The sequence below is a fragment of the Pantoea eucalypti genome (genome assembly GCF_009646115.1).
GTDB classification, from domain to species: domain Bacteria; phylum Pseudomonadota; class Gammaproteobacteria; order Enterobacterales; family Enterobacteriaceae; genus Pantoea; species Pantoea eucalypti.
Genome location: NZ_CP045720.1, coordinates 2,876,740 through 2,992,082, shown reverse-complemented (window position 1 = coordinate 2,992,082; position 115,343 = coordinate 2,876,740). Strand labels below are relative to the sequence as shown.

Sequence of the window (115,343 nt, the reverse complement as noted above, 5' to 3'; positions counted from 1 at the left end):
GTCAGCGGCTGGCGTGCCAGGACGGGCAGAGTAGACAAAGCTGAAGCTGACATCGAAATTGATCTCGGCGATAAGCTTCATGGTCTGCTCGAAATCCTGCTGCGTTTCACCCGGGAAGCCGATGATGAAGTCAGAACTGATCTCAATATCGGGCCGCGCTGCGCGCAGCTTGCGGATAATCGCCTTATATTCCAGCGCGGTGTGCGCACGCTTCATCAGCGTCAGGATACGGTCCGATCCACTCTGAACGGGCAGATGCAGGAAGCTCACCAGCTCCGGGGTATCGCGGTAGACCTCGATAATGTCGTCAGTAAACTCAATCGGGTGGCTGGTGGTGAAACGAATACGGTCGATACCGTCGATAGCAGCGACCAGGCGCAGCAGCTCGGCGAAGGTACAGATCTCGCCGTCAAAGGTGGCGCCCCGATACGCGTTGACGTTCTGGCCAAGCAGGTTAACTTCACGCACACCCTGCGCCGCCAGTTGTGCGATTTCCAGCAAAATGTCATCGCTGGGACGGCTCACTTCCTCGCCGCGTGTGTAAGGGACCACGCAGAAAGTACAATATTTGTTGCAGCCTTCCATGATAGAAACAAAGGCTGTGGGACCTTCTGCGCGCGGATCCGGCAGGCGGTCAAATTTCTCGATTTCCGGGAAGCTGATGTCGACCACCGGACTTTTGGTACCGCGCACGGTGTTAATCATTTCCGGCAGACGATGGAGTGTCTGCGGACCAAAAACGATATCGACGCAGGGTGCACGCTGGCGAATATGATCCCCTTCCTGCGACGCGACGCAGCCGCCAACGCCGATAATGACATCCGGATTGCGCTCTTTGAGTTTTCTCCAGCGTCCCAGCAGGTGGAACACTTTCTCCTGCGCTTTTTCACGAATAGAACAGGTGTTAAGCAGCAGGATATCCGCCTCTTCAGGGACCTCGGTCAGCGTGTAGCCGTGCGTCGTGTTCAGCAGATCAGACATCTTGGATGAATCATACTCATTCATCTGACATCCCCAGGTTTTGATATGCAGTTTTTTTGTCATCGCGCTAGCCATTGATTCAGTGCAGTGAAGTGAGGGGCGCGTATTGTAATGCTTTGATGCTGTTGTGACCAGCCTGAGGGCTTTTCTGCCAGCCTTCGGGTTTTCCGGTACACTTTGCTCTATTCAGACCCGTGTTGCGCAGGCTGGCGGGAATAAGAGAGGAATATAAGCAATGCAGGATAATCAGTTTGATGTCGTGATTGTCGGCGGTGGCATGGTCGGTGCTGCGCTGGCCTGTGGACTGACACAGCAACATTTTCGCGTGGCGGTCATTGAGCGTGCCGAACCCGCTCCATTTGAGGCCGACAGCGATCCCGATTTGCGAATTTCAGCGATCGGATCCTCCTCGGTGGCGTTACTGAAGCAACTTAACGTCTGGCCGCGGGTAGACGCGATGCGCAGCGCGCCCTATCGGCGACTGGAAACCTGGGAGTGGCAAGCGGCGCAGGTAAGTTTTGATGCTGCCTCGCTGGGCTTACCTGAACTGGGTTTTATGGTTGAGAACAGCGTGCTTCAGCGGGCGTTGTGGGAGGAGATGCAGTCGCTGGGCGTGACCTGCTATTGTCCGGCCACGCTGGAAAATCTGCAGCCAGAAAATGGCGGCTGGCGCGTTGATCTTAACGACGGCGTGGCCTTACACACCCGGCTGGTGGTTGGCGCAGATGGTGCGAACTCACAGGTGCGGCAGATGGCCGGCATCGGGATTCATGGCTGGAGCTATGCGCAGTCCTGTTTACTGATCAGCGTGACCTGCGAACATCCGGCAGGAGATGCCACCTGGCAGCACTTTACGCCGCAGGGGCCGCGCGCCTTCCTGCCGCTGTATGGCAATCGCGCCTCGCTGGTCTGGTACGACGCGCCTGCAAGAGTGCGCCAGCTACAGGCGATGCCGATGGCCCAGCTGGAAAAAGAGATTGCCAGCCACTTCCCGGCGCGGCTGGGACGTTTCAAAGCCCATGCGGCAGGGGGTTTTCCGCTGGTGCGTCGCCATGCTTCACGCTATGTCCTGCCAGGACTGGCGCTGGTTGGCGATGCCGCGCATACCATTAACCCGCTGGCCGGGCAGGGCGTGAATCTGGGCTATCGCGATATTGATGCGTTGATTGAGGTGCTGGTCAGCGCACGCGGTGCGGCGGAAGACTGGGCGTCAGAGCGGATATTGCAGCGCTATCACCGGCAGCGTCGTAAAGACAATATGCTGATGCAGGGCGGAATGGATCTCTTTTACTTTGCTTTCAGCAATCAGCTGGCACCACTGCGCTTCGCGCGTAATCTCGGACTGATTGCTGCCGAGCATTCCGGTGTCCTGAAGCGACAGGTATTACGATACGCACTGGGTTTATAGACCATTGCGCATTGAGGCTCGCCGCAGGGCGGGCCGGCAATCAGGAAGCGTGGAACGTTTCAGAAGGGACAAAAACAACAAAGCCCGCAAAAGCGGGCCTGGTTGTGCAATTTGGCTGGGGTGCAGGGATTCGAACCCCGGAATGCTGGTATCAGAAACCAGTGCCTTACCGCTTGGCGACACCCCAATAATGGTGTTTTTCAAATTGTCTTTGTATGGCTGGGGTGCAGGGATTCGAACCCCGGAATGCTGGTATCAGAAACCAGTGCCTTACCGCTTGGCGACACCCCAATTATATGGTGGCTACGACGGGAATCGAACCTGTGACCCCAGCATTATGAGTGCTGTGCTCTAACCAGCTGAGCTACGTAGCCTAATTGTACTGCATTTTTCAATGATGGCTGGGATACCTGGATTCGAACCAGGGAATGCCGGTATCAAAAACCGGTGCCTTACCGCTTGGCGATATCCCATTCGTCCGTTCTCAGCATACAAGAATCATCGAAATTGGCTGGGATACCTGGATTCGAACCAGGGAATGCCGGTATCAAAAACCGGTGCCTTACCGCTTGGCGATATCCCATCCACGCTGCCGAATAATGAAATGGTGCGGGAGGCGAGACTTGAACTCGCACACCTTGCGGCGCCAGAACCTAAATCTGGTGCGTCTACCAATTTCGCCACTCCCGCAAAAAAAGATGGTGGCTACGACGGGAATCGAACCTGTGACCCCAGCATTATGAGTGCTGTGCTCTAACCAGCTGAGCTACGTAGCCATCTTTTTTTCGCGTTACCTTCATCGGCGTTGCGGGGCGCATTATGCGGAGTTGACCAGACAGCGTCAACAAGTTTTTTACCGTTTTTTGCCAGATAATTGCTGTTTGACTGGCTTATAACCAGCCTGGCGGTTTATTCGGCAATTTTTCAGTGAATACAACGCTAATCGTAAAAAAAATGGGCCGCAGCGGGCCCATTCTGACGGCTCTCTGCCTGCTTATTTGTAAGCTGACTGATGCACACCGACGGCACGTCCGGATGGATCGTCCATGTTTTTAAACGCTTCATCCCACTCAATTGCTTTGGCAGAAGAGCAGGCGACCGATGGACCACCAGGCACACATTCTGCCGCGCTCGCTAATGGGAACAGCTCTTCGAAGATCTCACGATAAAGATACGCTTCTTTCGAACCTGGCGTGTTGAACGGGAAACGGAAGTGGGCGGTTGCCAGCTGCTGATCGCTGATTTGCTTCGCCGCGACTTCTTTCAGTGAGTCGATCCAGCTGTACCCCACGCCATCCGAGAACTGCTCTTTCTGACGCCACGCCACGCTCTCTGGCAGGTAAGAGGAGAAACATTCACGCAGAATGTGCTTCTCCATTTTACCGTTGCTGCCACACATTTTGTCGGCCGGGTTAATCCGCATCGCCACATCCAGGAATTTTTTATCCAGGAAGGGTACACGTGCCTCAACGCCCCAGGCTGACATCGCTTTGTTAGCACGGGCGCAGTCGAACATATGCAGCGCCTGGAGTTTACGCACGTTTTCCTCGTGGAACTCTTTGGCGTTTGGCGCCTTATGGAAATAGAGATAGCCGCCGAAGACTTCATCTGCGCCTTCGCCAGACAGCACCATCTTAATGCCCATCGCTTTGATTTTACGCGACATTAAGTACATCGGCGTAGAGGCGCGAATAGTGGTGACGTCATAAGTTTCAATGTGATAAATCACATCGCGAATCGCATCCAGTCCTTCCTGAACGGTGAAATGAATTTCGTGGTGCACGGTGCCCAGATGTTCCGCTACGGTTTTCGCCGCTTTTAAATCGGGTGAACCTTCCAGTCCGACTGCGAAGGAGTGCAGTTGCGGCCACCAGGCATCACTTTTGTCCTGATCCTCAACCCGCTTTGCTGCAAAACGCTTGGTCACAGCTGAAATGATGGAGGAGTCCAGACCGCCTGACAGCAGCACACCGTAAGGTACATCTGACATCAGGTGGCTTTTCACAGACTCTTCCAGCGCATGCTTCAGGCCAGCGGCGTCGGTGGTGTTGTGCTCAACGTTTTTGTATTCCATCCAGTCACGCTGCCAGTAACGACGGATTTCACCATCGGTGCTGGAGAGATAGCTTCCCGGCGGGAATTCTTTGATGGAACGGCAGGCTGGCACCAGCGCTTTCATTTCTGAAGCAACAAACAGGTTGCCGTGCTCATCGTTACCCATATAGAGCGGGATGATGCCAATGTGGTCGCGACCAATCAGCCAGGTTTTTTTAACGGTGTCATAGAGGATAAAGGCGAACATGCCTTCCAGCTCGTCGAGGAAATCGACACCTTTCTCCTGATAGAGCGCCAGAATGACTTCACAGTCAGAGCCGGTCTGAAATTCGTAGCGATCGCTGAGTTCAGCGCGCAGTGCCTGATGGTTGTAAATTTCGCCGTTAACCGCCAGTACGTGGGTGTGATCGGCGTTGTACAGCGGCTGTGCGCCATTGTTAACGTCAACAATTGAGAGGCGTTCATGCGCCAGAATAGCATGATCATCGGCGAAGACGCCTGACCAGTCCGGGCCGCGATGACGCATTAAGCGTGAACATTCCAGCGCTTTTTTGCGCAGCTCAACAGGATCGGTTTTCAGATCCAGCACACCAAAAATTGAACACATAACTGACTCCTGAGCTCACCTTACGGCGATGTTATCTTTTACGTTTGTCCGGCAGCCTGTCGCTGCGTGATACATAAGAAAATGCGCTATTTAGTGCATTCAATGCAAGAGGAATCGTGATTTACTGATAAAAATATTGTTCACATGGCAATAATTTTGAATAAACGATAATTTAAACGTTGTTTTGTTGATGGATCAGCAATGGAATGGCTTTTGTGAACAAAAAACAGGCAGTGAAACCCGCGGGAACAGGGGAAAAAAGGGGGACGCATCACAGATTAGCCGGATGCGTCATAAGAGAAATGAATCAGAACAGGTCAATATCGGCAACAGAAGGGTAGATCCAGTCCGGGCGGAACGGCATAGCATCAATATCCGTCAGCGTGGAGACGCCAGAGAGAACCAGCACCGTCTCCAGACCCGCCTGAAAACCGGCCAGAATATCGGTTCGCAGATTGTCGCCAACAATGACCGTCTCTTCAGAGTGAGCCTGCATTTTGTTCAGCGCGGCGCGCATGATGTAGGGGCTGGGTTTGCCAACAACAAACGGGCGACGACCAGAGATTTTCTCGATACCCGCACAAAGCGCGCCACAGGCAGGAATAAAACCGCGCGCATGCGTATCCGGGTTAGTGGCAATGAAGCGAGCGCCGTTAGCCACGAAAAAAGCCGCTTTATGCATCATGTCCCAGTTAAACGAGCGTGTCTCACCGACAATCACGAAGTCGGGATTCACATCAGTAATCGTAAAGCCCGCTTTGTAGAGTTCGTGAATCAGCGCGCCCTCACCAATGACATAGGCCTTTTTGCCTTCCTGACGGCGCAGGAAATCGGCTGTGGCCATTGCCGAGGTATAGAAAACGGATTCAGGAACCTCAACACCGGCCGAGGCAAAACGGTTAGCCAGATCCTGCTCGGTTTGCGAGGGATAGTTTGTCAGCACCACCAGCGGCATCTCTTTGGCCAGAATGCGCTGTAAAAATTCCTGCGCGCCGGGAACGGCCGTGTTGTCGTGCATCAGCACGCCATCGATATCACAAATTACGCTTTTAATGGTCATAGTCAGATCCGATGTGGCCCGCCACAGCAGCGGGTTAGCTTAGTCTTCCAGAAGATGTTGCAGCAGAATGCCGTTAAGCATGGCACGTTTGGCGAGCGCAAACGCGCCAATGGCAGAACGATGATCCAGGGTGGAGCGCACAACCGGCAGATTTTTGCGAAAGGCGGCTAAGGCCTGGGTATTGATGCAGCCTTCGATAGCGGGCAGCAGCACTTTTTCGGCCTCTGTGATCTCACCCGCCAGCACCACTTTTTGTGGATTAAACAGGTTGATTGCGATTGCGATCGCTTTGCCAAGATAACGGCCAACATGCTCGATCACTTCACACGCCAGCGCATCACCCTGATTGGCCGCTTTGCAGATATGGGACATCTGGCTCGCCTCCAGCGTCAGCGTGCTGGGATGGCCCTGACTCAACAGATGTCGTACGCGATTTTCAATGGCGCCGTTGGCGGCAATGGTTTCAAGGCAGCCAAAGTTGCCGCAGTGGCAGCGTTCACCAAGGGGATCGACCTGAATATGGCCGATCTCGCCGACGTTGCCGTTGCTGCCAAGAAAGATATGGCCGTTAGCAATAATGCCGGCACCGGTGCCACGGTGTAAGCGCACCAGAATTGAGTCTGCACAGTCACGGCTTGCACCGAAGTAGTGCTCGGCCAGGGCCAGACTGCGGATATCGTGACCGACAAAGCTCGTGACGTTGAAACGTTTTTTCAGACTGGCGACCAGCGGCCAGTGGCTGACGGAAATATGCGGCATATAGCGGATGACGCCGTTAATCGGATCGACCAGCCCTGGCAGGATAACGGAAATCGCGATCAGCTCGCGTATTTTGCGCTGGTGCTGCTCAATGAAGCTGCTGATGGCGTTAAACAGCGCATGTTCCAGCGTCTCCTGAGTGCGTTCCGGCAGGGCGTAATCTTCCTGCGCCAGTGATTTACCACTGAGGTCGAACAGGGTCAGGGTGGCATCATTGCGTCCGAGACGGACGCCGATGGTATGGAAATGGCGGGTTTCAGTAATAATCGAAATGGCGCGGCGACCACCGGTAGAGGCCTGCTGGTCTACCTCTTTGATCAGGCCGCGCTCAATCAACTGGCGGGTAATTTTGGTGACACTGGCGGGGGCAAGCTGACTGAGTTCAGCAATCTGAATGCGCGATATCGGCCCCTGTTGATCAATCAGCCGGTAAACCGCTGCGCTATTGAGTTGCTTAACAAGATCGACATTTCCTATTTGTGACTGGCCGCCAGTGGTCATTCAGTGCTTACTCGCTCAGGACGTCGTCTCCGTTGACAAACGTCTTAATGATTTTAAAGTCGCGCGTAAACACAGTCAGGTTCGCGATTTTTCCTGCTTCGATCGAGCCCAACTGCCTTTCCACGCCCATCGCCCGTGCCGGATAAAGTGATGCCATGCGCAACGCTTCATCCAGTGCGATACCCACATGCTCGACGCTGTTTTGTACCGCTTCGATCATCGTCAGGGCAGAACCACTTAATGTGCCGTTTTCGTCGACACAAAGCCCATCACGATAATAGATTGTTTTGCCTGCAAAAATAAACTCGCTGATGTCAGCACCAGCGGGGGCAGTGGCATCCGTTACCAGCACCAGTTTGTCGCCTTTAATGCGCTTTGCATTCCGTACGTTAGCGTAATGTACATGTAAACCATCCGCAATAATGCCGCAGTATACATCAGGTGAATCAAACAGCGCACCGATAAGCCCGGGTTCACGGCCGGCAAATGTCGGCATGGCGTTGTAGAGGTGCGTTGCGAAACGCACGCCAGCAGAAAAACCCGCTTTCGCCTCTTCATAAGTCGCATTCGAGTGACCCGCTGAAACGATGATTCCGGCGTCTGTCAGCTGACGAATCACCTCGCTGCCGGCGTTTTCCGGTGCCAGCGTGACTTTGGTGATGACGTCTGCGTTGTCACAAAGATACTGCACCATCGCAGCATCCGGCAGGCGAATCAGCGCCGGATCGTGGGTGCCTTTTTTCGCCTTACTCAGCCAGGGCCCTTCCAGATGCAGACCCAGGGCCTGATGCTGATGTTTCTGCAGATAGGCGCGCATGGTTTCAATCGCACGCTTCATCAGGGCATCGCTGCTGGTAATCAGCGTCGGTAAAAAGCTGGTGCAGCCAGACTTCTCATTGGCGCGCTGCATCGTTTCCAGGGTTTCGATACTCAGTGCATCCAGGCTGTCATTGAACTGCACACCGCCGCAGCCGTTGAGCTGAAGATCGATAAAACCTGGCGCAATCATCGCGCCCGCCATATCCCGCTGCTCAATATTGGCCGGGAGCGATTCACGCGGGCAGACGCGTGCAATAAGCCCGTCAGCCACCACGACGGCATGATTGTCCAGAACCTCATGGCCACTGTAAATTCGACCGTTTACTAATGCGTACATCTCTTTTCTCCCGTCCTGGCCTGCTGTCACTCAGCGTAACAGCAGGGCACGACAATGTTCTGTTACACGCCTTTCATATTTTCCGCTTCCATTTCGCGGAAATATTTCACGGTTTTCACTTTCAGTTCCATGGTGGCGGGTTCATCACAGACCACCACCGATTTGGCATGCAGCTGCAGACAGCTGATTGTCCACATATGATTCACGTTGCCTTCCACTGCCGCCTGCAGTGCCTGCGCTTTAACGTGGCCGGTAACCAGAATCATCACTTCTTCTGCATCCAGCAGCGTGCCGACGCCCACGGTAAGGGCATATTTAGGCACCTGATCAACATCGCCGTTAAAGAAGCGAGAGTTTGCCACGCGGGTGTCATGCGTCAGGGTTTTAATGCGGGTACGGGAGGCCAGTGAAGAAGCCGGCTCGTTAAAGGCGATATGACCGTCGTTACCGACACCGCCCATAAACAGGTGAATTTTACCCAGCGTGCGAATTTTCTCTTCGTACTGACGACATTCTGCGTCAATATCCGGCGCATTACCATTCAGCAGGTTGATATTTTCCGGTTGAATATCAACGTGATCAAAGAAATTGCGATACATGAAACTGTGATAGCTTTCCGGATGCTCTTTCGGCAGGCCAACATATTCGTCCATATTGAAGGTGACGACATGCTTAAAACTGACCTGGCCCGCTTTGTGCATATCAATCAGGTGCTTGTACGCCTCCAGGGGTGTACCGCCGGTCGGCAGACCCAGAACAAAAGGTTTATCCGCCGTCGGATTAAATGCATTGATGCGGTTAACAATATGTCGGGCGGCCCATTTACCTACCTGGGTTGGCGTCGCTAAAGGAATCAGTCTCATGTTTCACCTCATTAGAAAATGGAAAGGGGATCGCTAAACCGTTGCGTTACTCATCAGCCTGAGCAGATTTTCTATTCTCGCCACGGGCGGAGCGTAATTCAATATTTCGGATCATAAAATAAGTTTGCAGTCATTGCCAGATGTTGCCGTATGACACGATGTTTTTTAGTGATAAAAATCACATCTGGCAGGGTTTTAATTTGCGAAGCGAATTAATTTATTATTACACTTCGCTGCGTGATATGAAGTGTATTAACGATCTTTGCAGCTGACACAACAACATTAAGCAGCGCAAAGCGACAAGTCAGGCTCATAGGGGGAAGGGTTATGTTAGGTTACTTACAAAAGGTGGGGCGTGCACTGATGGTGCCGGTCGCTACCCTGCCAGCAGCAGCAATACTAATGGGGGTTGGCTACTGGATTGATCCAGACAGCTGGGGTGCAGGCAATGCGCTGGCTGCCTTACTGATCAAATCAGGTTCTGCCATCATTGAGCACATGTCAGTCCTGTTTGCGATTGGTATCGCCTATGGCATGTCAAAAGATAAAGATGGTGCGGCAGCCCTGACCGGCTTTGTCGGATTCCTGGTGGTCACCACGCTTTGCTCACCGGCCGCGGTGGCAATGATTCAGAAAATTCCTTTAGCTCAGGTACCTGCAGCGTTTGGCAAAATTGAGAATCAGTTTGTCGGTATTCTGGTCGGTATCCTGTCAGCAGAAGTCTATAACCGCTTCAGCCATGTTGAGCTGCCTAAAGCGCTCTCCTTCTTCAGCGGACGGCGGCTGGTGCCGATTCTGGTTTCGTTCCTGATGATCTTCGTCGCTTTTATCCTGATGTACATCTGGCCAGTTGTGTTTAACGGCCTGGTCAGCTTTGGTGAACACATCCAGAAGCTGGGCTCTGTCGGTGCCGGCATCTATGCCTTCTTCAACCGCCTGCTGATTCCGGTCGGTCTGCATCACGCGCTGAACTCCGTGTTCTGGTTTGACGTTGCAGGTATTAATGACATTCCTAAATTCCTTGGCGGTGCGCAGTCACTGGCTGACGGAACCGCAACCGTAGGGATTACCGGTCGTTATCAGGCGGGCTTTTTCCCGATTATGATGTTTGGTCTGCCGGGTGCAGCACTGGCTATCTACCACTGTGCGCGTCCAGAGAACCGCGTCAAAGTGGGGAGTATTATGCTGGCTGCTGCGTTTGCTGCCTTCTTTACGGGTATCACCGAACCGCTGGAATTCTCCTTTATGTTCGTGGCGCCGGTGCTCTATCTGATCCACGCCGTTCTGACCGGTCTCTCTGTTTTTATTGCTGCCAGTATGCACTGGATTGCCGGATTTGGTTTCAGCGCCGGGCTGGTGGATATGGTGCTGTCGACCCGTAATCCTCTCGCGACACACTGGTACATGCTGATTCCGCAGGGGCTGGTCTTCTTCGCTATCTACTATGTCGTGTTCCGCTTCACGATTAAAAAATTCAACCTGATGACGCCAGGCCGTGAGCTGGCGGTTGACGGTGATGAAAGTGATGGTTACGACGTCAACGTGGATAAAACCGACAATGGTGAAACGGCGACTGAATCACTGGCGCGCCGTTACATCGGTGCAGTGGGTGGTTCAGAGAACTTAACCAGCATCGATGCCTGTATCACCCGTCTGCGTCTTAATGTGAATGATTCCGCTCAGGTTAATGAAGGTGTGGCGAAGCGTCTTGGTGCGTCCGGCGTGATTCGTCTTAACAAACAGAGCGTGCAGATCATCGTGGGCACCCAGGCAGAAAGCATCGCCTCGGCCATGAAAAAAGTGCTGACCAAGGGTCCGGTTGCTGCAGCGACAGCCAGCAGCGCACCGACTGAGCCGGCTGTGGCACCGCAGGCGGTGCTGAACAGTGAGAAGCGTGTCATCGCAACCCTGCTGGCACCAGTCAGCGGTGAAGTCGTGGCACTGGATGATGTGCCGGATGAAGCCTTCGCCAGCAAAGCGGTGGGTGACGGTCTGGCGATCAAACCCAGCGACAAATGGGTCGTGGCACCGATAGCGGGTACGCTGGTTAAAATCTTCAACACCAATCACGCCTTTTGTCTGGAAACGGAGAATGGTGTAGAGATTGTGGTGCATATGGGGCTGGATACCGTAGCGCTGGAAGGCAAAGGCTTTACCCGTCTGGCAGAAGAGGGGGCCAGCGTGGTCGCCGGTCAGCCGGTGCTGGAGATGGACCTTGAATTCCTGAACGCGAACGCCCGCTCAATGGTGAGTCCGGTCGTGGTCAGTAACAGCGATGACTTCGCAGGGCTGACATTACTGGCTCGCGGCCAGGTGGTAGCCGGTGAAACCCCGCTATACGAAGTGAAAGGCTAATCCCCGCAACAGAACCCCACAGGCAGGAAGCGATTCCTGCCTTTTTTGTTTTAAAGGCTTAACAAACGGTTGTTTCCCTCAGACGCTTTGTGGATCATACTCCGTTACTTCGTGGTACAAATCACCCGTTATTCGTATTGAGGATTTTTGAGATGAGTGAGGCTGAAGCCCGCCCAACTAACTTTATTCGTCAGATCATTGACGAAGATTTGGCGAGCGGTAAGCACAGCAGCGTGCATACCCGTTTCCCGCCAGAGCCCAATGGCTATCTGCATATTGGTCATGCGAAATCGATCTGTCTGAATTTTGGCATCGCCCAGGATTATCAGGGGCAATGCAACCTGCGTTTCGACGATACCAATCCTGTTAAAGAGGATATGGAATTTGTTGAATCCATTAAGCGTGACGTCCAGTGGCTGGGTTTTGAGTGGAGCGGTGAGGTCTGTTACTCATCAAACTATTTTGATCAGCTCTACAATTATGCCATCGAGCTGATTTCTAAAGGTCTGGCTTACGTTGATGAACTCAGTCCGGATGAGATTCGCGAATATCGCGGCACCCTGAAAGAGCCTGGCAAAAACAGCCCTTATCGCGATCGCAGCGTGGAAGAGAACCTGGCGCTGTTTGAGAAAATGCGCAACGGTGAGTTTGCCGAAGGCAGCGCCTGTCTGCGTGCCAAAATCGACATGGCCTCTAGTTTCATCGTGATGCGTGATCCGGTGCTGTACCGCATCAAGTTCGCAGAACACCACCAGACGGGTAACAAGTGGTGCATCTATCCGATGTATGACTTTACCCACTGCATCTCCGATGCGCTGGAAGGCATCACGCACTCACTGTGTACGCTGGAGTTTCAGGACAACCGCCGTCTCTATGACTGGGTGCTGGATAACATCACCATTCCGGTTCATCCGCGCCAGTACGAGTTCTCGCGTCTGAATCTGGAGTATGCGGTGATGTCGAAACGCAAACTCACTCAGCTGGTGACCGAGAAGCACGTAGAAGGCTGGGACGATCCGCGCATGCTGACCGTTTCAGGTCTGCGTCGTCGCGGTTACACCGCAGCCTCTATCCGTGAGTTCTGCCGTCGTATTGGCGTGACCAAACAGGATAACATCGTGGAGATGGCCTCGCTGGAATCCTGTATTCGCGATGATCTTAACGATAATGCACCACGTGCCATGGCGGTGCTCGATCCGCTAAAAGTGGTGATCGAAAACCTGCCAGCGGGTCACAGCGAAACCCTCACCATGCCCAATCATCCGGGTAAGCCGGAGATGGGCGCGCGTGAAGTGCCGTTCAGCCGCGAGATCTGGATCGACCGTGCAGATTTCCGTGAAGAGGCGAACAAGCAATATAAACGTCTGGTGCTGGGCAAAGAAGTTCGCCTGCGCAACGCCTACGTGATTCGTGCTGAGCGAATTGCTAAAGATGAAGCGGGCAACATCACCTGCATCTATTGCACCAGCGATGTTGATACGCTGAGCAAAGATCCTGCTGATGGCCGTAAGGTCAAAGGCGTGATTCACTGGGTCTCTGCCGATCACGCGCAGCCTGCTGAGTTCCGTCTGTATGACCGCCTGTTCAGCGTGCCAAACCCGGGTGCGGCTGAGGACTTCCTGGCGGTAATCAACCCTGAGTCACTGGCGATTAAACAGGGCTTTGTGGAACCGAGCCTGCGCGATGTAGAACCGACCACACCGTTCCAGTTTGAACGTGAAGGTTATTTCTGCGCCGACAGCGTTTACTCTACGCCCTCGCAGTTGGTATTCAACCGTACCGTTGGTCTTCGTGATACCTGGACGAAAGCCGGCGAATAACGTGGTGAGGCTGACCTCATAAAATGACAAAAGGGCGATTTATCGCCCTTTTTTATTGTCCCTATTTCGACCATTACCGACGTTTGTTCTGAACTAACTGCAATCCATTAAATGCCATACTGTGAGAGAAATCTGAGTTTAAAAAAATTAATCAATTTCAGGATGTGAATTAGCAGCTTTCAGGTAGGCTATGCGCTCTCAGAGGTCGCACAGCGGGTTACAGAAGGAAAAAATATGACCGTTCTCGCCCAGGAAGCCAAACACAGTGTCGTCGTTTTACATCAGCTCATTGAACGTATTTTTAATAAGCCCGCCGGATCAGACGACAGTTTTGAGCTGCTGATGTCCTATTTTCATCCTGAATTCCGCATGGTGACCCCTAAAGGCAAAGAGTACAATCTGAACGAGGTCGAGGATCTTTTCCGGCAGTTGCAGGGGCAGCGGGAAGGGATGCGCATTGCCACCTGCGAACATGTGATCCTCTCTCATCATGATAAAGAGATCACCGTGCAGTATCGCGAAATGCAGATGATGAATGGCAATAACAATAGCCGCATCTCGCTGGCCATTCTCGATTGCAGTAGCTCTATTCCGCGCTGGCGTTATCTGCAGGAGACGCTGGTCGCCTGACTGACAGCAGACATCAGACGAAAAAAAACCGGTGAATTCACCGGTTTTTTTATTTCAGCTCGCGTTACTGGTCGTGCAGGGTTTCATTTTCCCGGCAATCGCCCAGTGTGCAGTGTCCGTAAAGATAGAGGCTGTGGTTAGTGAGCTTGATGCCGTGGCGGGTTGCGATTTCACGCTGACGCGTTTCGATAGACTCGTCGCTGAACTCAATAACCTTGCCGCAATCCAGGCAGATCAGGTGATCGTGATGATGCTGCTGCGTCAGTTCGAAGACCGATTTGCCGCCTTCGAAATTGTGGCGCGTCACAATACCCGCGTCATCGAACTGGTTAAGCACACGGTAAACGGTAGCCAGTCCAATCTCTTCGCCGATATCAATCAGGCGTTTATACAAATCTTCCGCACTGACGTGATGGCACTCAGGTTCCTGAAGCACTTCCAGAATTTTCAGTCTGGGCAGTGTCACTTTCAGGCCAGCCTTCTTTAATGCGGTGTTGTTGTCAGTCATGCGGATTTTGTCCTGTTACTAATATTCACTTTTGTGGCTTGTCGCCTTGAATGTCGATCTACACTCATTCTCATTTGCGTCTCATTATAGAACTGAAGCGATGAAATGAAAACCAGAGGGCGTGCCTGAATCATCATGGGCTGCTGGGGAGGCGTCACCGGGCCGGGGAGAATTCTGGCAGATGTCTGTTTGTACATCGCTTAGTCTTGCCGCGTGAGAAAATAAGCGGAAGATCGATGCGGGTATTCTACAGATTAAACGGAGAAAGTTAAAAAAATGTGGCTATTATTTCTATAGGAATTTCCATTACCTCAATGTGAGCTGGCGCTCACATTGAGTCAGACACCATCACGCTTCGATGATCTCTTTCAGTTGCAGTTCATCAAAAATCTGCTTAACCCACTGATCAACTCGCTGGTTAGTCAGTTCAGGCTGACGATCTTCGTCGATAGCCAGACCCAGGAAGTGGGTATCATCCGCCAGACCTTTTGAGGCTTCGAAATGGTAGCCCTCAGTTGGCCAGTGTCCGACAATCACGGCACCGTGTGGCTCAATAATGTCGCGGATAGTGCCCATCGCATCACAGAAGTACTCTGCGTAATCTTCCTGATCGCCGCAGCCAAACAACGCCACCAGCTTGCCATTAAAGTCGATCTCTTCCAGCGTCGGGAAGAAGTCATCCCAGTCACACTGTGCTTCACCGTAGTACCAGGTTGGAATACCCAGCAGCAGGATATCAAATGCTTCCAGATCTTCTTTTGTGCTTTTCGCGATGTCATGCACTTCTGCAACGTCTGAACCCAGCTGTTTCTGGATCATTTTTGCAATGTTTTCGGTATTACCGGTATCGCTGCCAAAGAAGATGCCTACGAGTGCCATGAGTAAAATAACCTCTTAAATCCTGATGATGAGATGTGTGCCGCAGCACATTTCAGCGAATAATAGCAGACGAGAGAAAACCGGTGAACGGTTAAAGCCCCGACATTTGCTCCTGCGTGCGATTTGCCCGCATCAATCCAGTTTGAGCTGCGCCAGCAGCATCTGTTCAATCAGTTCGCTGCGGCTGAGATTACGCTGTTCTGCCAGCGTATTAAGTGCATCGACGGCTTCACTGTTCATTTTCAGTTCGACACGACGAAGTCCGCGTCCTTTGTCACGTTTAAGCTGGTTGCGCTTGTTGATGCGCAGCTGTTCATCACGCGAAAGCGGACTGGTTTTGGGTCGACCGGGGCGGCGCTCATCAGCAAAGAGATCGAGCGTCGTGCGGTCAGTCTGTTCTTTTGCCATGGCTTAGTAAAACTGAATGGGGGCGGGCGCCAGACACTCACCGCGCAGATTATAAATTATTGGCCATTGCCGCAGCAAAACTGACCAGCGGCAAAATTTTAGCGCGCCATCATACTTCACGCGTACTCCCGACGCCAATCCTAAACTTTTACCGCCATCTATTTGCTTTTAAAGCGCAAAAAAACGACGAATGCTGCGCAAAACGGCATCAGGTTTCTCTGCATGAACCCAGTGCCCGGCGCCGCCAATGACATGTGCCTGAGCCGCCGGAAACTGTTGAAGTAACACGTCGCGGTAGCGGTTATCCAGATAGCTTGAGTCGCCGCCACGAATAAACAACGCGGGATGATCCCAGGCAGGAACCGGCTGCCAGCCAGAAATCGTGGTGTAGTTATCCCACAGTACCGGCACATTGAAGCGCCACTCACCCTCCTGAAATGACTTCAGCAGAAACTGGATAACCCCTTCTTCATCAATCAGCGTGCGCATAATGCGGGCTGCCTCGCTGCGGGATGAAACGCCCGCATCAGTGACGGCACGAATACCGGCAAAAATCTCATCGTGGCGGCGGGTCTGGTAGTCCACCGGTGCGATATCGATCATCACCAGTCGCTCAATGCGATCCGGCACCAGCGCGCTCATGGTCATCGCGATTTTACCGCCCATCGAGTGACCGATAACCGCGACGCGTTCGATGCCCTGTGCATCCAGCGTGTCGACCATATCCTGCGCCATTACAGCGTAGTTCATCTCGTCGGATCGTGGCGAAAGACCGTGGTTACGGACATCAACCTGCAGCAGGGGACCGGCATCTTTCAGCCCGCGCGCCAGCACACCAAGGTTATCCAGGCTGCCAAACAGACCATGGATAAGGAGGATGGGCAGGGAATCAGGAGGGGATTGTTCAGTTTGCAGACGGGCGTTCAAAATCATAGCAAAGTTCTTAAGTTTGAGACCTGAGCTTAGGTTATCATGGTTTCACCTTTTCAGGTGCGCCGGTTCCGGTGGCATTAGGACATATTCTGACTTTTGCCCGTAAACCGTTTGATTGCTAACAACCCGCCTGAATTTAACTTTATAATCCTGATGTTAGAACCCACACACCTTTTGAATTGCCTGACTATACTCAGTGCTTTTCAGGAAACAGGTGGTTCTGTCATGAGAAAGAACCGTACGGAATAAGATGAAAACGATTGAAGTTGACGAAGAGCTCTACCGTTATATTGCCAGCCATACGCAACACATTGGTGAAAGCGCATCCGACATTCTGCGTCGTATGCTGAAATTCACGGCCGGTCAGACTGCACCTGCTTCGCCTGCTCAGCCAGCGTCAAAAGAGGCAGCGAAAGAGTCCCAGGCCTCTGTGGGTTCCCGCCCGCAGGATCGTGTTCGCGCGGTGCGTGAGCTGCTGCTTTCCGATGAATATGCGGAGCAGAAGCGGGCGGTGAATCGCTTTATGCTTATTTTGTCAACGCTCTATCGTCTTGATACCGCAGCCTTTGCTGAGGCTACTGCATCGCTGCAGGGGCGTACCCGCGTCTATTTTGCAGGCGATGAGCATACGCTGTTGCAGAATGGCACCCATACTAAGCCGAAGCATGTGCCCGGCACGCCGTACTGGGTGATCACCAACACCAATACTGGTCGTAAATGCAGCATGGTTGAACACATCATGCTCTCGATGCAGTTCCCTGCGGAACTGACCGAGAAAGTTTGCGGCACCATTTAAAAACTTAAGCGTCAGGGAGCAGCGCCAATGGCCAATCACCCACGTGCCGGGCAACCCGCCCAGCAGAGCGATTTGATTAACGTTGCACAATTAACGTCACAATATTATGTCCTGCAGCCCGATGTGGCGAACCCGGAACATGCGGTGAAATTTGGCACCTCTGGCCATCGCGGCAGTGCAGGGCGCCAGAGCTTCAACGAGATGCACATTCTGGCCATCGCTCAGGCAATTGCCGAAGAGCGCAAAAAGAACGGCATCACCGGACCTTGCTACGTCGGTAAAGATACTCATGCGCTGTCAGAACCGGCGATTCTGTCTGTTCTGGAAGTCCTGGCGGCGAACGGCGTTGATGTGATTGTTCAGCAGGATAATGGCTATACGCCAACCCCTGCGATTTCCAACGCCATTCTTGAGCACAATAAAGCGGGTGGCCCGCTGGCAGATGGTATCGTCATCACACCTTCGCACAACCCACCGGAAGATGGCGGCATTAAGTACAATCCACCTAACGGTGGACCGGCGGATACCAACGTCACTAAAGTGGTGGAAGATCGCGCTAATCAGCTGATCAAAGATGGGCTGAAAGAGGTGAAACGTCTGCCACTTGAACAGGCTATGGCGAGCGGTCACGTGGTCGAGAAAGATCTGATCCAGCCTTACGTTGAAGGTCTGGCAGAGATTATCGATTTCCCGGCAATTCAGAAAGCTGGCCTGAAGCTGGGTGTTGATCCACTGGGCGGTTCAGGTATTGCTTACTGGCAGCGTATTGCTGAGCATTACAAGCTGGATCTGACGCTGGTAAACGATGCGGTCGATCAGACCTTCCGCTTTATGCATCTGGATAAAGATGGCGTTGTGCGCATGGACTGTTCGTCCGAAAGCGCAATGGCAGGCCTGCTGGCTTACCGCGACAAGTTCGATCTGGCGTTCGGCAACGATCCCGATTATGACCGTCACGGCATCGTGACCCCGGCGGGTCTGATGAATCCAAACCACTATCTGGCGGTTGCGATCAACTATCTGTTCCAGCATCGTCCACAGTGGGGCCAGGATGTTGCCGTGGGTAAAACCCTGGTGTCCAGCGCCATGATTGACCGTGTGGTCAACGACATTGGTCGCAAGCTGGTGGAAGTGCCGGTTGGTTTCAAATGGTTTGTTGATGGTCTGTATGACGGCAGCTTCGGTTTCGGCGGTGAAGAGAGCGCGGGCGCTTCATTCCTGCGTTTCGACGGCACGCCGTGGTCAACGGACAAAGATGGCATCATCATGTGTCTGCTGGCGGCTGAAATTACAGCGGTAACCGGTAAAAATCCGCAGCAGCATTATGATGAACTGGCTGCGCGTTTTGGCGCACCAAGCTACAACCGTCTGCAGGCATCCGCCACTTCAGCGCAGAAAGCTGCACTGTCGAAGCTGTCACCAGAGATGGTGAGCGCGGATACGCTGGCGGGTGATCCTATCACCGCGCGTCTGACGGCGGCTCCAGGTAACGGTGCCTCAATCGGCGGTCTGAAAGTGATGACGGAGAATGGCTGGTTTGCTGCCCGTCCTTCAGGCACCGAAGATGCCTACAAAATCTACTGTGAAAGCTTCCTGGGCGCAGAACATCGCGAGCAGATTGAGAAAGAAGCCGTAGAGATTGTCAGCGAAGTGCTGAAAAACGCCTGATAAGTCAGGATGATAAAAAGGCGCATCGCGCGCCTCAGACTGAAGACAACCTCACATCCGGGTAAATCTGGCAGCAACGGACTTACTCAATGCGGCGGGAACGGGGTCAGAAGAGGAAAGCGTCCCGCGGCAGGACGGCGCGGGCCGAGCGTGTCATGGATGACGGCTTTTGCGTCTTTCCGATCTGACCCTGTTTCCTGAGCAGGCTCGGTTTCACAGCGAACCAGCTTAAACGTTGTTAACAGCTTAAGGCGCCTCTGGCGCCTTTTTTTATGGCATAAAACGGTAGCCGATCCCGGTTTCGGTCAGCAGATGGGCAGGTTGTGTCGGATTCGCTTCCAGCTTCTGGCGCAGATGGCCCATATAGATGCGCAAATAGTGGCTGTGCTCCACGGCATTGGGTCCCCACACCTGGCTCAGCAGCTGTCGCTGTGTCAGCACCTTTCCGGCGTTATTCAGCAGAATACTCAACAGACGAAATTCTATTGGAGTGAGGTGAATCTCATTGCCGCCGCGCTGCACCCGCCGTGCGGCGAAATCGACACTGACGTCGGCAAAGTGAACTCTGGCATCAGGTTGCTGGCCACTATGACGACGCAGCGCAACCCGGACGCGCGCCAGCAGTTCGCCAATACCAAAAGGTTTGGTCAGATAGTCATCCGCGCCTGCATCCAGTGCGGCGATTTTATCCTGCTCATCGCTGCGCGCTGACAATACAATTACCGGGATGGCGCTCCACTGGCGCAGGTCACGGATAAAATCGGTGCCATCCCCATCTGGCAGGCCAAGATCGAGGATCACTAAATCGGGCTTACGGGTTGCCGCTTCAATCAGTCCGCGCTGCAGCGTATCGGCATCAAACACCTTAAGATCTTCATTTTCCAGCGCCAGCCGGACAAAGCGACGGATCTCTTTTTCATCTTCAACGATCAAAACCGTGGTCACGCAATACCTGCCTTGGATAGGGGCCGAACTACCATTTTATCAATATTACAGGCTGCCGTCCGTGAGCTTCACCTTCCGGGCGTTTAAACCCTCATGTAACCAGACGATAACTTATCTGTAACTTAATTACAGGCTGATTCTTAAACCGTGTAAATAGCGGCAAATAAGTGGTCAGACGAGTAGTAAAATTACACAACCTGGCGTAAAGTCAGACACAGATCACATTCAAACACTTTTGCTTACCGGGAGGAGAACCATGTATCAGGCTTATCCACGTTACAAAATTATCGCGCGTCGTACGCTGGTGGTTTTTCTCGGCGTGCTGGCGCTTCCTGTCATGCTGTTTCGACAGGACCGGGCACGTTTCTACAGTTACCTGCACCGTGTCTGGTGCAAGACCAGCGCAAAGCCGGTCTGGCTGGCGCAGTCTGAAGCCGGTGGCGGCGCGTTCTGGTAAGTCGTACTGCCACAAAACAGGCCTGGTCAATTGACCGGGCTTTTTTTTGCGTTTTTTCTGAGTATAAGCAGATCTGAACCGCGTTTTCCTCCTTTATTCCTGACCATTTTGCGCTACACTTAAACCTCTACAAGATTTCTGAGGTTGTACAAGTATGAGCAAAAAAATCCCCGTTGGAATCAGTGCATGCCTGCTCGGCGACCGCGTCAGATTTGATGGTGGGCACAAGCGTCTTACTTTTGCGACCGACGATCTTACCCCGTTTGTGCGTTTTGAACCGATCTGTCCGGAAATGGCGATCGGTTTGCCAACGCCGCGCCCGGCATTACGCCTGGTAAAGCAGGGCGACGATGAGCTGCATCTCTGCTTCAGCAAAGATGGTGGAGAAGAGGTCACCACACAGATGCGTGACTGGTCTGCCGAGCGGGTAAAATCGCTGCATCATCTCTGCGGCTATATTCTGTGCGCCAAGTCCCCCAGCTGCGGCATGGAGCGTGTGCGGGTCTATGAGCCTGACAACAATAACAACCGCAAAGTGGGCACGGGTATTTTTGCTGAATTCCTGCAGCGCGAAATGCCCTGGCTGCCGCTGGAGGAAGATGGTCGTCTGCACGATCCCGCTCTGCGTGAGAACTTTATTGGTCGTATCTGCGCGCTGCACGAGTTCAATCAGATGTGGGAAAATGGCCTGACCCGTCAGGCTTTAATCGCCTTTCACAGCCGCTACAAACTGATGATGCTGGCACATTCGCAGGAGAAGTATCGCGAACTGGGACCGTTTGTCGCCTCAATGAGCCAGTGGGAGTCGCTCGACGCCTTTGCCTTCGAGTACCGCAATCGTATGATGGAACTGATGTCACGCCCCGCCTCACGTCGCAATCACACCAATGTACTGATGCATGTGCAGGGCTACTTCCGCACCCATCTGAGCTCACCGCAGCGCCAGGAGCTGGCAACCCTGATTGACCGCTATCGTCAGGGCACACAACCCTTGCTGGTGCCGATCACCATTCTTAAGCACTACATGGCCGAATACCCGCATCCGTGGCTGGCCCAGCAACGCTATTTTGATCCCTATCCCGAAGCCTTGTGCTTACGCTACGGACAATAATTCAGGAGGAGTATGACCACCCATCTGGTCTGGTTGCGTAACGATTTACGCATCAACGACAACCTGGCGCTGCACGCCGCCTGCCGCGACAGCGATGCAAAAGTGATTGCGCTCTACCTCTCCACGCCAGAACAGTGGCAGCAGCATGACATGTCCCCAAAACAGGCGGCGTTTATTCACGCCAGTCTGCTGGAAGTCCAGAGCGCCCTGGCTGAGCGGGGCATTCCACTTCACTATCAGGCCTGTCATGCCTTCAGCGACAGTATTGATGCGCTGGCGGAATTCTGCGAAAAGCAAAAGGTCGATCAGCTTTTCTACAACTATCAGTATGAGGTCAACGAGCGCCAGCGCGATGCCCGGGCTGAAAAGCGTCTTGATGATGCGGGCGTCATTTGTCAGGGTTTTGATGACAGCCTGTTGCTGCCGCCCGGCAGCGTGCAGAGCGGCGACCGCTCGATGTATAAGGTTTTTACGCCGTTTAGCAAAGCGTTTGTCCGCCGTTTGCAACAGAGTCTGCCGGAGTGCGTGCCAGCGCCGAAACCGCGTGAAGGTTCGCCGCTGAAAGTCACCCCGATTCCTGCTTTTGACTATCCGACCAAGGCTTTTGATGAAGATCTGTTCCCGGCAGGCGAAGCAGCTGCGCTGAAGCGTTTACGTCATTTCGCCACTAAACCGGTAATCGATTACCCTGCGAAGCGTGACCTGCCGGCGCTGGATGCCACCAGCCGTCTGTCGGTTTATCTGGCGACCGGCGTGCTGTCACCCCGCCAATGCCTGCATCGTGTGTTGCATGAGCATCCCGATGCACTGGACAACAGCCGCGCATTTACCTGGCTGAACGAGCTGATCTGGCGTGAGTTCTACCGCCATCTGCTGGTTGCCTACCCGGCGCTTTGTCGGCATCAGCCGTTTATCGACTGGACGCGTAACGTTGAATGGCAGCGTAACGACGCACACTTTGACGCCTGGAAAGCGGGTAGAACGGGTTACCCGATTGTCGATGCGGCGATGCGTCAGATGAAGGCGCTGGGCTGGATGCACAATCGCTTAAGAATGATCACAGCCAGTTTTCTGGTCAAAGATCTGCTGATCGACTGGCGTGAAGGCGAACGCTATTTTATGCAGCAACTGATCGATGGCGATCTGGCCGCGAACAACGGCGGCTGGCAGTGGGCAGCATCGACGGGCACTGACGCGGCTCCCTATTTTCGCATCTTTAATCCGACGACACAGGGCGAGCGCTTCGACGAGAAGGGGGATTTTATCCGCCACTATCTGCCGGAACTGGCCGACGTCCCTGACAGCGACATTCACCAGCCCCACGTCTGGGCGGAGAAGCATCACAAGAAACTCGATTATCCGGCACCGATCGTGGATCATAAGGCCGCCCGTAAAAAGACATTAGATGCCTTTGAGCGCGCCAAAAGCGCTGCCTGAGGCCTCGAAGGAGCCTGAATGAAACATTACGAATTAGAGACGCTGATCAATCAGCACCTCGACAGCCACAGCTTCAGTGACTACGCCCCCAACGGTTTACAGGTTGAGGGACGCAGCGAGGTCAAAACGATTATCACCGGCGTGACGGCCTGTCAGGCACTGCTGGACGAGGCGGTGGCACGTCAGGCCGATGCGATTATTGTCCATCATGGCTATTTCTGGAAAAGTGAACCGGCCGCGATTAAAGGTATGAAGCGTCGTCGTCTGCGCACTCTGCTGGCTAATGATATTAATCTCTATGGCTGGCACCTGCCGCTCGACGCGCATCCTGAACTGGGCAACAACGCCCAGCTGGCAAACTTGCTGGATATTGAAATAAAGGGTGAAGTGATGCCGCTGGTGTTCTGGGGTGAGCTGGCTGAGCCGATCTCCGGTGAGCAGCTGGCACGTCGAATCGGTGACCGACTGGGACGTGAACCGCTGCATTGCGGCGACAACGCGCCCGCGCTGATTCGTCGTATCGCCTGGTGCAGCGGGGGTGGCCAGGGCTTTATCGACCAGGCCGCTGCCGCAGGCGTCGATGCTTATATCACTGGAGAAGTCTCTGAACAGACCATTCACAGCGCACGTGAGCAGGGGCTGCACTTCTTTGCTGCAGGCCATCACGCTACCGAGCGCGGCGGCGTAAAAGCGCTGGGCGAGTGGCTGGCGCAGCACCACGAGCTTGATGTGACTTTCATTGATATTCCCAATCCTGCCTGATCCCCTTCCCAGGTCCTGTGCGCATGCGCAGGACCTAAATCTATTGACACTTCCCTGTCACTTTCGCATAACTATTTGCTTTATGTAGATAAGCCATCGGCTGATTCGGGCATCCGGCACGGTCAGCCGGTCGCGATCTCAACTGAGCGGGAGGTAGCTGTTGCAACGAGCACGGTGTTATTTATTGGGTGAACGCGCTGTCGTGCTGGAGCTGGAACCCCCGGTCTCACTGGAGAGTCAGCAACGTATCTGGGGACTTAACCAGCGATTGCAGTCCTCTGCGAGCGTGCTGGAGGTCATTCCCGGCATGAACAACATCACCTTGATTTTGCGTGATCCCCAGCAGAGTGCGCTGGATGCGATTGAGCGACTTCAGCGATGGTGGGAAGAGAGTGAAGCGCAATTACCTGAGTCGCGTCTGGTAGAGATCCCGGTGATCTACGGCGGTGAGGCCGGTCCCGACCTGACGGCGGTGGCTGAACATGCCGCGCTGACGCCTCATCAGGTGGTTGAGCTGCACAGCAGCAGCGAATACGTCGTGTTTTTTATTGGCTTTCAGCCGGGTTTCCCCTATCTGGGCGGACTGGATCCGCGCCTGCACATTCCGCGTCGTAGTGAGCCCAGGGTGGCCGTGCCCGCGGGATCCGTGGGTATCGGTGGCAGCCAGACCGGCGTCTACCCTCTGGCGTCGCCCGGCGGCTGGCAGTTGATCGGCCAGACACGCACCGCGCTGTTTGATCCGCTGCAGCAACCGCCCACGCTGCTCCGTCCGGGTGACAGAGTGCGCTTTGTGCCGCAACAGGAGGGCGTATGTTAAACATTCTGCGGGCCGGGCTGGCGGCCACTATTCAGGATGCGGGTCGATACGGCTGGCGTCAGTTCGGTATCAGCCCCGGCGGTGTGCTGGATTATCCCGCCATGTTCACCGCCAACGTACTGGTAGGCAATGCGCCCGACAGCGCGGTGCTGGAGATGGTGCTCGGCCAGTTCAAAGCAAAGTTTACCCGCGACGGCTGGTTTGCGCTGACGGGTGCAGGCTGTCATGCGGAGCTGGACGGCCAGCCGGTCTGGACGGGCTGGCGCACGCCAGTGAAACGCGGACAGGTCCTGTCGCTGGCGATGCCGCAGCGTGGTATGCGCAGCTATCTGGCGGTGCAGGGTGGTTTTGACATCCCCGCGGTGCTTGGCTCTGCCAGTACCGACCTGAAAGCAAAATTTGGCGGATTTCATGGGCGCGCCTTGCAGGATGGCGATCAGGTCCCGCTGGGGAAACCGACGCGTCAGTTCGACCGCAAAGTCGGGGTACGACAACTGCTGTGGGGCAACCGCATTCGCGCCTTGCCTGGTCCGGAGTATCACGAATTCAGTCCCGAAGCGCAGCAGGCGTTCTGGCGCACCGCATGGAAACTCAGCCCGCAAAGTAACCGGATGGGATACCGGCTGGAAGGACGTGAGCTTAAACGTGAGCGCCCGCGCGAGCTGCTGTCACACGGCGTGATGCCAGGTGTGATTCAGGTGCCGCCGAACGGACAGCCCATCGTATTGATGGCGGATGCCCAGACTACCGGTGGTTATCCGCGCATCGCTTCTGTTATCGAAGCCGATCTTTATCACCTGGCGCAAATCCGTCTGGGTGAGCCGATTCACTTTATTCACTGCACCCTGCCGGAAGCGATGCTGGCCCGTCAGCATCAGCAACGCGCTCTGGACCAGATGAAATGGGGACTCAATGAAAATTGATTTAAACGCCGACCTGGGTGAGGGCTGCGCCAGCGATGAAGCGCTGCTGCAACTGGTGAGCTCTGCCAACATCGCCTGTGGCTTTCACGCCGGTGATGCACAGACCATGCTGCAGTCGGTGCGCTGGGCAAAGGCATCCGGCGTCGCCATCGGGGCGCATCCCGCCTTTCCCGATCGCGAGAACTTTGGCCGCAGCGCCATGCAGTTGCCGCCGGAAACGGTCTATGCCCAGATGATCTATCAGATTGGCGCGCTGAAAAGTCTGGCAGAAAGTGAGGGCGCGCGCCTGGTGCATGTTAAGCCACACGGCATGCTCTATAACCAGGCTGCATCTGACCCGGTGCTGGCTGATGCCATTGCCCGCGCCATCAGGGCGGTGGACAGCCAGCTGATTGTGGTCGGGCTGGCGAATAGCGAATCGATCCGTGCTGCGGCGCATTACGGTTTACACACGCGGGAAGAGGTGTTTGCTGACCGTGGCTATCTCAGCAGCGGTGCGCTGGTGCCGCGCAACCAGCCGGGCGCGCTGATTGAGAATGAACAGCAGGCTATCGATCAGACACTGACAATGGTACGGCAGGGCAAAGTGAAAAGTATCACCGGAGAATGGGTGGCGGTGAACGCGCAGACTGTCTGCTTACATGGCGACGGCGAGCATGCCCTGCAGTTTGCACAGCGGTTACGTGATGCGTTTGCCGACCAGCAGATTCGTGTCACCAGCGCCTGAATAATCACACTTAGCCCGGCTTATGCCGGGTTTTTTAACTCGGGGAAAATCCATGGAAACTGCAGTGAATCTCTGGCCACTACTGGGCATTGCCGCGATCATCGTCGGCTTCGTATTACGTTTTAATCCGGTGCTGGTGGTGATTGTCGCCGGATTTGTCACCGGTCTGGCTGCGATGATGCCGCTGGCGGACATTCTGGAAAAACTCGGCGCAGGGTTTCTTAACACCCGGAACCTGCCGCTGATTCTGCTGCTGCCACTGGCGGTCATTGGCCTGCTGGAACGTCACGGGCTAAAAGAAAGGGCGCAGGCGTGGATTGCTCAGATTAAAACCGCCACCGCCGGACGGCTGCTGATCGTCTACCTGTTTGTGCGTGAAATTACTGCGGCACTGGGGTTAACCAGTCTTGGCGGACATCCGCAGATGGTGCGTCCGTTACTGGCACCGATGGCGGAGGGCGCCACAGAAAATCGCTATGGCGAGATCTCGCCTGAACTGCGCCATAAGCTGCGCGCCATGTCAGCGGCGACCGATAACGTCGGCCTGTTCTTTGGTGAAGATATCTTCGTGGCATTTGGCGCGATTATCTTTATGCACAACTTTATGCAGGCGTCGGCCGGGATTCAGACTGAGCCGCTGCACATCGCCTTATGGGGCATTCCAACTGCCGTTGCTGCGTTCCTGATCCATTCAGCGCGTCTGGTTCGTCTGGATCGTCAGCTGGCACGTGAGCTGCAGCAGCTCAACAGCCAGGCGCTGAAAGCCAAAGGAGGCCAGTAATGTTTCAGCAACAATATCTGATGTGGCTGGCGGGCATTATCCTGCTGGTGGTGGCTATCCTCTCATGGCGTGACCGCGCTAATCCGCGTCGCTTTACCACCGGGCTCTTCTGGGCCTTATATGGCCTGGTTTTTCTGGTCGGTGACTGGACGACGGCGCTGATGAGCAGCCTGATGGGCTCGGACGCGGCGGGCACCCGAATGCTGCACATCACCATCGGTGTCATTGTGGTGATCATGGCGCTGATTGCGGGTTTAGGGGGTGTCCGGCTGGGTCGTTATCATCAGCGCACTAATGAAGAGAAACAGGCAAGCGCACAGCGTCTGCGGAATAAGCTGTTTCTGCCTGCACTGGCGATTCCGGTTGTGACCGTTGTCGGTGTGCTGGCGTTCAACAATATTCCGGGGTTGCAGGATGCGGTGTTCGGTCCCGGTAATCACGCCACGCTGGTGACATTGTTTTCAATGATGGCCGGCTGTGTGATTGGCTGGCTGGTGGCGTTAAAACTGACCCATGAAAAACCGGTACAGTCGATGCAGGAGACCCGTCGCCTGCTGGATTCAATTGGCTGGGCGTTTATCCTGCCACAGATTCTCGCCACCCTGGGACTGCTGTTTACCGCCGCGGGCGTAGGCAGTGCTATTTCGCATCTGACTGAAACCTGGCTGGCGGTGGATAACCGCTTTATCGCCGTCACCGTCTATGCCGTCGGGATGGCCCTGTTAACCATGGTCATGGGTAACGCGTTTGCGGCATTTCCGATTATTACTGCAGGCGTTGGCATTCCGATTCTGGTGCTGCAGCACGGCGGAAATCCGGCGGTAATGGCGGCGATTGGTATGTTCTCCGGTTACTGCGGCACGCTGATGACGCCGATGGCGGCCAACTTCAATATTGTTCCGGCGGCGCTGCTGGAGCTGCCCGATCGTAACGCGGTCATTAAGGCTCAGATTCCAACCGGTGTGCTACTGTTAATCGTTAACATTTTCCTGCTCTATTTCCTGATGTTTCTGTGAGGCTGCATGAAAACTGTCCTGATGACCGCTTTTGAACCCTTTGGCGGTGAAACGATTAATCCCTCCTGGGAAGCGGTGCGCGCGCTGGAAGGCAAAAAGATTGGCGGAGCGACGATCGTCATCCGACAGCTGCCGGTGGTATTCAGTGAGGTACTTAATGTGCTGAATCAGGCACTGGAAGAGGTTAAACCGGACGCGGTAGTGTCAGTCGGGCAGGCGGGCGGTCGCAGCGACATTACCGTGGAACGTATCGGTATCAATGTCGATGACGCCCGCATCCCGGACAACGCCGGCCAGCGGCCTGTAGACGAACCGATTGTGGCAGGCGGCCCGGCAGCCTATTTTTCCCGTCTGCCCATCAAAGCGATTGTGGCGGCAGTGCGCGACGCGGGGATCCCCGCGTCGGTCTCACAGACCGCCGGGACCTTTACCTGCAATCGGGTGATGTATGGTCTGCTGCACTGGCTTGAGCAGCAGGGGAGTCCGGCGCGGGGTGGCTTTATTCATATTCCTTACCTGCCTGAACAGGCAGCGCAACATCCTGGTGCGCCGAGCATGGCGGTCGCGACCATTATTCAGGCGCTGGAGATTGCGGTGAAGGTGACGCTGGAGACCGGCGAAGATATTAAACAGGCTGGCGGCGCCACCCATTAAGAGGAAGAACGATGCCAGAAGGACCGGAAATTCGCCGCGTGGCGGATAAGCTTGAAGCCGCCATTGTGGGTCAGCCCTTAACGGAAGCGTGGTTTGCGTTTCCTCAGCTCAAGACCTATGAACCTTCACTGATTGGTGAGCAGGTGCAGGCGATTGAGACGCGGGGTAAAGCGCTGCTGACTCATTTCAGCAATGGTCTGACGCTCTACAGTCATAATCAGCTTTATGGTGTCTGGCGTATTGTGAAACCCGATACCGAACTCAATACCACGCGTCAGTTGCGGGTGCGGCTTGCTACAAAGGGTAAAGCGATTCTGCTTTACAGCGCGTCAGATATTGAACTGCTTAACGCTGATACGCTGGCGGCACATCCGTTTCTGACCCGCATCGGACCGGATGTGCTGAACAGCGCGCTGACGGTTGAAGAGGTGCGAGAGCGGCTGCTGTCACCCCGTTTTCGGCGGCGTCAGTTCAGTGGTCTGCTGCTGGATCAGGCTTTTCTGGCCGGGCTGGGAAACTATCTGCGTGCCGAGATTCTCTGGCTGGCGCAGTTGCTGCCAAATCATCGGGCGCAGGATCTCAGTGACGATCAGCTGACTGCTTTCAGCGAGGCGCTGCTGTCAGTGCCGCGTCATGCCTATCGGATGCGAGGGACCATGAAGAAATATCATGAGGAAGCGGCGTTTCAGTTTGAGGTGTTTCATCGGCAGGGCAAAGAATGCCGGCGCTGTGGCACGGCGATTGAGAAGGGCACGCTGTCATCACGGCCGTTTTACTGGTGTCCGGGGTGTCAGAGATAGACAGTAAAGTCAAAAGGGTAAAATGCTCTTACGGCTGACAGAGCCAGGCCCGTGTGAATCTTATAGCAATAAAATAGCTTAACGCGCAGGGAACACGGTCAGAGGAGGAAAGCGTCCCGCGCCATGGACAAAAACGCCGGGAGCGTTTTTGAACAACGCAAAGCGTTGGCCCGGAAACGGGCGCACCTCTCGGATGAGGTGCGTAATCGCGCGGGCCGAGCGTGTCATGGATGACGGCTTTTGCGTCTTTCCGATCTGACCATGTTCTCTGCGCAGGCGCGGTATCACAGCCAACCGCCCCCGGTTTTTAAGCAACATCAAGCGGAGAAATCTCCGCCCTCCGAATCTTACTTCTTCAGCTGTGAACTGAATTCGCGCTCGGTATAACCGGTGTAGAGCTGACGCGGACGGGCAATCTTCATGCCTTCGTCGTGCATCTCTTTCCAGTGTGCAATCCAGCCAACAGTACGGGCCATCGCGAAGATCACCGTAAACATGGAGGATGGAATACCCATCGCTTTCAGAATGATACCGGAGTAGAAGTCCACGTTTGGATAGAGTTTACGCTCGATAAAGTACGGGTCGTTCAGCGCAATGTGTTCCAGCTCCATCGCCACTTCCAGCAGGTCATCCTTCATACCCAGCTCATTCAGCACTTCATGGCAGGTATCTCGCATCACGGTTGCGCGTGGATCGTAGTTTTTATACACGCGGTGACCAAAGCCCATCAGACGGAATGAGTCATTTTTGTCTTTGGCGCGCTTAACAAATTCCGGGATGTGCTCGACGGTGCTGATCTCTTCCAGCATACGCAGGGTCGCTTCGTTGGCACCGCCGTGCGCCGGCCCCCACAGAGAGGCGATCCCGGCGGCGATACAGGCAAACGGGTTCGCGCCGCTTGAACCGGCGGTACGTACGGTCGACGTAGAGGCGTTCTGCTCATGGTCAGCATGCAGGATCAAAATGCGGTCCATCGCGCGTTCCAGGACCGGATTCACTTTGTACTCTTCGCATGGGGTAGCAAACATCATGTGCAGGAAGTTACCGGCATAGGAGAGGTCGTTGCGAGGATAAACAAATGGCTGGCCGATAGAATATTTGTAACACATTGCTGCCATGGTCGGCATTTTGGAAAGCAGACGGAATGCCGCGATTTCGCGGTGGCGCTCAATGTTTACATCCAGCGAATCGTGGTAAAACGCAGCCAGAGCACCCGTAACACCGCACATTACCGCCATCGGATGTGAGTCACGACGGAAGCCGTGGAACAGGCGGGTAATCTGCTCATGAATCATGGTGTGGCGGGTAACAGTGGTGCGGAACTCATCAAACTGTTTCTGGTTCGGTGCTTCGCCATTCAGCAGAATGTAGCAGACTTCCAGGTAGTTAGAGTGGGTCGCCAGCTCAGAAATAGGGAAACCACGGTGCAGCAGGATACCTTCATCACCATCAATAAAGGTGATGGCAGATTCGCAGGACGCAGTAGACGTAAAACCGGGATCGAAGGTGAACAGGCCACTTGAACCCAGAGCGCGGACATCAACCACATCCTGGCCCAGCGTACCTTTCAGCACGTCCAGTTCAATAGATGTTCCATCTTGCAGGGTTAGCGTTAATTTTTTATCTGTCATTTTCGTCTCCATAGCGCCTTATGTAGGTAAGGATCTTTAGACACCTGAAACGCGTTCATGTTGCGGTTGGCAAAACTACACAGTATCACTCTGCGGGGATAAAGCGGGTGCAGGGTACAGAGTGAGCGGCGCGTTCCCAGCGGGAACCGGTGAGCCATGGACATGCTGCATATCGCGGTTGTTAAAGATCCGGTCAGGACATAACTTCTTGGTAACCAATAACCTGATGCTTTTTAAAGCTCATTATCGCAATGTTACATAACTTGCGCTTAGGGGAAAGTGTATCCCCATAACTTTTGTGCATCATAGGAATTTATAGGCTTAGTTTGTAACTGAATTGTTGAACTATTGTCAAATCAGATAATTAAAATTGTATCAATTGTGAAAATCGTGAGTATGATCACTGTTCTACCTAAAATATACCAAAGAGTTTGTAGGGGAATTGTAATCAGAATGTGATCCTCCTATACTCCAGGCAGGTCTCCGGAACACCCTGACACCAGGAGCCACCCAGCGTTTACTACCGCGTCAATTAACACTGGATGTTGCTTTATTGGTGACGGTTAAAGTCTGCCACGCGTTGTGATTAGACTCCGCCTCAGGTCCGGAGGAAGCAAAATAAAAAAGAGCTGTGTGGGCAAAACCGTGAAAAAACAAAGACCTGTCAACTTGGATCTCTCGACGATCCGGTTTCCCGTTACTGCAATAACGTCCATTCTTCACCGCGTCTCCGGCGTAATCACATTGGTTGCTATTGGCATCCTGCTGTGGCTACTCGGTCTCTCTCTCTCTTCTCCTGAAGGTTTCCAGCACGCTGCATCCATCATGGACGGCTTCTTCGCGAAGTTCATCATGTGGGGCATTTTAACGGCGCTGGCCTATCACGCGGTGAGCGGGATTCGTCATATGTTGATGGATTTTGGTTATCTGGCCGAAACGCTGGAATCAGGTAAGCGTTCCGCTCATATGACTTTTGTGATCACTGTCGTGCTGGCAATTCTGGCGGGAGTCCTCGTATGGTAAGCAATGCATCCGCGTTGGGTCGCAACGGCATTCAGGACTGGCTGCTGCTGCGGGCAACGGCAATCCTCATTACGCTCTACATCGTCTACATCCTCGGTTTTGTTGTGATGACAGACACGCTGACCTATGACCTGTGGCGTGGCTTCTTCGCGTCCGCATTCACCAAAGTGTTCACGCTGCTGACGCTGTTCTCCATTCTGGTCCACGGCTGGATCGGGATGTGGCAGGTGTTAACAGACTACGTCAAATCGCTGCCGGTTCGCTTGCTGTTGCAGTTTGTGATTGTCGTGGCGCTGTTGTGGTATGCGATTTATGGCTTTGTTGTGGTGTGGGGTGTGTAAATGAGTTTGCCAATCAGAGAGTTCGATGCCGTGGTAATCGGCGCAGGTGGCGCAGGAATGCGGGCCGCACTGCAAATCTCCCAGGGCGGCCAGACCTGCGCTCTGTTATCTAAAGTTTTCCCGACCCGTTCCCACACAGTATCTGCGCAGGGCGGTATTACCGTTGCGCTGGGTAATACCCATGAAGATAACTGGGAATGGCATATGTACGACACCGTCAAAGGGTCCGACTATATCGGTGACCAGGACGCGATTGAATATATGTGCAAAACCGGCCCGGAAGCGATTCTGGAACTGGAGCACATGGGCCTGCCTTTCTCGCGTCTGGAAGATGGTCGTGTTTATCAGCGTCCGTTTGGTGGTCAGTCGAAGAATTTCGGTGGCGAGCAGGCGGCACGTACCGCGGCCGCAGCTGACCGTACTGGTCATGCGTTGCTGCACACGCTTTATCAGCAGAACCTGAAAAACAAAACCACCATCTTCTCTGAGTGGTATGCACTGGATCTGGTGAAAAATGCCGATGGCGCAGTCGTCGGATGTACCGCAATCTGCATCGAAACCGGCGAAACCGTTTATTTCAAAGCGAAAGCGACCATTCTGGCAACCGGCGGTGCAGGCCGTATTTACCAGTCCACCACCAATGCGCATATCAACACCGGTGACGGCGTCGGTATGGCACTGCGTGCGGGCGTGCCGGTGCAGGATATGGAGATGTGGCAGTTCCACCCAACCGGTATCGCCGGTGCGGGCGTGCTGGTCACAGAGGGCTGTCGTGGTGAAGGCGGCTATCTGCTTAACAAACATGGCGAACGCTTCATGGAGCGTTATGCGCCAAATGCCAAAGATCTGGCGGGCCGCGACGTGGTTGCGCGCTCAATGATGATTGAAATTCGTGAAGGTCGCGGCTGTGATGGCCCGTGGGGTCCGCATCTGAAGCTGAAACTGGATCACCTCGGTAAAGAGGTGCTTGAGTCACGTCTGCCAGGCATCCTTGAGCTGTCTCGTACCTTTGCCCATGCTGACCCGATTAAAGAGCCGATTCCGGTTATTCCAACCTGCCACTACATGATGGGCGGTATTCCGACCAAAGTGACCGGTCAGGCACTGCGCGTGAATGAGCAGGGCGAAGATGTGGTGATTCCAGGCCTGTTCGCTGTCGGTGAAATTGCCTGCGTATCCGTCCATGGTGCCAACCGTCTGGGCGGTAACTCACTGCTCGACCTGGTGGTCTTTGGCCGTGCAGCCGGTCTGCATCTGCTGGAGAGTATCAAAGAGCAGGGCGACCTGCGCGATGCTTCTGAAGATGAGATCGCCGTGGCGATGGCGCGCTTCAATCGCTGGGAAAACAACACCACCGGCGAAGATCCGGTTGAGATTCGTAAAGCGCTGCAACGCTGCATGCAGAACAACTTCTCTGTATTCCGCGAAGGTGACGCAATGGCGCAGGGTCTGGAAGAGCTGAAAGAGATTCGCGAGCGTCTGAAGTCAGCGCGTCTGGATGACCGCTCACCAGATTTCAATACGCAGCGTATTGAGTGCCTGGAGCTGGATAACCTGATGGAGACGGCTTTTGCCACGGCGGTAGCGGCTAACTATCGCACCGAGAGCCGCGGTGCACACAGTCGCTTCGACTTCCCGGATCGTGATGATGAAAACTGGCTGTGCCACAGTCTTTATGTCCCGGAAACCGAAAGCATGACGCGCCGTGAGGTGAACATGCAGCCGAAACTGCGCGCGGCGTTCCCGCCGAAAGTGCGTACCTACTAATTTCGGAGACGATCATGAGACTTGAGTTTTCAATTTATCGCTACAATCCGGACGTCGATGACAAGCCGCGCATGCAGGATTACACCCTGGAGTCGGAAGACGGTCGCGACATGATGCTACTGGATGCGCTGATTCGCCTGAAAGAGAAAGATCCAACGCTGGCGTTTCGTCGCTCCTGCCGCGAAGGCGTCTGCGGCTCTGATGGCCTCAACATGAACGGTAAAAACGGACTGGCCTGTATTACGCCCGTCTCGGCATTGGGCAACGGCAAACAGAAAATTGTTATCCGTCCGCTGCCAGGTTTACCGGTAGTGCGTGACCTTGTCGTAGACATGAGCCAGTTTTATGCACAGTATGAGAAAATTAAGCCTTTCCTGCTGAATGATGGCGAGAACCCGCCAGCACGTGAGCATCTGCAGTCACCGGATGAGCGCGAACACCTGGATGGTTTGTATGAATGTATTCTCTGTGCCTGCTGCTCAACCTCATGCCCATCTTTCTGGTGGAACCCTGAGAAGTTCATCGGTCCTGCTGGCCTGCTGGCAGCATACCGCTTCCTGATTGACAGCCGCGACACGGAAACCGAAGCGCGTCTCGACAATCTGAATGATGCTTTCAGCGTATTCCGCTGCCACAGCATCATGAACTGTGTGAGTGTCTGTCCGAAAGGGCTTAACCCGACGCGCGCCATCGGCCATATCAAGTCGATGCTGCTGCAGCGCGGCGCATAAGTTATCTCCGCCGGGAACCTCAGGTTCCCGGTGTTTTACGGAAGCCTCTGTAAGCGCGGTGACTACCACGTTTACAAAGGTTCCCTTACGGGCCACGCGCGCTGCGCAAAGTGCTCGTATCGCTGAACTCACTACGGCAAACCGCGAAAGCGGCAACAAATGAAACCTCAAAAAAGCATAGCAATGCTTAAGGGATCACAATGCAGAACAGCGCGATGAAGCCCTGGCTGGACTCTTCCTGGCTGGCCGGCGCGAATCAGTCTTACATAGAGCAGCTCTATGAGGATTTCCTGACCGATCCTGACTCTGTCGATGCAGTGTGGCGCTCGATGTTCCAGCAGTTACCGGGCACCGGAATGAAACCTGAGCAGTTTCACTCCACCACACGTGAGTACTTCCGTCGCCTGGCGAAAGATGCATCTCGTTACACCTCATCTGTCTCCGATCCGGAAACCAACTCCAAGCAAGTGAAAGTGCTGCAGCTAATTAACGCGTTTCGTTTCCGCGGTCATCAGCATGCCAATCTTGATCCGCTCGGCCTGTGGAAACAGGACCGTGTCGCCGATCTCGATCCCGCTTTTCACGACCTGACCGAGGCCGATTTTCAGGAAAGCTTTAACGTAGGTTCATTTGCCATTGGCAAAGACACCATGAAGCTGGCCGATCTCTTCCAGGCGCTGACGCAGACTTACTGCGGCTCGATTGGTGCAGAATATATGCACATCAACAACACCGATGAAAAACGCTGGATCCAGCAGCGTCTTGAGTCGGTTGCGGGCCGTGCAGCGTTCAGCAACGAAGAGAAAAAAGGTTTCCTGAAAGAGCTGACTGCGGCAGAAGGGCTGGAAAAATACCTTGGGGCGAAATTCCCGGGTGCCAAACGCTTCTCGCTGGAAGGCGGCGATGCGCTGGTTCCGATGCTGCGCGAAATGATTCGTCACGCTGGCAAGAGCGGTACCCGTGAAGTGGTACTGGGTATGGCGCACCGTGGTCGTCTCAACGTGCTGATCAACGTGCTGGGCAAAAAGCCGCAGGATCTGTTCGACGAGTTCGCCGGTAAGCATAAAGAACATCTGGGCACCGGTGACGTGAAGTACCACATGGGCTTCTCCTCTGACGTGGAAACCGAAGGCGGCCTGGTTCACCTGGCGCTGGCGTTTAACCCGTCACACCTGGAGATCGTCAGCCCGGTGGTTATGGGTTCTGTGCGTGCCCGTCTGGATCGTCTGGATGAGCCAGCCAGCAATAAAGTTTTACCGATCACCATTCATGGTGATGCGGCCGTGATTGGTCAGGGCGTGGTTCAGGAAACCCTGAACATGTCACAGGCGCGCGGTTATGAAGTGGGTGGTACGGTTCGCATCGTTATCAACAACCAGGTTGGCTTTACAACGTCCAACCCGAAAGATGCGCGCTCAACCCCTTACTGCACCGACATCGGCAAAATGGTGCTGGCACCGATTTTCCATGTCAATGCTGACGATCCGGAAGCGGTCGCGTTTGTAACCCGTCTGGCGCTCGATTACCGCAACACCTTTAAGCGTGATGTGTTTATCGATCTGGTCTGCTATCGCCGTCATGGTCACAACGAGGCGGATGAGCCAAGTGCGACCCAGCCGCTGATGTATCAGAAAATCAAAAAACACCCGACGCCGCGCAAAATCTACGCCGACCGTCTGGAAGGTGAAGCCGTTGCCACGCAGGAAGATGCGACCGAAATGGTCAATCTCTACCGTGACGCGCTGGATGCGGGCGAGTGCGTGGTGCCGGAATGGCGTCCAATGAGTCTCCACTCCTTTACCTGGTCACCTTACCTGAATCATGAGTGGGATGAGCCTTATCCGGCGCAGGTCGACATGAAACGTCTGAAGGAACTGGCGCTGCGTATCAGCCAGGTGCCTGAAGAGGTGGAAGTGCAGTCGCGTGTTGCCAAGATTTATAACGACCGTCGTCTGATGGCTGAAGGCGAAAAGGCCTTCGACTGGGGCGGCGCGGAAAACCTTGCCTACGCCACGCTGGTTGATGAAGGTATTCCGGTTCGCCTGTCGGGCGAAGATACCGGTCGCGGTACTTTCTTCCACCGTCATGCGGTGGTTCATAACCAGGCGAACGGCTCAACCTATACCCCTCTGCATCATGTGCACAGTGGTCAGGGTCAGTTCAAAGTGTGGGACTCCGTGCTGTCAGAAGAGGCGGTACTGGCCTTTGAATATGGCTACGCCACCGCAGAGCCGCGCATCCTGACCATCTGGGAAGCGCAGTTTGGTGACTTCGCCAACGGTGCACAGGTTGTTATTGACCAGTTCATCAGTTCCGGTGAGCAGAAATGGGGCCGTATGTGTGGCCTGGTGATGCTGCTGCCGCACGGTTATGAAGGTCAGGGCCCGGAGCACTCCTCTGCGCGTCTGGAGCGTTATCTGCAACTTTGCGCTGAGCAGAACATGCAGGTTTGCGTGCCGTCTACACCCGCACAGGTTTACCATATGCTGCGTCGTCAGGCGCTGCGCGGTATGCGTCGTCCACTGATTGTGATGTCACCAAAATCTCTGCTGCGCCATCCGCTGGCTATTTCCACGCTGGATGAACTGGCGAATGGCAGCTTCCAGCCTGCGATTGGTGAAGTCGATGATCTGGATCCGCAGGGCGTTAAACGCGTCGTACTGTGCTCCGGTAAAGTGTATTACGACCTGCTTGAGCAGCGTCGTAAAAATGAGCAGACCGATGTGGCTATCGTGCGCATCGAACAGCTTTATCCGTTCCCGCATCAAGCGGTTCAGGAAGCATTGAAAGCGTATTCTCACGTACAGGATTTTGTCTGGTGTCAGGAAGAGCCACTGAATCAGGGCGCCTGGTACTGCAGCCAGCATCATTTCCGTGAAGTTGTGCCATTTGGTGCCACTTTACGTTATGCAGGCCGCCCGGCCTCCGCCTCACCGGCCGTGGGTTACATGTCCGTACACCAACAACAGCAGCAAGACCTGGTTAATGACGCGCTGAACGTTAATTAATTAAAAGGAAAGATAATGAGTAGCGTAGATATTCTCGTTCCCGACCTGCCTGAATCGGTTGCCGATGCCTCAGTGGCAACCTGGCACAAAAAACCAGGCGATGCAGTCACTCGCGATGAAGTGCTGGTCGAAATCGAAACCGATAAAGTGGTGCTGGAAGTACCAGCCTCTGCTGACGGTATCCTGGAAGCCGTTCTGGAAGATGAGGGTGCCACTGTTACCTCCCGCCAGATCCTGGGTCGTCTGAAAGAGGGCAATAGCGCCGGTAAAGAGAGCAGCGCGAAGTCTGAAAGCAAAGAGTCTACCCCGGCTCAGCGTCAGACTGCGTCACTGGAAGAAGAGAGCAACGATGCGCTCAGCCCGGCTATCCGCCGCCTGATTGCAGAGCACAATCTCGACGCCTCTCAGATTAAAGGCAGCGGTGTTGGCGGACGTCTGACCCGTGAAGATGTTGAAAAACACCTGGCCAACAAGCCGCAGGCTGCTAAAGCGGCAGCACCTGCTGCTGATGCGGCTACCGCGCAGCAGCCAGTGGCTAACCGCAGCGAAAAACGCGTGCCGATGACGCGTCTGCGTAAGCGCGTTGCTGAGCGTCTGCTGGAAGCGAAGAACAGCACCGCGATGCTGACCACCTTCAACGAAATCAACATGAAGCCCATCATGGATCTGCGCAAGCAGTATGGTGAGGCGTTCGAGAAGCGTCACGGTGTGCGTCTGGGCTTTATGTCCTTCTACATCAAAGCGGTTGTTGAAGCGCTGAAACGCTATCCGGAAGTGAACGCTTCTATCGATGGAGAAGATGTGGTTTACCACAACTACTTCGACGTCAGCATTGCGGTCTCTACACCACGTGGTCTGGTTACGCCAGTCCTGCGTGACGTTGATGCGCTGAGCATGGCGGACATCGAGAAGAAAATCAAAGAGCTGGCAGTGAAAGGCCGTGACGGCAAGCTGACAGTGGAAGATCTGACCGGCGGTAACTTCACCATTACCAACGGCGGCGTCTTTGGTTCACTGATGTCTACCCCGATCATCAACCCACCGCAGAGCGCCATCCTGGGCATGCACGCCATCAAGGATCGCCCGATGGCGGTCAATGGTCAGGTTGTAGTGCTGCCAATGATGTATCTGGCGCTCTCCTACGACCACCGTCTGATCGATGGCCGTGAATCAGTTGGTTATCTGGTTGCAGTGAAAGAGATGCTGGAAGATCCGGCGCGCCTGCTGCTGGATGTCTGATTTTCACCGGGCGCGCCTGGCGCGCCCAACCTCAATACTCTTTTCAGACCTGAATGGATAGAACATCATGAACTTACACGAATACCAGGCGAAACAACTGTTTGCACGGTATGGCATGCCTGCACCAACGGGTTACGCCTGTACTACACCACGTGAAGCGGAAGAAGCTGCCTCTAAAATTGGCGCAGGCCCGTGGGTAGTTAAATGTCAGGTTCATGCCGGTGGCCGCGGTAAAGCGGGCGGTGTGAAAGTAGTTAACAGCAAAGAAGAGATTCGCGCCTTTGCTGAAAACTGGCTGGGCAAACGCCTGGTGACCTATCAAACTGATGCAAACGGCCAGCCGGTAAACCAGATTCTGGTTGAAGCAGCGACCGATATCGACCAGGAGCTCTATCTGGGCGCTGTGGTCGATCGCGCAACGCGTCGCGTCATTTTCATGGCGTCGACTGAAGGCGGCGTGGAAATTGAAAAAGTGGCGGAAGAGACCCCGCACCTGATCCATAAAATGGCGCTGGATCCGCTGACCGGTCCGCAGCCTTACCAGGGCCGTGAGCTGGCATTCAAACTTGGCCTGACTGGCAAGCTGGTTGGTCAGTTCACCAAGATCTTCATGGGTCTGGCGACACTGTTCCTGGAGCGCGATCTGGCGATGGTTGAGATCAACCCGCTGGTGATTACCAAGCAGGGCGACCTGATCTGCCTGGACGGTAAACTGGGTGCCGATGGCAATGCCCTGTTCCGTCAGCCAGAACTGCGTGAAATGCGCGACCCAAGCCAGGAAGATCCACGTGAAGCACATGCGACACAGTGGGAACTGAACTATGTTGCGCTGGAAGGCAACATCGGTTGTATGGTTAACGGCGCAGGTCTGGCGATGGGTACCATGGACATCGTTAAGCACCATGGCGGTCAGCCAGCCAACTTCCTTGATGTCGGCGGCGGCGCGACCAAAGAGCGCGTAACCGAAGCCTTCAAAATCATCCTGTCTGACGATGCGGTTAAAGCCGTTTTCGTTAACATCTTCGGCGGTATCGTACGCTGTGACCTGATTGCCGACGGCATCATCGGCGCAGTGGCTGAAGTGGGTGTGAACGTGCCAGTAGTGGTACGTCTGGAAGGTAACAATGCCGAGCTGGGCGCCCAGAAACTGGCGGACAGCGGTCTGAACATCATTGCAGCAACCAGCCTGACAGACGCCGCACAGCGTGTTGTTGCTGCCGCGGAGGGTAAATAATGTCCATTCTGATCGACAAAAACACCAAAGTCATTTGCCAGGGTTTCACCGGTGGCCAGGGGACTTTCCATTCTGAGCAGGCGCTGGCTTACGGCACCCAACTGGTTGGCGGCGTGACGCCAGGCAAAGGCGGCACGACTCACCTCGGCCTGCCGGTGTTCAATACCGTGCGCGAAGCCGTAGAAGCGACGGGCGCAACTGCCACCGTGATCTATGTCCCCGCACCATTCTGTAAAGATGGCATCCTGGAAGCGATCGAAGCGGGCATCAAACTGATCATCACCATCACCGAAGGTATTCCGACCCTGGATATGCTGACCGTGAAAGTGAAGCTGGATGAAGCAGGCGTGCGGATGATCGGTCCAAACTGCCCGGGTGTTATCACCCCTGGCGAATGTAAGATCGGCATCATGCCGGGCCACATTCACCAGCCGGGCCGCGTTGGTATCGTATCGCGTTCAGGTACGCTGACCTATGAAGCGGTTAAGCAGACCACTGACATCGGCTACGGCCAGTCAACCTGCGTCGGCATCGGCGGTGACCCGATCCCAGGCTCTAACTTCATCGACATTCTGAAAATGTTCCAGGATGATCCACAGACTGAAGTTATCGTGATGATCGGTGAAATCGGCGGTAGCGCTGAAGAAGAAGCCGCAGCCTTCATTAAAGAGCACGTGACCAAACCGGTTGTGGGCTATATTGCTGGCGTAACCGCGCCAAAAGGCAAGCGTATGGGCCATGCAGGCGCCATCATTGCCGGTGGTAAAGGCACAGCAGATGAGAAATTTGCTGCGCTGGAAGCGGCAGGCGTGAAAACCGTTCGCAGCCTGGCTGATATCGGTGATGCAGTTAAAGCCGTATTACCGGCCAAATAAGTCAGCGTCATCTGAAACTAAGCCACCTTCGGGTGGCTTTTTTTATGTCCGTTATCAACGGGCATAATGCTGGCAGTGAAAGCGAAGAATACGCTGTTAAATAACCTGCTCACCGTTTATCACGTTAAGAAAAAGTGGCAAAGGTAAACTATTTCTTCACGTCTTATTTCATTAATGACAATTTTTTAACAGGAAACTGACCCAGCTCTATCTGGAAACTTATTACGTTAATCCAGATCAATAAATCACGTTTTATATCCAACTATATCTCTGGCAAAGCGCAACGCTAAGGGCGTAAATTGCGCTGCATCAATCCAGCCTTTTACACAAATTTTCATACGTCTGCTCAACCCGGGATGACACCCACTTTTCTCCTGTTAAAGCAGCCGTTAATAAAGCGCTGATTGACATTTTTCAGAGCTGCTTCATTCGTTACTCGCCTTTTCGGGCAGCTCACAGACCTGTTCTGCTGGTAATAAAAAACTGGAATCAATAAACAGTCGTTCCTGACTCCGATTACGTTCGATCTGATCGCGCGCGTGACGGAGACAAAGCGAGGAGCAAGGAGTCCTTATGTTAGATATCGTCGAGCTGTCGCGGTTACAGTTTGCCTTAACGGCGATGTACCATTTTCTGTTCGTCCCTTTAACGCTGGGTATGGCGTTTCTGCTGGCGATCATGGAAACGGTCTATGTCCTGAGCGGTAAACAAATTTATAAAGATATGACGAAGTTCTGGGGCAAGTTATTTGGTATTAACTTTGCGCTGGGCGTCGCTACCGGACTGACCATGGAATTTCAGTTCGGGACAAACTGGTCATATTACTCTCACTACGTCGGCGATATCTTCGGCGCGCCGCTCGCCATTGAAGGTCTGATGGCGTTCTTCCTGGAATCGACCTTTGTCGGGCTGTTCTTTTTTGGCTGGGATCGGCTGGGTAAAGTGCAGCACATGGCGGTGACCTGGCTGGTCGCCCTGGGCTCGAATATGTCTGCGTTGTGGATTCTGGTCGCCAACGGCTGGATGCAGAACCCTATCGCTTCAGAGTTCAACTTTGAAACCATGCGCATGGAGATGGTCAGCTTCTCAGAGCTGGTGCTGAACCCGGTGGCACAGGTGAAATTCGTTCACACCGTCGCGGCCGGTTACACCACAGGCGCGATGTTTATCATGGGCATCAGTGCCTGGTACATGCTGAAAGGCCGCGACTTCGCCTTTGCTAAACGCTCGTTCGCTATCGCGGCCAGCTTTGGCATGGCGGCGGTGCTGTCAGTGATCGTGCTGGGTGATGAGTCTGGTTATGAAATGGGTGATGTGCAGAAAACCAAGCTGGCCGCGATTGAAGCGGAGTGGGAAACCCAGCCGGCGCCGGCGTCCTTTACCCTGTTTGGCTTGCCCGATCAGGCCACTCAGGAGAACCGGTACGCCATTCAGATTCCCTGGCTGCTGGGCCTGATTGCCACCCGATCCACGGATACGCCGGTGACGGGCCTGAAAGAGTTAATGGCACAGCATGAAGTACGCATCCGCAACGGCATGAAAGCCTACGCCTTGCTGAACGAACTGCGCGGTGGCAGTCAGGATCAGGCGGTACGGGACGCGTTCAACAGTCACAAACAGGATCTCGGTTACGGTCTGCTGCTGAAACGCTATACCGATAACGTGGCGGATGCGACAGAAGCGCAGATCAAACAGGCGACGCAGGACTCTATCCCGCGTGTTGCCCCGCTTTATTTCGCCTTCCGTATCATGGTGCTGTGTGGTGTTCTGCTGCTGGGCATTATCGCGCTGGCGTTCTGGAGCGTGTTGCGTAACCGCATCGGTAAAAATCGCTGGTTACTGAAAGCGGCGCTGTTTGGTATCCCGCTGCCGTGGATCGCAATCGAATCCGGCTGGTTCGTCGCGGAATATGGTCGTCAGCCCTGGGCTATCGGTGAAGTTCTGCCGACTGCGGTGGCGAACTCTTCTCTGACTGTAGGCGATCTGTTGTTCTCGATGATCCTGATTTGCGGACTCTACACGCTGTTCCTGGTGGCTGAGATGTACCTGATGTTCAAATTCGCCCGCCTTGGGCCGAGCAGCCTGAAAACCGGGCGTTATCATCATGAGCAGATCACGGCAACCACGCAGCCGGTTCGGGGATAAGGAGAGCGACCATGTTTGATTATGAAGTTCTGCGCTTTGTCTGGTGGCTGTTGATTGGCGTGCTGCTAATCGGCTTTGCTGTCGCAGATGGTTTTGATATGGGCGTCGGCATGCTGACGCGCATTCTGGGTCGCACCGATACTGAGCGTCGCATTATGATTAACAGTATCGCCCCGCACTGGGACGGCAACCAGGTCTGGCTTATCACTGCCGGTGGCGCACTGTTTGCCGCCTGGCCGATGGTCTATGCGGCGGCCTTTTCTGGCTTCTACGTGGCCATGATTCTGGTGCTCGCCTCGCTGTTCTTCCGTCCGGTTGGCTTCGATTACCGCTCGAAGATTGAAGACAACCGCTGGCGCGGTGCCTGGGACTGGGGCATCTTCATCGGCAGCTTCGTGCCGCCGCTGGTCATTGGCGTGGCGTTTGGCAACCTGTTACAGGGCGTGCCGTTCCATGCCGATGAGTATCTGCGTCTGTTCTACACCGGCAACTTCTTCCAGCTGCTGAATCCGTTTGGCCTGCTGGCTGGTGTGGTCAGCGTAGCGATGATTCTGGCACAGGGCGCAACCTATCTGCAGATGCGCACCACGGGCGAACTGCATCTGCGTTCACGCACCGCAGCACAACTTGCCGCCCTGGTGATGATGGTCTGCTTCATCCTGGCCGGTGTCTGGGTGAAATATGGTATTGATGGCTATGTGGTGACCAGCACGATGGATCACTTTGCTGCCTCTAACCCACTGGGTAAAACGGTAGTGCGTGAGGTAGGTGCCTGGATGGTCAACTTCCAGAACCATCCTGTGCTGTGGCTGTTCCCGCTGCTGGGCGTGGTGTTGCCGCTGCTGACCATACTTTGCTCGAGGGTTGAGAAGGGCGCCTGGGCATTCCTGTTCTCTTCACTGACGCTGGCCTGCGTCATCATGACCGCCGGCATTGCGATGTTCCCGTTCATCATGCCATCCAGCACCGTGCCGGGTACCAGCCTGACGATGTGGGATGCAACGTCCAGCCTGCTGACGCTGCAAACGATGACCGTTGCCGCCGCTATCTTTGTTCCAATCATTCTGATTTACACCACCTGGTGTTACTGGAAGATGTTTGGTCGTATTACCAAAGAGCATATTGAAAGCAACAGTCACTCACTCTATTAATTAAGGAGAAGTCGCATGTGGTATTTTGCCTGGATTCTCGGCACGTTGCTGGCCTGTGCCTTTGGTATCGTGACCGCGCTGGCGATTGAACACGTTGAAGCGCAGGATGAGCCTCACTGATGCGTACGCCAATTCGGATGCTGTATGATCTGATGGATAAGGGCCCGTTACGGGCCCTTTCACTGCTGCTGGCGCTGCTGGCGGCTGGCGGCGTGATGTGGGACCCGACCCGCTTTGCTAACCACGCGGGACAGCTGCCCGCGCTGCAGGGTCTGGTGCTGATCTGGGCGGTCTGCAGTGGTGTGATTCACGGTACAGGCTTCCGGCCACAGCAAACCCGATGGCAGGCGCTGTTTAGCCCGTTACCCGCCATGCTGGTGTTATTTATCGCGCTTTACCGTTTTTACCTGTAACACCCCGCCTCACCAGCGCTGTCAGTGAATATTTGTCAGCGTCTGGTCAATTAATCTTCCTGAAATCGTTCCATTTGTTACCGAGCGATAATTATTTTCGCCTGGCTCTGACGAGCCATTCCCAACCCCAATTCTCTTGCGTATAGTAGCAACGTTTAAAACGAGGCCGGGATGTAGAGTGAGTACAACGCTGTTTCGCTGGCCGGTTCGGGTCTACTACGAAGATACTGATGCCGGTGGTGTGGTTTATCACGCCAGCTATATCGCTTTTTATGAACGAGCACGTACCGAAATGTTGCGACAGCACCATTTCAATCAGCAGATGCTGTTAGAACAGCAGATCGCTTTTGTGGTACGGCGCATCACGGTGGACTATCTTGCAGCGGCGCGTCTTGATGACCTTCTGGAGATCCAGAGCGAGGTCACCTCAATGACTCGGGCTACCATGACGTTCACTCAGCGTATCGTGAATACTGAAGGCAAAGTGCTCAATGAGGCAGAGGTCCTGATTGCCTGCATTAACCCTCATCTAATGAAGCCGATTGCGCTTCCCAAGTCTATTGTCGCGGAGTTCAAGCAGTGACTGACATGAACATTCTTGATTTGTTCCTGAAGGCGAGCCTTCTGGTCAAACTTATCATGTTGATTTTGATCGGCTTTTCTATTGCCTCCTGGGCCATCATTATTCAGCGCACACGTATTCTGAATGCGGCGGGAAGAGAAGCTGAGGCATTTGAAGACAAATTCTGGTCCGGCATCGAACTCTCCCGACTGTATCAGGAGAGCCAGGAGCGTCGGGAAGAGCTGGGCGGCTCGGAGCAGATTTTCTACTCCGGCTTTAAAGAGTTCGCCCGACTGCACCGCGCTAACAATCATGCGCCGGAGGCGGTTATTGATGGTGCAAGCCGTGCGATGCGCATCTCAATGAACCGTGAGCTGGAAGCGCTGGAAAACCACATTCCGTTCCTCGGTACTGTCGGTTCAATCAGTCCCTATATCGGGCTGTTCGGTACTGTCTGGGGGATCATGCACGCCTTTATCGCGCTGGGCGCGGTGAAGCAGGCAACACTGCAGATGGTGGCACCGGGTATCGCTGAAGCATTGATTGCAACCGCAATCGGTCTGTTTGCGGCAATTCCGGCGGTAATGGCGTACAACCGTCTGAACCAGCGCGTCAACAAACTGGAGCAGGGCTACGACAACTTCATGGAAGAGTTCACTGCCATTCTGCATCGCCAGGCTTTCTCCAGCGATAGCGCTAAGTAAATAGAGGTTAATGATGGCCAGAGTACGTGGTCGCAAACGCCGCGACCTGAAGTCGGAAATCAACATCGTTCCGCTACTGGACGTCCTGTTGGTGCTGCTGCTGATCTTCATGGCAACGGCACCCATTATTACCCAGAGCGTGGAAGTGGATCTGCCTGATGCGACCGACTCTAAAACCGTTTCCAGCGATGATAATCCGCCGGTAATTGTTGAAGTGGCGGGCGTGGGGCAGTACAGCCTGGTCGTGGATCACGATCGAATGGATCAGCTCCCCCCCGAGCAGGTGATCAGCGAAGCGCAGCGTCGACTGGAAGCAAATCCTAAGACGGTGTTTTTGATTGGGGGCGCGAAAGAAGTGCCTTACGATGAAATCATTAAAGCGCTCAACCTGCTGCACCAGGCGGGTGTTAAATCTGTCGGTTTGATGACGCAGCCGATTTAAAATCGAACCGTTTTTTGGGAACCGAGTGTGTCGAAGGCAACCGAGCAAAACGAGAAGTTAAAGCGCGCGATAATCATTTCGGTGATTCTGCATATCGTGTTGATCGCGCTGCTGATTTGGAGCTCGTTTAATGAGCACGTTGACCCCAGCAGTGCGGGTGGCGGAGGCAGCGATATTGATGCTGTGATGGTCGATCCCGGTGCCGTCGTGAGTCAATACAATCGTCAGCAGAACCAGCAAAGCGACAGCCAGCGGGCTGAGCAGCAGCGTAAAAAGCAGGCGCAGCAGCAGGCGGAAGAGCTGCAACAGAAACAGGCTGCTGAACAACAGCGTCTGAAAGCGCTGGAAAAAGAGCGTTTAGCCGCGCAGGAAACCGCGAAAGAAGAGGCTAAACAGCAGGCTGAGCAGCAGAAAGCGGCAGAAGACGCCGCTAAACAGGCTCAGGAACAGCAGAAAACGGCCGAAGCGGCAGCAGCTAAAGCCAAAGCCGATGCGAAAGCCCAGGCGGATGCCCAGGCCAAAGCGACCGCCGAGCAGGCAAAGCAGGCCGCGGCTGAAGCAAAGAAGCAGGCTGATCAGCAGGCGAAAGCCGCTGCTGCCGCTGCGGCAAAAGAGAAAGCCGTTGCGGAAGCGAAGGCAAAGTCTGAAGCGGATGCAAAAGCGGCGGCTGAGGCCAAAGTGAAGGCGGCTGCGGATGCCAAAGCTAAAGCCGCCGAAGAAGCGAAAGAGAAAGCCGCAGAAGCGAAAGAAAAAGCTGCTGAGGCAGCAAAAGAGAAAGCCGCTGAAGCCGCTAAAGAAAAAGCCGAAGCCGCCAAAGAAGCTGCCAAAGAGAAAGCTGAGGCGGCGAAAGAGGCCGCTAAAGAGAAGGCGGAAGCGGCTGCTAAGGCGAAAGCCGATGCGGCCGCCAAAGCGAAAGCCGATGCTGCCGCGAAAGCCAAAGCAGATGCCAAAGCGAAAGCTGCCGCCGATGCGGCCAATGACAGCGATGTTGATGATTTGCTGGGTGGACTCACTTCCGGTAAAAATGCACCGAAAAGCGGCACCTCAGGTGGCGCAGCGGGGCAGGGCAACCAGAAGAAAGCGGGGGCATCGGGCGCTGAGATCAACTCCTACATGGGTCAGGTGGTGAGTGCGATTCAGAGCCGATTCTACGATGCCGATCTGTATCGCGGAAAAACCTGTGATTTGCGGATTAAACTTGCGCCTGATGGCTTGTTGATTGATGTTAAGTCAGAGGGTGGTGATCCCGCGCTCTGCCAGGCCGCGATTGCTGCTGCCAAACAGGCACGTATTCCGAAGCCGCCTTCTCAGGCGGTCTACGAAGTGTTTAAAAACGCGCCGATGCGTTTTAAACCGCAATAATGCAGTCACGGTCGGCAAGTTGATCTATGTTTAGCTTGCCGTACTTATGTTGTACTCGTGGTTTCCAGGAACAGTGCCAATTATCGTGGACTGAGGTTCAGATAAGGGAGATAAAATGAAGCAAGCTCTTCGCGTTACGTTAGGCTTTTTTATCCTGCTGTGGGCAGCCATGCTGCATGCAGAAGTTCGAATTGAGATCACCCAGGGTGTGAATACCGCGCGCCCGATTGGCGTGGTGCCGTTTAAATGGGCCGGTTCTGGTGCAGCGCCGGAAGATGTCGGCGGCATCGTGGCGGCTGACCTGCGCAACAGTGGCAAATTCAATCCACTGGATCGCTCACGTCTGCCACAGCAGCCAACCAGTGCGCAGGAAGTGCAGCCTGCCGCCTGGAGCGCACTCGGCATCGACGCCGTTGTCGTCGGTCAGGTCGCGTCTAACCCGGATGGCAGCTATCAGGTTTCTTACCAGCTGGTTGACACCGGCGGTGCGCCGGGTACAGTGCTGGCACAGAACTCATATAAAGTGACAAAGCAGTGGCTGCGCTATGCCGCTCACACTGCCAGTGACGAAACGTTCCAGAAGCTGACAGGCATTAAGGGCGCTTTCCGCACCCGCATCGCCTATGTCGTGCAGACCAACGGTGGTCAGTTCCCTTATGAACTGCGCGTCGCTGACTACGATGGCTATAACCAGTTCGTCGTACATCGTTCACCACAGCCACTGATGTCGCCAGCCTGGTCTCCGGATGGCAGCAAAGTGGCCTACGTGACCTTTGAAAGCGGCAAGTCCGCGCTGGTGGTCCAGACGCTCTCTAACGGTGCCATCCGTCAGGTTGCCTCATATCCGCGTCACAACGGTGCTCCGGCATTCTCGCCAGATGGTTCTAAGCTCGCTTTCGCACTCTCTAAAACCGGTAGCCTGAACCTCTATGTGATGGATCTGGCGTCAGGTCAGACGCGTCAGGTGACGGATGGTCGTTATAACAGTACTGAACCGACCTGGTTCCCGGACAGCCAGACTCTGGCTTATACCTCCGATCAGGCGGGTGCCCCTCAGATCTATAAAGTCGGTATTAATGGCGGCACGCCACAGCGTATTACCTGGGAAGGCGGTCAGAACCAGGATGCGGATGTGGCAACAGATGGTAAATCTATGGTGATGATTAGCACCAACGGTGGTGCTCAACACGTCGCCAAACAGGATCTGGAAACGGGAGCCGTTCAAACGTTAACGGACACGTTCCTGGATGAAACGCCGAGCCTGGCACCAAATGGCACAATGGTAATCTACAGCTCTACTCAGGGTATGGGTTCCGTGTTGCAGTTGGTTTCAACCGACGGCCGTTTCAAAGCGCGTCTTCCGGCAACTGATGGACAGGTAAAATTTCCTGCCTGGTCGCCGTATCTGTAATGTCTGACACTTCAGACATCGCAAACAATAAACAATAATGGGATTTTTGAAATGCAACTGAACAAAGTGCTGAAGGGTTTGATGCTGGCTCTGCCGGTTCTGGCAGTAGCGGCTTGTAGCTCACACAAAAACAACAACAATGACCAGACTGGCATGGGTGCTGATGGCGCTTACGGTGCAAATTCTGGCATGAACGGCAACGGCGGCAACATGTCTTCTGACGAGCAGGCTCGTCTGCAGATGCAGCAGCTGCAGCAGAACAACATCGTGTACTTCGGTCTGGACAAATATGACGTTCAGTCTGATTACGCACAGATGCTGGATCAGCACGCAACTTTCCTGCGCAGCAACCCATCATACAAAGTGACCATCGAAGGTCATGCGGATGAGCGCGGTACGCCGGAATACAACATCGCCCTGGGCGAACGTCGTGCTAACGCCGTTAAGATGTACCTGCAGGGTAAAGGCGTGTCGGCTGATCAGATGTCTATCGTTTCTTACGGTAAAGAGAAGCCAGCCGTTCTGGGTCATGACGAAGCAGCGTATTCTAAAAACCGTCGTGCCGTTCTGGTCTACTAAGAGAATCACATGGTTAGTAACTTCAGACGTCATCTGTTGAGTCTGTCGTTACTGATTGGCGTAGCGGCCCCCTGGGCCGCTAATGCCCAAGCGTCAATCAGTAGCGTTGGCTCCGGCTCGGTCGAAGACCGTGTCACCACTCTTGAACGAATCTCTAATGCCCAGGCACAGCTGATGCAGCAATTGCAGCAGCAGATGAGCGATAACCAGCGTGATATTGATGCGCTGCGTGGGCAAATCCAGCAAAACACGTATCAGTTGAATCAGGTGGTTGAGCGGCAGAAGCAGCTTTACCAGCAGATTGACACGCTGAGCAGCGCCAGCAGCAACGGCGGGCAACAGGCAGCCGGCAGCGATGCCGCAGCAGATACAGGCGCAGCAGCAACCGCAGGCGCGGCAGCATCAACGGAGAGCGCACCTGCGCAGACCGGCGATGCGAACAGCGATTACAATGCGGCTGTGGCGCTGATTCTGGAGAAGAAACAGTATGACCAGGCGATCAGCGCGCTTCAGGCGTGGGTAAAACGTTACCCTGATTCGACCTATCAGCCGAATGCGAATTACTGGCTGGGTCAGCTGAACTACAACAAAGGCAAAAAGGACGACGCGGCGTATTATTACGCCACGGTAGTGAAAAACTATCCGAAGTCGCCGAAAGCTGCAGAAGCGTTGTTGAAAGTGGGTGTGATCATGCAGGAGAAAAAAGACACGGCGAAAGCCAAAGCGGTCTTCCAGCAGGTGATCAAACTTTATCCAGACACTGAATCTGCTAAACAAGCTCAGAAACGTCTGAGCGGTCTGTAATTTGTCCGGTTCAGACCAGATATCGTGTGATTTCTGGTCTTGCCGTATGAAAGGTAAGCAACTGAAGCGTTTAGCAGAAATAAGAGTTGCGCTACCCCGCTAAATCAGTAATATATGCCGCCGTTGCCGGGACACATTGAAAAGTGTCTGGTAAGCCTGAAGATGGGTCGTTAGCTCAGTTGGTAGAGCAGTTGACTTTTAATCAATTGGTCGCAGGTTCGAATCCTGCACGACCCACCATCTCCTTCAGACGCGCTTTTTACCGCGCAGTTTCAAGAAGAACACTTCAGCATTGCTTCACAACCTAAGATGGGTCGTTAGCTCAGTTGGTAGAGCAGTTGACTTTTAATCAATTGGTCGCAGGTTCGAATCCTGCACGACCCACCATCTTATCTCAGCCGCCTGGTGCGCTGAACGGTTGTAAGCCCCCAGCGGGTCGTTAGCTCAGTTGGTAGAGCAGTTGACTTTTAATCAATTGGTCGCAGGTTCGAATCCTGCACGACCCACCAATTAAGAAAGAAGCGCCTTTTGGGCGCTTTTTTCGTTTCCGGGGCACGGACTTTACCGTGCAGGGTGAGAACCTGCAGCAGGTTCGACTGAATCGCCCGGCGATTCAGGCTGTTGCGTCAGCATCACCCGGAGGGCGAGGCCCTGGGAAGGGCCGAGGCAATCCTGCACGACCCACCAATTAAGAAAGAAGCGCCTTTTGGGCGCTTTTTTCGTTTCCGGGGCACGGGCGTTACCGTGCAGGGTGAGAACCTGCAGCAGGTTCGACTGAATCGCCCGGCGATTCAGGCTGTTGCGTCAGCATCACCCGGAGGGCGAGGCCCTGGGAAGGGCCGAGGCAATCCTGCACGACCCACCAATTAAGAAAGAAGCGCCTTTTGGGCGCTTTTTTCGTTTCCGGGGCACGGGCGTTACCGTGCAGGGTGAGAACCTGCAGCAGGTTCGACTGAATCGCCCGGTGATTCAGGCTGATGCGTCAGCATCACCCGGAGGGCGAGGCCCTGGAAGGGCCGAAATCCTGCACGACCCACCAATTAAGAAAGAAGCGCCCTTTGGGCGCTTTTTTCGTTTCTGCTGTATCTATTTATTATTCAAAAGCACAATGCATCTGGCATTTAAGATAGTGATCAAGCCTGGCCTGTATCGCTATGAGATCCAGCCTGCGCAGAGAACACGGTCAGATCGGAAAGACGCAAAATCCGTCATCCATGACACGCTCGGCCCGCTCCGTCCCTGGAGCGGGACGCTTTCCTCCTCTGACCGGGTTCCCTGCGCTTTAAACTCATTTATTACGGTCAGATTCAGCCGGATGATGGTTTGCCAGCAGATTGGAAGCTTTTTATGGCGCTTTTATTATTTCTGCGATACTGCTTGTGCAAGTCTGGGTGATAACCTGCATCTCTGTATCCATCCTCACGGCTTTTTCTTCACCTTCGCCACTGCCAGGCTCTCCCAGATATGCATCACCGCATAGCTGCGCCAGGGACGCCAGGATTGCGAGCGCGCTTCTGCTTCTTTAGATGACATGCCGCCCAGGTTATTACGGATGGCGATATCCTCTTTGGGAAAGGCATCCGGCCAGCGCAGGGCGCGCATCGCGATATAGTGCGCGGTCCAGGGACCAATGCCCGGCAGGCTGACCAGCTTTTTTATCACCTCATCAGGCGGCTGCGCGGCACTGAGACGCAGATCGCCGCTGGCGCAGGCGGTGGCAAAGGCGATGATGGCGCGGGAGCGGGCGGCGCTGACGATGCCCATCGGCGCAACGTCATCCACCGTCAGCGCTGCGATGCGTTCAGGAAGCGCGGTGTAACGGGTCAGGTCGGCAAAGGGCGTTTCACAGGGCTCGCCAAAGGCGGCGGCAAAACGGCTGCTGACTGTGGTGGCGGCTTTGACGGTCACCTGCTGGCCGATAATAGCGCGCACGCCAAGTTCAAAAGCGTCGAAGGCGCCCGGCACACGCAGACCAGGATGTGCAATCAGGCTGGGTGCCAGCAGCGGGTCCTGAGCCAGACAGGCGGCGATACGCTGCGGCTGCGCGTCCAGGTCAAACAGATCGCGCAGGCGGCGCAGCAGCAGCGGCAGAACCGGCGTCAGTGAGGTTGAGAGCGTCACCTGCAGCGCGTTCTTCTGCGGCAGATGGGACACACTGACCCAGCCCCGAAAACGTCCCAGCGCCACGGTGCGTCGCCAGCAGCCATCTTCCACTGCCTCAACTTCCTTCATCAGGTGTGTCTGCAAAAACCAGAGCATCGCCGCCCAGTCGTAGGGCGGGCGATAGGCCAGCCGCAGCGTCACGCGGTCGCCGGGCTGCGCACGCTTCGCGCCTGTATCCTCGCGGCGCAGCGCGCTTGGCGTCATGCGGTAGCGAGCCTGGAAAACATCATTAAAACGGCGCAGACTGCTGAAGCCACTGGCGTAGGCGACCTCCGTGACCGGCAGTTGCGTTTCTGTCAGCAACTGCTTGGCCAACAGCATTCGCCGTGTCTGCTTCAGCTCCAGTGGTGAGACACCGAGTTCATGTTGCACGATACGGCGCAGCTGACGCAGGCTGAGACTGAACTCAGCGGCAATCGCCTCCAGACCTTCGCGCTCCTCCAGCATGCCTTCCTCAATGCGCTGAATCAGCTGCTCCGCGACGCGATGCGGCTGATCGACAGGCGCATTGCCGGGAGCCAGCTCAGGCCGGCAGCGCAGGCAGGGGCGAAAACGCGCTTTCTCCGCCGCCTCGGCGCTGCTGAAGAAAAGACAGTTTTTCTGCATCGGCGCTTTTACCGGGCAAATTGGGCGGCAATAGATACCGGTTGAGGTCACGCCCACAAAGAAAACGCCGTCGAAGCGGGTATCACGTGAGGTCAGCGCCTGATAGGCAATGTCGGGATCGAGCATGGCATTTCTCCGGTAAATAAGCGCAGCCTACAGGGGGGAATCCCGGCAGACTGGCTGTTTTCGGACAGCACAACAGTTTATAACCATGACCGAAAACAGCCAGTCAGGCTGATGAAAAGTGCGATACTGGACGACGGAACCGTGACGGGAGAATCACCATGTACTACTTCAAACAGATAGTTACCCCGGTGGGCGAGCTGAAGCTGGTCGCCAGCGATATCGGCCTGGCGGGGATTTTGTGGGAAAACGACGATCCAAAACGCACCCGGTTTTTACCTCAAACGCGCAATGACGATCATCCCATTCTGATCGAAACCGCGCGTCAGCTCAGCGAGTACTTTACCGGTGCGCGACGCTGTTTTGCGTTGCCGTTCGACATGGCCGGCACCGACTTTCAGAAAAAAGTCTGGCAGGCGCTGGTGGCGATACCGTTTGGTGAGACGCGCAGCTACAGCCAGATTGCACGGGAGATCGGCCATCCACAGGCGGTGCGCGCGGTCGGCGCGGCCAACGGCCGTAATCCACTTTCCATTGTCGCACCGTGCCATCGCGTGATCGGTGCCAACGGCAAGCTGACCGGCTTTGCGGGCGGCCTGGAGACCAAAGCTTTCCTGCTGGCACTGGAAGCGCCGCAGAAAACGCTGGTGCTGGCAGATGAAACGCAGCCGGGCAGGGTCGGTGCTGTAATGCAGGCAGAGTAAAAATCTCACGACACAGTGTGGCTTTTCCGCTATCGTGTTTAGCATATAAAACACGACGGCGGGTTCATCGCCAAAATTTGCCTCCTAAGGTGATTTTCGTTAATTAGACAAAACGAGAGCTGTGTCATGAGTGTAATGTTCGATCCTGAAAGCGCCGTTTATCCTTTTCCGCCGAAACCCGCCCGCCTGAGTGACGATGAGAAGACGTTTTACCGTGAGAAAATCAAAGCGCTGCTGAAAGCGCGAAACGCGGTGATGGTGGCGCACTATTACACCGATCCGGAAATTCAGGCGCTGGCGGAAGAGACAGGCGGCTGCGTCTCCGACTCGCTGGAGATGGCGCGTTTCGGCAGCAATCATTCGGCGACCACGCTGCTGGTGGCGGGCGTGCGCTTTATGGGTGAAACCGCCAAAATCCTCAGCCCCGAAAAAACCGTGCTGATGCCGACCCTGCAGGCGGAGTGTTCACTGGATCTCGGCTGTCCCATTGAAGAGTTTAACGCCTTCTGTGATGCGCATCCCGATCGCACCGTGGTGGTCTATGCCAATACCTCGGCGGCCGTCAAAGCCCGCGCCGACTGGGTGGTCACTTCCAGCATTGCGGTAGAGCTGATTGAGCATCTCGACAGTCTCGGCGAAAAGATCATCTGGGCACCGGATCGTCACCTTGGTCGCTATGTTACCCGGATGTCGGGTGCAGATGTGTTGTGCTGGCAGGGTGCCTGCATTGTGCATGACGAGTTCAAAACCCAGGCGCTGCAGCGCATGAAAGCGCTCTATCCCGATGCGGCGGTGCTGGTGCATCCTGAGTCACCGCAGGCGATTGTCGAACTGGCGGACGCGGTCGGCTCGACCAGCCAGCTGATTCAGGCGGCGAAATCCCTGCCGCATCCGCAGATGATTGTGGCGACCGACCGCGGCATCTTCTACAAAATGCAGCAGGCGGTGCCGGATAAAGAGCTGCTGGAAGCGCCGACCGCGGGTGAAGGGGCAACCTGCCGCAGCTGTGCGCACTGTCCCTGGATGGCAATGAACGGCCTTAAAGCCATCGCAGAGGCGCTGGAGTCGGGTGGGGTGGAACATGAGATTCAGGTGGATGAGACGCTGCGAGAGGCGGCGTTACTGCCGCTTAATCGCATGCTATCCTTTGCGGCGGAACTTAAACTCAATGTGAAGGGCAACGCTTAAGCGTTCCCGGACAGGTGCTCTGCATGGACTTCTTCAGCACACATAATATTCTGGTTCATATTCCTCTGGGTGCCGGAGGCTACGATCTCTCATGGATTGAGGCCATTGGCACGCTGGCGGGCTTACTCTGTATCTGGTTTGCCAGCCTGGAAAAAATTATTAACTATCCGTTTGGCCTGATTAACGTCACGCTGTTTGCGGTGATCTTCTTTCAGATCCAGCTCTATGCCAGCCTGCTGCTGCAGCTCTTCTTCTTTGCCGCCAATCTCTATGGCTGGTACGCATGGAGCCGACAGACCGAAGATCACCAGGCGGCGCTGAAAATCCGCTGGCTGCCGCTGCCTAAAGCGCTGGCCTGGACAGCAGGGTGTGTGATTGCGATTGCGCTGATGACCCTCTATATCGATCCGGTGTTTGCGCTGTTAACCCGTGCGGCGGTAACGCTGATGAACGGTCTGGGCCTGTCGGTGGCGATGCCTGCGCTGCAGCCGGATGCCTTCCCGTTCTGGGATTCCTGCATGATGGTGCTGTCTATTGCCGCGATGGTGCTGATGACGCGCAAATATGTGGAGAACTGGCTGCTGTGGGTCATCATCAACGTGATTAGCGTGATGATCTTCGCCCGCCAGGGTGTCTATGCGATGTCGCTGGAGTATGTGATTCTGACGCTGATTGCGTTGAACGGATCACGTATGTGGATCCGCAGCGCGCGGCAACAGGGTTCCCGCGCGCTGTCAGCTCAGTGAGTGTGCTTGTCGCCTTTAACATGAGCAGGGCCATGATCGTGGTCGTGAGAATGACTGTGGTCATGGCCGGTGGCAGCCGCACTGCCTGAGCCGAGTTCACACTCGGCACCAGCGCAGGGCTGGTACTCCATCTGCACCGTCGCGTGCGCGATCTGATAGTTCTCGCGCAGATAGTCGTGAATGCGATGCAGCAGCGCATCATGATCGTAAGGCGGGATCACCTGCGCATGCAGCGTCAGCATCGGCTTTTCGCCCACCTGCCACAGATGCACATGGTGAACATTGCGCACCTCGGCGATGTTCAGGGTGAGATCCCGTGTCAGCTTATTCACATCCAGTGAATGCGGAGCCCCTTCCAGTAACTCCTGCAGACTCTCACGCAGCAGCGACCAGGCGCTGCGTAGCACCAGCAGTGACACCAGCAACGACAGTATCGGGTCGATGGGCGTCCAGCCGGTCAGCATTATAATTACTGCCGCCACAATCGCGCCCACTGAACCGAGCAGGTCACCCATCACATGCAGCGCCGCGGCCCGCACGTTGAGGTTCTTCTCTCCGCTGCCATGATGCAGCAGCCAGAACGAGAGCAGATTGGCCAGCAGGCCGCCGATCGCGATTCCCAGCATCAGTCCGCCGGTCACCGGTTGCGGGTCGGCAAAGCGGCGCACTGCTTCCCAGACGATCAGTGCAGTAATGCCGAGCAGTGCAATGGCGTTAACAAATGCGGCTACCGTGGTCAGACGCAGCAGGCCAAAGGTGTGACGTGCATTGGGTTTACGGCGTGAGAAATGGACCGCCAGCAAGGCCATCAGCAGTGCGGCGGCATCGGTCAGCATATGCCCGGCGTCCGCCAGCAGCGCCAGTGAACCAGAGAGCCAGCCGCCAATGACTTCAGCAACCATGAAGACGACGGTCACCCCGAAGGCGGCCGCCAGACGCGTGCGATTACTATCCTGCCCGCTATGAGTGTGGGTATGTGCCATAAGTTTCCAGTTTTTTCAGTAACCTGTTTGCTAATAATATCAGTAATTGCCACGTCTCAGACGGGTCCTGATGCTGTTTTACCTGCTCCGTCAATTGCTGGCTGAGCTGCGCGCCATGCTCCAGCCCTACCAGTAAAAAGCTTCCTTTCATCCTGTGTGCCGCCTCAGCGAACGGCGTCCAGTCCGCACGATCATGCGCCGCCTGCATCGCAGCCAGATCCTGCGTGACCGTGCTGTGCAGCGTCTGGCTCAGACGGTTGAGGAATTTTTCATTCTGCTGTGCCAGTTGCCACAGATTGTCATCCAGTGACGCCAGCGGATCGTCCTGCCACGCTTGCTGCCACTCTGCCAGCAACGCGCTGAGATCGCCTAACTGCACCGGTTTGATCAATACCCGCTCCCGCTCCTCAAGCGAGCGCGACAGCAGCTGCGCATCAGCCGAGCAGAGTACCCGCATCGCCTGCCGTCTCCGCTGGCGGTCACGCCGACGCAGTATCCGCAGCAGCAGCGTGCCGTCGGGACGCGGCATCATCTGGTCGATAAACAGCAGGTCATAAGGTTGCTGCGCATCGGCCTGCAGCAGCGCACGTCCCTGCTCAAAGATGTCAGCCTGAATGGCAAAGCGTGCCAGCTGCTGCTGCATCACCAGCAGGTTAGTCGGGTGGTCATCCACAATCGCCACCCGCAGCTGCGGAAAACCGGGCAGGGCGGATTCATCCACGTGGTTTGCTGGCGTGCAGATCTCAAGCGGCAGCGTCACAGTGACCTGAGTGCCGAGCCCCGGTTCTGAGGCGAGCCGGATATCGCCGCCCATCCGCAGCACTATTTCGCGGCAGATAAACAGCCCCAGGCCGCTGCCCTGCACCGAAACTGATTTTCCGGACGGCGCCTGATACCAGGGATCAAACAACTTCTGCTGTTCCTCCGATGGGATACCGCTGCCGCTGTCGCTCACTGTGAGAATCAGCTGTTGATCCTGGGCAGCCAGGGTCAGGCGAATCGTGCCGTGACGCGTAAATTTCAGCGCATTGGTCATAAGGTTGTTGATCACCTGCTGCAGGCGATCGGCATCGATGAGCACCGTGTCAGGCAGCGGCGTCAGCGCCTCGACAATCAGACGCGGCCCGTCACCGCGCATTAACGGGTGATAAAAGTGCTGCTGCTGGCTGAGCCATTGCGCCAGCGCCAGTGGACGGGGTGCCAGGGTAAAACTGTTGCTCTCAATGCGGGCATGGTCCTGCAGGTCATTCAGCAGCGTCAGCAACGATTGAGCGCTGCTGTGAAGCAGCGTCAGGTTCTGGCTGCTGTGCTGCTGTTTTTCCAGCTCAAGCAGCCCCAGGATAGCCTGCATCGGCGTGCGCAGCTCATGACTGACGGTTGCCAGAAACTGGCTTTTCATCGCATTGGCATGCTCTGCCTGTTCACGCTGCTGACGCTCGCGGCGCTGTTGCCAGTAACGGCGTGCCAGCAGCAGCAACAGCAGCACAATGGCCGCACCGGCCACCGCCAGCACCATCATTGGCAGCGAACCCATTGCCATCACGCTGCCGGGCTGCGGCGGGGTAGACCAGCTGTCGCGCATCTGGCTCTGGGTATCGGCCGGAATCTGCTGCAGAGCACGATCCAGCAACGTGCGCAGCACCGCCTGGTCGGGTGTGACGCCCAGCGCGATGGGCCAGGCGATGTCGCTGGCGGCAAAGGCCAGGTGGATGCGCGCATCATCGCGGCTGGCAATACGCCAGCGGGCGGAAAGCACATTATCGACCAGCACATCGATCTGCCCTTTTGCCAGCGCGTCATAAAGGCTATTACGGTCGGCAAACTGCAGGGGCTGCAGATCCGCAGGCAACAGACGCAGCGCCAGGTCATCCTGCAATACACCAATCCGTTTGCCGCGCAGGTCGCGCCAGTGCGCCAGCGTGTCAGACTGGATGCTGTAGATGCCCCACAGCGCCCGCCACACCGGCAGCGACGTACTCTGCATCGCATCGCCGTTCAGCGGCTGCAACAGCTGCAGCATCGCCTGCTTTTGCTCAATCAGGGTGCGTGCCTGACGGGGATTGCTGACCCATACCGGCTCAAACTGCAATCCTGTGCTCTGTGCTATCGCTTTCAGCAAGTCCACGCCATAACCTCTGGCGGTGCCGCTGGCATCGCGGTAGCTCCAGGGATAGTTGTCCGGTTCGGCGGTGTAAGTAACGCGCGGATGATCGGCGATCCAGGCGCGTTCAGCGGGGCTGAGCATCAGGGTCTGTGTATCCTGATAGCGCGGCAGGTTACTGCTCCAGCGCGCCTGTAGCGTGTTCATCAGTTCCGCTGGCAACTGACGCAGGCTCTGATTAATCCAGCTGATAAGCTGGGGATCACGTGCCACCGCGCGCAGGTTTAGCTGTCCTGCATCAATGTGAGAGGCGATCTGGTAAATCTGGCCCTGCTGAAGCTGGCTTAACAAAAAACCGGCGCTGGTCTCATCTGCCACCACATAGTCATTCTGCTGATTGAGCAGGGTGTAGAGCGCCTGCAGATCGCTGCTGTAGCGTCTGAAGCTGTGGCGGGCCGCCAGCGCGGGCGGCAGTTGGGCCAGCGTGCTGTCGCTGATCGCCAGTTGGGCATTCTGGCTGTTAAACATCACGGCACGCTGGTTTTGCTGATTGCGGTAGACCCGCAGCGGGCTGCTGTACCAGTTATCGCTGCTCAGGGTGCCGGCTGGCAGGGGCGTGACCCACATGCCCAGCGCGAAATCAATCTGGCCGCTGCTCAGTGCCTGTATGAGGTGCGGCTGATCGCTGTAAAGGTTGAGGGTGAACTGCGCGCCGGTCAGTTGCCGCAGCGCGGAAAGATAGTCGGCATTGATGCCATAGAGGTCATTGCCGATGCGCATTGTCCAGGGCGCGTGGTTCTCTTCCAGCAGGCCAACGCGCAGAATTTTGCCCTGCATGGTTTCCGCGTGCGTCACCGGCAGCATCATCGGCAGATTGACGCTGCTCACCGGACGCACCTCAGCCAGCGCGGAGCCGCACAGCAACAGCAGCATCAGCAGAAAAACTCTCACTGCTGTGCCTTCCACAGATCGGCCAGTTCTACCACCGAGCGGGCGCCGGTTTTTTCCAGAATATTTTTCTTATGGGTGCTGACCGTTTTATTGCTGATGTGCAACTGGGCAGCAATTTGCAGATTAGACAGCCCGCTGGCCAGTAGGGCCAGAATCTGACGCTCTTTCTGGGTCAGCGGGAGTTCAGGCTCATCATCCATCTCCGGGAAAGCCGTCTGTCCGCCGAGCACGGCAAGGATAGCGCTGAGCAACTGCGCCATACGCTGGCTTTTCACCACATAACCGGCGGCACCCAGCGCCTGAGCGCGACGCACATAGTGGCGGGTCTGCTGCGCGGAGTAGATGAGGACCGGGCAATCGGGTCGATGGATCTTCAGGCGACGCAGGAACTCCAGCCCATCGCTATCCGGCAGGCCGATATCCAGCACGATAATGTCCAGTGACTGCTGAAGCAGGGGACGGGCGGCTTTTTCACTGCTGGCAGAGAGGAGCTGAACCGGAATAGGTGACTGGCTCAGGGCGGCTTCAAGTGCCACTTCAACCAGCGGATGATCGTCTATCAGAAGCAAAACAGCCATGAAGGATTCCCTGTAAATTTCACAGGATTAGCATAGCGGAAGAGTGGGGCAGAGGGGAGAAAAACCCGGAGAGCCGAAGCGCGCCGGGTTAAACAGCATTACTGGGTGGTGCCGTCGGTTTTGGTATCTACGTCACCGCCGCCCACTTTAGTCTGAACTTTTTTATTAATGTTCGGACATTTGCCATCTTTACACTGGGCGTTCTGGTCCATTTCGTTAGCAGACATATTTCCATTGCTGGTGGTGCTGCCAGAGGTTGCAGGATTGGTGTCATTGCCAGTGTTATTAATTTTGTTGTTATCGACTTTATTTGGCGGCAGATTTTCGTTCGCTCCGCCCGCTGCTGCACCTGCACTGGCTGCCTGGTTAGCTGTACCGTTATTGCTGCTGCTGTCCGCAGCCAGTACCGCACCGCTGCTCAGTGTCATTGCTGCTGTCAAAAAAACTAAGGCAAACTTTTTCATCATTATGCTCCCGTTAATAAATGAAGTTGCTTTAAGCCCAGAGGTGCAATTTCGGGTAATAAAATCCCTGACGAAATAAAATTCGCCGGTTGGCTTAAACAGGGTGATTAAATTTGGTAAGCGGGATATTCCTCAGTGCTTACTATTAAAAAGTTTAGTCGCTAACCTGATTAATGCAAATATGACCCGCACATTTAACCCGCAGCGGGAATTTACACCCCTGGCGCTTCGGGCTACATTGGGCAGGTTGTGTCCGGCGGGCGCCGGGCCAGAAATAATATGGAATCAGTATGAATTACCAGAACGATGACTTACGCATCAAAGAGATTAAAGAGCTGTTACCTCCGGTTGCGCTGCTCGAAAAATTCCCGGCGACCGATCGTGCTGCACAGACCGTTTCACAGGCCCGTCAGGCGATTCATCAGATCCTGCAGGGCAAGGATGACCGCCTGCTGGTGGTGATTGGTCCCTGCTCCATTCATGACACAGACGCGGCGAAAGAGTATGCCGATCGCCTGCTGGCGCTGCGTGATGAGCTGAAAGGCGAGCTGGAAGTGGTGATGCGGGTCTATTTTGAAAAGCCGCGCACCACGGTGGGCTGGAAAGGGCTGATCAACGATCCGTATATGGACAATAGCTATCAGCTCAACGACGGTCTGCGTCTGGCGCGTAAGCTGCTGCTGGACATTAACGACAGCGGTTTACCGGCGGCGGGCGAGTTTCTGGATATGATTACCCCGCAATACGTGGCTGACCTGATGAGCTGGGGCGCGATTGGTGCGCGTACCACAGAATCTCAGGTTCACCGTGAGCTGGCATCGGGTCTTTCCTGTCCGGTGGGTTTCAAAAACGGCACCGATGGCACCATTAAGGTCGCGATCGATGCGATTAACGCGGCAGGTTCGCCACACTGTTTCCTGTCAGTGACGAAGTATGGTCACTCCGCGATTGTTGAAACCAGCGGCAACGGTGATTGCCATATCATTCTGCGCGGCGGAAAAGAGCCAAACTACAGCGCGCCGCATGTGGCTGAGGTCAAAGAGGGTCTGGCAAAAGCGGGTCTGCCACAGCAGGTGATGATCGATTTCAGCCATGCCAACAGCAGCAAACAGTTCCAGCGTCAGATGGTCGTGGCAGACGATGTTGCACAGCAGCTGATTAACGGTGAGCAGGCGATTGTCGGTGTGATGATTGAGAGTCATCTGGTGGAAGGTAACCAGAGCCTGGAGAGCGGCGAGCCGCTGGTCTATGGCAAAAGTGTTACCGACGCCTGCATTGGCTGGGAAGATACTGACAAGGTGCTGCGTCAGCTGGCGGCAGCGGTTAAACAGCGCCGCGGCTGATTTGCCTGGCCAGACGTTGTCATCAATAAAAAAAGGCCAGACTTTCGTCTGGCCTTTTTGCCTTTCAGCGAGGAATTACTTCGCTTTACCCTGATTCGCAACGGCTGCAGCTTTCGCGGCAATCTCGTCCTGGTCGCCCAGGTAGTAGCGTTTCAGCGGTTTGAAGTTTTCATCGAACTCATACACCAGCGGTACGCCGGTAGGGATGTTCAGTTCGAGGATTTCATCTTCGCTCAGGTTATCCAGATATTTTACCAGTGCACGCAGTGAGTTGCCGTGTGCGGCAATGATCACTTTCTCACCGCTTTTGATGCGCGGCAGAATGGTGTCGTTCCAGTAAGGGATAACGCGGTCGATGGTCAGCGCCAGGCTTTCGGTGGTTGGCAGCTGCTCTGGGGTCAGTTTCGCGTAACGCGGGTCATGGCCCGGGAAGCGCTCATCTGAACGATCCAGCTCTGGCGGGGTGACGGCAAAGCCGCGACGCCACTGCTTAACCTGCTCGTCGCCATATTTGGCGGCAGTTTCAGCTTTATCCAGACCCTGCAGCGCACCATAGTGACGCTCGTTCAGACGCCAGGTTTTCTCAACCGGCAGCCAGGCCTGATCCAGCTCATCCAGCACATTCCACAGCGTATGAATGGCACGCTTCAGTACGGAGGTGTAAGCAAAATCAAAAACAAAGCCCTCTTTCTTCAGCAGCTGACCTGCTGATTTGGCTTCGCCACGACCTTTCTCAGAAAGGTCAACATCATACCAACCGGTAAAGCGGTTTTCGTTGTTCCACTGGCTTTCGCCGTGTCGCACCAGAACCAGCTTAGTTACAGCCATAGCTTAACTCCTTAATACTGTGATGTTTCTGTGAGATTGGAAACCTGCTGCTGCCCGCCTGATACACGAGCTGATTGCGCCATACCATAACGGAAAAGCGGGCAGCGCGTAAGCCTGTGTGTGACGCACTGCGCGTTTTTCAGCCGGAGGCTCAGCGTGGCGTGAAGCGATAACGCGTCACCGATTCCCAGCGATCTCCCGGCTGCAGCCAGCAATCAGGCTGAGGCCACTCAGCGTGATTAGGCGAATCCGGTAAAAATTCACTCTCCAGCGCAATGCCCTGAAAGGCATTATAGCTCGCCTGCTCACGGGCACGGGTGCCCGCCAGATAGTTGCCGGAGTAGAACTGCAACGCCGGGGCCGAGGTAGTCACGCTGAGCTGTAATTTTCCATCTTCTGACCAGAGTTCTGCCGCAGGCTGACTCTCGTCGCCGGCGCTGTTCAGCAGAAACGCGTGGTCATAGCCCTTTACTGCACGCTGGTCGTCATCTGCCAGGAAATCCTGCGCCACGACTTTAGCGTTGCGGAAATCAAAGCTGGTATCGGCGACCGCTTTTAGCGGCGCATTCGGAATGCCTTCGCTGTCGACCGGTAAATACTGGTCGGCGTGCAGTTGTAAGCGATGCTGGCGGACATCGCCATGATGCGCATCAAGATTAAAGTAAGCATGGTTGGTCAGATTGACCGGGCAGGACTGATCGCAACGCGCTTCATAACTGATGCTCAGGCAGTTCTGATCATCCAGCTGATAGCGCACGTCAGCAATCAGATTGCCCGGATAGCCCTGATCGCCATCCGGTGAATCGATGCGGTAATGCACTTCGCTGTCAGACTGACTGACGATTTGCCAGCGGCGTTTATCAAAGCCTTCCGGTCCGCCATGCAGCTGATGTACGCCCTGGTTAGGCACCAGCTGACGGTTAAGTTTATTGAGTTTTGCGCCAGCGATGCGGTTAGCGTAGCGGCCCACGGTGGCGCCCAGATAGGCATCCTGGTGCAGATAGTCAGAGGGCGTGGCGCAGCCGAGCAGCGCTTCACGCACCGTGCCATCCTGCATCGGTACGCGGGCAGAGAGCCAGGTCGCCCCCCAGTCCATAAAAGTTGCCAGCATGCCGTTGGCATTGCGCAGCACGGTTATGCGCCACGGCTGACCGTCGGGCGCATGGGAGTTGACGTCATTCAGCATTGGCCGGCTCCTTCAGAGGCTTTACAGACGTAGAAGGTCTCTTTGATGCCGGTCGCGGCTTCATACTGTTCTGCCACGGCGGCTTTAACCTGATCGACGAGGTCCAGTGGCATCAGTGCCACGATGCAGCCACCAAAGCCGCCGCCGGTCATACGGACGCCGCCGCGCTCACCAATCTGCGCTTTCACGATCTCAACCAGCGTATCGATCGGCGGCACGGTGATTTCGAAATCGTCACGCATTGAGGCGTGAGATTCGGCCATCAGCTGGCCCATACGGGTCAGGTCGCCCTGCGTCAGCGCATCGGCGGCTTCCAGGGTACGGGCGTTCTCGGTCAGAACGTGACGCACGCGTTTGGCGACCTGTGGATCGAGCTGCGACTGTGCCGCTTCAAACCCGGCCAGTTCAACGTCACGCAGCGCTTTCTTATTGAAGAAACGCGCGCCCGCTTCACACTGCTCGCGGCGGGTGTTGTATTCGCTGCCGACCAGCGTACGACGGAAGTTGGAGTTGATGATCACCACCGCGATATCTTCCGGCATCGACACCGGACGGGTGCCCAGGGTGCGGCAGTCGAGCAGCATAGCGTGATCTTTCTGGCCCAGTGCGGAGATCAACTGGTCCATGATGCCGCAGTTACAGCCAACGAACTGGTTCTCCGCTTCCTGACCATTAACGGCGATGGCTGCGCCATCCAGCGGCAGGTTATAGAGCTGCTGTACCACGGTGCCGACCGCCACTTCCAGCGAGGCCGATGAGCTGAGGCCCGCACCCTGTGGCACATTGCCGCTAATCACCATGTCGATGCCGTCGAAATCGGCATGACGCTTCTGCAGATGTTTCACCACGCCACGCACATAGTTGGCCCACATCGGTTCCTGCACGCTGACAATCTCTTCATCCAGCGAAAACGTGTCCTGCGCATTCTCATAATCGGCAGCGACCACGCGAATCTGGCGATCGTCACGGCGGGCACAGGCGATGACCGTCTGATAATCGATAGCGCACGGCAGCACGAAGCCGTCGTTATAGTCCGTGTGCTCGCCAATCAGATTAACGCGGCCCGGTGCCTGAATGGTATGGGTGGCAGCGTAGCCAAATGCGTCAGAAAAAAGCTGCTGCGTGATGGTTTTTAAGCTCATTGTTGTGCCTCACGGAAGTGAACGTCGCTGACAGAACGCAGACGTTCCGCCGCCTGTTCCGCCGTTAAATCGCGTTGGGTTTCGGCCAGCATTTCATAGCCAACCATAAATTTACGCACCGTTGCTGAACGCAGCAACGGTGGATAGAAGTGAGCGTGCAGCTGCCAGTGATCGTTGGCTTCGCCATTAAACGGCGCGCCGTGCCAGCCCATTGAGTAGGGGAAGGAGCACTGGAACAGATTGTCGTAGCGGCTGGTCAGCAGCTTAATGGCTTTTGCCAGGTCGGCGCTCTGGGCTTCGCTGAGGTCCGTCAGCTGTTTAACGTGCGCTTTCGGCAGCAGCAGCGTTTCAAACGGCCAGGCCGCCCACCACGGCACCACAGCCAGCCAGTGTTCGGTTTCCACCACGGTGCGGCTGCCATCCTGCTGCTCACGGGCCAGATAATCGACCAGCATCGGCGAGCCATGTTTAGCGAAATAGTCGCGCTGATGATCATCTTCACGCTGCGCTTCATTTGGCAGGAAGCTGTTGGCCCAGATCTGACCGTGCGGATGCGGGTTGGAGCAGCCCATCGCCGCGCCTTTGTTCTCAAACACCTGCACCCACGGGTAGTGCTGACCCAGATCGGCGGTCTGCGCCTGCCAGGTTCGCACCACTTCCTCCAGCGCGCTCAGTGACATCTCCGGCAGCGTTTTACTGTGATCGGGCGAGAAGCAGATGACCCGACTGGTGCCGCGTGCGCTTTCACAGCGCATCAGGATATCGTCGCTCTCGGGCGCGTCAGGCGTGTCGGTCATCAGTGCGGCAAAGTCGTTGGTAAAGACGTACGTGCCCGCATAGTCCGGGTTTTTATCGCCGGTAATGCGGGTATTTCCGGCACACAGGAAGCAGTCCGGATCGTGCGCCGGTAAAGTATTGACCGCCGGGGTTTCCTGCGCGCCTTGCCACGGACGTTTGGCCCGATGAGGTGAAACTAAAATCCATTGATCAATCAGTGGATTGTAACGTCGATGCGGGTGATCGACCGGGTTGAATTTGTCCATGTGAGATCCTGGTAAGCGTCAAAAGCCAAAGAGGCATCGGTAAAAAGTAGCACATCAGCGCGCCCGAAAGCGTGATCAAGTCTGGATAAATGGTATCGTTTACACAAGCTGAATATTCTTATTTCGAGGCATTGTGTGCGGTTATGCGGGGTTAAAGACGGTGCTGAATGGTAGCGCTTACACCAATATGCTTTAAAACGCCGCGGTAGCGGCGTTGAAAGACGTGATGTGAATGCTTTAGCGCACCGTTTCCTGCTGAAAAACGTAGCCGCCATTATCGGGAACAAAGCTCAGGCGATGCGTGATGCAGGCGGGCGCATCTTCAGCGTGATGCGAAACGAACAGCAGCTGAGTCCGCCCTTCGCCAATCAGCACATCCACAAAGCGCCGCACCAGCTGGCGGTTAATCGGGTCCAGTCCCTGCAGTGGCTCATCCAGAATCAGCAGCGTCGGATGCTTAACCAGCGCGCGGGCAATCAGCACCAGTCGCTGCTGCCCCCAGGAGAGTGAGTGGAACGGCGCATCGCCCAGCCGATTATCCATTCCCAGCAGCGTAAGCCATTGCTGTGTCAGCGCTTTTTGCCGGTCAGATGCCGCCTGATAGAGACCGATAGAGTCGAAGAAGCCCGACAGAATGACCGTTCGCACATTGGTGCTGACGCGGTAATCAAGATGCAGGCTGCTGCTGACATAGCCAATATGCTGTTTGATCTCCCAGATGGTTTCGCCGCTGCCGCGACGGCGCCCAAACAGGGTTAAATCATTACTGTAGCCCTGCGGGTGATCGCCGGTCACCAGGCTGAGCAGGGTCGATTTTCCGGCACCGTTTGGTCCGATGATCTGCCAGTGCTCGCCGGCGTTGACCTGCCAGTTCAGCCCCTGAATCACCGGTTGATCGTTGTAGGAGACGGTGCCGTTGCGCAGAATAACGCGCGGGGCATCATCTGTCAGTGAGGGTAACTGATCCGGCGCATCCGCCTCGGGTAACGCCATTCCCATCAGCTGTTCACTGTGCGCCAGCTGTGCCACCAGTGCTTCCGTTAAAATGGCCTGGCGCGGCCCGCTGTGGGTGAGGGTACATTCTGCCAGTACGCCAACCTGCTGAATGAAATCGGGAATGTCGTCAAAGCGATTGAGCACCAGCACCAGGGTAAACGCAGGATGCTGCAGGCTGCGCAGCGTGTCGGTCAGGCTGGCGCGTGACGCCACATCCAGTCCGTCAAATGGCTCATCCAGAATCAGCAGATCGGGCTCGCTCATCAGCGCCTGGCAGAGCAGGGTTTTACGGGTTTCGCCGGTGGAGAGATATTTGAAGCGACGGGACAGCAGCGGTTCAATGCCAAACTGCCGGGCAAGCTGTTTGCAGCGATCGGGCTGCTGCACCTCCGCCTGAATCACCTCTGCCACGGTCAGTCCGGTATCTTCTTCGCCTTCGCTGAGCATATCGGTGTTGTTGCGCTGCCACTCCTGCGCCACCAGGGTCTGTAACTGCTCCAGCGACAGCCGGACCGGCCGTCTGAAATCGCTGCTGACGGAACCGGCCAGCGGTGGCAGTTCACCGGAAAGCGCGCGCGCCAGAGAGGATTTACCGCTGCCGTTGGCACCGACAAAAGCCCAGCTTTCGCCGCGCTGCAGTTCCACCTGATTCAGGTTCAGTGTCCGTGTATCGCTAAGATGAAACGTGCCTTGCAAAATCTGCAATGAAGCCATGATCTGTTCCATTTTCTGCATCGTGTCACTGAGTTGTAACCATTGCCCGTAATGAAGTCAAATCAACGGCTAGAGCAGGGTAGCGACAATGGCATTTTCCGCGTTAAAGCTGGCAATCACAGCGTCGCCTGGCTGAAGCTTCAACTGCTGCAGCTGATCGTGACTCAGGGTGGCGCACAGGGTTTCGCCGCTGGCGAGCTGCATCAGCACTTCGCTCATCTGCTCACCGGGCTCGATGGCACTGACGGTGGCTGGAAGCTGATTATCTTCTTCCGCGGCGTCACGGCTGATACGGATCCACGGGGCTTTAATCAGTACCAGCACCTCTTTACCTGCCGCCAGTTGCAGACGATCGGCGCTGCGCTGGGTCAGCGCCACATTGAGCTGTGTGACGCCATCAGCAAGCTGAATCATAAGATGCTGAACCACCTGCTGCGCATCGTTGCTGATCACGGTGCCAAACAGTTGATTGCGGGCGCTGGTCTGCAGAGAGAAGCGGGCGATGGCCGCCAGCAGACTGTCGAGCGGCAGCGTATCCTGCTGCAGGGCATCGAACGCTTTCTGCTGAATCTTTTCCATCAGCTGAAACAGCTGTATCAGGCGTTCACCGTAGCGGGTCAGCGTGGCACCGCCGCCGCCTTTACCGCCCGTTGCCCGCGCCACCAGCGTTTCATCCGCCATCTGGTTCATCTCATTGATCGCATCCCAGGCACTTTTGTAGCTGATGCCCGCCAGCTTCGCCCCCTGACTGATCGATCCGGTCTGTTGCACGCGTTTCAGCAGCTCAATACGCCGGGGATCGGCAAACAGTTTCTGTTGTAAACGGATATGAAGGGACAGTTCGGCTTCCATGACAGCTCCGGCAAAGGGTTAAGGCGAAGGCCGATGATAGCGGCGTTTTGTGACCAAAGTAAAAGCACGAAAAGGGCTGCGCAAAATTTTCCTGACCCGTTACAATCACTTTTTTGTTAGCAGAGTGAGACTCTCCATGCTGGAATTACTGAAAAGCCTCGCCTTCGCCGTCCTGATGGTGCCTGTGGTGATGGCGCTGATGCTGGGTATGATTTATGGCCTGGGTGAAGTGTTTAACGTCATTTCTAAAATTGGTCATCGCGAAAAATCCTCAGCCCGTTCGCACAATTAATTGCTGCCACGCCCGCCATCGTCGCGGGCGTGGTCGTTATTATTCCTCTCTGATTTAACCTTTTGTTCCTCCTGCCGATAATTTACTGAACCTCCCGGTCATTGCGTTATATTATCCACTACACAACGTATAGCCGGAGAACATCATGTCATTGAATTACACTCGCTGGGGCGCAGCGGCGCTGATCACTGTTTCGCTGGCCGGGCAGGCTGTGGCCGCCGATAACATTACCGTGTTTGCCGCAGCGTCACTGACCAACGCGATGCAGGATATTGCCAGTCAATACAAGCAGGAAAAAGGGGTGACGGTGGTCTCTTCATTCGCCTCATCGTCAACGCTGGCGCGCCAGCTGGAGCAGGGTGCCCCTGCCGACCTGTTTATCTCTGCCGATCAGCAGTGGATGGATGATGCGGTGGCGAAAAAAAGCGTGATCACCCGCACTCGCTACACGCTGCTGGGCAACGATCTGGTGCTGATTGCACCACGCAGTGCGCCAGCTAAAGCGGTGACGCTGGACGCAAAGACCGACTGGAAAACACTGCTGCACGGTGAACGTCTGGCGGTTGGCGATCCGGACCATGTTCCGGCCGGCATCTACGCCAAAGAGGCGCTGCAAAAGCTGGGCGCCTGGGAAAGCGTTGCGCCTGTGTTAGCGCCAGCCAATAATGTGCGTGCGGCACTGGCGCTGGTGGAGCGAAACGAAACACCTTATGGCATTGTCTATGGCTCGGACGCTGTTGCCAGCGACAACGTGCAGGTGGTCGGGCGTTTTCCGGCAAAGAGCCATAAACCGGTGGAATATCCGATGGCGATCGTGAACGAGCACGACAATGCGACTGTTAAAGCGTTTTATGATTATCTGAAAGGACCGCAGGCCGCGGCTATCTTCAAACACTACGGATTCACACCGACGAAATGATACTCAGCGATCCCGAATGGCAGGCGGTACTGCTTAGCCTTAAAGTCTCTGGCATAGCCGTGCTGGGCAGTCTGCCGTTTGGCATCCTGATGGCCTGGATTCTGGTGCGCTGCCGTTTTCCCGGCAAAGCGCTGCTCGACAGCCTGATCCACCTGCCGCTGGTGCTGCCGCCGGTGGTGGTGGGTTATCTGCTGCTGATTAGCCTGGGCCGGCGCGGCATCATTGGCGAAAAGCTTTTTGACTGGTTCGGTTTCAGCTTTGCTTTCAGCTGGCGTGGCGCCGCACTGGCGTCTGCCGTCATCGCCTTTCCGTTGATGGTGCGTGCCATCCGGCTGGCGCTGGAGGCGGTGGATATCCGGCTGGAGCAGGCGGCCCGCACGCTGGGTGCCGGGCGCTGGCGGGTCTTTTTCACTATCACGCTGCCGCTGACGCTGCCTGGCGTTATTGTCGGCACGGTGCTGGCGTTTGCCCGTTCGCTGGGTGAATTCGGGGCCACCATCACCTTTGTTTCCAATATTCCCGGCGAGACGCGCACGCTTCCGCTGGCGATGTTTACCCTGATAGAGACTCCCGGTGCAGAGGGCGCGGCGGCGCGCCTGTGCGTTATCGCTATCGTGCTGGCGCTGGCGTCACTGCTGGCGTCGGAATGGCTGGCTCGCGCAGGCCGTAAGCGGATGGGAAGCTGATGCTATCACTTAACTTTATGCAGCAGCAGGGCGATCACCAGCTGGAGGTTGACCTGCAGATCCCGGCCAAAGGGATCACCGCTATTTTTGGTGTTTCCGGTGCCGGTAAGACGTCCCTGATTAACGCGATTAGCGGGCTGACCCAGCCGCAGCGCGGGCGGATCCAGCTTAACGAGCGTCTGCTGTTTGATGCGGAGCAGAAAATTGCGCTGCCGCCTGAAAAACGACGCATCGGTTACGTGTTTCAGGATGCGCGGCTGTTCCCGCACTATCGGGTTCGTGGCAACCTGCAATACGGTATGGCGCCGGCAATGAAAGCGCAGTTCGACAGCCTGGTGTCGCTGCTGGGTCTGGAGGCGTTGCTGCCGCGCTTTCCGCTGTCGCTGTCTGGCGGGGAAAAGCAGCGGGTCGCGATAGGCCGTGCGCTGTTGACCGCACCGGACATGCTGCTGCTGGATGAGCCGCTGGCGTCGCTGGATCTGCCGCGCAAACGTGAACTGATGCCGTATCTGCAAAAACTGGCGAAACAGGTCGATATTCCGATGCTTTACGTTTCTCACAGTCTGGATGAGATCCTGCATCTGGCGGATAACGTGCTGGTGCTGGATGCGGGCAAGGTCAAGGCCTTTGGTCCGCTTGAGCGGGTCTGGAGCAGCAGCGCGATGCGGCCGTGGCTGCCAGTAAGCGAACTGACCAGCGTACTGCGGGTGCTGGTGCTTGAGCAGCATCCCGACTATCCAATGACCGCGCTGTCGCTGGGCGACCAGCATATCTGGGTCAGCCGGGTGAATCAGCCGGTGAAAACGCCACTGCGTATTCGCATCGCCTCTTCTGATGTCTCGCTGGCGCTGCAACCGCCGCAACACAGCTCCATCCGCAACATTTTACCGGCGCAGGTGGTAGAACTGCTGGAGGTCGGCGATCAGGTGGAAGTGAAGCTGCGTATTGGTATCAGCGAGCTCTGGGCGCGCATTACGCCGTGGGCGCGTGATGAACTGGGCATCCGGCCGGATCAGTGGCTCTATGCCCAGATCAAAAGCGTCTCCGTGACGCCCTGATTACAACACGTACTGACGGAGGGTATCGGCAATACCGGTTTCAAGGTTGGTGCCGATCACCCGCTTCGCCCGCGCTTTGATCGCGTCGTCGGCATTGCCCATCGCCACACCCAGCCCGGCCGTTTCCAGCATGCTGAGATCGTTGTAGTTATCCCCGAATGCGATCACATCAGACATGTCCAGCCCCAGTGATTCAACCCACTGCGCCAGCCGTTTGCCTTTGCTATTGCCGCCTTTGGCGATATCCACCTGATCGTGCCATGACCATTCGCAGGCCAGACCCAGCTCCGCTTCAGCACGGGTGGCGAACTGCTGCAGTTCCTCATGATTGTCGTGCGACAGGGCAAACTTCCAGATTGAACCGGCGTCACGCGCCGCCTGTGCTAAGTCTGGCACCTGAATGAACAGCGGACGCTGATGAGCAGGCAGTGATTCGGCCCACTTCAGGGTGCGCATCACGTGACCGGTCGGCGTCTGATAGAGCATTGCATCATCCACGTAGAGCAACCCGTGAATACGCTGCTGATCCAGCATCTCAATGACCCGTAACGCCAGTTGCGGGTCCATAGGATCGGACGCCAGCACCTTTTTCGCCTGGTAATCATACAGGTAGGTACCATTACAGCAGATTGCGGGGGTATCCAGCTGTAACGCCTGATAAAAAGGATGAATAGCGCAGTGATGGCGTCCGGTGACGATAGCGACATGAACGCCCGCCTGTCGGGCCTGGTTTAACACATCGATTGACTGCGGCAGAATCGTCTTGGCTGGGGTCAGCAGCGTGCCGTCGAGGTCGAGGGCAATTACACGGTAGCTCATTAATCCTCACGTTTTTCCAGGTTTGCAGGGGCTGAAGTCTACACCTGACCACGGCCCGGAGACAAAAAACAGGGCACAAATGATTCCAGCGTAGGGCAATAAAACGCGCTACAGTGATTCAAAGATCATGACAAGGCAGCAAAAAAGGAGAATGCATGAAACAGGTTGTTTACACCGCCAGTCCCGAGAGCCAGCAGATTCACGTCTGGCAGATGAATGATGAGGGTGCGCTGACGTTGCTTCAGGTGACCGATGTCGCCGGCCAGGTTCAGCCGATGGTGGTGAGTCCGAAACGCGATTTTCTCTATGTCGGCGTGCGTCCCAATTTTCGCGTGCTGGCGTTTAAGATTGCCGCTGATGGCACGCTGACCGAAGCGGGTCAGGCACCGTTGCCCGGCAGTCCGACCCACATTTCCACCGATCGTGAGGGCCGGTTCCTGTTCTGCTGCTCCTACAATGATGCCTGCGTCAGCGTCAGCCCGATTGGCGATGACGGCATTCCGCAGGCTCCGCTGCAGGTGATCAACGGTCTGGATGGCTGCCATTCGGCCAATATCGACACTGACAATAAGACCCTGTATGTACCGGCACTGAAGCAGGATCGTATCTGTCTGTTCTCGCTGGGCGCTGACGGTCAGCTGACGCCGCGTAAGCAGGCGCAGGTCACGACAGTAGAAGGTGCAGGCCCGCGTCACATGCAGTTCCATCCGGGCGGTCAGTTCGCTTATTGCGTAAATGAGCTCGACAGCACGGTTGAGGTCTGGGCATTAAATACGGGTGAAGGTGAAGCAGAAAGCGTGCAGACGCTGGATATGATGCCACCGGATTTCAACGGTACGCGCTGGGCTGCGGATATTCACCTGACGCCGGATGGCCGTTTCCTCTACGCCTGCGATCGCACCAGCAGCACTCTGGCGGTGTTCAGCGTCAGCGAGCTGGGTGACGAGCTGACCCTGGAAGGGTTCCAGCCGACAGAAACACAGCCGCGCGGATTCAATATCGATCACAGCGGACGCTATCTGGTGGCAGCGGGACAGAAATCGCATCACATCGAAGTCTATGCGATTAGCGAACCAAAAGGGCTGTTACAGCCGCTGGGACGTTATGCAGTAGGGCAGGGCCCGATGTGGGTCGTGATTCATCAGTTGCAGGCGTAACGCACCACGAAAAATGCCTCTCCCGGGCGGGAGAGGCGTGGCTGCCAGCTGTGAGATCCTGCAGACACAGGGAACAGGGTCAGATCGGAAAGACGCAAAAGCCGCCATCCATGGCATGCTCGACCCGCGCAATTACGCACCTCATCCCTGAGGTGCGCCCGTTGCCGGGCCAACGCGTTGCGTTGTTCAAAAACGCTCCCGGCGTTTTTGTCCCTGGCACGGGACGCTTTCCTCCTCTGACCCTGTTCCCTGCAATTTAAGCTAACGCGTTGCTGCCAGATCATTCAGCTTTAGGCTTGTCAGTGGTCAGTCTTACTGAATTACTGATAATTCACGGTCAGCGAGGCGCTCGCCAGTGCGTGGAAATGCACATTAAAGCCGACCATTGCGCCGCTGGCGCCTTCATCCACCTCAATCGTCTCCACATCCAGCGCATGTACGGTGAAAATGTAGCGATGGGTTTCACCCTGCGGCGGCGCCGCGCCACCGTAGCCCGCCTGACCGAAATCGGTACGGGTCTGAATTGCGCCTGCTGGCAGTGACGCTTTGCCAGAACCGGCACCCTGTGGCAGTGACGTGGTGCTGGCCGGAATATTCGCCACCACCCAATGCCACCAGCCTGAACCGGTCGGCGCATCAGGATCGTAGCAGGTCACCACGAAACTTTTGGTGCCTTCCGGCGCCGCTTCCCAGGCAAGATGGGGAGAGATATTCTCGCCCTGATAACCCATGCCGTTGAAAACATGCTTTTCAGGCATCTTCTCGCCGTCATTAAAATCCTGACTAAAAACGCGCATCACATCTCCTCAATTGTCGATGAATAGCCTTTCATCATAACCAAAAGCGCCACCAGTGCCAGCGGTCAGCCCGCTTCAGGCAGCAAAATGTTGCGAATGTTCCAGCGCGCCGCCTATCGCCTGCACCAGCTGACTCAGTGCCTGTGGCGTGATGATGTAGGGCGGCATCAGGTAGATCAGACGACCAAATGGCCGGATCCAGACGCCCTGTTCAACAAAGAACTGCTGCAGCGCCGCCATGTTGACCGCCAGATGCGTTTCCACCACGCCAATTGCGCCCAGCACGCGCACATCAGCCACCTGCGGTGAGTTGCGTAGCGGCAGCAACTCAGCGCGCAGCTGCTGTTCGATGGCGGCCACCTTATGCTGCCAGTCTCCTTCCGCCAGCATGGTCAGGCTTTCTGCCGCGACCGCGCAGGCCAGCGGGTTGCCCATAAAGGTCGGGCCATGCATGAAACAGCCTGCCGCGCTGCGACTGATGGTGTCGGCCACGTCACGGGTGGTCAGCGTCGCCGCCAGCGTCATCATGCCGCCGGTCAGCGCTTTACCGACGCAGAGTATATCCGGCGTGATGTCCGCGTGTTCACAGGCGAAGAGTTTGCCGGTGCGGCCAAAGCCGGTTGCGATCTCATCGGCGATCAGCAGCACGCCATAGCGATCGCAGGCTTCCCGCACCTGCTGCAGATAGCGTGGATGGTAGAAACGCATGCCGCCCGCACCCTGTACTATTGGCTCCAGAATCACCGCCGCCAGCTGCCGGTGATGCTGTTCAATCAGACGGGCGAAATCATCGAAATCGCGCTCGTCCCACTCATCATCAAAGCCGCAGGCGGGAGCCGCCGCAAAGTGATGCTCCGGCAGATAGCCGCGCCACAGGCTGTGCATTGAGTTCTCAGGATCGCACACCGACATCGCGGCAAAGGTATCGCCGTGATAGCCGCGTTTCAGCGTCAGGAACTGCTGGCGGGTTTCGCCCCGACCCAGCCAGTACTGCAGCGCCATCTTCATCGACACTTCCACCGCCACCGAGCCGGAATCGGCCAGGAAAACGCACTCCAGCGGCTCAGGCGTTATCGCCACCAGCTGACGGCAGAGCGCCACCGCCGCCGGGTGGGTAATGCCGCCAAACATCACGTGCGACATCTGTGTGACCTGCTCCGTCAGCGCCCGGTTCAGGCGGGGATGGTTATAGCCGTGGATCGCCGCCCACCATGATGACATCCCATCTACCAGCTCACGGCCATCGGCCAGTTGCAGCTGAAAACCCTGCGCGGTAACAACCGGATAGCAGGGCAGTGGATCCTGCATTGAGGTGTAGGGATGCCAGATATGCTGGCGGTCAAAACGGGCATCATCTGAGGAAAAAACAGGGGTAGTCATCGGAGTTGTAAACCAAAATAAAAAAATATAGTTTACAAGTATACCCCTGCTTTTCGTCGGGATGACACCCTTTTCTGGAGTAAGTAATGGCTCAACGCTGGACAATTGCACAGGCGCAAGCGCTGTTTGATCAACCTTTTCTCGAACTGATGTTTCAGGCGCAACAGGTGCATCGTCAGCACTTCGACCCGCGCCAGGTGCAGGTCAGTACCCTGCTGTCGATTAAAACCGGTGCCTGTCCGGAAGATTGCAAATACTGCCCTCAGAGCGCGCGCTACAAGACCGGCCTGGAGTCGGAGCGTCTGATGGAAGTGGAAGAGGTGCTGACCTCCGCGCGTCAGGCCAAAGCCGCGGGTTCAACCCGTTTCTGCATGGGAGCCGCGTGGAAAAACCCGCACGAGCGCGATATGCCTTACCTGGAAAAGATGGTCGAAGGCGTGAAGGCGATGGGGATGGAAACCTGTATGACGCTGGGCACGCTCAGCGACGACCAGGCGCAGCGCCTGGCGGGCGCGGGCCTCGATTACTACAACCATAACCTCGACACCTCGCCGGAATTCTATGGATCCATTATCACCACCCGCAGCTATCAGGAACGTCTGGATACGCTGGGTAAAGTGCGTGACGCCGGGATCAAAGTCTGTTCGGGCGGCATCGTTGGCCTGGGCGAAACTGTGAACGACCGTGCCGGTTTGCTGGTGCAGTTAGCCAACCTGCCGACACCGCCGGAGAGCGTGCCGATCAACATGCTGGTGAAAGTGAAAGGTACACCGCTGGCGGATAATGATGACGTCGAACCGTTCGATTTTATCCGCACCATCGCGGTGGCGCGGATCATGATGCCGACCTCGCATGTGCGTCTCTCCGCGGGCCGCGAGCAGATGAGCGAGCAGACCCAGGCGATGTGCTTTATGGCCGGGGCGAACTCGATTTTCTACGGCTGCAAACTGCTGACCACACCGAATCCGGAAGAGGATAAAGACCGCGTGCTGTTCCGCAAACTGGGGCTGAACCCGGAACATACTCACACCCAGCATGGCGATCAGCAGCAGGAGCAGCAACTCAGCGAGCAGCTGTTCCATGCCGACACTGAACAGTTTTACAACGCGGCGCTGTAATGAGCTGGCAGCAACGACTCCGGCAGGGGCTGGCGCAGCGCCGTGCGGCTGATGGCTGGCGGCAGCGTCGGGTTATCGATGAGCAATCGACCCGCACACTGCAGAGCGGTGGTCGCAACTATCTTCACTTCTCAAGCAATGACTATCTCGGCTTAACCCGCCATCCGGCGGTGATAGCCGGCTGGCAACAGGGTGCGGCGCTGGCCGGTGCGGGGGCGGGCGCTTCAGGGCATGTCACCGGTTATCACCGTCAGCACGCCGATCTTGAGGCGCAACTGGCCGACTGGCTCGGCTATGACTGTGCGCTGCTGTTCATCTCTGGCTTTGCCGCCAATCAGGCGGTGATTCATCTGCTGGGTGAGAAAAACGATCGTATCCTGGCCGATAAGCTCAGCCATGCCTCGCTGCTCGACGCTGCCAGCCACAGCCCGGCGCAGCTGCGTCGTTTCAGTCACAACGCACCTGAGAGTCTGGCGGCGCGGCTCGCATTACCCTGCGAGGGGGAAACGCTGGTTGTGACCGAGGGCATTTTCAGCATGGATGGTGACAGCGCGCCGCTGGCTGCACTGGCGCAACAGACGCGCCAGGCTGAGGGCTGGCTGCTGGTGGATGATGCGCACGGCATCGGCGTGGTGGGTGAGCAGGGGCGTGGCAGCTGCTGGCAGCAGGGCGTTAAACCGGAACTGCTGGTGGTCACTTTTGGCAAAGCCTTTGGCGTCAGCGGTGCCGCGCTGCTCTGTGATGCGGAGACTGCCGACTATTTCCTGCAGTTCAGCCGGCATCTGATCTACTCCACCGCGATGCCCGCCGCGCAGGCTGTTGCACTGCAGGCGGCGCTGCAGGTCATTCAGCAGGGCGATGCATTGCGCCAGCAGCTGCAGCAGAACATCCGGCATTTCAGGCGCGGCGCAGCCTCACTGCCGTGGCAACTGATGAACTCAGAGAGTGCGATCCAGCCGCTGCTGGTGGGTGAAAATAGCGATGCGATGGCGCTCTCTCAGCGTCTGGCTGAAGCGGGCTGCTGGGTCAGCGCCATCCGGCCGCCCACCGTGCCGCCGGGAACGGCACGGCTGCGCATTACCCTGACGGCGGCACATCGCCCGGACGATATCGATCGGTTACTGGAGGTGCTGCATGACGCTGCGGATTGATAAGCAGGCGGTTGCACGCGCTTTTGGCCGGGCGGCCAGCCATTACGATGCCCATGCGGCGCTGCAACGCCTTAGCGGCGATGCGCTGCTGGCTCTCGCACCGGCTCACAGCGGGGTTCAACTGCTGGATGCCGGATGTGGCACCGGCTGGTACAGCAGGCTGTGGCGCGAACGCGGCAAACAGGTGACGGCACTGGATCTCTCGCCACAGATGCTGCAACAGGCGCGGGATAACGACGCGGCGCACTGCTATCTGGCGGGCGACATCGACGCGCTGCCGCTGGCGGATAACAGCATCGACCTGGTATGGAGCAACCTGGCGGTGCAGTGGAGTGAAGATTTGCCCGGGGCGCTGCGCCAGTTCCGGCGGGTGCTGCGACCCAATGGCACGCTGCTGTTTTCCACGCTGGGCGACGGTTCGCTGCAGGAGGTTCATGAAGCCTGGTCTCATCTGGATGCGTTGCCGCACGCCAACCGCTTTCTTAGCGAGCCGCAGATTGCAGCGGCCTGCCAGGCAGAGCAACTGCGTTGCAGCTCAGAGGAGGTGACGCTGCATTTCCCCGATGCGCTCAGCGCCATGCGATCCCTGAAGGGGATTGGGGCAACCCATCTGCATCAGGGCCGCGACGGGCAGATACTTACCCGGCGACGGCTTAACCAGTTAGAGGCGCACTGGCCGCGCGATCGGCACGGTTATCGCCTGAGTTACCATTTAATTTATGGAGTCACGCTTTCATGAAACGGTTTTTTATTACCGGCACCGACACTGAAGTCGGTAAAACTGTCGCCAGCGGCGCACTGTTGCAGGCCGCTGCCACAGCAGGCTTTCGCTGTGCGGGCTATAAGCCGGTTGCGTCGGGCTGTGAGATGACACCAGAGGGGAACCGCAACAGCGATGCGCTGGCGTTGCAGCGATTCAGCAGTGTGCCGTTAACCTATCAGCAGGTGAATCCGCTGGCGTTTATGGAACCCACCTCGCCGCACATCGTCAGCGCTGAAGAGGGCAGACCGATTACCCATCTGGCCCTGTCAGCCGGTCTGGCGGCGCTGGAGCCACTGGCGGACTGGATTCTGGTGGAGGGCGCGGGCGGCTGGTACACGCCGCTGTCAGAGACACACACCTACGCAGACTGGGTAGTCAGGGAAAAGCTGCCCGTGATTCTGGTGGTGGGAATTAAGCTCGGCTGCATCAACCACGCGATGCTCACCGCAGAGGCGGTGCGGGCGCGTGGCCTGCCGCTGGTGGGATGGATCGCCAACACCGTGGAACCGCCTGGCAAACGCTATCCCGAGTATCTCACCAGCCTGAAAAACCGACTGCCTGCGCCCTGTCTGGGCACAATTCCGTATCTTACCGATGCGGCGCAGCAGGCGTCATGTGGTCACTACCTGACGCTTCCGGCGTAAGCCTCAGGCCACCGTCAGCCACTTATCGACGGTGTGGTCATCCAGCTGTTCCATGCTGCCCTGCGCCACATTGCGACCGCGGTGCAGCAGCAGAAAATAGTCTGCCACGCGACGGATCAGCGACAGTCGCTGTTCAAGGAGCAGGATGGTCAGCCCGTAGTCGAGATTAAGACGACGAATCAGGTTGCCCATCTCCTCTTCCAGCCACGGCGACATCCCGTCAGTCGGCTCATCCAGAATCAGCAATTTGGGCTGCAGCACCAGTGCGCGCGCCAGGGCCAGCTGTTGCTGTTGATCGATCGGCAGATCGCCGCTGCGCTGCTGTCGCAGTGAATAAAGCGCCGGAAACAAATCAAATACCATTTCGGGAATGGCGCGATGGCGATCACGCTGGCTGGCCCCCGCCAGCAGGGCAATCAGCAGGTTATCTTCCACGCTCATCTGCGTAAAAATATGGCGGCCCTGTGGCACATAGCCAATGCCCATCTGTGCCCGCTGTTCAGCGGGCTGCAGCAGCAGATCTTCCGGCGGTGAGCCATCCTCTTTCCAGGAGATAGAGCCGCTGTTAATCGGCAGTCTGCCCATGATGCAGTTGACCAGCGTGGTTTTCCCCATGCCTTGACGACCCAGAACGCCCGTGCAGGTGCCAGGTGCCAGATCCAGATCCACATCCCACAGAATATGGTTCTGACCGTAAAATTGATTGACCGAACGTAGACTCAGCATCTGACACTCTCCTTCCCGATCATTAGCCTGATTGCATCCGCTCTCTGTCGTCTGGCAAACAAGTCATCAGCAACAGCTGTCTCGCTATTGCAGCACAGTGCGCGTGAAGCGCGTTGACGCCAGTCATTCCTGCAATTCTCAGGCCAGATCTAAAAACGGTCCTGATTCCGGCCGGGATGCCATGTTTAAGGGATGAAAGTTGAGAAAAACTTATCAATTCCCCACGGTAGTCACGCCGCTGCACTTTTGCAGTGCCTCGGGGCGCTGTTTCTGGTGCAGACGGTGTGTTAAGAGGCAATAAGTCTGATTAAGAATCTTAGTGGATTGATGAAAATTTGCGTGATACATCAGGTGGACGATGAAAAATGCAGAATATTCCGTCAGCGGCTGACGCGAAATTTAACGCAAAAAAAATTATTTTTCGAGGCGATGAAGGAGCAGGGAAAAATTATACACAGCTGATGGCGGCGGGGCTGCCATCACTTATCCACCATTCCTGTGGATAACCTTGTGCATTAGGTAATGAAAACCAGTTGGAAGCGAGGAAATACGCGGCCTGGTAACATTATGACGAGAATCTGGCCTTGTGGCCTAAAGTAAATTAAATCAGTAGGTTATCAAAAAACAAGCCTGCGAATTATCTGTCAGGTAACCGAACTGTAATTTTGTGACGCTCTATTGACAAATGTTAAATCTGATCCGGGTCTGGGGATAACATTGCGCAACAGACTTTGTGCTATCGCTACGACGTCGCCGGTTCAAAAAGTCTCATTGTGCTGACGTTAACAATGCATCATTACTGTTTTTATATCCAGTATTATTTTCTGGCAAAATCACCATAGCAGAGTAAAATAAGTGCCTGCCCGCCGACTTCTCCAGCAGGAACTGCATTCATGACCAAAGCCTTTAAATTGAATTCCGCTTTCAAACCTTCGGGCGATCAGCCTGAGGCGATCCGTCGCCTGGAAGAGGGGCTGGAGGATGGACTGGCCCATCAGACCTTACTAGGCGTAACCGGCTCCGGTAAAACCTTTACCGTCGCCAACGTCATTGCCGACCTCAACCGCCCGACGATGGTGCTGGCACCGAACAAGACGCTGGCCGCCCAGCTCTACGGCGAGATGAAAGAGTTTTTCCCGGATAACGCCGTCGAGTTTTTCGTCTCTTACTACGATTATTACCAGCCTGAAGCCTATGTACCGAGCTCGGACACTTTTATTGAAAAAGATGCATCGGTTAACGAACACATTGAGCAGATGCGTCTCTCGGCCACCAAGGCGCTGCTGGAGCGGCGCGATGTTATCGTGGTGGCGTCGGTTTCGGCGATCTATGGTCTGGGCGATCCCGATCTCTATCTGAAAATGATGCTGCACCTGACCCGCGGCATGATTATCGATCAGCGTAGCATCCTGCGCCGCCTGTCAGAATTGCAATACACACGTAACGACCAGGCGTTCCAGCGCGGCACCTTCCGCGTGCGTGGCGAAGTGATCGATATCTTCCCGGCAGAGTCGGACGATATTGCGCTGCGCGTTGAACTGTTTGATGAAGAGGTGGAGCGTCTGTCGCTGTTTGACCCGCTGACCGGTCAGATCGATTCGGTCGTGCCGCGTTTTACCATTTACCCAAAGACGCACTATGTCACGCCACGCGAGCGCATTCTGCAGGCAATGGAAGATATCAAAGTCGAGCTGGCGGACCGCCGCCGGGTGCTGCTTGAGAATAATAAGTTGCTGGAAGAGCAGCGCATTACCCAGCGTACCCAGTTTGACCTGGAGATGATGAGCGAACTGGGCTACTGCTCTGGCATCGAGAACTACTCGCGCTATCTTTCCGCACGCGGACCGGGCGAAGCCCCGCCGACACTGTTTGATTATCTGCCGGCGGATGGCCTGCTGGTGGTGGATGAGTCACACGTCACCATTCCGCAGATTGGCGGCATGTACAAAGGTGACCGGGCGCGTAAAGAGACGCTGGTTGAGTATGGCTTCCGCCTGCCGTCGGCGCTGGATAACCGTCCGATGAAGTTTGAAGAGTTTGAAGCACTGGCGCCGCAGACCATCTATGTTTCTGCCACGCCGGGCAAATATGAGCTGGAAAAATCGGGCGACGAAGTGGTCGATCAGGTGGTACGTCCTACCGGCCTGCTGGACCCCATCATTGAAGTGCGCCCGGTCGGGACTCAGGTCGACGATTTGCTGTCAGAAATCCGTCAGCGCGTGGCAATCAATGAACGTGTGCTGGTCACGGTGCTGACCAAACGCATGGCTGAAGATCTCACCGAGTATCTGACGGAGCATGGCGAGAAGGTGCGTTATCTGCACTCCGATATCGACACTGTGGAGCGTATGGAGATTATTCGCGACTTACGTCTGGGGGAGTTTGATGTGCTGGTGGGCATCAACTTACTGCGTGAGGGGCTGGATATGCCGGAAGTCTCTCTGGTCGCGATTCTGGATGCGGATAAAGAGGGCTTCCTGCGTTCTGAACGATCGCTGATTCAGACCATTGGTCGTGCGGCGCGTAACATCAACGGTAAGGCGATTCTTTACGGCGATAAAATTACGCCGTCGATGGCACGCGCCATTGAAGAGACCGAGCGTCGCCGTGAGAAGCAGCAACTGCACAACGAGCAAAACGGCATTGTGCCGCAGGGGCTGAACAAGAAAATCACCGATATTCTGGAACTGGGTAACAACATAGTGAAAACCCGCGGCAAAGCGAAACCGGCACGTCCTGGCGAAGCCCAGGCACTGGCCGATTTCAAGCTGCTAACGCCGCAGGCTCTGCAGAAAAAGATTCACGAGCTGGAAGGGCAGATGCAGCAGCACGCGCAGAACCTGGAGTTCGAAAAGGCTGCAAATGTGCGTGATCAGCTGCATGAGCTGCGAACGCTGTTTATTGCGGCCTCGTAGCGCCGTCAAAGCCCTGAATGGCGTGTTCCAGCGCCACCCGTAATAGCTGGCGGTCGTGACGATATTTGATGTCGGCGGCCTCCAGCGGTTCCCGGACAATCAAACGGTTTTCAATGCCCTCTGTTGCCACTGACGGGCCGACCACCACCGCATCAATGACTCGCTTGCCAATGTAACGCTCCATCATCTGAAGCTTATCAGCCACAGACAGACTGGCGGCAGCGGGACTGAGCTCACGGCCCAGATTGCCGATAAACACCATGGTGGCGGGCGTGCGACGCAATGCCTGCGCCATCTCTTCCATCAGCAGAATCGGCATCAGGCTGGTGTAAAAACTGCCTGGACCAATCAGGATCAGATCCGCGTCACCTATCGCCTGCAATGCTTCCCGCGTGGGCTGGACATTAGGATGCAGCATCAATTCCTGTGGCGGCTGTTTCATCTCGTCAATGGCGGTTTCACCGTAAACCATATTGCCTTCGGCATCCATCGCCACCAGATCCACCGGCTGTTCTGACATCGGGATTAAAAAGGCATCCACTTTCAGCAGGTTGCGGATGATATTAATCGCTTCAAGCGGGCGTACACTCAAATGATCCAGCGCCCGCAGCATAAGGTTACCGAGATTGTGTCCGGCCAGTTCGCCGTTACCGGCAAAGCGATACTCAAACATCGCTGAGGCGACGCTGGGTTCCGCAATCAGCTGGTTAAGGCAGTTACGCATGTCGCCCCAGGCGATCCCGCCTTCGGAGCGGCGAATACGGCCGGTTGATCCGCCGTTGTCGGTGGTGGTGACGATACCGGTGAGACGCGAGCCCAGCGGGGAAAGGGCAGACATCACGCGGCCTAAACCGTGTCCGCCTCCCAGTGCCACAACGCGATCAAGATCGGCCAGTGTGCGATTCATACTTCTCCTTAAAATCCGTTCGCGTGGCGAGGCTCTAAACGCTAAGCCCGCGCGGATGACATGCGTCAAAATCTGGATCGCATTTTAACGTATCCTGTCGCTAACATGCGGTGAAAATTCGATATGTATAAGAATATATAGCGAAAAGAGCACATGGAAGAGTGGCGAAATACACGCTACCATCATGCTTACCGCGCTGATCAACGGGTCAGCGTACACTCAAGCCTGAATGCCTAAGTCTGCGGATAGGGGGTTCAGGCCGTAGCCATCGAGCTGCCAGGGTGCAGGAAGAAATGACTGCATCTCCCAATCTGGAAAGGTGTTCTGGTGTCACAATTTACTGATGCATACGCGCGTAAGTTCTATTACCTGCGCCTGTCGGTCACGGATGTCTGTAATTTCCGCTGTACCTACTGCCTGCCTGACGGCTACAAACCGCAGGGAATTCGTAACAAAAGCTTTCTCTCTCTGGATGAAATCCGCCGTGTCACGCGGGCCTTCGCCGCTGCCGGCACCGAAAAAGTGCGGCTGACCGGCGGTGAGCCGTCGCTGCGCCGTGATTTCACCGACATCATTGCGGCGGTCCGTGAAAACGCTTCTATCCGCCAGATCGCGGTGACCACTAACGGCTACCGGCTGGCGCGTGATGTGAAGCAGTGGCGCGATGCGGGTTTAACCGCACTTAACGTCAGCGTCGACAGTCTGGATGCCCGTCAGTTTCACGCTATTACCGGTCAGGATAAATTCCATCAGGTGATGAGCGGCATCGATGCCGCGCTGGACGCCGGTTTTCGCCAGGTCAAAGTCAATAGTGTGCTGATGCGCGATCTCAACAGCCGTAATCTGGCGACGTTCCTCGACTGGATCCGCACCCGCCCGATCCAGCTGCGCTTTATCGAACTGATGGAAACCGGCGACGGCGGCACGCTGTTCCGCGATCAGCACGTTTCCGGCATGGTGATCCGCGATCAACTGATCGCCCAGGGCTGGCAGCGCCGCGAAAGTGGACGCAGTGACGGGCCGGCGCAGGTCTTTTACCATCCCGATTATGTCGGCGAGATTGGCCTGATCATGCCTTACGCCAAAGATTTCTGTGCCAGCTGCAACCGTCTGCGTGTCTCAGCGCACGGTAATCTTCACCTGTGCCTGTTTGGTGACGGCGGCGTACCGCTGCGCGACCTGCTGGCGTCCGATGAGCAGCAGGCCGAACTGCAGGCGCGCATTGCCAGCAGCCTGGGGCAGAAAAAGCAGACCCACTTCCTGCATCAGGGCAACACCGGCATCACACAGAATCTCTCTTACATTGGCGGCTAATTTCAGGAGGAAGTATGGGTAAACCAGCCAGCGAATTTCAGGCATTGCAGATGGCGGTGATGACGGTGTCAGATCGCCGCGATGCCAGCAACGATACCTCCGGCGACTACCTGCGCGAGGCGGCAGCAGAAGCGGGTCATGAGGTGGTTGATCACGCCATCGTGCCGGATAATCTCTATCGCATCCGCGCCACCGTGTCGCGCTGGATCGCCAGTGAAGATGTACAGGTGGTGATTATTAATGGCGGCACCGGCTTTAACCTGAAAAACAGCACCCCGGAAGCCCTGCTGCCACTGTTTGATCGCGAGATTGACGGCTTTGGCGAACTGTTCCGGATGGTCTCCTATGAAGAGATTGGCGGTTCAACATTGCAGTCGCGCGCCGTTGCCGGTCTGGCCAATGGGACGCTGATTCTGGCTGTGCCGGGATCGACAAGCGCCTGCCGTACTGCCTGGGAGCGGATTATTGCTGATCAGCTTGATGCGCGCACCGCGCCCTGTAATTTTGTCTCACATCTGAAGAAACGGTAAGAACGGTAAGTATGTCTCAACTCACACACATTAACGCCGCGGGCGAAGCACACATGGTGGATGTCTCCGCCAAGGCTGAAACCGTGCGCCAAGCGCGGGCAGAAGTGCTGGTGCTGATGCAGCCTGAAACGCTGCAGATGATTATGGAAGGCAGCCACCACAAAGGGGATGTCTTTGCCACGGCGCGCATCGCCGGGATTCAGGCAGCAAAACGCACCTGGGAGCTGATTCCGCTCTGTCATCCGCTGATGCTGAGCAAAGTGGAAGTGAATCTGGAAGCGGAACCGGATCATAATCGGGTTCGCATTACCACGCTCTGTCGCCTCACCGGCAAAACCGGCGTCGAGATGGAAGCGCTGACGGCCGCCTCGGTTGCCGCCCTCACCATCTACGACATGTGCAAAGCGGTGCAGAAAGATATCGTCATCGATCAGTTGCGTTTAATCAGCAAGAGCGGCGGTAAAAGCGGCGATTTCCAGGCGGTCGCGCATGATTAAGGTGCTGTTTTTTGCCCAGGTGCGTGAGCTGACCGGCACGGCATCACTTGAGGTCGGTGCTGATTACCCGGATGTGGCCACGCTGCGCAGTGCGCTGGCCGACCGCAACGATCGCTGGGCGCTGGCGCTGGAGTCAGGCAAACTGCTGGCGGCGGTCAATCAGACGCTGGTGCCGATGACGCATCCGCTGCACGCCGGGGATGAAGTCGCCTTTTTCCCGCCCGTGACCGGAGGCTGAGATGGAAACGCAGATTCGCGTTGGCCCTGCACCCTTTGATATGGCGGAAGCGTATCGCTGGCTGGCGGCCTGTGATGAAGATGGTGCGGTGGTAACCTTTACCGGCAAAGTCCGCAACCACAATCTGGGTGATAACGTGGCGGCGTTGACGCTGGAGCACTATCCCGGCATGACCGAAAAAGCGCTGCAGGAGATTGTAGATGCGGCGCGCGAACGCTGGCCACTGCAACGGGTTACCGTGATTCATCGCGTCGGCGAACTGTTTCCCGGCGATGAAATCGTGCTGGTGGGTGTGACCAGTGCGCATCGCAGCAGCGCCTTTTCTGCCGCAGAGTTCATCATGGATTACCTGAAAACCCGCGCCCCCTTCTGGAAGCGTGAAGCGACTGAGCAGGGCGATCGCTGGGTGGACGCCCGCGACAGCGATCACCAGGCAGCTCAGCGCTGGGACTAAGGCGGCGTTAATGGCTCAGCGGGCCAGACCCTTTTCGCCCGCTGAGTCTCCTCTGTGTATCCACACGCCACTGCCAGAAAACACGCTTATCACGTCGCTTAAGGCTGCTTTAGCTGCTCCGCCGGGCCAAAGCCGGTCTGGCCGTGGCTGTGTTCACCACCGCCAGTGGTGCGCTTCAGCTGAATAACCTGACCCTTTTCCCAGGCATTGGCGCCCGGTGCCGCCGGATGCGCTACGATATCCGCTCGTTCGGCACGGATCTGTTTACTGTCGACGTCAAAGCGGCGATCGCGATCCGCCAGCAGTCGCGAATCCATCTGACCATCCTGTGTAAAGCCCATCATCAAGGCCGGAATGCCAATTGGCAGCGTTTTATCACGATCCGTGTGCCAGGTGTGCCAGGTCTTTCCGTAGGTGTTCGCGATGCGTGTCATCAGGGCATGGTCGGCGGCGGCGGGTAAGCCCGGCGCAATCAGCGTGCCCGATTTCACCTCATACTGATGGCTGTGCCACAGTTTCTTCTCTTCCGGCGGCAGGGTCTTAAACAGCCGTTCGCTGATAATGTACTCCACGCCCATCAGCCGTGCGTCGCGCGTATTGCCGTCGTAAATCACCGCCTGCATCACATCGTCGTTCAGCACGGTGACATAGTGGTGCGCCTCCATCTGACCGTTCCTGTCGCCGTTATAAAAATGGAAGCCATCGAGATAGGTGTTAATGGCGTCGATAGGCGGACGTGACTGCATCACGCTGGCACCCGTCTCCAGCACCTTAAGCGAGGAGGAGGTGGGCGCGCCCGGTGACTGCACCTGGGCAGGCGTATTATTGGCGCCGCAGCCGGTTAATAACAGGCTGAAGGCCGCAACAGGCCAGAGTTTAAACATCGTAAGTTCCTTTAACGTTAAAAAAGGTAACCTTAGTTCAGTTCTCGCCTGCCTGCGAAACGCTGGCAATGGTAGAGTAGGGCTTTCGTTCATTCTGAGGACAGGCATGTCATCCACCCCGATTCTGCAACGTCTGACACTGGTCGCCGCACTGGTGCTGGCGGGTTGTAGCAGCAAGAAAACCCCTGAGGCGCCCGTGCGGCAGCCCGAAGATGTCAAAGCGCAGATCCAGCGACTGCTGCCGTCGCACGTCAGTAATAAAGCCGCATGGAGCGACGACATCTACACCACCTTCCGCACGCAGCAGATCGATCCCAGCGCCAGTAATCTCTGCGCAGTCATCGCCGTAGCGGATCAGGAGAGCAACTTCAGCGCGGAGGCCGCCGTACCGGGCCTGCCAAAAATTGCCTGGGGCGAGATCAACCGCCGTGCGGCGCAGGTGCATGTGCCGGCCTTCCTGGTGCGCACCGCACTGCTGATCAAGTCGCCGACCGGGGAAAGTTACGCGGCCCGTCTGGACAAGGTGCGCAGTGAAAAAGATCTCAGCGCTATCTTTGATGACCTGATCGACATGGTGCCGATGGGCCAGACGCTGTTCGGTAATCTCAACCCAATCCACACCGGCGGGCCGATGCAGGTCAGCATTGCGTTTGCCGAAGCACACGCCAAAGGCTACCCGTGGCCGATCGATGGCACCATCCGCCGCGAAGTCTTTACCCGTCACGGCGGAATCTACTTCGGCACTATGCATCTGCTCGGCTACCCGGCTGACTACAGTCAGCCGCTCTACCGCTTTGCCGATTACAATGCGGGCTGGTACGCCAGTCGCAATGCGGCGTTCCAGGCGGCAGTGTCAAAAGCCACCGGCATGAAGCTGGCGCTGGATGGCGATCTGATTCTTTATGGATCGGATGCGGCAGGGGGGACTGAACTCGCGGTGCGCACACTGTCGAAGCAGATCGACATGAGCAACAGCGATATTCGCCGCGATCTGGAGAAAGGGGAAAAAGCGTCGTTCAGCGACAGTGAACTCTGGAAACAGGTCTTTACCCTGGCGGACAAAATGGCGGGTCGCAAACTCCCGCGTGAAATGCTGCCGGGCATCAAGCTGGAAAGCCCGAAAATCACCCGTAATCTGACCACGGCGTGGTTTGCGCAGCGCGTTGACAGCCGCTATCAGCAGTGCCTGTCGCGCCGTTAAGCGGCATGTTGTGGCGCAGTTGAGCTGAGCTGTGCCACACTTAGCCTCTGGCATGTCTCCCGGTTGGGAGCGCATCTGTTCATCCGTCTAACAAGAGGTGCATCATGGACCGATATCCACGCAATGATTCCATCGTTCAACCCGCATCTCGCGGTTTACAAGCCTATATGGCGCAGGTCTATGGCTGGATGACCTGTGGTCTGTTACTGACCGCATTTGTCTCCTGGTTTGCGGCGCGTACGCCCGCGGTGATGGAGCTGGTGTTTGCCAATCGCATTACCTTCTTCGGGCTGATTATCGCGCAGCTGGCGCTGGTGTTCTTCCTGTCAGGCATGGTGCATCGTCTGAGCGGAGCCGTAGCCACCGGGCTGTTTATGCTCTATTCGGCGCTGACCGGCATTACCATGGCGAGTATTTTCCTGGTCTACACCTACTCCTCCATCGCCAGCACCTTCTTTGTCACGGCAGGGATGTTTGGTGCGATGAGCTTCTACGGCTATACCACCAAACGCGATCTGAGCCGTTTTGGCAGCCTGCTGTTTATGGGGCTGATTGGCATTGTGCTGGCGTCGCTGGTGAACTTCTGGCTCAAAAGCCCGGCGCTGATGTGGGCGATTACCTATATCGGCGTGGTGCTCTTTGTGGGATTAACGGCTTATGACACGCAGAAGCTGAAAAACATCGGTGAGCAGATTGATGCCCGCGACACGGAAAACCTGCGTCGCTATTCGATCATGGGCGCGCTAACGCTCTATCTCGACTTCATTAACCTGTTCCTGATGCTGCTGCGGATCCTCGGTAACCGCCGCTGATTTTCAGTGTAAAAGGGAGAGGCGCGAAGGTTGCGCCTCCCCTTTTTTATGACGATTTCTGTAACTTCTGCTCGTTCTTCTGACGCAGATGCTTCGCCCGACTCTCCAGTACCAGATAGAGCACCAGCGCTAACAGCAGCGGCAGGATAAAGTAGAGCACGCGATAGGCCAGCAGCGCCGCAATGATGGTGCCATGCGAAGCGTGCTGACCGCTGAGCAGCGCCAGGAAAACCGCTTCCAGAACGCCAATACCCGCCGGAATGTGAATGATTACCCCGGCAATACTGCTGATCAGCAGGACGCCCAGCACCATCGGATAGCCCACGTCGCGTCCCAGCAGCAGCCAGATAATCGCGCCCATCACCATCCAGTTGGCACAGGAAACCGCAAACTGCAGCAGCGCCATGCGCAGTGAAGGCAGCTGCAGCGTCTGGCCTTTAATCGTCCAGCGACGCTGTTTTGAGAAGGCGCAGGCCCAGAGGTAAATCGCCACCAGCACCAGCAAAACCCCGCCAATCAGCCGCAGTGTGGTCTCGCCGATAAACCAGCCGCTGGGGATCGAGACCATGCCCGCACTGAACACCACGCCCGCCAGCAGAATATAGCCCAGCCAGTTAGTCGCGATACTCAGTGAGAAGATGCGGGTAATGGTGCCGCTGTCGAGGCCCAGCCGGGAATAGAGCCGGTAGCGCATGGCGACACCGCCCACCCAGGTACTCAGCGTCAGGTTAAAGGCGTAACAGATAAACGACACCAGCATCACCTGACGCTTCGCCAGTTTGTGGCCGCAGTAGGCGCGGCCAATCAGGTCATAGCAGCCATACACCAGGTAACTCAGCACCACCAGTCCGGCGGCGGTCAGCACCACAAAACGGTTGTAATTAACGATGACGTTATAAACATCTTCCCAGTTCACTTTGCGGGCATAAACCACCAGCAAAACCACCACCGCGATGAAAAACAGTACGGTGAGGATTTTTTTCGCCAGTTGCCAGCGTGGATGTTTTTTTGCCATCAGGATTTTGCTCCCGGATTATCAGCTTCAACGCGATCCTGCGTTTCCATTTCAGGTTGTACCGGCGGACTCACCTGAGCCAGCAAGGGCGTATGCGCCGGAAGCCAGCCCGCGATGGCCGGGAAATGGCGCAGGAAGTGAAACACCACCACGCTTTTACTCAGTTGCCACCAGTTTCGCGGTGGCAGGTGCTCCTCCTGCACGCGCTTGCAATCGTTGGCCAGCAGCGCTTCGAGGTTGTCACGCAGCGTCTGATTAAAGGGATGATCGTGAATGATCAGGTTGGCTTCCAGGTTTAAAGAGAGGCTGAGCGGATCGAGATTGCTGGAGCCGACGGTGGCCCAGTGATCGTCTTTTACAGCAATCTTGCCGTGCAGCGGACGACGAATATATTCATACACTTCGACGCCGCCATCGACCAGATAGTTATAGAGCAGCTCCGCACCCACTTTTACTATCGGCATATCTGGCTCGCCCTGAACGATCAGGCGTACCCGGACGCCACGCTGTGCGGCATTACGCATCTCACGCAGCAGCCGGTAGCCAGGAAAGAAGTAGGCGTTGGCAATAATGACATCCCGCTTCGCCTCGCGCAGCATCTCAAGATAATGCACTTCGATGTCGTCGCGATGCTCGTCGTTATCGCGATAGACATAGAGCACCTGGGCATCGCCAGGTGTAGCGTTCACTGCCGGACGATGAGAACGCGAGCCCCACCAGCGGCGGGTAGGCTGCTCGCTGCCAATCGCCTGTTGCAGATAGCGGGCAATATCGGCCACAACCGGGCCTTTGACCTGCACTGAGTAATCCTGTTTCGCCTCCGGGCCATAATCGGTGTTGTGCTCAGCCGAGAAGTTGATGCCGCCCACAAAGGCGACGACATCATCCACCACCACGGTTTTGCGGTGCAGACGGCGAAATACGTTGGTGCGCATCCCCATCACCAGCGGACGGGGATCGTAATAGATGAAACGTACGCCCGCGCTGGTCAGGCTGTTCACAAATTTATCTGAGAGTTCAGCGGAGCCATAACCATCGACCATCACTTCAACCCGCACGCCGCGCTGCGCCGCAGCCAGCAATTCACGGTGCAGAGCGTTGCCTACCTCATCCTCAAACAGAATAAAGGTTTCGATTAATACCGTGCGTTCTGCCCGCTGAATCGCGCCAAAGACGCGCGGGAAAAACGCTTCGCCATTTTCCAGCAACAGCAGCCGGTTGCCTTCCTGCCAGCTAAAATTCATAGGTGGATCTCCACGGCCAGCGGTGCATGGTCCGACAGATGTGACCAGGGTTTACGTGGCAGCGCCCACGGATGACTGACCGTGGCGTTGCGCACATAGATGCGGTCAAGTCGCAGGATCGGGAAGCGTGCCGGAAAGGTCCGCGCCGGGCGTCCGGTTTTCATGCTGAATACCTCTTTCAAACCCGCACCCTGTTTTAAAATTGAGTTAGCGCGTCGCTGCCAGTCGTTGAAATCACCCGCCACGACGACCGGTGCGTCGCGCGGCAGCGAGTTAACCATTTCACATATTTTCTTCATCTGCGCGTGACGATGCGCCTCTTTCAGACCCAGATGTACGCAGATGACATGCAGCGTGCCGTGCGGTTCAGGCAGGGCAATCTGGCAATGCAGCATGCCGCGATTTTCACTGCCTGCCACCGAGATATCCCGGTTTTCATATTCGGTGATCGGGAAGCGTGACAGCACCGCATTGCCATGATGTCCCTCCGGATAGACCGCATTTCGCCCATAGGCGAAATCGTTCCATATGGTGTCGGCCAGAAACTCATAATGCGGAGAATCGGGCCACGCCTCATGATTAAGGGCATGAATAGCATGCGTGCCCATTACCTCCTGGAGAAAGACCACATCCGCCTCTGTTGCGCGAACGGCGTCGCGTAATTCGGGCAGGATGAATCGGCGATTAAACGGGGCGAAACCCTTGTGTGTATTGATCGTCAGGACTTTTATTGAAAATCCTTGCGTGTTTTGTGGCATACTCGCGACGCACTCCTTTTCATCATCATCAGAATCAAAGTGTAGTCTTTGTCACAAATGGGTGGTGAAAGAGGGCAATAATTAGGGCGTTATCCGAAAATTGTTTTACATTGAGGAAATCGTTTCCGGCTTCTGCCGGTAGCACTTGGGCGACCTGTTGGGTCTGCCAGGAGAACTGAATGAAATGGTCTAATCGTATTCAAATCATCACGGGTCAAACGTTATTGCATATTGCTATGCATTTACTGGTGATCGCTGCGCTGATCTGGGGCTGGAAGCACAAGGCTCTGGTTGATGTCTGCAGTACGCTGGTGGCGATGTATGCACTGGTTTTTGTTGCCATGCTGGTAACACAGCGCATCCCACGTTTACGTACTCTCGGCGATTATCTTGAAGAAGCGACCACCACTTACTACTTTGGCGCTGCCATGATGACACTGTTCCTGGTGTCGCGAATTTACCACAACAATCTGCTGCTGGCCTGTCTCGGCGTAGTGATGTTGCTGGGTCCGGCGCTGGTCTCGCTGCTGGCGAAAGAGCCGCCGCGGCGAATCGAAAACAAACGTAGTTAAGTTGAAGGCCACCGGAAGGTGGCCTTCCTGTTTTCAGGCGGTTAAGTTGTGTCAGTAAATGTGAGCTATCTCGCACACTGTCTATAAAGCTGATACACTCGCTCGCTTACGCATCGTAGTTTGTGCCCTTTTCACGCGTCAGCCCCAGCTGGCGTCATTATCCCTCTGAAAACTACACCGTGAATCACGGCCAGAGCGGACCGGAGTAAATCACGTAATGTCTTTTGACTCTCTCGGCCTGAGTGCCGATATTTTGCGCGCGGTCGCCGAACAAGGCTACAGCGAACCTACACCTATCCAGCGCCAGGCAATTCCTGTGGTGCTGGCTGGCCGCGATCTGCTGGCGAGTGCCCAGACCGGCACCGGCAAAACGGCCGGCTTTACTTTACCGCTGTTACAGAAACTCTCTGCCACTGCCACGCCAATCCGCGGTCGTCGCCCGGTGCGCGCCCTGATCCTGACCCCAACCCGTGAACTCGCGGCGCAGGTCGGTGAAAACGTCAGCGACTACAGCAAGTATCTTTCGCTGCGTTCGATGGTGGTGTTTGGTGGTGTCAGCATCAATCCCCAGATGGTCAAGCTGCGTGGCGGCGTTGATATTCTGGTCGCAACACCAGGCCGCCTGCTGGATCTGGCGCAACAGAATGCCGTTGACCTGTCACAGGTCGAAGTTCTGGTGCTGGATGAAGCGGACCGCATGCTGGATATGGGCTTTATCCATGATATCCGTCGTGTGCTGGCGCGCCTGCCGGCGAAACGTCAGAACCTGCTGTTCTCTGCCACCTTCTCTGATGAGATTAAAGGTCTGGCTGAGAAACTGCTGACCAATCCGGAAATGATTGAAGTGGCTCGCCGCAATACCGCCTCTGAGCAGGTTGCGCAGCAGGTGGCTTTCGTTGATAAGAAGCGCAAGCGTGAACTGTTGTCGCAGCTGATTGGCGAAGGTAACTGGCAGCAGGTGCTGGTCTTCACCCGTACCAAACACGGTGCGAACCACCTTGCCGAGCAACTGGGCAAAGATGGCATCAGCGCTGCAGCCATTCATGGCAACAAGAGCCAGGGTGCACGTACCCGTGCGCTGGCCGACTTTAAGTCAGGCGGTATTCGCGTGCTGGTTGCGACCGATATCGCGGCCCGTGGCCTGGATATTGAAGAGCTGCCACACGTCGTGAACTACGAGCTGCCTAACGTCGCCGAAGATTATGTTCACCGTATTGGCCGTACAGGTCGTGCAGCCGCGACCGGTGTCGCACTGTCGCTGGTCTGCGTCGATGAGCATAAACTGCTGCGTGATATTGAGCGTCTGCTGAAGCGTGAAATCCCGCGTCTGGCCGTTGAAGGTTATGAACCCGATCCGAGCATCAAAGCGGAGCCGATCATTAATGGTCGTCAGCAGCAGTCTCGCGGCGGTGCAGGTGGCGGCGGCCGGGGTCGTGGTCAGGGCGGACAGGGTGCAGGCGCATCGCGTTCATCTTCATCCGGCGACAAGCGTCCTCAGGCGCGTCGTCAGAGCCAGGCCGCGCCTCAGGGCGATAAGCCCGCGTCGCGTCCACGTCGTCCGGCAGCCGCGAAGCGTACCGGTAACGTCTGAGTATGAGGGTTTTACTGGCGCCGATGGAGGGCGTGCTGGATTCACTGGTGCGCCAGCTGTTATCGGAAGTGAACGACTACGATCTCTGCATCACTGAGTTTTTGCGCGTGGTCGATCAACTGCTGCCGGTAAAATCTTTCTACCGTCTCTGCCCCGAACTGCATAACGCCAGCCGCACGCCTTCAGGCACGCGGGTGCGTATGCAGCTGCTGGGGCAGCATCCCGAATGGTTAGCCGAGAACGCCGCACGCGCGGTGGAGCTGGGTTCCTGGGGTGTTGATCTCAACTGTGGTTGTCCCTCTAAACTGGTCAACGGCAGCGGAGGCGGCGCGACCCTTCTTAAAGATCCCGATCTGATTTATCGCGGCGCGAAAGCGATGCGTGAAGCCGTCCCTGCGGATTTACCGGTAACGGTAAAAGTGCGGCTCGGCTGGGATTCCAGTGCCCGCAGTCTGGAGATTGCCGATGCGGTTCAGCAGGCGGGAGCCAGCGAGCTGACGGTGCATGGGCGGACCAAAGAAGAAGGCTATCGCGCAGAGGCGATCAACTGGCAGGCAATTGGCGAGATTCGTCAGCGGCTGCGCATTCCGGTGATTGCCAACGGCGAGATCTGGGACTGGCAAAGCGCGCAAAATTGTATGGCAGTGACGGGCTGCAGTGCGGTAATGATTGGCCGTGGTGCACTGAACATCCCCAACCTGAGCCGGGTGGTGAAATACAACGAACCACCGATGGCCTGGACGGATGTGGTGCGGTTACTGCAGAAGTACAGCCGGCTGGAGAAGCAGGGCGATACCGGCCTCTATCACGTGGCGCGTATCAAACAGTGGCTGGGTTATCTGCGCAAAGCCTATGGCGAAGCCGATGGCTTATTCAGTGAAATCCGCGCGTTAAAAAACTCGGGCGATATTGCGCAGGCAATCGATCGTCACGCGATTGTTCATGGTTTGTGATAAAAAACCAGGCGACCCCTTCGCGACCTGACGGTATAGTGGGCAAAATTTCCTATACCACTAGCCTGCTATGTCTGACACCGCTGTACTGAGCAACAGCCAGCTCAACAAACGAATCCTCTCCGTTATTATCTTCACTTTCTTCTGTTATCTCTCCGTCGGACTGCCGCTGGCCGTACTGCCGGGCTTTGTCAAAAATCATCTTGGCTTCAGCTCCTTTATTGCCGGACTGATTATCAGCATTCAATATTTTGCGACGCTGCTCAGTCGTCCGCAGTCGGGCCGTCTGGCCGATCGGCTGGGGCCAAAACGGGTGGTGATGCTGGGACTGCTCTGCTGCGGCATGAGCGGGGTGCTGACTATCGTGGCCGCAATGCTGAGCAGCTGGCCGTGGCTGAGTCTGGCGCTGCTGGCTATCGGGCGACTGTTTCTCGGGGTAGGCGAAAGCTTCAGCAGCACGGGCTCTACGCTGTGGGGCATGAATATCGTCGGGCCGTTGCAGACCGCGCGCGTCATCTCCTGGAACGGTGTCGCCACGTATCTGGCGATGGCTGTGGGTGCACCGCTGGGCGTGCTGCTCAACAATCAATTTGGCATGAGTGGATTTGCCGGACTGATTGCGCTGATGGGCGTCGCCGGTTATCTGATGGCCAGCCGCAAACCGTCGGTCACCGTCAGCGTCGGCGAGCGCATTCCGTTTCACCGCGTCTTCTCCCGCGTCTGGCTTTATGGTCTGGCGCTGGGCTTCGGCACGATCGGTTTTGGCGTCATCGCGACCTTTATTACCCTCTATTTTGCCAGTCGTGACTGGCAGGGCGCAGCCTATGCGCTAACGCTGTTCAGCCTGGGTTTTGTGCTGGTGCGGCTGGGGTTTGGTCGCTTTATTACCCGCTTTGGTGGATTGCGTGTGTCGCTATTCTCTTTTCTGCTGGAGTGTCTGGGACTGCTGATTATCTGGCAGGCGGATAGCGCCTGGCTGGTGGGCGTGGGCGCATTCCTGACCGGCAGCGGTTTTTCGCTGGTCTTTCCGGCGCTGGGTGTTGAGGCGGTAAAAAGGGTTGAGCGTCAGGATCAGGGCTCGGCGCTGGGAACCTATTCCGCTTTCCTCGATCTTGGGCTGGGTTTAACCGGCCCGGTGGCGGGACTGTTTATCGGACACTGGGGAATGCAGTCGGTTTATCTGGCTGCTGCGATGATGGTGCTGGGCGCATTACTGATTACGCTGCGACTCTATGGGCAACAACGGCTCAGCGCCTGATTATGGTCAGCATTGGCTCACCCCCTGACTGGTGGTGAGCCAGAGATGCATCAGAAATGGGTAAACAGCCAGTAGAGCAGGGCGGAAAGCAGAATAGAAACCGGCAGTGTTAATATCCAGGCGACAGCCAGATTACGCAGGGTTGAAAACTGCAGACCTGAGCGGTTGGCCGCCATGGTGCCTGCCACGCCAGACGACAGCACATGTGTAGTCGACACCGGCAGGCCAAAGCCATCCGCTGCGCCTATCGTCATCATCGCCACCAGTTCGGCGCTGGCACCCTGCGCATAGCTCAGGTGCGTTTTACCTATCCTTTCTCCCACTGTCACCACAATTCTGCGCCAGCCCACCATCGTGCCCAGACCCAGCGCAATCGCCACCACCACTTTCACCCACATCGGGATAAAGCGGGTGGCGCTGTCGAGTTCCGCTTTCACCGCCTTAAGGTTGCGTTCCGTCTCCTGCGGCATTGCAACTTTCGTGTTTTGCAGATGCTTAATCGACTCTGAGGCCAGATACATCTGGTTGCGGGTGTTGGTCACCGCCTGAGCAGGAATATTGTCCATGGAGCCGTAACGGCGAATTTGATCGCCTACCTCGTTCAGCGTCCTCGCCAGCGCCGGCAACACATCGGCATTCATCTGGTTACTGCCGACAAAGCCGGTCAGCACGTCGCGGGCCGCCGGCGGGTTCGCCGTCGCCGGTTGCAGCTGCAACAGCTGATGCGCGGTCACTTCAGTCAGCGCGGCTACGCGTGGGATCTGATCGGCAGGCAGCGATCGGTTGAGGGCGTAGGCGATCGGCATGGTACCGACCAGGATCAGCATAATCAGCCCCATCCCTTTCTGCCCATCGTTGGAGCCGTGCGCAAATGAGACGCCGGTACAGGTCAGGATTAGCAGGCCACGAATCCAGACCGGTGGCGGTTGATCGCTTTTTGGCGCCTGATAAAGCTGCCGATTGCGGATAAAGATCTTCATTACCCAGAGCAACAGCCCGGCGCAGACAAAGCCGACCACCGGTGACAGTAGCAGAGCGTAGCCCACCTTCAGCGCCTGATCCCAGTCTACGCCGCTCACACCGCTGCGCCCGTGCAGCATGGCGTTGGCAACCCCGACGCCAATAATCGAGCCAATCAGGGTATGCGACGACGACGACGGCAGGCCGAAATACCAGGTGCCGAGATTCCAGATAATGGCGGAGAAAAGCAACGCATAGACCATGGCGAAGCCGTTGCCGCTGCTGGCCTGCAGGATCAGCTCGACCGGCAGCAGCGAGATAATGCCAAATGCAACCACGCCGCTGGAGAGCAGCACGCCCATAAAGTTACAGAAACCGGACCAGACCACCGCGACGCCGGGCGTGAGCGAGTGTGTGTAAATCACTGTAGCAACTGCATTGGCGGTATCGTGGAAACCGTTGACGAACTCAAAGCCGAGCGCAATCAGCAACGCCAGTCCCAGCAGAAAGAACGGCAGATAGCTGGTGACCGGCATATTGGTCTGTTCGACGTCATTGACCAGGTTGAGTCCGGCGAAGGCCAGTCCGGCGACCAGCAGAATAAAAAATAGCGGCTTGCTGAAGCGACTGCCCTTGCCGTTGAAATCGGGCCGTCCCTGGGCTGATGAGGAGGAGAGACTGTTTTCGCTCATGGTGTACCTCATATGGCTGATGCCGGATGCTGATATGCATCGGGTTAACGGAGTGTGATACGCGCTTTATATGACAGATTAATGATGGTCACGTGGGGAAGGAGAGGAGAAATATTCGTCAATTTGCCTTTATGCAGGCAATAAAAAAGCCAGCGACAGGCGCTGGCTTCTGAGGGCAGAGTGACAGTTACGAGCTGGTATTTGCCGCTGCTGCTGGCGCTGCAGGTGTTACCGGCGCAGCAGGTGCAGCAGGTGCAGCTGGCTCAGTGGCTGGCTGCTGTGGCTGAGTAGCATCGCTGCTTGCACCCTGTGGCGTTACCGGCGTCATTGGCTCTTCCTGAGGAACAGCCTGTGAATTTTCGGGTACCGGAACAGGCGCAGTCTGGACATTGTTTTCCACACCATTCACTTTTACTGGCATACCGGTACGGCTCTGAATCGCGGCATTAACCTGATCCTGATTCACGCTGGCATCAACCACAATTTTGCTCACGGCCTGAGTCAGGGTAATCGGCACCAGCTCACGTGAGTTGAACTGCTCTTCAGTGGTCGACAGTGGGTTATGCACTTCCACATAACGTGAACCGTCCGGCTCTACCGTCGCTTTCACGGGCTGATCAACGAACTGTACGCGTGTGCCAACCGGCACATTCTGATACAGCCATTTGATATCGTCAGCACGCAGACGCACACAGCCATGGCTCACGCGCAGGCCGATGCCGAAGTTGGCGTTGGTGCCGTGAATCGCATAAAGACGACCAATGTAAAGCGCGTAAAGGCCCATTGGGTTATCCGGGCCTGCCGGGAACACCGCTGGCAGCGTTTCGCCGCGAGCCGCGTAGTCCGCATGCATACCTTTGGTTGGCGTCCAGGTCGGGCCATCTTTCTTACGTTCTACCGCGGTAGTCCAACTGATCGGCGTATCTTTACCCAGTTCACCGATACCAATTGGCAGAACCACGACGGTTTTGCTGCCCTTCGGGTAGTAGTAAAGACGCATCTCCGCGCTGTTAATCACAATGCCTTCACGCGGTGCGTCAGGCAGGATCAGCTGCTGTGGGATGATCATTTTGCTGCCAGCCTTTGGCAGATAAACGTCAACGCCCGGATTGGCTTCCAGCATATTGCTGAGGCCCATCTGGTACTGTGCCGCAAAAGCTTCCAGCGGCAGTTTGCTGTCTTCAGGAACAGTAATTTCGATATTTTCCCCGATCAGACGGCTGTTGGCCGGCGGCAACGGGTAAACCACAGCAAAGGCTGACTGGCTGAACGCCGCCAGAGCCAGTGCGATTGAAGCGAAAGCGCGAATGATTTTCATATTTTACAATTCTTTATCGCCATATTTCAGGCTGTTCAGTGTGTCGAATTCATGCTGGCCAATGTGACCTGCTGCGCATTATATGTTCATTAAACTGACGTTGTGAATCGGGATTTTAACCTCCCTGCAATACTTTACGTAATTTCAGCGCGGATGTTAGCGCATTTCCGTGAATCAGGAGGGTAAAAATGGGGCTTTCCGGGGTTACCACCGATCAAGGTTGCCACTGCGTCTGTTCGCCACTGAGTTTGCGGTTCAGGAAAAAGGCGGCACTGATCAACGCCAGATGAGTCAGCGCCTGCGGTGTATTCCCCAGCGCATGGCCGTGACTGTCAAACTCCTCGGCATAAAGGCCCAGCGGATTGGCGTAGCTCAGCAACTTCTCGAATTCAAAATGCGCCTCCTGAATCCGCCCTGCGCGTGCCAGACATTCGACATACCAGAAGGAGCAGGCGCCAAACGAACCTTCCGATCCTTTAAGACCGTCGGCGGGCGTCTCATGCGTATTGTAACGCCGCACCATACCATCACTGACCAGGTTGGCTTTGATCGCATCCAGTGTGGCAATCCAGTCCGGATCGGTGGCACCAACAAAGCGTACCAGCGGCATCAGCAGCATGGAGGCGTCAAGGTATTCGCCATGCCGGGTCGAAGAGAAGTGACCGCGTTCGCTGTTCCAGAAGTTCGCCCAGATATCTTCGCGGATCTCACGGCGTGCCCGATCCCAGCGCTCGTAAGGCATCGGCAGGGATCGCTTCATGCCGAGACGCAGCGCACGATCCATCGCTACCCAGCACATCAGACGTGAATGCAGGAAATGCTCCGGTTCGCCGCGCATCTCCCAGATACCGGCATCGGGCTGATCCCAGTTCTCGCTTAGCCAGTCGATCATTTTGACCACATGTTGCCAGCCGCGCTGAGAGATCGCCTCGCCATATTTGTTGGCCAGATAGACCGCATCCATCAGTTCGCCATAGATATCGAGTTGCGTCTGCTGCCAGGCATCATTGCCGATGCGCACCGGTCGGGAGTCGGCATAGCCGGAGAGATTCAGTAATTCCATCTCATGCAACTCAGTGCCGCTGTCGAGACGGTACATCACCTGCAGGCGCATTTCATCATGATGGCTGTTTTCAACGCAGCGACCCACCCAGTGAGTAAAGTGTTTAGCTTCATCGATATAACCCAGCCGCATCAGCGCATACATGCTGAAGGACGCGTCGCGGATCCAGGAGGCGCGATAGTCCCAGTTGCGTTCGCCACCCAGTTCTTCAGGCAGACCAAACGTTGCCGCCGCCGCAATGGAGCCGTGCTGATACGAAGTCAGGAGCTTCAGGACCAGCGCCGAACGCTGCACCATTTCACGCCAGCGTCCCTGATAGGTGCTGTGGCTGCTCCAGTGTCGCCAGTAATTCAGTGTCTCTTCAAAGCAGTGTTCAGTGGCCAGCGCTTCGATATGCGCATCATCCACGCTGCCAAATTCGAACTGCGCATATTCGCCGGGCTGTAACGTGAAGTGGGCTGTCGCACTCTCATCCTCCAGCGTCATCACCACCGAGGCTGCAAGGCGCAGCGACGGCTGGCCCTCAGCATGAAAGTCGATACAGCCATTATGCGCTTCTGCACGGGTCTGCGCCCGGGCATAGTCGTGGCGGGGCGAACAGCGCATCTGAAAGGTGGCACTGCCGCGGACCATTTTGAGCCGACGGATCAGGCGCGGCATCTTATCCCTGTCATCACAAATCGGCATGTAGTCGGTGATTTCTGCCACGCCTTCATCATCCAGCCAGCGGGTCTGCAGGATGTTGGTGTCGGGCAGGTAGAGTTGCTGACGTCGTGCATTGGGCCAGTCAGGAGCCAGAGAGAAAAGTCCGGCGTCATCGCTATCGAGCAGGGCGGCAAAGACCGACGGGCTGTCGAGTTCAGGCCAGCAAAGATAATCAATGGTGCCGTCATTGGCGATCAGCGCACAGGTGCGCAAATCGCCAATGACACCGTGGTCTTCAATCTTACGTTTTACCTTACTCATTCTCATCTCCCTGTCAGTGTCCCTGCTAACTATAGCTGAGCTATTCGATGCGGCTTCGGTTGGGCACAGATGGTTAACGTAAGGTTGAATAAGGCAGGGAAGGGAAAGCGCGTAGAACAGGGCAGGTGAAACTGACGACGTGGTCAGCAGGGTACCCGGGCGCTGATGCGTGTCTGGCGACCCTGCTGACGTTCACTGCCAGTGACGCCTGCTGGCAACGGCGTTGTTTATTTCATTTATTCCTGATCGGCCCGACGGTTATGCCAGCGGCGGATGAACCAGCGCAGCACAAAGGCAAAGATGACCGCGCCCACCAGCCACAGCAGATGTTTCAGATGCTGATCGAGTTTGTGCAGCCACGGCGCGATGATGCCGCCCGCGAAATAGCCGAGGGTCACGAAAATCACGGCCCAGATGGCCGCTCCGATAACGTTAAGAATGAAAAATTTCATTGGATTAAGGCGGCTGGCACCGATAATAATCGGGCCAATCAGTCGGAAGCCATACATAAAACGCACGCCAATTACAAACAGGCTGGGACGGCGTTTAATCAGTCGGTTCGCCTTGACCACTTTATCCTGATGCTTTTTAAAGCGGCGCAGGATGCGCGTGCCCCAGCGGCGGCCTACCCAGTAGAGCAACTGATCGCCGACAATGCCGCCACCCATCGCGGCCAGCACCACGCCCACGTAACGCAGCAGCCCCTCATGCGCGGCCACGCCGCCCAGCAATGTAAATGTTTCCCCTTCGGCAATACAGCCAATAAAAAGTGCCAGATAGCCGTACTGTGTAATTAATGCGTTGATATCCAGATGCAAAATGACTCTCCCTGTGCATTGGGTGATGGTTTCTTTCAGTCTATACGCGATTTGGCCTCCCTTCCGCCCGTGCACGATGGAGGGGTTTATTTACGCTGTTTTTTTGTCCGGTCACCACGAAAGTTTTACTGCCGTTTATACTTGAGAAGACGCTGCCCCCAAAGACGCATGCATCACCGGGCGGCCCATCGCATCAGAGGAGTGACTGTATGAACCATGTCTGGGGACTTCTGGCGCATCCGAACCAGGAAATGCGTCATATCAAGCAAGAGAATGAAAGCGTATCGCACCATTACACCCATCATGTTCTGCTGATGGCGGCGATCCCGGTGATCTGCGCCTTTATCGGAACAACTCAGCTGGGCTGGAATCTGGGTGACGGGCAATATGTGCAACTTAATCTGGCGACCGGGATCGGGTTGGGCATTCTGTTCTATCTGATTATTCTGGGTGGCGTGGCGGTAATGGGACGCGTGATTCACTGGATGGCGCGGGATTACCCTCAGCGTCCCGGCGTTCAGCGCTGTACGGTCTTTGCCGGTTACGTCGCTACGCCGCTGTTCCTGAGCGGACTTGTCGCATTCTATCCGCTGGTCTGGCTCTGTGTGCTGGCAGGTGCGCTGGCGCTGCTTTACACCGGCTATCTGCTCTATATCGGCATCCCCCTGTTTCTGAATATCGACCGCGAAGAGAGCCTGCGCTTTTCCGGCTCAACGCTGGCCATCGGCGTGCTGGTATTTGAAGTGTTACTGGCATTAACTGTCGTGCTGTGGGGATATGGACCGCATCTTTTCTGATAGAACGCTGCCGCCGCTCTGGCGGCAGTTCTCTTTTTACGCCCGGAAACAATCTCACCAGGAAATTTCTTAACCTTACGGGTATGATACCGCTGCCAGCCCGCGCTGCGATTTTACTGAGGCGGGCGGCCTGTGTCGGTCTGACACAGTACATCTTCATAACCGGGTTTTTTTCTACGATGCCTGCAAAAATTCGTTTTACTCTGCTTTCGCTGGCGCTGCTCGTTTCAGGGCAGATTGTTTCACTTCCGGCGCAGGCGACTACCACACTGTCGCAACTTGCGCCTATCGCTCAGCCGCAGATCGCCTCTGGCAGTGCGATGATTGTCGACCTCACCACCAATAAAGTGCTCTTTTCCAGCCATCCGGATCGGGTCAGGCCTATCGCGTCGATCACCAAGCTGATGACGGCGATGGTCGTGCTGGATGCGCATCAGCCGATGAACGAGATGATACCTGTCGATATCAGCCAGACGCCGGAAATGCGTGGTGTCTTCTCACGCGTGAAGCTCAACAGTCAGATCAGCCGCCGTAATATGATGCTGCTGGCACTGATGTCCTCGGAAAACCGTGCTGCTGCCAGTCTCGCGCACGCCTATCCGGGCGGTTATAACGCCTTTATCCGGGCAATGAACGCGAAAGCGCGATCGCTGGGCATGAAACAGACCCGCTATGTCGAGCCGACCGGTTTGTCGACGCAAAACGTCTCAAGTGCACAGGACCTGGTTAAGTTGCTCAAAGCCACACGGGAATATCCGGAGCTGGGCGCGCTTAGCACCACGAAAGAAGAGACGGCGGTTTTTGCTCATCCGAGCTATGCGCTGCCGTTCCGCAACACCAACCATCTGGTCTATAAAAATGACTGGCATATTCAGCTGACCAAAACCGGTTACACGGATGAGGCAGGCCACTGCCTGGTGATGCGTACCATGATTAATAATCGTCCGGTGGCGCTGGTGGTACTGGATGCCTTTGGCAAATATACCCACTTCGCCGACGCTAACCGTCTGCGTAGCTGGATCGAGACCGGTAAAGCGGCACCGGTCCCTGCGGCCGCACTGGCTTATAAAAAACAGAAGTCGGGCCAGGTCGCCAGCAATGGTGCCAGCAGTGCCGGCGTCGAGTAAAAATAGCCGACATGTTGTATTGCGCGACAGGCATTGCCTGCAGGCTGAGCAGGATGCCAGAATAGAATGTGGTCAGAGGCTTCAGGCCCTTTTTTGCCTCTGACCGCCCGGAATCAGCCCCAAAAAATGCCCGTTATTCCTATATTGCCCTCCCTTGCAAAGCCCTACACTACGCGCGACTGGCGAGGGAAGATCGCCTGATTTAAGCTGCCGGAATCTTACTCATATGTTTATACGATCCTTTTTTGCATTGTTAATGCTGGCGCTGGTGGGGTTTGCCCCGGCGCTGGCGCTGGCCGCGGATAATACGGCCACGCCTGCTCAGGAACAGGATGCGCCGCCGAAGCTGAATGCTGCGGTGGAACTGCCGAAAATGCAGAAGATCCTCGATAAAATTAAAAGTCAGGTCTCCGTCGATGCCGGCGAAAACAAGCTGACACAGCTGAATGAAATGGCGCTGGAACTCTCTGGCAGTGCCGATACGCTCGGGCAGGCGCTGGTACCCGATCGCCAGCAGGTCGATGCACAGCTGGGTGTACTTGGCCCGGCCCCGAAAGCCGACAGTGGGGTGAAAGAAACCCCGGAAGTGACACGCAAGCGTAACGCGCTTGAGAGCCAGAAAGGCAAACTCGACGACCAGATTAAACAGGCAGAAGGGATTAAAAATGGCGCGCTGATGCTCTCCTCGCAGATTGTTAACCTGCGTCGTGATCAGCTGAAAAGCCAGCTGGCGTTGAACTCCGGCAGCATCCTTGGTGCACGCTTCTGGTCACCGTTGCTCAATAGCCAGGATCTGGATGGTGAGAAGATTGGTGAGTTCCTGCAGGAGTTGCAGGACACCGCCGCGCTCTCATGGGAGCCGGGCTGGCGCGTGGGCAGTGTCTTCTGGCTGCTGGCGGCATTGCTGGTGATGACGGTCGGTCGTCGCTACAGTGAAGAGTTTCTGGCCTGGGTCAGCATTAATAAACTGCCGGAAGGAAAACTGCGCCGCAGTTTCCTGGCGGCAGCGGTAGCGCTGACTACGCTGGCGGCTGTTGTCCTCACCTTTAACTTTCTCTCTCTGGCCTTTACCCGCCGGGATGAGGTCTCTGAAAACGTTCAGGACTTTGTTGATCGTCTGGTGCAGCTAAGCGTCTTTTGTGGCCTGATTGCCGGACTGGGGCGCGCATTCCTCTCTACCCGCAGGCCCAGCTGGCGCTTACCGGCTATCTCCAATGAAGTGGCGATGGCATTAAAGCCGTTTCCACCCATCACCGCTGTGCTGGTGTTTATCTTCCAGACGGTCGAGGCGTTTAACTACAGCGTCGGCACCAGTCTGAATACCACCATTTTTGCCAACGGCCTGACGGCACTGTTGATTGGCAGTACTGCACTGGCGATCAGCATGCGCACCAACCGCGTACGCCGTCGCCTGACCCAGGCGGGCACACCGCCGGAAGCACGCTCAACGCTGGTCGGGCTGATTCAGATGGGCCTGACGCTGACCGCGGTTGCCATCCTCGTGTCGCTGCTGATCGGTTACGTTACGCTGGCGCGCTTCCTGAGTTATGAAGTGATCTGGTGCGGTCTGCTGTTTGGTTCGTTCTACTTCCTGAGTCACCTGCTCAAGGATGGTTGTGAGAGTCTCTTTTCGACCAGTAATGCCACCGGTCGACGCATTCAGAGTTCACTTAACATCAATGAGCGTCATTTGCAGCAAACGGCTACGCTGCTGACGGCCATCGGTAAAACCTTCCTGGTGCTGGTGGTGGCGCTGGCGCTGGTCAACGGCACCTTTGCCTCTTCAACGCCGATTGAGCTGCTGCAAAAAGTCATTGAGTTCTGGGGCGGTAAAGGCCTCGAATCCCTGAACATTGTGCCAGCGCATATGGTGAATGCGATAATTTGCCTGATTGTCGGCATCTATGTGCTGCGTTCGGTGCGTCGCTGGCTTGATACCGATTTCCTGCCAAAAACCACCATGGATGTGGGGATGCGGGTGTCGCTGGTGACGCTGTTCAGCAACATCGGTTATGTGCTGATTATTCTGCTGACCCTGTCGATTATGGGGCTGCAGTGGAACAAGCTGGCCTGGATCGTCAGTGCGTTGTCGGTTGGTATCGGTTTTGGCTTACAGGAGATCGTGAAGAACTTTATCTCCGGTCTGATTCTGTTGACCGAGCGGCCAGTGAAAGTCGGCGATCTGGTGAGCATCAGCGGCATTGAAGGGGATATTCGCCGGATTAATGTGCGTGCCACGGAGATTCAGCTGGGCGACAAATCCACCGTGATTGTGCCGAACTCGCAGTTTATCTCGCAGAACGTGCGCAACGCGACAATGGGTAATGCGCAGGGTGTGGTCACCATTACGCTGACCTTCCCGCTAAATATCGACCCGGTAAAGGTGCGCGATATTCTGCTGGAAGTTTATAACGAAAACGAACGTATTCTGGAAACACCTGAGCCATCGGTTTCGTTTAAAGATCTGACCCAGCAAGGGATTGTCCTGAGCGTCACCGGTAATGTTGCCGGTCAGCGGCAGATAGCAGGAGCGAAGAGCGATCTGCTGTTCGATATTCTGACGCGTCTGCGTAAAGAGGGCATTCTGCTCTCCACTCCGCAGACCATGATTATTGAGCGCCGTCAGCAGATAGCAGATGTGGAGCCGGTACCCGAAGAGAAGCTGGTTTAAAAGAACCCGTTTCAGAGGTGAAAGGGCCGACGTCTGTCGGCCTTTTTTATGTCCAAAACACGGGCTTTTGCGCCTGTTTTCTCACTCCCGCTGACTACAACGTTTCCTCACGGCTGGTGCGCTGGCCATCGCTGCTCACCGACCGAATGGCGACAGTACCGTTGACCTGCGGCGGTCTGTTGGCGTCGTAGCGCTGCCAGTTCTCACCCTTGTCCAGGCTGTATTCCAGCGTAATGCCAGGCAACGCCACGTTCATCAACAGAATACCATCAGCAATTTTTGCTCCCGGTACGGGCAGGCGATAATCAATACCCGCTTTATCCAGTTTTGCCAGTTCCCGTTGTCCCAGCAGGTTGGCAAATCGCTGCCAGTCGTTCAGAAGCGCCTTCTGATCAACAAGTTGTGTTTTGCCACCGGTATACTCCTCACCCGGCTGATAGTCCCGCTCCCAACTGGCGCGGTGCCAGCTGCGTTCTGCGACTGAAAGGAGGCGAGGATAGTTCATGTACTCCATTTGATCGTCAGTGCGCACGGTCTCGCTCCACAGCTGGGCCGAAATACCATAAGCCCCTTTCCAGGGTTTCGCGGATTTGGCGCTGAAAACGTTACCGTCGCGATCTACCGAAGTTTCAGCATTCTGCGGCAGGTTGTCCGGTGCGAAGCCAAAGATTTTTCGCTCATCGTTGAAGCGAGTGCCCCAGTAATAGCCGCGCTCCAGTGGGTTAACTTCATACGGGAAGTCCAGATAGAGGTAGTCAGGGCTGGAGATGACTACGTCGTACCCTTTCTGTGACCAGTCACCGGCGCTGTCAAAACCGCCCCAGTAGAGGGTATCCCAGAAGTTGACTGCGACACGCGGCGTCGCGAACTCTCCGGCATGTTTGACATCTTTCAGGCCATCCTGCCAGGCCTGCATTTTGCCAATACCGTGCCGGTTCACGATTTCGTTCACGGTCAGGGCAAAATAGCTCGGCAGATGGGCCAGATCTTCCACTTTGCCGCTTTTCACCAGTGCCTGACAGGCCTGTGATTTTGCCCATGGCAAATCTTCGCGGCTCAGGTCTTGCAGACCGGTACCCGGTTTTGGACTGTTTTTGTCAGAGTAGCCTGCGCCCAGCCGGATATTCTTCGCTTCATCACCGCCAAAATGCCAGACGCTGAGTGGCTGGCCTGCCTCCTGGTGCATCGCCTTGATTTCACCAATCACTTTGTCCACGAAGCGTTGTGAACTTTCAATGCAGGGGTTGAGATAGCTGGTACGGTCGTAAAACTGCACTGAGGTGGTGTTGGAGTTATCGGTTGGATCGATCAGGCGCCAGGCGTTAGCCTCGTCAGGTTTCCCCTCCTTCATCAGCCGCTGATAGCGCGCTTCCATTGAGATGACCGCCGCCCGGGCATGGGCGGGCATGTCAATTTCCGGGATGACCTGAATGTGGCGCGCCTGCGCATATTTAACAATCTCTATATAGTCAGCGCGACTGAAATAGCCGCTGCCATTGTTATCACTGAAGGGGCCGGAACCCAGTTGCGGCAGCGAGACACTTTTGTTCGGAAAGATCATGACAGCGTTTCGCACCCACTTCCGTGAGTTCCGGTAAGCCGGGAATCTCAATCCGCCAGCCTTCATCATCACTGAGGTGGAAATGGAAACGGTTCATCTTCCACGATGCCATCTGATCAAGCTGTCGCATCACCGCCTGTTTACTGTGGAAGTTACGGGCAACGTCAAGGAAGGCACCGCGATAAGCAAAGCGCGGCGCATCATGGGCTTCCAGCGTGGCAATCCGTGGCGCGCCCTCTGAGGGGACCAGTGACAGAATCGACATCAGACCGTAGAACGCACCGGCAGCGTCGTAGCCGACTATGCTCGCACGGCGGGAAGTAATATCGAGGTCGTATGCGCCCGATATCGCTTTTTTGCCGCTAAAGTGACCCGGTTTGACCTGCGTGGTAATAGCGAATCCATCAGGCGATTCTTTGAGGCCAAGCAGTGCCATACGCTGTCTCACTGCCTCAGCGGTTTCACGGCTCAGTCCAGTCAGTGACAAGGTGACGCCACGGCTGAGATCGGCATCCTGCGAACGAAGTTTAACGTCCAGCGGCGTGGGTGTGATTTGCCCCCGCAATGCTGAGGCTGGCAGGGTGGCGACATCGCTGTTTTTCTCAAACCGGCTGACAGGCTGCATCAGGACGTTATTGTCATCGGCACTGCGTCGCCAGTGGTTATCCAGCGGCAATACAAACTGGCTGGGATCTTCGTAGTCAGTGCTGGCAATAATTTTTGGCGTCGCCTCACCGGAGGTGACATACCAGCGCGGCATCACATCAGTCACGAACAGTTGCCAGTATTCGTTAACGATGGGGATCTGCACTGATTCGCCCGCGCCAATACCCGTGAATTTCTCTGTTGGCTCCAGTCGCGTTAAGTCTCCGACCAGATGCGTCAATGTAAACTGATCGTTATCGACCCGCAGCGTCTGGCGGATGTTGCTCATGTAGATGGCCCAGTTTTTGTCGGTCAGTGCAGGGCCGTTATTGGTCAGCGTGATAATGGCGCGGTTACAGGAGGCAAAATCGGCGCCTAACGCGGCGCAATCTGTACCGTGCAGTCCCGCCTGGTTGTCTGTTACCTGATAGGTCACGCCAAACTGGCTGATTTGATCAACCACCTTCTGCCCTGACGAGCTGGCGTGGCCTGTGGCGGTAACGCTCAGCAGAGTGAGCGCGATAAGGCTTAACTTGAACATGTTGATTCATCCTTAATGGTGAAAATAGTTCCGAAAGTCCGCAGGGCGTCAGAACAGCGTAAACGGCGCGATAACAATAAATTTGATGTCCTTCTCGTCCTGGAAAATGTTGTTGTATCCATTGCTGAAGCTGGGCAGGTCGCTGTGATTTTTGTAGCGGGTATAGTGAAGATGGAACTGGGTGTCTTTGGCCCGGCCCTGCTGGATTTGATAGATCAGATCAAAGTTCCAGGCCGACTCTCTCAGTCGCTGACTCTGGTCAACGGTGGGGAGCGTGGCGGGTTTTGCATCCCAGCCCCAGACGTAAGATGCGCCGGCTTTCCAGCCCGTCAGCTGCCACGGCGATAAATCGAGCATCGCGCCCGCAAAGATCGCTTTTTCACCATTGGCGTTCCAGTCAGAACGCGAATCCCACCAGATATCCATTCGTCCGTTGGAGGTGGCGTAGCCCGGCGTCATGCGCTGCAGGAAAAAGCCCTGATTCCCTTCAGCTTTAACCCAGCTGCCTTCAAGTCGGAGATCCACCGGGCCGACGGTATAACCGACGGTGATCGCCTGTAACCAGGCCAGGCCATCATAGACATCACGCGGGTTTGCGGCACCCCCCGAGACTTTGTCGCGTGCGCCATAAAACTGATAGCTGGTGCGCAGTTCGTTACCACCTGGGCTGGCAGACCAGGATGCTTTGGCAAAATATTGATCCATATAATGTGCGGCCTGACCAAATGCACCTTCAAGCACCAGATTATTTTTGAAGTCATATTTCATGCCGAATGAATGCAGGTAGCTGACAGGCGTTTTATTATCAGCCTGCCGGAAATCATATAAATCACGATACCAGGGGGCTTTATATTTATCGGTCCACATCCAGGAGAGTGATAATGCGCCTGCTTGCTGGAAATCATAAAGTGCACCCGTTTCAAATCCGCGATAGGTGCCGGGCAGGAAACTCCAGTGAGGCGCAATCAGTGTCTGTCCGGTTGGCTGGATATAACCCGCGCGTAACCAGTAGTCGTTATGTTTTAATTTCAGTGCGGCTTTATAAACCGATGCGCCACTGCTGTCGCCATTCCATTTTTCATTCCAGCGGGAATGCGATTTACTGAAGCCAATTTCATTGGGTGCGGCGGGACCGCTATTGGAAAGTTCAACGGCGCCAAACACGGCGAGGTCCATGCCAATCCAGTCCCCGGCATAGCCGGACTGATAGTCGAGGTTACTGTTGAGTGAAGTATGGTGTAAATTAGCCTGGTACTCTCCCTGATGCTGACTGGCGGGATCGCTCTCTTTTCGGTCTCGCTGTCGCTGCCAGTAAAAAACATTTCCTGTCAGCGTTGAGTCGTCAACAAATCCGGCAGCATAGGCTGGCGTTGATGACATTGCCGTTACGCCTGCTGACAGCGCTATTATTTCCATCAATACTAATGTGTAGTTTTTTTTAGACATGGAAGATCCTGCCCTGAGGTAAATTAATATTTGTGGTTTTTTATTTTTGTGTCGTGAATATATTTTTCGCGACGCGAATTATCAATTGTCAGGGTGGTTTTTTGTGAGGCGTTGCGCATAACCCAGAGACATAAAATAATGTGGGTTCAATATGGGAGGATGGATTAATTTTTTATTAAAATATTATTAGCAGACAAGGTAAGGGCAATCGGTAATCAGGGAAAGCAGTCAGGCTGGATTAAGTGATGACTATTTCATTAACTGAATAACCAAATAGTCTGCAGGTTTTATGGGGTCTGCTGGTTCGGCTGTTTTGAACGTCAGCCTGCAGAGAAGGGCAGGCTGACAGATAACAGCGAGTTAAACCTGTTTCACCGCCCAGCCTTTTTGCTTGCTGGTTTTGCCAATGCCGGGATTGAAGCTGTTAGTCGGATCGAGCCGGCGATAGAACGCCGCCAGTTGCGGTTTCGCCTGATAGAGATGCCCAACGTTATGTTCAGCGGGATATTCCGCGCCGCGCGCCTGAAGGATCTCCAGCATCTGCGCTTTCAGCGCGTGCACATCGACCCCTTTTCTGACGATGTAATCCTGATGGAAGACATGACAGAAGAAGTGACCATAGTAGAGGCGATGGCTTAAAGATGCGCGAATCTCATCGGGCAGAGTTTCAAACCAGTCCGCATCGTTGCGACGCAGGGCGATATCCAGCGCCAGAATATCCTCGACCTCATCGGCATGCACCGCGTGGTAGCGCACGGCCGCACCTGCCGCCGCGAAGCGATGCAGAAAGGCGTGCGCACCTTCTTTGCCTTCACACTCAAAGAACTCGCCGCCGCCTTCGCGGAAGTAGTCACGCAGGAACTGACGCGCTTCTGCCACGCCGTCGCCCGACATCTTCAGCATCAGATGATGTTCATATTTATCGCGATACTGCTTCATGCGTTTGGGCAGATGCGCCGGAAACAGTTTACTCAGGCGCTGCAGCAGGCGATCGCTGAAGTGCGGTTTAACGAAGGAGAGCTTGTTCAGCCAGGCATCAATCCGCCCCTTCAGCGTGAAAAACAGCGGCATCTTATCGGTGCCCAGCTTGTCGATCATCAGGAAGGTGTCTTTGCCATAGACTTCCGCAATGTCATAGATGTCGCGGTGCATATATTCGCCCGCCACCGGCAAATGAGTAAAATGCGCCAGCATGTGACGGCGGATATCGTTGAGCACAGCGGGTTCGTTAGTGCCAATGTAAAACACCTGCTGCTGCGGTTCAGTGGGGAAGGTATCAAGTCGCACCGCGAAGACCGCCAGTTTCCCGGCACAGCCGGATGCTTCGAACAGACGACGCGCATCAGCGTTGTAACGCGCTGGCGTATCGGCATCAACTTCACGCACCCGGTCTGCATATTCATGATCGGAAGCGTGACGGCCATCGTGCTGCACATCTTTAGGCTGCCAGCGATCGTCATCCAGTCGCCCCAGAATCTCTTCCGGCGACGTTCCCAGATCGATGCCGAGATGGTTAACCAGCTTCAGTCTTCCCTGTGCATCAATCTGAGCAAACAGGGCCATTTCGCTGTAGGCCGGGCCGCGCTTAATCAGCGATCCGCCGGAATTATTGCAGATGCCGCCCAGCACCGAGGCACCAATACAGGAGGAGCCAATCACCGAGTGAGGCTCGCGCCCCAGCGGCTTCAGCGCTTTTTCCAGCTGATAGAGTGTACTGCCGGGGAACGCCAGCACCTGCTGGCCACTGTCAATCAGCTGAAGCTTATCGAGTCGCAGGGTACTGACGATCACCAGCGGGCGATCGTAATCGTCGCCATGCGGCGTTGACCCTTCGGTCAGGCCGGTATTGGCCGCCTGCATCAGGATGATGACATCCGCATTCACCAGCGTTTGCAGTACCCGCCAGAGCTCCAGCAGCGTACCAGGAAACGCCACGGCCAGCGCGTCACCTTCGCCGGAGCGAAAGCCCTTGCGATAGCGGGCGGTCTGTTCAGGTTCTGTCAGCAGATGAGAGGGGCCGACCAGGCGGCGCAGGTCAGAAAGCAGGGCAGAGGTTTGTGTCATGAGCAATTCCCTTGTCTTATCAGTGCGTCCTAACTGTAGCACGTCAACTGACCACAACGCAGTGTGACCCT

102 protein-coding genes, 10 tRNA genes, 3 other RNA genes, 1 pseudogene and 1 riboswitch (1 of these 117 running past the window's edge) are annotated in these 115,343 nt (G+C 55.9%); of the genes and pseudogenes, 70 read left to right on the top strand and 46 right to left on the bottom strand.

The window, feature by feature from the left end; genetic code table 11:
* On the bottom strand, positions 1-1,044 hold the 5' portion of the coding sequence (miaB, locus tag EE896_RS14005) for a tRNA (N6-isopentenyl adenosine(37)-C2)-methylthiotransferase MiaB (RefSeq protein WP_140915978.1). Its footprint begins 381 nt before the window's first position; 1,044 of the gene's 1,425 nt are visible here — the first part of the coding sequence; it begins with the start codon at positions 1,042-1,044; its stop codon lies beyond the left edge, outside the window.
* Positions 1,045-1,216: 172 nt separating this feature from the next.
* Between miaB and ubiF the strand changes: the two genes are divergently transcribed.
* Complete coding sequence (ubiF, locus tag EE896_RS14000) at positions 1,217-2,389, top strand: 3-demethoxyubiquinol 3-hydroxylase (protein ID WP_039659165.1); 1,173 nt, start codon at positions 1,217-1,219, stop codon at positions 2,387-2,389.
* A 112-nt stretch (positions 2,390-2,501) separates the two neighbouring features.
* Here the strand turns inward: ubiF and EE896_RS13995 are convergent.
* The 12 genes from EE896_RS13995 to nagB all read right to left on the bottom strand — a co-directional run bounded on the left by EE896_RS13995 (position 2,502) and on the right by nagB (position 9,390).
* Positions 2,502-2,576: transfer RNA gene (locus tag EE896_RS13995), tRNA-Gln, on the bottom strand.
* Positions 2,577-2,605: 29 nt separating this feature from the next.
* A tRNA-Gln gene (locus EE896_RS13990) sits at positions 2,606-2,680 on the bottom strand.
* A 6-nt stretch (positions 2,681-2,686) separates the two neighbouring features.
* A tRNA-Met gene (locus tag EE896_RS13985) sits at positions 2,687-2,763 on the bottom strand.
* Positions 2,764-2,787: 24 nt separating this feature from the next.
* Positions 2,788-2,862 (bottom strand) — tRNA-Gln (locus EE896_RS13980).
* Positions 2,863-2,897: 35 nt separating this feature from the next.
* Positions 2,898-2,972: transfer RNA gene (locus EE896_RS13975), tRNA-Gln, on the bottom strand.
* 22 nt (positions 2,973-2,994) lie between these two features.
* A tRNA-Leu gene (locus EE896_RS13970) sits at positions 2,995-3,079 on the bottom strand.
* Positions 3,080-3,088: 9 nt separating this feature from the next.
* Positions 3,089-3,165 (bottom strand) — tRNA-Met (locus tag EE896_RS13965).
* 218 nt (positions 3,166-3,383) lie between these two features.
* Positions 3,384-5,051 (bottom strand): asparagine synthase B, encoded by a 1,668-nt coding sequence (gene asnB, locus EE896_RS13960; RefSeq protein ID WP_003852788.1) that lies wholly within the window; start codon positions 5,049-5,051, stop codon positions 3,384-3,386.
* A gap of 307 nt (positions 5,052-5,358) precedes the next feature.
* Entirely contained in the window at positions 5,359-6,111 is a 753-nt protein-coding gene (locus EE896_RS13955) for an HAD-IIA family hydrolase (protein ID WP_003852790.1), read from the bottom strand.
* A 39-nt stretch (positions 6,112-6,150) separates the two neighbouring features.
* Entirely contained in the window at positions 6,151-7,371 is a 1,221-nt protein-coding gene (nagC, locus tag EE896_RS13950; RefSeq protein WP_003852792.1) for a DNA-binding transcriptional regulator NagC, read from the bottom strand.
* 7 nt (positions 7,372-7,378) lie between these two features.
* The gene (nagA, locus tag EE896_RS13945; RefSeq protein ID WP_105099413.1) at positions 7,379-8,527 is read right to left on the bottom strand and encodes an N-acetylglucosamine-6-phosphate deacetylase; all 1,149 of its coding nucleotides are present in this window, start codon (positions 8,525-8,527) and stop codon (positions 7,379-7,381) included.
* A gap of 62 nt (positions 8,528-8,589) precedes the next feature.
* Positions 8,590-9,390 (bottom strand): glucosamine-6-phosphate deaminase, encoded by an 801-nt coding sequence (gene nagB / locus EE896_RS13940; RefSeq protein WP_003852796.1) that lies wholly within the window; start codon positions 9,388-9,390, stop codon positions 8,590-8,592.
* A gap of 327 nt (positions 9,391-9,717) precedes the next feature.
* On the opposite strand from nagB, the gene nagE reads away from it, so the two are divergent.
* The 3 genes from nagE to EE896_RS13925 all read left to right on the top strand — a co-directional run bounded on the left by nagE (position 9,718) and on the right by EE896_RS13925 (position 14,195).
* The gene (gene nagE, locus EE896_RS13935) at positions 9,718-11,745 is read left to right on the top strand and encodes an N-acetylglucosamine-specific PTS transporter subunit IIBC (RefSeq protein WP_078804196.1); all 2,028 of its coding nucleotides are present in this window, start codon (positions 9,718-9,720) and stop codon (positions 11,743-11,745) included.
* A 152-nt stretch (positions 11,746-11,897) separates the two neighbouring features.
* The gene (glnS, locus tag EE896_RS13930) at positions 11,898-13,565 is read left to right on the top strand and encodes a glutamine--tRNA ligase (protein ID WP_140915977.1); all 1,668 of its coding nucleotides are present in this window, start codon (positions 11,898-11,900) and stop codon (positions 13,563-13,565) included.
* Between the two features lie 234 nt (positions 13,566-13,799).
* A complete protein-coding gene (locus EE896_RS13925) occupies positions 13,800-14,195 on the top strand; it encodes a hypothetical protein (protein ID WP_003852803.1) in 396 nt (131 codons plus the stop codon).
* A gap of 64 nt (positions 14,196-14,259) precedes the next feature.
* On the opposite strand, the gene fur is transcribed toward EE896_RS13925, so the two are convergent.
* The 4 genes from fur to ybfF form a co-directional block, all read right to left on the bottom strand.
* A complete protein-coding gene (gene fur / locus EE896_RS13920) occupies positions 14,260-14,703 on the bottom strand; it encodes a ferric iron uptake transcriptional regulator (protein WP_003852805.1) in 444 nt (147 codons plus the stop codon).
* 348 nt (positions 14,704-15,051) lie between these two features.
* Complete coding sequence (gene fldA / locus EE896_RS13915; protein WP_003852808.1) at positions 15,052-15,582, bottom strand: flavodoxin FldA; 531 nt, start codon at positions 15,580-15,582, stop codon at positions 15,052-15,054.
* 132 nt (positions 15,583-15,714) lie between these two features.
* Positions 15,715-15,990 carry a LexA regulated protein gene (gene ybfE / locus EE896_RS13910; RefSeq protein ID WP_003852811.1) on the bottom strand — a complete coding sequence of 92 codons (276 nt, stop codon included), beginning with the start codon at positions 15,988-15,990 and terminating at the stop codon, positions 15,715-15,717.
* Between the two features lie 168 nt (positions 15,991-16,158).
* Positions 16,159-16,923 (bottom strand): esterase, encoded by a 765-nt coding sequence (gene ybfF, locus EE896_RS13905; RefSeq protein ID WP_003852814.1) that lies wholly within the window; start codon positions 16,921-16,923, stop codon positions 16,159-16,161.
* Between the two features lie 250 nt (positions 16,924-17,173).
* Between ybfF and seqA the strand changes: the two genes are divergently transcribed.
* Positions 17,174-17,719, top strand: coding sequence for a replication initiation negative regulator SeqA (seqA, locus tag EE896_RS22415; RefSeq protein WP_008925010.1), 546 nt, complete (start codon positions 17,174-17,176; stop codon positions 17,717-17,719).
* Between the two features lie 27 nt (positions 17,720-17,746).
* Positions 17,747-19,387, top strand: a complete 1,641-nt coding sequence (gene pgm, locus EE896_RS13900; RefSeq protein ID WP_008925011.1) for a phosphoglucomutase (alpha-D-glucose-1,6-bisphosphate-dependent) — start codon at positions 17,747-17,749, stop codon at positions 19,385-19,387.
* 270 nt (positions 19,388-19,657) lie between these two features.
* On the opposite strand, the gene kdpE is transcribed toward pgm, so the two are convergent.
* Entirely contained in the window at positions 19,658-20,332 is a 675-nt protein-coding gene (gene kdpE, locus EE896_RS13895; protein WP_003853190.1) for a two-component system response regulator KdpE, read from the bottom strand.
* 256 nt (positions 20,333-20,588) lie between these two features.
* Between kdpE and EE896_RS13890 the strand changes: the two genes are divergently transcribed.
* From EE896_RS13890 to nei, 11 genes are all read left to right on the top strand, one after another.
* Positions 20,589-20,789, top strand: coding sequence for a YbfA family protein (locus EE896_RS13890; protein ID WP_003853189.1), 201 nt, complete (start codon positions 20,589-20,591; stop codon positions 20,787-20,789).
* A 154-nt stretch (positions 20,790-20,943) separates the two neighbouring features.
* On the top strand, positions 20,944-21,900 hold the full coding sequence (locus tag EE896_RS13885) for a YbgA family protein (RefSeq protein WP_008925012.1): 957 nt from the start codon (positions 20,944-20,946) through the stop codon (positions 21,898-21,900).
* 12 nt (positions 21,901-21,912) lie between these two features.
* Positions 21,913-23,337 carry a deoxyribodipyrimidine photo-lyase gene (gene phrB, locus EE896_RS13880; protein WP_008925013.1) on the top strand — a complete coding sequence of 475 codons (1,425 nt, stop codon included), beginning with the start codon at positions 21,913-21,915 and terminating at the stop codon, positions 23,335-23,337.
* Between the two features lie 18 nt (positions 23,338-23,355).
* Positions 23,356-24,099: a type 2 GTP cyclohydrolase I gene (locus tag EE896_RS13875; RefSeq protein WP_140915976.1), complete on the top strand. Its 744-nt coding sequence runs from the start codon at positions 23,356-23,358 to the stop codon at positions 24,097-24,099.
* Positions 24,100-24,259: 160 nt separating this feature from the next.
* The gene (pxpB, locus tag EE896_RS13870) at positions 24,260-24,916 is read left to right on the top strand and encodes a 5-oxoprolinase subunit PxpB (RefSeq protein ID WP_105099408.1); all 657 of its coding nucleotides are present in this window, start codon (positions 24,260-24,262) and stop codon (positions 24,914-24,916) included.
* Complete coding sequence (gene pxpC, locus EE896_RS13865; protein WP_140915975.1) at positions 24,910-25,839, top strand: 5-oxoprolinase subunit PxpC; 930 nt, start codon at positions 24,910-24,912, stop codon at positions 25,837-25,839. Before pxpB ends, pxpC begins: the two co-directional genes overlap by 7 nt.
* Positions 25,829-26,566: a 5-oxoprolinase subunit PxpA gene (pxpA, locus tag EE896_RS13860; RefSeq protein WP_008925017.1), complete on the top strand. Its 738-nt coding sequence runs from the start codon at positions 25,829-25,831 to the stop codon at positions 26,564-26,566. The genes pxpC and pxpA overlap by 11 nt, the downstream gene beginning before the upstream one ends.
* Before the next feature lie 52 nt (positions 26,567-26,618).
* Positions 26,619-27,347: a DUF969 domain-containing protein gene (locus tag EE896_RS13855; RefSeq protein WP_008925018.1), complete on the top strand. Its 729-nt coding sequence runs from the start codon at positions 26,619-26,621 to the stop codon at positions 27,345-27,347.
* Entirely contained in the window at positions 27,347-28,363 is a 1,017-nt protein-coding gene (locus EE896_RS13850) for a DUF979 domain-containing protein (RefSeq protein ID WP_033762882.1), read from the top strand. The genes EE896_RS13855 and EE896_RS13850 overlap by 1 nt, the downstream gene beginning before the upstream one ends.
* Positions 28,364-28,369: 6 nt before the next feature.
* The gene (pcp, locus tag EE896_RS13845) at positions 28,370-29,017 is read left to right on the top strand and encodes a pyroglutamyl-peptidase I (RefSeq protein ID WP_140915974.1); all 648 of its coding nucleotides are present in this window, start codon (positions 28,370-28,372) and stop codon (positions 29,015-29,017) included.
* 11 nt (positions 29,018-29,028) lie between these two features.
* Entirely contained in the window at positions 29,029-29,817 is a 789-nt protein-coding gene (gene nei / locus EE896_RS13840; protein ID WP_105099405.1) for an endonuclease VIII, read from the top strand.
* A 347-nt stretch (positions 29,818-30,164) separates the two neighbouring features.
* Here the strand turns inward: nei and EE896_RS13835 are convergent, their stop codons facing one another.
* Entirely contained in the window at positions 30,165-31,448 is a 1,284-nt protein-coding gene (locus EE896_RS13835) for a citrate synthase (RefSeq protein WP_140915973.1), read from the bottom strand.
* 633 nt (positions 31,449-32,081) lie between these two features.
* Here EE896_RS13835 and sdhC point away from each other — a divergent pair.
* The 25 genes from sdhC (at position 32,082) to EE896_RS13710 (ending at position 52,278) form a co-directional block, all read left to right on the top strand.
* Positions 32,082-32,471, top strand: a complete 390-nt coding sequence (gene sdhC / locus EE896_RS13830; RefSeq protein ID WP_033742984.1) for a succinate dehydrogenase cytochrome b556 subunit — start codon at positions 32,082-32,084, stop codon at positions 32,469-32,471.
* The gene (gene sdhD / locus EE896_RS13825) at positions 32,465-32,812 is read left to right on the top strand and encodes a succinate dehydrogenase membrane anchor subunit (protein ID WP_008925023.1); all 348 of its coding nucleotides are present in this window, start codon (positions 32,465-32,467) and stop codon (positions 32,810-32,812) included. Before sdhC ends, sdhD begins: the two co-directional genes overlap by 7 nt.
* Complete coding sequence (gene sdhA / locus EE896_RS13820) at positions 32,813-34,579, top strand: succinate dehydrogenase flavoprotein subunit (protein ID WP_039659182.1); 1,767 nt, start codon at positions 32,813-32,815, stop codon at positions 34,577-34,579.
* 14 nt (positions 34,580-34,593) lie between these two features.
* Positions 34,594-35,310: a succinate dehydrogenase iron-sulfur subunit gene (locus EE896_RS13815; RefSeq protein ID WP_003853156.1), complete on the top strand. Its 717-nt coding sequence runs from the start codon at positions 34,594-34,596 to the stop codon at positions 35,308-35,310.
* A 200-nt stretch (positions 35,311-35,510) separates the two neighbouring features.
* Positions 35,511-38,318: a 2-oxoglutarate dehydrogenase E1 component gene (gene sucA, locus EE896_RS13810; protein WP_003853155.1), complete on the top strand. Its 2,808-nt coding sequence runs from the start codon at positions 35,511-35,513 to the stop codon at positions 38,316-38,318.
* Between the two features lie 15 nt (positions 38,319-38,333).
* On the top strand, positions 38,334-39,557 hold the full coding sequence (odhB, locus tag EE896_RS13805; RefSeq protein WP_003853153.1) for a 2-oxoglutarate dehydrogenase complex dihydrolipoyllysine-residue succinyltransferase: 1,224 nt from the start codon (positions 38,334-38,336) through the stop codon (positions 39,555-39,557).
* Positions 39,558-39,624: 67 nt separating this feature from the next.
* A complete protein-coding gene (gene sucC / locus EE896_RS13800; RefSeq protein WP_003853151.1) occupies positions 39,625-40,791 on the top strand; it encodes an ADP-forming succinate--CoA ligase subunit beta in 1,167 nt (388 codons plus the stop codon).
* Positions 40,791-41,666: a succinate--CoA ligase subunit alpha gene (gene sucD, locus EE896_RS13795; RefSeq protein WP_003853148.1), complete on the top strand. Its 876-nt coding sequence runs from the start codon at positions 40,791-40,793 to the stop codon at positions 41,664-41,666. The genes sucC and sucD overlap by 1 nt, the downstream gene beginning before the upstream one ends.
* A gap of 573 nt (positions 41,667-42,239) precedes the next feature.
* Positions 42,240-43,811, top strand: a complete 1,572-nt coding sequence (gene cydA, locus EE896_RS13790) for a cytochrome ubiquinol oxidase subunit I (protein WP_008925025.1) — start codon at positions 42,240-42,242, stop codon at positions 43,809-43,811.
* Positions 43,812-43,822: 11 nt separating this feature from the next.
* The gene (gene cydB, locus EE896_RS13785; protein ID WP_140915972.1) at positions 43,823-44,962 is read left to right on the top strand and encodes a cytochrome d ubiquinol oxidase subunit II; all 1,140 of its coding nucleotides are present in this window, start codon (positions 43,823-43,825) and stop codon (positions 44,960-44,962) included.
* Between the two features lie 15 nt (positions 44,963-44,977).
* Entirely contained in the window at positions 44,978-45,082 is a 105-nt protein-coding gene (cydX, locus tag EE896_RS13780; protein ID WP_072040350.1) for a cytochrome bd-I oxidase subunit CydX, read from the top strand.
* Positions 45,082-45,375, top strand: coding sequence for a cyd operon protein YbgE (gene ybgE / locus EE896_RS13775; protein ID WP_008925028.1), 294 nt, complete (start codon positions 45,082-45,084; stop codon positions 45,373-45,375). Before cydX ends, ybgE begins: the two co-directional genes overlap by 1 nt.
* 178 nt (positions 45,376-45,553) lie before the next feature.
* On the top strand, positions 45,554-45,958 hold the full coding sequence (ybgC, locus tag EE896_RS13770; RefSeq protein WP_008925029.1) for a tol-pal system-associated acyl-CoA thioesterase: 405 nt from the start codon (positions 45,554-45,556) through the stop codon (positions 45,956-45,958).
* Complete coding sequence (tolQ, locus tag EE896_RS13765; RefSeq protein WP_003853142.1) at positions 45,955-46,641, top strand: Tol-Pal system protein TolQ; 687 nt, start codon at positions 45,955-45,957, stop codon at positions 46,639-46,641. The genes ybgC and tolQ overlap by 4 nt, the downstream gene beginning before the upstream one ends.
* Positions 46,642-46,654: 13 nt before the next feature.
* Positions 46,655-47,083 (top strand): colicin uptake protein TolR, encoded by a 429-nt coding sequence (gene tolR / locus EE896_RS13760; RefSeq protein ID WP_003853140.1) that lies wholly within the window; start codon positions 46,655-46,657, stop codon positions 47,081-47,083.
* A 27-nt stretch (positions 47,084-47,110) separates the two neighbouring features.
* Positions 47,111-48,445, top strand: a complete 1,335-nt coding sequence (gene tolA, locus EE896_RS13755) for a cell envelope integrity protein TolA (RefSeq protein ID WP_140915971.1) — start codon at positions 47,111-47,113, stop codon at positions 48,443-48,445.
* 115 nt (positions 48,446-48,560) lie between these two features.
* Positions 48,561-49,856: a Tol-Pal system beta propeller repeat protein TolB gene (tolB, locus tag EE896_RS13750; RefSeq protein WP_003853138.1), complete on the top strand. Its 1,296-nt coding sequence runs from the start codon at positions 48,561-48,563 to the stop codon at positions 49,854-49,856.
* Positions 49,857-49,907: 51 nt separating this feature from the next.
* Complete coding sequence (gene pal, locus EE896_RS13745; protein WP_003853135.1) at positions 49,908-50,435, top strand: peptidoglycan-associated lipoprotein Pal; 528 nt, start codon at positions 49,908-49,910, stop codon at positions 50,433-50,435.
* A gap of 9 nt (positions 50,436-50,444) precedes the next feature.
* Positions 50,445-51,239, top strand: coding sequence for a cell division protein CpoB (cpoB, locus tag EE896_RS13740; protein WP_003853134.1), 795 nt, complete (start codon positions 50,445-50,447; stop codon positions 51,237-51,239).
* A 164-nt stretch (positions 51,240-51,403) separates the two neighbouring features.
* Positions 51,404-51,479, top strand: a tRNA-Lys gene (locus EE896_RS13735).
* Between the two features lie 71 nt (positions 51,480-51,550).
* Positions 51,551-51,626, top strand: a tRNA-Lys gene (locus EE896_RS13730).
* A 46-nt stretch (positions 51,627-51,672) separates the two neighbouring features.
* Positions 51,673-51,748, top strand: a tRNA-Lys gene (locus EE896_RS13725).
* A gap of 43 nt (positions 51,749-51,791) precedes the next feature.
* Positions 51,792-51,926: non-coding RNA, RtT sRNA (locus EE896_RS13720), on the top strand.
* 43 nt (positions 51,927-51,969) lie between these two features.
* Positions 51,970-52,104, top strand: a non-coding RNA gene (locus tag EE896_RS13715) — RtT sRNA.
* A 43-nt stretch (positions 52,105-52,147) separates the two neighbouring features.
* Positions 52,148-52,278, top strand: a non-coding RNA gene (locus tag EE896_RS13710) — RtT sRNA.
* Positions 52,279-52,658: 380 nt separating this feature from the next.
* Here the strand turns inward: EE896_RS13710 and EE896_RS13705 are convergent.
* Entirely contained in the window at positions 52,659-54,134 is a 1,476-nt protein-coding gene (locus EE896_RS13705) for an AlkA N-terminal domain-containing protein (protein ID WP_039659187.1), read from the bottom strand.
* Between the two features lie 158 nt (positions 54,135-54,292).
* On the opposite strand from EE896_RS13705, the gene EE896_RS13700 reads away from it, so the two are divergent.
* From EE896_RS13700 to pnuC, 3 genes are all read left to right on the top strand, one after another.
* Positions 54,293-54,835, top strand: coding sequence for a methylated-DNA--[protein]-cysteine S-methyltransferase (locus tag EE896_RS13700; protein WP_140915806.1), 543 nt, complete (start codon positions 54,293-54,295; stop codon positions 54,833-54,835).
* Positions 54,836-54,961: 126 nt separating this feature from the next.
* A complete protein-coding gene (gene nadA / locus EE896_RS13695) occupies positions 54,962-56,023 on the top strand; it encodes a quinolinate synthase NadA (RefSeq protein ID WP_008925032.1) in 1,062 nt (353 codons plus the stop codon).
* Between the two features lie 23 nt (positions 56,024-56,046).
* Complete coding sequence (gene pnuC / locus EE896_RS13690; RefSeq protein WP_008925033.1) at positions 56,047-56,769, top strand: nicotinamide riboside transporter PnuC; 723 nt, start codon at positions 56,047-56,049, stop codon at positions 56,767-56,769.
* Here the strand turns inward: pnuC and zitB are convergent.
* The 4 genes from zitB to EE896_RS13670 all read right to left on the bottom strand — a co-directional run bounded on the left by zitB (position 56,763) and on the right by EE896_RS13670 (position 61,849).
* On the bottom strand, positions 56,763-57,752 hold the full coding sequence (zitB, locus tag EE896_RS13685) for a CDF family zinc transporter ZitB (RefSeq protein WP_140915807.1): 990 nt from the start codon (positions 57,750-57,752) through the stop codon (positions 56,763-56,765). The genes pnuC and zitB overlap by 7 nt on opposite strands.
* Entirely contained in the window at positions 57,730-60,786 is a 3,057-nt protein-coding gene (locus EE896_RS13680) for a hybrid sensor histidine kinase/response regulator (RefSeq protein ID WP_238343240.1), read from the bottom strand. Before EE896_RS13680 ends, zitB begins: the two co-directional genes overlap by 23 nt.
* A gap of 14 nt (positions 60,787-60,800) precedes the next feature.
* A complete protein-coding gene (locus EE896_RS13675; protein WP_008925036.1) occupies positions 60,801-61,382 on the bottom strand; it encodes a response regulator transcription factor in 582 nt (193 codons plus the stop codon).
* A 98-nt stretch (positions 61,383-61,480) separates the two neighbouring features.
* Positions 61,481-61,849 carry a YbgS-like family protein gene (locus EE896_RS13670; protein ID WP_167518472.1) on the bottom strand — a complete coding sequence of 123 codons (369 nt, stop codon included), beginning with the start codon at positions 61,847-61,849 and terminating at the stop codon, positions 61,481-61,483.
* A 287-nt stretch (positions 61,850-62,136) separates the two neighbouring features.
* Here EE896_RS13670 and aroG point away from each other — a divergent pair, with 287 nt between their 5' ends.
* On the top strand, positions 62,137-63,189 hold the full coding sequence (gene aroG, locus EE896_RS13665) for a 3-deoxy-7-phosphoheptulonate synthase AroG (RefSeq protein ID WP_140915809.1): 1,053 nt from the start codon (positions 62,137-62,139) through the stop codon (positions 63,187-63,189).
* Positions 63,190-63,264: 75 nt separating this feature from the next.
* Here aroG and gpmA read toward each other — a convergent pair whose 3' ends face one another.
* The 6 genes from gpmA to modE form a co-directional block, all read right to left on the bottom strand.
* On the bottom strand, positions 63,265-64,017 hold the full coding sequence (gene gpmA / locus EE896_RS13660) for a 2,3-diphosphoglycerate-dependent phosphoglycerate mutase (protein WP_003851893.1): 753 nt from the start codon (positions 64,015-64,017) through the stop codon (positions 63,265-63,267).
* 151 nt (positions 64,018-64,168) lie between these two features.
* Positions 64,169-65,203 (bottom strand): galactose-1-epimerase, encoded by a 1,035-nt coding sequence (gene galM, locus EE896_RS13655; RefSeq protein ID WP_003851891.1) that lies wholly within the window; start codon positions 65,201-65,203, stop codon positions 64,169-64,171.
* Positions 65,197-66,345 (bottom strand): galactokinase, encoded by a 1,149-nt coding sequence (galK, locus tag EE896_RS13650; RefSeq protein WP_140915810.1) that lies wholly within the window; start codon positions 66,343-66,345, stop codon positions 65,197-65,199. Before galK ends, galM begins: the two co-directional genes overlap by 7 nt.
* Positions 66,342-67,388, bottom strand: a complete 1,047-nt coding sequence (gene galT / locus EE896_RS13645) for a galactose-1-phosphate uridylyltransferase (RefSeq protein WP_003851887.1) — start codon at positions 67,386-67,388, stop codon at positions 66,342-66,344. Before galT ends, galK begins: the two co-directional genes overlap by 4 nt.
* 237 nt (positions 67,389-67,625) lie before the next feature.
* Positions 67,626-69,098 (bottom strand): molybdate ABC transporter ATP-binding protein ModF, encoded by a 1,473-nt coding sequence (modF, locus tag EE896_RS13640; RefSeq protein WP_140915811.1) that lies wholly within the window; start codon positions 69,096-69,098, stop codon positions 67,626-67,628.
* A gap of 69 nt (positions 69,099-69,167) precedes the next feature.
* Complete coding sequence (gene modE / locus EE896_RS13635; RefSeq protein ID WP_140915812.1) at positions 69,168-69,950, bottom strand: molybdenum-dependent transcriptional regulator; 783 nt, start codon at positions 69,948-69,950, stop codon at positions 69,168-69,170.
* A gap of 136 nt (positions 69,951-70,086) precedes the next feature.
* Here modE and EE896_RS13630 point away from each other — a divergent pair, with 136 nt between their 5' ends.
* The 4 genes from EE896_RS13630 (at position 70,087) to modC (ending at position 72,905) form a co-directional block, all read left to right on the top strand.
* Positions 70,087-70,242, top strand: a complete 156-nt coding sequence (locus EE896_RS13630) for an AcrZ family multidrug efflux pump-associated protein (RefSeq protein ID WP_008925042.1) — start codon at positions 70,087-70,089, stop codon at positions 70,240-70,242.
* A 145-nt stretch (positions 70,243-70,387) separates the two neighbouring features.
* Entirely contained in the window at positions 70,388-71,161 is a 774-nt protein-coding gene (modA, locus tag EE896_RS13625) for a molybdate ABC transporter substrate-binding protein (protein ID WP_003851881.1), read from the top strand.
* Positions 71,158-71,847, top strand: a complete 690-nt coding sequence (modB, locus tag EE896_RS13620) for a molybdate ABC transporter permease subunit (RefSeq protein ID WP_008925044.1) — start codon at positions 71,158-71,160, stop codon at positions 71,845-71,847. Before modA ends, modB begins: the two co-directional genes overlap by 4 nt.
* Entirely contained in the window at positions 71,847-72,905 is a 1,059-nt protein-coding gene (modC, locus tag EE896_RS13615; RefSeq protein WP_003851877.1) for a molybdenum ABC transporter ATP-binding protein ModC, read from the top strand. The genes modB and modC overlap by 1 nt, the downstream gene beginning before the upstream one ends.
* On the opposite strand, the gene EE896_RS13610 is transcribed toward modC, so the two are convergent.
* Positions 72,906-73,724, bottom strand: a complete 819-nt coding sequence (locus tag EE896_RS13610) for a pyridoxal phosphatase (RefSeq protein WP_078804201.1) — start codon at positions 73,722-73,724, stop codon at positions 72,906-72,908.
* 155 nt (positions 73,725-73,879) lie between these two features.
* On the opposite strand from EE896_RS13610, the gene pgl reads away from it, so the two are divergent.
* Positions 73,880-74,881, top strand: coding sequence for a 6-phosphogluconolactonase (pgl, locus tag EE896_RS13605; protein WP_140915813.1), 1,002 nt, complete (start codon positions 73,880-73,882; stop codon positions 74,879-74,881).
* A 320-nt stretch (positions 74,882-75,201) separates the two neighbouring features.
* On the opposite strand, the gene EE896_RS13600 is transcribed toward pgl, so the two are convergent.
* Together EE896_RS13600 and bioA are read right to left on the bottom strand one after the other, a co-directional pair.
* On the bottom strand, positions 75,202-75,678 hold the full coding sequence (locus EE896_RS13600; RefSeq protein ID WP_013357177.1) for a kinase inhibitor: 477 nt from the start codon (positions 75,676-75,678) through the stop codon (positions 75,202-75,204).
* A gap of 75 nt (positions 75,679-75,753) precedes the next feature.
* Positions 75,754-77,058 carry an adenosylmethionine--8-amino-7-oxononanoate transaminase gene (gene bioA, locus EE896_RS13595; protein ID WP_140915814.1) on the bottom strand — a complete coding sequence of 435 codons (1,305 nt, stop codon included), beginning with the start codon at positions 77,056-77,058 and terminating at the stop codon, positions 75,754-75,756.
* 86 nt (positions 77,059-77,144) lie between these two features.
* Between bioA and bioB the strand changes: the two genes are divergently transcribed.
* The 4 genes from bioB to bioD are packed head-to-tail and all read left to right on the top strand — an operon-like array spanning position 77,145 to position 80,734.
* On the top strand, positions 77,145-78,176 hold the full coding sequence (gene bioB, locus EE896_RS13590) for a biotin synthase BioB (RefSeq protein ID WP_003851866.1): 1,032 nt from the start codon (positions 77,145-77,147) through the stop codon (positions 78,174-78,176).
* The gene (bioF, locus tag EE896_RS13585) at positions 78,176-79,327 is read left to right on the top strand and encodes an 8-amino-7-oxononanoate synthase (protein WP_140915815.1); all 1,152 of its coding nucleotides are present in this window, start codon (positions 78,176-78,178) and stop codon (positions 79,325-79,327) included. The genes bioB and bioF overlap by 1 nt, the downstream gene beginning before the upstream one ends.
* Positions 79,311-80,066 (top strand): malonyl-ACP O-methyltransferase BioC, encoded by a 756-nt coding sequence (gene bioC, locus EE896_RS13580; RefSeq protein ID WP_003851863.1) that lies wholly within the window; start codon positions 79,311-79,313, stop codon positions 80,064-80,066. Before bioF ends, bioC begins: the two co-directional genes overlap by 17 nt.
* A complete protein-coding gene (bioD, locus tag EE896_RS13575; RefSeq protein ID WP_140915816.1) occupies positions 80,063-80,734 on the top strand; it encodes a dethiobiotin synthase in 672 nt (223 codons plus the stop codon). The genes bioC and bioD overlap by 4 nt, the downstream gene beginning before the upstream one ends.
* Positions 80,735-80,737: 3 nt before the next feature.
* Here the strand turns inward: bioD and EE896_RS13570 are convergent, their stop codons facing one another.
* Positions 80,738-81,460: an ABC transporter ATP-binding protein gene (locus EE896_RS13570; RefSeq protein WP_003851859.1), complete on the bottom strand. Its 723-nt coding sequence runs from the start codon at positions 81,458-81,460 to the stop codon at positions 80,738-80,740.
* A gap of 893 nt (positions 81,461-82,353) precedes the next feature.
* Between EE896_RS13570 and uvrB the strand changes: the two genes are divergently transcribed.
* Positions 82,354-84,375, top strand: coding sequence for an excinuclease ABC subunit UvrB (gene uvrB, locus EE896_RS13565; protein WP_140915817.1), 2,022 nt, complete (start codon positions 82,354-82,356; stop codon positions 84,373-84,375).
* Here the strand turns inward: uvrB and EE896_RS13560 are convergent.
* Positions 84,359-85,282 (bottom strand): gluconeogenesis factor YvcK family protein, encoded by a 924-nt coding sequence (locus tag EE896_RS13560; protein ID WP_003851850.1) that lies wholly within the window; start codon positions 85,280-85,282, stop codon positions 84,359-84,361. The genes uvrB and EE896_RS13560 overlap by 17 nt on opposite strands.
* A gap of 204 nt (positions 85,283-85,486) precedes the next feature.
* Positions 85,487-85,620, top strand: a riboswitch (molybdenum cofactor riboswitch).
* Here EE896_RS13560 and moaA point away from each other — a divergent pair.
* The 5 genes from moaA to moaE all read left to right on the top strand — a co-directional run bounded on the left by moaA (position 85,610) and on the right by moaE (position 88,315).
* On the top strand, positions 85,610-86,596 hold the full coding sequence (gene moaA, locus EE896_RS13555) for a GTP 3',8-cyclase MoaA (RefSeq protein WP_003851849.1): 987 nt from the start codon (positions 85,610-85,612) through the stop codon (positions 86,594-86,596). (Overlaps the previous riboswitch by 11 nt.)
* 14 nt (positions 86,597-86,610) lie before the next feature.
* Positions 86,611-87,126 (top strand): molybdenum cofactor biosynthesis protein B, encoded by a 516-nt coding sequence (gene moaB / locus EE896_RS13550; protein WP_008925052.1) that lies wholly within the window; start codon positions 86,611-86,613, stop codon positions 87,124-87,126.
* An 11-nt stretch (positions 87,127-87,137) separates the two neighbouring features.
* Complete coding sequence (gene moaC / locus EE896_RS13545) at positions 87,138-87,623, top strand: cyclic pyranopterin monophosphate synthase MoaC (protein ID WP_140915818.1); 486 nt, start codon at positions 87,138-87,140, stop codon at positions 87,621-87,623.
* Entirely contained in the window at positions 87,616-87,861 is a 246-nt protein-coding gene (moaD, locus tag EE896_RS13540) for a molybdopterin synthase sulfur carrier subunit (RefSeq protein ID WP_003851844.1), read from the top strand. Before moaC ends, moaD begins: the two co-directional genes overlap by 8 nt.
* Before the next feature lies 1 nt (position 87,862).
* Positions 87,863-88,315, top strand: a complete 453-nt coding sequence (moaE, locus tag EE896_RS13535) for a molybdopterin synthase catalytic subunit MoaE (RefSeq protein WP_105099386.1) — start codon at positions 87,863-87,865, stop codon at positions 88,313-88,315.
* A 98-nt stretch (positions 88,316-88,413) separates the two neighbouring features.
* Here the strand turns inward: moaE and EE896_RS13530 are convergent, their stop codons facing one another.
* Complete coding sequence (locus EE896_RS13530) at positions 88,414-89,199, bottom strand: OBAP family protein (RefSeq protein ID WP_039659220.1); 786 nt, start codon at positions 89,197-89,199, stop codon at positions 88,414-88,416.
* Between the two features lie 106 nt (positions 89,200-89,305).
* Between EE896_RS13530 and EE896_RS13525 the strand changes: the two genes are divergently transcribed.
* A complete protein-coding gene (locus EE896_RS13525) occupies positions 89,306-90,400 on the top strand; it encodes a DUF1615 domain-containing protein (protein WP_140915819.1) in 1,095 nt (364 codons plus the stop codon).
* A gap of 104 nt (positions 90,401-90,504) precedes the next feature.
* Positions 90,505-91,212, top strand: coding sequence for a Bax inhibitor-1/YccA family protein (locus EE896_RS13520; protein ID WP_095707523.1), 708 nt, complete (start codon positions 90,505-90,507; stop codon positions 91,210-91,212).
* Positions 91,213-91,258: 46 nt separating this feature from the next.
* Here the strand turns inward: EE896_RS13520 and EE896_RS13515 are convergent, their stop codons facing one another.
* The 3 genes from EE896_RS13515 to EE896_RS13505 are packed head-to-tail and all read right to left on the bottom strand — an operon-like array spanning position 91,259 to position 94,229.
* Positions 91,259-92,227, bottom strand: coding sequence for a lysylphosphatidylglycerol synthase domain-containing protein (locus tag EE896_RS13515; protein WP_140915820.1), 969 nt, complete (start codon positions 92,225-92,227; stop codon positions 91,259-91,261).
* On the bottom strand, positions 92,227-93,471 hold the full coding sequence (gene clsB, locus EE896_RS13510; RefSeq protein ID WP_003851832.1) for a cardiolipin synthase ClsB: 1,245 nt from the start codon (positions 93,469-93,471) through the stop codon (positions 92,227-92,229). The genes EE896_RS13515 and clsB overlap by 1 nt, the downstream gene beginning before the upstream one ends.
* Entirely contained in the window at positions 93,468-94,229 is a 762-nt protein-coding gene (locus EE896_RS13505) for an endonuclease/exonuclease/phosphatase family protein (protein ID WP_039659225.1), read from the bottom strand. The genes clsB and EE896_RS13505 overlap by 4 nt, the downstream gene beginning before the upstream one ends.
* Positions 94,230-94,408: 179 nt before the next feature.
* Here EE896_RS13505 and EE896_RS13500 point away from each other — a divergent pair, with 179 nt between their 5' ends.
* The 4 genes from EE896_RS13500 (at position 94,409) to EE896_RS13485 (ending at position 98,603) form a co-directional block, all read left to right on the top strand.
* Positions 94,409-94,801 (top strand): YbhQ family protein, encoded by a 393-nt coding sequence (locus EE896_RS13500; RefSeq protein ID WP_003851829.1) that lies wholly within the window; start codon positions 94,409-94,411, stop codon positions 94,799-94,801.
* 217 nt (positions 94,802-95,018) lie between these two features.
* Positions 95,019-96,392 carry an ATP-dependent RNA helicase RhlE gene (gene rhlE / locus EE896_RS13495; protein ID WP_003851827.1) on the top strand — a complete coding sequence of 458 codons (1,374 nt, stop codon included), beginning with the start codon at positions 95,019-95,021 and terminating at the stop codon, positions 96,390-96,392.
* A 2-nt stretch (positions 96,393-96,394) separates the two neighbouring features.
* Positions 96,395-97,345, top strand: coding sequence for a tRNA dihydrouridine(16) synthase DusC (gene dusC, locus EE896_RS13490; protein ID WP_140915821.1), 951 nt, complete (start codon positions 96,395-96,397; stop codon positions 97,343-97,345).
* Positions 97,346-97,415: 70 nt separating this feature from the next.
* Entirely contained in the window at positions 97,416-98,603 is a 1,188-nt protein-coding gene (locus EE896_RS13485) for an MFS transporter (RefSeq protein ID WP_008925062.1), read from the top strand.
* Between the two features lie 50 nt (positions 98,604-98,653).
* On the opposite strand, the gene EE896_RS13480 is transcribed toward EE896_RS13485, so the two are convergent.
* The 4 genes from EE896_RS13480 to EE896_RS13465 form a co-directional block, all read right to left on the bottom strand.
* Positions 98,654-100,255, bottom strand: a complete 1,602-nt coding sequence (locus EE896_RS13480) for an inorganic phosphate transporter (protein ID WP_003851818.1) — start codon at positions 100,253-100,255, stop codon at positions 98,654-98,656.
* Between the two features lie 187 nt (positions 100,256-100,442).
* Positions 100,443-101,573, bottom strand: coding sequence for a L,D-transpeptidase family protein (locus tag EE896_RS13475; protein WP_140915822.1), 1,131 nt, complete (start codon positions 101,571-101,573; stop codon positions 100,443-100,445).
* Positions 101,574-101,787: 214 nt separating this feature from the next.
* Positions 101,788-103,602 carry a glycoside hydrolase family 15 protein gene (locus EE896_RS13470; RefSeq protein ID WP_003851815.1) on the bottom strand — a complete coding sequence of 605 codons (1,815 nt, stop codon included), beginning with the start codon at positions 103,600-103,602 and terminating at the stop codon, positions 101,788-101,790.
* 236 nt (positions 103,603-103,838) lie between these two features.
* Positions 103,839-104,420 carry a DedA family protein gene (locus EE896_RS13465; RefSeq protein ID WP_105099383.1) on the bottom strand — a complete coding sequence of 194 codons (582 nt, stop codon included), beginning with the start codon at positions 104,418-104,420 and terminating at the stop codon, positions 103,839-103,841.
* Positions 104,421-104,629: 209 nt separating this feature from the next.
* Between EE896_RS13465 and EE896_RS13460 the strand changes: the two genes are divergently transcribed.
* The 3 genes from EE896_RS13460 to EE896_RS13450 all read left to right on the top strand — a co-directional run bounded on the left by EE896_RS13460 (position 104,630) and on the right by EE896_RS13450 (position 109,015).
* Positions 104,630-105,217, top strand: coding sequence for a Yip1 family protein (locus tag EE896_RS13460; protein ID WP_140915823.1), 588 nt, complete (start codon positions 104,630-104,632; stop codon positions 105,215-105,217).
* Positions 105,218-105,396: 179 nt separating this feature from the next.
* Entirely contained in the window at positions 105,397-106,344 is a 948-nt protein-coding gene (pbpG, locus tag EE896_RS13455) for a D-alanyl-D-alanine endopeptidase (RefSeq protein WP_003851808.1), read from the top strand.
* Positions 106,345-106,570: 226 nt separating this feature from the next.
* A complete protein-coding gene (locus tag EE896_RS13450; RefSeq protein WP_039659233.1) occupies positions 106,571-109,015 on the top strand; it encodes a DUF3772 domain-containing protein in 2,445 nt (814 codons plus the stop codon).
* A 94-nt stretch (positions 109,016-109,109) separates the two neighbouring features.
* Here the strand turns inward: EE896_RS13450 and EE896_RS13445 are convergent.
* From EE896_RS13445 to dld, 3 genes and pseudogenes are all read right to left on the bottom strand, one after another.
* A pseudogene (locus EE896_RS13445) lies at positions 109,110-111,762 on the bottom strand (beta-N-acetylhexosaminidase).
* 48 nt (positions 111,763-111,810) lie between these two features.
* Entirely contained in the window at positions 111,811-113,208 is a 1,398-nt protein-coding gene (chiP, locus tag EE896_RS13440) for a chitoporin ChiP (RefSeq protein WP_140915825.1), read from the bottom strand.
* 360 nt (positions 113,209-113,568) lie between these two features.
* Complete coding sequence (gene dld, locus EE896_RS13435; RefSeq protein ID WP_003851802.1) at positions 113,569-115,272, bottom strand: D-lactate dehydrogenase; 1,704 nt, start codon at positions 115,270-115,272, stop codon at positions 113,569-113,571.
* Between the last annotated feature and the right edge of the window lie 71 nt (positions 115,273-115,343).

Bases quoted from the DNA above. Each gene is read 5' to 3' on its own strand.
- EE896_RS13470 (WP_003851815.1), bottom strand. From the start codon at position 103,602: ATGAGTAAGGTAAAACGTAAGATTGAAGACCACGGTGTCATTGGCGAT.
- odhB (WP_003853153.1), top strand. From the start codon at position 38,334: ATGAGTAGCGTAGATATTCTCGTTCCCGACCTGCCTGAATCGGTTGCC.
- sucC (WP_003853151.1), top strand. From the start codon at position 39,625: ATGAACTTACACGAATACCAGGCGAAACAACTGTTTGCACGGTATGGC.
- dld (WP_003851802.1), bottom strand. From the start codon at position 115,272: ATGACACAAACCTCTGCCCTGCTTTCTGACCTGCGCCGCCTGGTCGGC.
- sdhD (WP_008925023.1), top strand. From the start codon at position 32,465: ATGGTAAGCAATGCATCCGCGTTGGGTCGCAACGGCATTCAGGACTGG.
- EE896_RS13530 (WP_039659220.1), bottom strand. From the start codon at position 89,199: ATGTTTAAACTCTGGCCTGTTGCGGCCTTCAGCCTGTTATTAACCGGC.
- galM (WP_003851891.1), bottom strand. From the start codon at position 65,203: ATGCTGAATGACGTCAACTCCCATGCGCCCGACGGTCAGCCGTGGCGC.
- ybfE (WP_003852811.1), bottom strand. From the start codon at position 15,990: ATGGCAAAAGAACAGACTGACCGCACGACGCTCGATCTCTTTGCTGAT.
- EE896_RS13630 (WP_008925042.1), top strand. From the start codon at position 70,087: ATGCTGGAATTACTGAAAAGCCTCGCCTTCGCCGTCCTGATGGTGCCT.
- EE896_RS13475 (WP_140915822.1), bottom strand. From the start codon at position 101,573: ATGAAAATCATTCGCGCTTTCGCTTCAATCGCACTGGCTCTGGCGGCG.
- EE896_RS13600 (WP_013357177.1), bottom strand. From the start codon at position 75,678: ATGCGCGTTTTTAGTCAGGATTTTAATGACGGCGAGAAGATGCCTGAA.
- pgl (WP_140915813.1), top strand. From the start codon at position 73,880: ATGAAACAGGTTGTTTACACCGCCAGTCCCGAGAGCCAGCAGATTCAC.
- pgm (WP_008925011.1), top strand. From the start codon at position 17,747: ATGGCCAATCACCCACGTGCCGGGCAACCCGCCCAGCAGAGCGATTTG.
- EE896_RS13525 (WP_140915819.1), top strand. From the start codon at position 89,306: ATGTCATCCACCCCGATTCTGCAACGTCTGACACTGGTCGCCGCACTG.
- galT (WP_003851887.1), bottom strand. From the start codon at position 67,388: ATGGACAAATTCAACCCGGTCGATCACCCGCATCGACGTTACAATCCA.
- EE896_RS13570 (WP_003851859.1), bottom strand. From the start codon at position 81,460: ATGCTGAGTCTACGTTCGGTCAATCAATTTTACGGTCAGAACCATATT.
- nagB (WP_003852796.1), bottom strand. From the start codon at position 9,390: ATGAGACTGATTCCTTTAGCGACGCCAACCCAGGTAGGTAAATGGGCC.
- pnuC (WP_008925033.1), top strand. From the start codon at position 56,047: ATGGACTTCTTCAGCACACATAATATTCTGGTTCATATTCCTCTGGGT.
- EE896_RS13500 (WP_003851829.1), top strand. From the start codon at position 94,409: ATGAAATGGTCTAATCGTATTCAAATCATCACGGGTCAAACGTTATTG.
- moaD (WP_003851844.1), top strand. From the start codon at position 87,616: ATGATTAAGGTGCTGTTTTTTGCCCAGGTGCGTGAGCTGACCGGCACG.
- EE896_RS13835 (WP_140915973.1), bottom strand. From the start codon at position 31,448: ATGACAGATAAAAAATTAACGCTAACCCTGCAAGATGGAACATCTATT.
- bioC (WP_003851863.1), top strand. From the start codon at position 79,311: ATGACGCTGCGGATTGATAAGCAGGCGGTTGCACGCGCTTTTGGCCGG.
- EE896_RS13955 (WP_003852790.1), bottom strand. From the start codon at position 6,111: ATGACCATTAAAAGCGTAATTTGTGATATCGATGGCGTGCTGATGCAC.
- glnS (WP_140915977.1), top strand. From the start codon at position 11,898: ATGAGTGAGGCTGAAGCCCGCCCAACTAACTTTATTCGTCAGATCATT.
- EE896_RS13700 (WP_140915806.1), top strand. From the start codon at position 54,293: ATGTACTACTTCAAACAGATAGTTACCCCGGTGGGCGAGCTGAAGCTG.
- bioB (WP_003851866.1), top strand. From the start codon at position 77,145: ATGGCTCAACGCTGGACAATTGCACAGGCGCAAGCGCTGTTTGATCAA.
- ybgE (WP_008925028.1), top strand. From the start codon at position 45,082: ATGCGTACGCCAATTCGGATGCTGTATGATCTGATGGATAAGGGCCCG.
- nei (WP_105099405.1), top strand. From the start codon at position 29,029: ATGCCAGAAGGACCGGAAATTCGCCGCGTGGCGGATAAGCTTGAAGCC.
- EE896_RS13670 (WP_167518472.1), bottom strand. From the start codon at position 61,849: ATGATGAAAAAGTTTGCCTTAGTTTTTTTGACAGCAGCAATGACACTG.
- chiP (WP_140915825.1), bottom strand. From the start codon at position 113,208: ATGTCTAAAAAAAACTACACATTAGTATTGATGGAAATAATAGCGCTG.
- tolB (WP_003853138.1), top strand. From the start codon at position 48,561: ATGAAGCAAGCTCTTCGCGTTACGTTAGGCTTTTTTATCCTGCTGTGG.
- EE896_RS13675 (WP_008925036.1), bottom strand. From the start codon at position 61,382: ATGGCTGTTTTGCTTCTGATAGACGATCATCCGCTGGTTGAAGTGGCA.
- EE896_RS13460 (WP_140915823.1), top strand. From the start codon at position 104,630: ATGAACCATGTCTGGGGACTTCTGGCGCATCCGAACCAGGAAATGCGT.
- clsB (WP_003851832.1), bottom strand. From the start codon at position 93,471: ATGAATTTTAGCTGGCAGGAAGGCAACCGGCTGCTGTTGCTGGAAAAT.
- sucD (WP_003853148.1), top strand. From the start codon at position 40,791: ATGTCCATTCTGATCGACAAAAACACCAAAGTCATTTGCCAGGGTTTC.
- moaE (WP_105099386.1), top strand. From the start codon at position 87,863: ATGGAAACGCAGATTCGCGTTGGCCCTGCACCCTTTGATATGGCGGAA.
- nagE (WP_078804196.1), top strand. From the start codon at position 9,718: ATGTTAGGTTACTTACAAAAGGTGGGGCGTGCACTGATGGTGCCGGTC.
- sucA (WP_003853155.1), top strand. From the start codon at position 35,511: ATGCAGAACAGCGCGATGAAGCCCTGGCTGGACTCTTCCTGGCTGGCC.
- EE896_RS13680 (WP_238343240.1), bottom strand. From the start codon at position 60,786: ATGCTGCTGTTGCTGTGCGGCTCCGCGCTGGCTGAGGTGCGTCCGGTG.
- sdhA (WP_039659182.1), top strand. From the start codon at position 32,813: ATGAGTTTGCCAATCAGAGAGTTCGATGCCGTGGTAATCGGCGCAGGT.
- fur (WP_003852805.1), bottom strand. From the start codon at position 14,703: ATGACTGACAACAACACCGCATTAAAGAAGGCTGGCCTGAAAGTGACA.
- moaC (WP_140915818.1), top strand. From the start codon at position 87,138: ATGTCTCAACTCACACACATTAACGCCGCGGGCGAAGCACACATGGTG.
- EE896_RS13850 (WP_033762882.1), top strand. From the start codon at position 27,347: ATGTTTCAGCAACAATATCTGATGTGGCTGGCGGGCATTATCCTGCTG.
- EE896_RS13885 (WP_008925012.1), top strand. From the start codon at position 20,944: ATGAGCAAAAAAATCCCCGTTGGAATCAGTGCATGCCTGCTCGGCGAC.
- rhlE (WP_003851827.1), top strand. From the start codon at position 95,019: ATGTCTTTTGACTCTCTCGGCCTGAGTGCCGATATTTTGCGCGCGGTC.
- asnB (WP_003852788.1), bottom strand. From the start codon at position 5,051: ATGTGTTCAATTTTTGGTGTGCTGGATCTGAAAACCGATCCTGTTGAG.
- nadA (WP_008925032.1), top strand. From the start codon at position 54,962: ATGAGTGTAATGTTCGATCCTGAAAGCGCCGTTTATCCTTTTCCGCCG.
- EE896_RS13610 (WP_078804201.1), bottom strand. From the start codon at position 73,724: ATGAGCTACCGTGTAATTGCCCTCGACCTCGACGGCACGCTGCTGACC.
- EE896_RS13505 (WP_039659225.1), bottom strand. From the start codon at position 94,229: ATGCCACAAAACACGCAAGGATTTTCAATAAAAGTCCTGACGATCAAT.
- modA (WP_003851881.1), top strand. From the start codon at position 70,388: ATGTCATTGAATTACACTCGCTGGGGCGCAGCGGCGCTGATCACTGTT.
- pcp (WP_140915974.1), top strand. From the start codon at position 28,370: ATGAAAACTGTCCTGATGACCGCTTTTGAACCCTTTGGCGGTGAAACG.
- cpoB (WP_003853134.1), top strand. From the start codon at position 50,445: ATGGTTAGTAACTTCAGACGTCATCTGTTGAGTCTGTCGTTACTGATT.
- EE896_RS13485 (WP_008925062.1), top strand. From the start codon at position 97,416: ATGTCTGACACCGCTGTACTGAGCAACAGCCAGCTCAACAAACGAATC.
- phrB (WP_008925013.1), top strand. From the start codon at position 21,913: ATGACCACCCATCTGGTCTGGTTGCGTAACGATTTACGCATCAACGAC.
- fldA (WP_003852808.1), bottom strand. From the start codon at position 15,582: ATGGCACTCGTAGGCATCTTCTTTGGCAGCGATACCGGTAATACCGAA.
- nagA (WP_105099413.1), bottom strand. From the start codon at position 8,527: ATGTACGCATTAGTAAACGGTCGAATTTACAGTGGCCATGAGGTTCTG.
- EE896_RS13855 (WP_008925018.1), top strand. From the start codon at position 26,619: ATGGAAACTGCAGTGAATCTCTGGCCACTACTGGGCATTGCCGCGATC.
- cydB (WP_140915972.1), top strand. From the start codon at position 43,823: ATGTTTGATTATGAAGTTCTGCGCTTTGTCTGGTGGCTGTTGATTGGC.
- modC (WP_003851877.1), top strand. From the start codon at position 71,847: ATGCTATCACTTAACTTTATGCAGCAGCAGGGCGATCACCAGCTGGAG.
- modF (WP_140915811.1), bottom strand. From the start codon at position 69,098: ATGGCTTCATTGCAGATTTTGCAAGGCACGTTTCATCTTAGCGATACA.
- EE896_RS13705 (WP_039659187.1), bottom strand. From the start codon at position 54,134: ATGCTCGATCCCGACATTGCCTATCAGGCGCTGACCTCACGTGATACC.
- cydX (WP_072040350.1), top strand. From the start codon at position 44,978: ATGTGGTATTTTGCCTGGATTCTCGGCACGTTGCTGGCCTGTGCCTTT.
- modE (WP_140915812.1), bottom strand. From the start codon at position 69,950: ATGGAAGCCGAACTGTCCCTTCATATCCGTTTACAACAGAAACTGTTT.
- nagC (WP_003852792.1), bottom strand. From the start codon at position 7,371: ATGACCACTGGCGGCCAGTCACAAATAGGAAATGTCGATCTTGTTAAG.
- ubiF (WP_039659165.1), top strand. From the start codon at position 1,217: ATGCAGGATAATCAGTTTGATGTCGTGATTGTCGGCGGTGGCATGGTC.
- bioA (WP_140915814.1), bottom strand. From the start codon at position 77,058: ATGACTACCCCTGTTTTTTCCTCAGATGATGCCCGTTTTGACCGCCAG.
- pbpG (WP_003851808.1), top strand. From the start codon at position 105,397: ATGCCTGCAAAAATTCGTTTTACTCTGCTTTCGCTGGCGCTGCTCGTT.
- galK (WP_140915810.1), bottom strand. From the start codon at position 66,345: ATGAGCTTAAAAACCATCACGCAGCAGCTTTTTTCTGACGCATTTGGC.
- bioD (WP_140915816.1), top strand. From the start codon at position 80,063: ATGAAACGGTTTTTTATTACCGGCACCGACACTGAAGTCGGTAAAACT.
- aroG (WP_140915809.1), top strand. From the start codon at position 62,137: ATGAATTACCAGAACGATGACTTACGCATCAAAGAGATTAAAGAGCTG.
- pxpA (WP_008925017.1), top strand. From the start codon at position 25,829: ATGAAAATTGATTTAAACGCCGACCTGGGTGAGGGCTGCGCCAGCGAT.
- EE896_RS13480 (WP_003851818.1), bottom strand. From the start codon at position 100,255: ATGAGCGAAAACAGTCTCTCCTCCTCATCAGCCCAGGGACGGCCCGAT.
- zitB (WP_140915807.1), bottom strand. From the start codon at position 57,752: ATGGCACATACCCACACTCATAGCGGGCAGGATAGTAATCGCACGCGT.
- EE896_RS13450 (WP_039659233.1), top strand. From the start codon at position 106,571: ATGTTTATACGATCCTTTTTTGCATTGTTAATGCTGGCGCTGGTGGGG.
- EE896_RS13815 (WP_003853156.1), top strand. From the start codon at position 34,594: ATGAGACTTGAGTTTTCAATTTATCGCTACAATCCGGACGTCGATGAC.
- bioF (WP_140915815.1), top strand. From the start codon at position 78,176: ATGAGCTGGCAGCAACGACTCCGGCAGGGGCTGGCGCAGCGCCGTGCG.
- cydA (WP_008925025.1), top strand. From the start codon at position 42,240: ATGTTAGATATCGTCGAGCTGTCGCGGTTACAGTTTGCCTTAACGGCG.
- uvrB (WP_140915817.1), top strand. From the start codon at position 82,354: ATGACCAAAGCCTTTAAATTGAATTCCGCTTTCAAACCTTCGGGCGAT.
- ybfF (WP_003852814.1), bottom strand. From the start codon at position 16,923: ATGATTTTGAACGCCCGTCTGCAAACTGAACAATCCCCTCCTGATTCC.
- moaB (WP_008925052.1), top strand. From the start codon at position 86,611: ATGGGTAAACCAGCCAGCGAATTTCAGGCATTGCAGATGGCGGTGATG.
- gpmA (WP_003851893.1), bottom strand. From the start codon at position 64,017: ATGGCTGTAACTAAGCTGGTTCTGGTGCGACACGGCGAAAGCCAGTGG.
- tolR (WP_003853140.1), top strand. From the start codon at position 46,655: ATGGCCAGAGTACGTGGTCGCAAACGCCGCGACCTGAAGTCGGAAATC.
- dusC (WP_140915821.1), top strand. From the start codon at position 96,395: ATGAGGGTTTTACTGGCGCCGATGGAGGGCGTGCTGGATTCACTGGTG.
- EE896_RS13520 (WP_095707523.1), top strand. From the start codon at position 90,505: ATGGACCGATATCCACGCAATGATTCCATCGTTCAACCCGCATCTCGC.
- seqA (WP_008925010.1), top strand. From the start codon at position 17,174: ATGAAAACGATTGAAGTTGACGAAGAGCTCTACCGTTATATTGCCAGC.
- EE896_RS13515 (WP_140915820.1), bottom strand. From the start codon at position 92,227: ATGGCAAAAAAACATCCACGCTGGCAACTGGCGAAAAAAATCCTCACC.
- EE896_RS13875 (WP_140915976.1), top strand. From the start codon at position 23,356: ATGAAACATTACGAATTAGAGACGCTGATCAATCAGCACCTCGACAGC.
- pxpC (WP_140915975.1), top strand. From the start codon at position 24,910: ATGTTAAACATTCTGCGGGCCGGGCTGGCGGCCACTATTCAGGATGCG.
- pal (WP_003853135.1), top strand. From the start codon at position 49,908: ATGCAACTGAACAAAGTGCTGAAGGGTTTGATGCTGGCTCTGCCGGTT.
- modB (WP_008925044.1), top strand. From the start codon at position 71,158: ATGATACTCAGCGATCCCGAATGGCAGGCGGTACTGCTTAGCCTTAAA.
- EE896_RS13925 (WP_003852803.1), top strand. From the start codon at position 13,800: ATGACCGTTCTCGCCCAGGAAGCCAAACACAGTGTCGTCGTTTTACAT.
- EE896_RS13890 (WP_003853189.1), top strand. From the start codon at position 20,589: ATGTATCAGGCTTATCCACGTTACAAAATTATCGCGCGTCGTACGCTG.
- EE896_RS13560 (WP_003851850.1), bottom strand. From the start codon at position 85,282: ATGAATCGCACACTGGCCGATCTTGATCGCGTTGTGGCACTGGGAGGC.